Annotated in this window: 114 protein-coding genes (1 of these 114 running past the window's edge); 57 read left to right on the forward strand and 57 right to left on the reverse strand. The window is 70.9% G+C overall.

Annotation, left to right across the window (positions count from 1 at the left end):
• On the reverse strand, positions 1-2,353 hold the 5' portion of the coding sequence (locus QNA09_RS17140; RefSeq protein WP_203010972.1) for a serine/threonine-protein kinase. Its footprint begins 1,067 nt before the window's first position; the window shows 2,353 of its 3,420 coding nt (coding positions 1-2,353); it begins with the start codon at positions 2,351-2,353; its stop codon lies beyond the left edge, outside the window.
• Between the two features lie 550 nt (positions 2,354-2,903).
• Between QNA09_RS17140 and QNA09_RS17145 the strand changes: the two genes are divergently transcribed.
• Both QNA09_RS17145 and purU read left to right on the forward strand, forming a co-directional pair.
• The gene (locus QNA09_RS17145; protein ID WP_203010974.1) at positions 2,904-3,764 is read left to right on the forward strand and encodes a class I SAM-dependent methyltransferase; all 861 of its coding nucleotides are present in this window, start codon (positions 2,904-2,906) and stop codon (positions 3,762-3,764) included.
• Between the two features lie 43 nt (positions 3,765-3,807).
• A complete protein-coding gene (purU, locus tag QNA09_RS17150; protein ID WP_203010981.1) occupies positions 3,808-4,695 on the forward strand; it encodes a formyltetrahydrofolate deformylase in 888 nt (295 codons plus the stop codon).
• A gap of 18 nt (positions 4,696-4,713) precedes the next feature.
• On the opposite strand, the gene QNA09_RS17155 is transcribed toward purU, so the two are convergent.
• The 7 genes from QNA09_RS17155 to QNA09_RS17185 form a co-directional block, all read right to left on the reverse strand.
• Positions 4,714-6,255: a molybdopterin-dependent oxidoreductase gene (locus QNA09_RS17155; RefSeq protein ID WP_203010982.1), complete on the reverse strand. Its 1,542-nt coding sequence runs from the start codon at positions 6,253-6,255 to the stop codon at positions 4,714-4,716.
• Positions 6,256-6,318: 63 nt separating this feature from the next.
• Positions 6,319-7,356, reverse strand: coding sequence for an alpha/beta fold hydrolase (locus QNA09_RS17160; protein WP_203010983.1), 1,038 nt, complete (start codon positions 7,354-7,356; stop codon positions 6,319-6,321).
• Positions 7,357-7,426: 70 nt separating this feature from the next.
• The gene (locus tag QNA09_RS17165) at positions 7,427-8,329 is read right to left on the reverse strand and encodes a diiron oxygenase (RefSeq protein ID WP_010592131.1); all 903 of its coding nucleotides are present in this window, start codon (positions 8,327-8,329) and stop codon (positions 7,427-7,429) included.
• 82 nt (positions 8,330-8,411) lie between these two features.
• Positions 8,412-8,705 (reverse strand): DUF2516 family protein, encoded by a 294-nt coding sequence (locus QNA09_RS17170; RefSeq protein ID WP_003937507.1) that lies wholly within the window; start codon positions 8,703-8,705, stop codon positions 8,412-8,414.
• A 75-nt stretch (positions 8,706-8,780) separates the two neighbouring features.
• The gene (locus tag QNA09_RS17175) at positions 8,781-9,620 is read right to left on the reverse strand and encodes a hypothetical protein (protein WP_010592132.1); all 840 of its coding nucleotides are present in this window, start codon (positions 9,618-9,620) and stop codon (positions 8,781-8,783) included.
• 1 nt (position 9,621) lies between these two features.
• Entirely contained in the window at positions 9,622-10,155 is a 534-nt protein-coding gene (locus QNA09_RS17180; RefSeq protein WP_010592133.1) for a helix-turn-helix domain-containing protein, read from the reverse strand.
• Between the two features lie 60 nt (positions 10,156-10,215).
• The gene (locus QNA09_RS17185) at positions 10,216-11,469 is read right to left on the reverse strand and encodes a DUF445 domain-containing protein (RefSeq protein WP_225222515.1); all 1,254 of its coding nucleotides are present in this window, start codon (positions 11,467-11,469) and stop codon (positions 10,216-10,218) included.
• A gap of 152 nt (positions 11,470-11,621) precedes the next feature.
• Here QNA09_RS17185 and QNA09_RS17190 point away from each other — a divergent pair, with 152 nt between their 5' ends.
• The 3 genes from QNA09_RS17190 to QNA09_RS17200 are packed head-to-tail and all read left to right on the forward strand — an operon-like array spanning position 11,622 to position 13,639.
• Entirely contained in the window at positions 11,622-12,362 is a 741-nt protein-coding gene (locus QNA09_RS17190) for a TetR/AcrR family transcriptional regulator (RefSeq protein WP_203010984.1), read from the forward strand.
• Between the two features lie 41 nt (positions 12,363-12,403).
• Positions 12,404-12,748 (forward strand): DUF4873 domain-containing protein, encoded by a 345-nt coding sequence (locus QNA09_RS17195; protein WP_010592136.1) that lies wholly within the window; start codon positions 12,404-12,406, stop codon positions 12,746-12,748.
• A 30-nt stretch (positions 12,749-12,778) separates the two neighbouring features.
• Positions 12,779-13,639 carry a PPK2 family polyphosphate kinase gene (locus QNA09_RS17200; protein WP_010592137.1) on the forward strand — a complete coding sequence of 287 codons (861 nt, stop codon included), beginning with the start codon at positions 12,779-12,781 and terminating at the stop codon, positions 13,637-13,639.
• 13 nt (positions 13,640-13,652) lie between these two features.
• Here QNA09_RS17200 and QNA09_RS17205 read toward each other — a convergent pair whose 3' ends face one another.
• On the reverse strand, positions 13,653-13,874 hold the full coding sequence (locus tag QNA09_RS17205; RefSeq protein WP_010592138.1) for a hypothetical protein: 222 nt from the start codon (positions 13,872-13,874) through the stop codon (positions 13,653-13,655).
• A gap of 133 nt (positions 13,875-14,007) precedes the next feature.
• On the opposite strand from QNA09_RS17205, the gene QNA09_RS17210 reads away from it, so the two are divergent.
• On the forward strand, positions 14,008-14,496 hold the full coding sequence (locus QNA09_RS17210) for a DUF6328 family protein (RefSeq protein ID WP_203010985.1): 489 nt from the start codon (positions 14,008-14,010) through the stop codon (positions 14,494-14,496).
• A 6-nt stretch (positions 14,497-14,502) separates the two neighbouring features.
• On the opposite strand, the gene QNA09_RS17215 is transcribed toward QNA09_RS17210, so the two are convergent.
• Positions 14,503-15,300, reverse strand: coding sequence for an SDR family oxidoreductase (locus tag QNA09_RS17215; protein ID WP_048772316.1), 798 nt, complete (start codon positions 15,298-15,300; stop codon positions 14,503-14,505).
• Between the two features lie 191 nt (positions 15,301-15,491).
• On the opposite strand from QNA09_RS17215, the gene QNA09_RS17220 reads away from it, so the two are divergent.
• Positions 15,492-16,505 carry an iron-containing redox enzyme family protein gene (locus tag QNA09_RS17220; RefSeq protein ID WP_119699944.1) on the forward strand — a complete coding sequence of 338 codons (1,014 nt, stop codon included), beginning with the start codon at positions 15,492-15,494 and terminating at the stop codon, positions 16,503-16,505.
• A gap of 61 nt (positions 16,506-16,566) precedes the next feature.
• Here the strand turns inward: QNA09_RS17220 and QNA09_RS17225 are convergent, their stop codons facing one another.
• On the reverse strand, positions 16,567-16,980 hold the full coding sequence (locus tag QNA09_RS17225; protein ID WP_064065790.1) for a DUF5709 domain-containing protein: 414 nt from the start codon (positions 16,978-16,980) through the stop codon (positions 16,567-16,569).
• Between the two features lie 165 nt (positions 16,981-17,145).
• Here QNA09_RS17225 and QNA09_RS17230 point away from each other — a divergent pair, with 165 nt between their 5' ends.
• A complete protein-coding gene (locus QNA09_RS17230) occupies positions 17,146-17,301 on the forward strand; it encodes a DUF6131 family protein (RefSeq protein ID WP_003937495.1) in 156 nt (51 codons plus the stop codon).
• Positions 17,302-17,413: 112 nt separating this feature from the next.
• On the opposite strand, the gene QNA09_RS17235 is transcribed toward QNA09_RS17230, so the two are convergent.
• The 6 genes from QNA09_RS17235 to QNA09_RS17260 form a co-directional block, all read right to left on the reverse strand.
• Positions 17,414-17,623, reverse strand: a complete 210-nt coding sequence (locus QNA09_RS17235; RefSeq protein WP_040270934.1) for a CDGSH iron-sulfur domain-containing protein — start codon at positions 17,621-17,623, stop codon at positions 17,414-17,416.
• Positions 17,624-17,699: 76 nt separating this feature from the next.
• Positions 17,700-18,341, reverse strand: a complete 642-nt coding sequence (locus QNA09_RS17240; RefSeq protein ID WP_017681235.1) for a HemK2/MTQ2 family protein methyltransferase — start codon at positions 18,339-18,341, stop codon at positions 17,700-17,702.
• A gap of 102 nt (positions 18,342-18,443) precedes the next feature.
• Positions 18,444-18,809: a hypothetical protein gene (locus tag QNA09_RS17245; RefSeq protein WP_017681236.1), complete on the reverse strand. Its 366-nt coding sequence runs from the start codon at positions 18,807-18,809 to the stop codon at positions 18,444-18,446.
• A 69-nt stretch (positions 18,810-18,878) separates the two neighbouring features.
• Positions 18,879-20,474, reverse strand: a complete 1,596-nt coding sequence (locus tag QNA09_RS17250; RefSeq protein ID WP_017681237.1) for an NAD(P)/FAD-dependent oxidoreductase — start codon at positions 20,472-20,474, stop codon at positions 18,879-18,881.
• On the reverse strand, positions 20,471-20,929 hold the full coding sequence (locus tag QNA09_RS17255) for an SRPBCC family protein (protein ID WP_010592147.1): 459 nt from the start codon (positions 20,927-20,929) through the stop codon (positions 20,471-20,473). The genes QNA09_RS17250 and QNA09_RS17255 overlap by 4 nt, the downstream gene beginning before the upstream one ends.
• 35 nt (positions 20,930-20,964) lie before the next feature.
• Positions 20,965-22,044: an NAD-dependent epimerase/dehydratase family protein gene (locus QNA09_RS17260; RefSeq protein WP_010592148.1), complete on the reverse strand. Its 1,080-nt coding sequence runs from the start codon at positions 22,042-22,044 to the stop codon at positions 20,965-20,967.
• Positions 22,045-22,116: 72 nt separating this feature from the next.
• Here QNA09_RS17260 and QNA09_RS17265 point away from each other — a divergent pair, with 72 nt between their 5' ends.
• The 3 genes from QNA09_RS17265 (at position 22,117) to surE (ending at position 24,600) form a co-directional block, all read left to right on the forward strand.
• On the forward strand, positions 22,117-22,755 hold the full coding sequence (locus tag QNA09_RS17265) for a DUF2231 domain-containing protein (protein WP_203011905.1): 639 nt from the start codon (positions 22,117-22,119) through the stop codon (positions 22,753-22,755).
• Between the two features lie 74 nt (positions 22,756-22,829).
• A complete protein-coding gene (locus tag QNA09_RS17270) occupies positions 22,830-23,804 on the forward strand; it encodes a PfkB family carbohydrate kinase (RefSeq protein ID WP_010592150.1) in 975 nt (324 codons plus the stop codon).
• A 4-nt stretch (positions 23,805-23,808) separates the two neighbouring features.
• Positions 23,809-24,600: a 5'/3'-nucleotidase SurE gene (gene surE, locus QNA09_RS17275; RefSeq protein WP_010592151.1), complete on the forward strand. Its 792-nt coding sequence runs from the start codon at positions 23,809-23,811 to the stop codon at positions 24,598-24,600.
• 30 nt (positions 24,601-24,630) lie between these two features.
• Here the strand turns inward: surE and QNA09_RS17280 are convergent, their stop codons facing one another.
• The 6 genes from QNA09_RS17280 to QNA09_RS17305 form a co-directional block, all read right to left on the reverse strand.
• Positions 24,631-25,812 (reverse strand): zinc-dependent alcohol dehydrogenase, encoded by a 1,182-nt coding sequence (locus QNA09_RS17280; RefSeq protein WP_010592152.1) that lies wholly within the window; start codon positions 25,810-25,812, stop codon positions 24,631-24,633.
• Positions 25,813-25,997: 185 nt separating this feature from the next.
• Positions 25,998-26,315, reverse strand: a complete 318-nt coding sequence (locus tag QNA09_RS17285) for a PRC-barrel domain-containing protein (RefSeq protein ID WP_010592153.1) — start codon at positions 26,313-26,315, stop codon at positions 25,998-26,000.
• Positions 26,302-26,706: a hypothetical protein gene (locus QNA09_RS17290; protein ID WP_017681240.1), complete on the reverse strand. Its 405-nt coding sequence runs from the start codon at positions 26,704-26,706 to the stop codon at positions 26,302-26,304. The genes QNA09_RS17285 and QNA09_RS17290 overlap by 14 nt, the downstream gene beginning before the upstream one ends.
• A complete protein-coding gene (locus QNA09_RS17295; protein WP_203010986.1) occupies positions 26,703-27,932 on the reverse strand; it encodes an NRAMP family divalent metal transporter in 1,230 nt (409 codons plus the stop codon). Before QNA09_RS17295 ends, QNA09_RS17290 begins: the two co-directional genes overlap by 4 nt.
• Positions 27,929-28,387, reverse strand: a complete 459-nt coding sequence (locus tag QNA09_RS17300; RefSeq protein ID WP_228287080.1) for a hypothetical protein — start codon at positions 28,385-28,387, stop codon at positions 27,929-27,931. The genes QNA09_RS17295 and QNA09_RS17300 overlap by 4 nt, the downstream gene beginning before the upstream one ends.
• Before the next feature lie 90 nt (positions 28,388-28,477).
• Complete coding sequence (locus QNA09_RS17305; RefSeq protein ID WP_010592157.1) at positions 28,478-29,485, reverse strand: DNA topoisomerase IB; 1,008 nt, start codon at positions 29,483-29,485, stop codon at positions 28,478-28,480.
• A 113-nt stretch (positions 29,486-29,598) separates the two neighbouring features.
• Between QNA09_RS17305 and QNA09_RS17310 the strand changes: the two genes are divergently transcribed.
• The 3 genes from QNA09_RS17310 to QNA09_RS17320 all read left to right on the forward strand — a co-directional run bounded on the left by QNA09_RS17310 (position 29,599) and on the right by QNA09_RS17320 (position 32,582).
• Positions 29,599-31,137, forward strand: coding sequence for an FAD-dependent oxidoreductase (locus QNA09_RS17310; protein ID WP_048772253.1), 1,539 nt, complete (start codon positions 29,599-29,601; stop codon positions 31,135-31,137).
• Between the two features lie 63 nt (positions 31,138-31,200).
• A complete protein-coding gene (locus tag QNA09_RS17315; protein ID WP_010592159.1) occupies positions 31,201-31,773 on the forward strand; it encodes a type 1 glutamine amidotransferase domain-containing protein in 573 nt (190 codons plus the stop codon).
• A 59-nt stretch (positions 31,774-31,832) separates the two neighbouring features.
• On the forward strand, positions 31,833-32,582 hold the full coding sequence (locus tag QNA09_RS17320) for a PAS and ANTAR domain-containing protein (RefSeq protein ID WP_010592160.1): 750 nt from the start codon (positions 31,833-31,835) through the stop codon (positions 32,580-32,582).
• Here the strand turns inward: QNA09_RS17320 and QNA09_RS17325 are convergent.
• From QNA09_RS17325 to QNA09_RS17335, 3 genes are all read right to left on the reverse strand, one after another.
• On the reverse strand, positions 32,539-32,739 hold the full coding sequence (locus QNA09_RS17325; protein ID WP_010592161.1) for a hypothetical protein: 201 nt from the start codon (positions 32,737-32,739) through the stop codon (positions 32,539-32,541). The genes QNA09_RS17320 and QNA09_RS17325 overlap by 44 nt on opposite strands.
• An 84-nt stretch (positions 32,740-32,823) precedes the next feature.
• On the reverse strand, positions 32,824-33,063 hold the full coding sequence (locus QNA09_RS17330) for a CsbD family protein (RefSeq protein WP_010592162.1): 240 nt from the start codon (positions 33,061-33,063) through the stop codon (positions 32,824-32,826).
• Between the two features lie 99 nt (positions 33,064-33,162).
• Entirely contained in the window at positions 33,163-33,426 is a 264-nt protein-coding gene (locus QNA09_RS17335; protein WP_119699949.1) for a DUF6480 family protein, read from the reverse strand.
• A 212-nt stretch (positions 33,427-33,638) separates the two neighbouring features.
• On the opposite strand from QNA09_RS17335, the gene QNA09_RS17340 reads away from it, so the two are divergent.
• From QNA09_RS17340 to QNA09_RS17350, 3 genes are all read left to right on the forward strand, one after another.
• Entirely contained in the window at positions 33,639-33,872 is a 234-nt protein-coding gene (locus tag QNA09_RS17340) for a hypothetical protein (protein WP_010592164.1), read from the forward strand.
• A 9-nt stretch (positions 33,873-33,881) separates the two neighbouring features.
• Complete coding sequence (locus QNA09_RS17345; protein ID WP_026137879.1) at positions 33,882-34,244, forward strand: hypothetical protein; 363 nt, start codon at positions 33,882-33,884, stop codon at positions 34,242-34,244.
• A 98-nt stretch (positions 34,245-34,342) separates the two neighbouring features.
• Complete coding sequence (locus QNA09_RS17350; RefSeq protein WP_010592166.1) at positions 34,343-34,804, forward strand: DUF4383 domain-containing protein; 462 nt, start codon at positions 34,343-34,345, stop codon at positions 34,802-34,804.
• Positions 34,805-34,868: 64 nt separating this feature from the next.
• On the opposite strand, the gene QNA09_RS17355 is transcribed toward QNA09_RS17350, so the two are convergent.
• Positions 34,869-35,288, reverse strand: coding sequence for an STAS domain-containing protein (locus QNA09_RS17355; protein ID WP_010592167.1), 420 nt, complete (start codon positions 35,286-35,288; stop codon positions 34,869-34,871).
• A 281-nt stretch (positions 35,289-35,569) separates the two neighbouring features.
• On the opposite strand from QNA09_RS17355, the gene QNA09_RS17360 reads away from it, so the two are divergent.
• Entirely contained in the window at positions 35,570-36,001 is a 432-nt protein-coding gene (locus tag QNA09_RS17360; RefSeq protein ID WP_010592168.1) for an ATP-binding protein, read from the forward strand.
• Entirely contained in the window at positions 35,998-36,795 is a 798-nt protein-coding gene (locus QNA09_RS17365) for a SigB/SigF/SigG family RNA polymerase sigma factor (RefSeq protein WP_010592169.1), read from the forward strand. The genes QNA09_RS17360 and QNA09_RS17365 overlap by 4 nt, the downstream gene beginning before the upstream one ends.
• 29 nt (positions 36,796-36,824) lie before the next feature.
• Here the strand turns inward: QNA09_RS17365 and QNA09_RS17370 are convergent, their stop codons facing one another.
• From QNA09_RS17370 to aceA, 5 genes are all read right to left on the reverse strand, one after another.
• On the reverse strand, positions 36,825-37,091 hold the full coding sequence (locus tag QNA09_RS17370) for a DUF4235 domain-containing protein (RefSeq protein WP_010592170.1): 267 nt from the start codon (positions 37,089-37,091) through the stop codon (positions 36,825-36,827).
• Positions 37,092-37,160: 69 nt separating this feature from the next.
• A complete protein-coding gene (locus QNA09_RS17375) occupies positions 37,161-38,201 on the reverse strand; it encodes an NAD(P)-dependent alcohol dehydrogenase (protein WP_102031383.1) in 1,041 nt (346 codons plus the stop codon).
• A gap of 68 nt (positions 38,202-38,269) precedes the next feature.
• A complete protein-coding gene (metE, locus tag QNA09_RS17380; protein WP_010592172.1) occupies positions 38,270-40,555 on the reverse strand; it encodes a 5-methyltetrahydropteroyltriglutamate--homocysteine S-methyltransferase in 2,286 nt (761 codons plus the stop codon).
• A 108-nt stretch (positions 40,556-40,663) separates the two neighbouring features.
• Positions 40,664-41,560 carry a 3-hydroxybutyryl-CoA dehydrogenase gene (locus QNA09_RS17385; protein ID WP_003937464.1) on the reverse strand — a complete coding sequence of 299 codons (897 nt, stop codon included), beginning with the start codon at positions 41,558-41,560 and terminating at the stop codon, positions 40,664-40,666.
• A gap of 117 nt (positions 41,561-41,677) precedes the next feature.
• Positions 41,678-42,967, reverse strand: a complete 1,290-nt coding sequence (gene aceA, locus QNA09_RS17390; protein ID WP_010592173.1) for an isocitrate lyase — start codon at positions 42,965-42,967, stop codon at positions 41,678-41,680.
• Positions 42,968-43,499: 532 nt separating this feature from the next.
• Here aceA and QNA09_RS17395 point away from each other — a divergent pair.
• The 13 genes from QNA09_RS17395 (at position 43,500) to atzF (ending at position 59,602) form a co-directional block, all read left to right on the forward strand.
• On the forward strand, positions 43,500-44,654 hold the full coding sequence (locus QNA09_RS17395; RefSeq protein ID WP_010592174.1) for a globin domain-containing protein: 1,155 nt from the start codon (positions 43,500-43,502) through the stop codon (positions 44,652-44,654).
• A gap of 51 nt (positions 44,655-44,705) precedes the next feature.
• Positions 44,706-46,118: an acetate metabolism transcriptional regulator RamB gene (gene ramB / locus QNA09_RS17400; protein WP_102031385.1), complete on the forward strand. Its 1,413-nt coding sequence runs from the start codon at positions 44,706-44,708 to the stop codon at positions 46,116-46,118.
• A 159-nt stretch (positions 46,119-46,277) separates the two neighbouring features.
• Positions 46,278-47,264: a hypothetical protein gene (locus QNA09_RS17405; RefSeq protein ID WP_244213172.1), complete on the forward strand. Its 987-nt coding sequence runs from the start codon at positions 46,278-46,280 to the stop codon at positions 47,262-47,264.
• A gap of 184 nt (positions 47,265-47,448) precedes the next feature.
• Positions 47,449-48,717: an urea ABC transporter substrate-binding protein gene (gene urtA / locus QNA09_RS17410; protein ID WP_040270797.1), complete on the forward strand. Its 1,269-nt coding sequence runs from the start codon at positions 47,449-47,451 to the stop codon at positions 48,715-48,717.
• Positions 48,718-48,754: 37 nt separating this feature from the next.
• A complete protein-coding gene (gene urtB, locus QNA09_RS17415; RefSeq protein ID WP_017681249.1) occupies positions 48,755-49,639 on the forward strand; it encodes an urea ABC transporter permease subunit UrtB in 885 nt (294 codons plus the stop codon).
• Positions 49,639-50,757 (forward strand): urea ABC transporter permease subunit UrtC, encoded by a 1,119-nt coding sequence (gene urtC / locus QNA09_RS17420; RefSeq protein ID WP_010592179.1) that lies wholly within the window; start codon positions 49,639-49,641, stop codon positions 50,755-50,757. Before urtB ends, urtC begins: the two co-directional genes overlap by 1 nt.
• A complete protein-coding gene (urtD, locus tag QNA09_RS17425) occupies positions 50,754-51,536 on the forward strand; it encodes an urea ABC transporter ATP-binding protein UrtD (protein ID WP_010592180.1) in 783 nt (260 codons plus the stop codon). Before urtC ends, urtD begins: the two co-directional genes overlap by 4 nt.
• A 1-nt stretch (position 51,537) precedes the next feature.
• Positions 51,538-52,230 carry an urea ABC transporter ATP-binding subunit UrtE gene (urtE, locus tag QNA09_RS17430; RefSeq protein ID WP_059174354.1) on the forward strand — a complete coding sequence of 231 codons (693 nt, stop codon included), beginning with the start codon at positions 51,538-51,540 and terminating at the stop codon, positions 52,228-52,230.
• Positions 52,230-52,919, forward strand: a complete 690-nt coding sequence (locus QNA09_RS17435) for a GntR family transcriptional regulator (protein ID WP_048772243.1) — start codon at positions 52,230-52,232, stop codon at positions 52,917-52,919. Before urtE ends, QNA09_RS17435 begins: the two co-directional genes overlap by 1 nt.
• A gap of 5 nt (positions 52,920-52,924) precedes the next feature.
• Positions 52,925-53,455 (forward strand): carboxymuconolactone decarboxylase family protein, encoded by a 531-nt coding sequence (locus QNA09_RS17440; RefSeq protein ID WP_010592183.1) that lies wholly within the window; start codon positions 52,925-52,927, stop codon positions 53,453-53,455.
• Positions 53,456-53,525: 70 nt separating this feature from the next.
• A complete protein-coding gene (locus QNA09_RS17445; protein WP_048772241.1) occupies positions 53,526-54,221 on the forward strand; it encodes a GntR family transcriptional regulator in 696 nt (231 codons plus the stop codon).
• Between the two features lie 111 nt (positions 54,222-54,332).
• On the forward strand, positions 54,333-57,878 hold the full coding sequence (uca, locus tag QNA09_RS17450) for an urea carboxylase (RefSeq protein WP_244213258.1): 3,546 nt from the start codon (positions 54,333-54,335) through the stop codon (positions 57,876-57,878).
• Entirely contained in the window at positions 57,875-59,602 is a 1,728-nt protein-coding gene (gene atzF, locus QNA09_RS17455) for an allophanate hydrolase (protein ID WP_119699952.1), read from the forward strand. Before uca ends, atzF begins: the two co-directional genes overlap by 4 nt.
• Positions 59,603-59,655: 53 nt before the next feature.
• On the opposite strand, the gene QNA09_RS17460 is transcribed toward atzF, so the two are convergent.
• The 6 genes from QNA09_RS17460 to QNA09_RS17485 form a co-directional block, all read right to left on the reverse strand.
• On the reverse strand, positions 59,656-60,549 hold the full coding sequence (locus QNA09_RS17460; protein WP_040270787.1) for a hypothetical protein: 894 nt from the start codon (positions 60,547-60,549) through the stop codon (positions 59,656-59,658).
• A gap of 169 nt (positions 60,550-60,718) precedes the next feature.
• On the reverse strand, positions 60,719-62,122 hold the full coding sequence (locus tag QNA09_RS17465) for an acyl-CoA desaturase (RefSeq protein ID WP_010592190.1): 1,404 nt from the start codon (positions 62,120-62,122) through the stop codon (positions 60,719-60,721).
• Between the two features lie 16 nt (positions 62,123-62,138).
• Positions 62,139-63,236: a ferredoxin reductase gene (locus tag QNA09_RS17470; RefSeq protein ID WP_119699953.1), complete on the reverse strand. Its 1,098-nt coding sequence runs from the start codon at positions 63,234-63,236 to the stop codon at positions 62,139-62,141.
• Between the two features lie 153 nt (positions 63,237-63,389).
• Positions 63,390-64,793 carry a dihydrolipoyl dehydrogenase gene (gene lpdA / locus QNA09_RS17475; RefSeq protein ID WP_040270821.1) on the reverse strand — a complete coding sequence of 468 codons (1,404 nt, stop codon included), beginning with the start codon at positions 64,791-64,793 and terminating at the stop codon, positions 63,390-63,392.
• Between the two features lie 135 nt (positions 64,794-64,928).
• Positions 64,929-65,768, reverse strand: a complete 840-nt coding sequence (locus tag QNA09_RS17480) for an SDR family oxidoreductase (RefSeq protein ID WP_017681257.1) — start codon at positions 65,766-65,768, stop codon at positions 64,929-64,931.
• Between the two features lie 136 nt (positions 65,769-65,904).
• A complete protein-coding gene (locus QNA09_RS17485) occupies positions 65,905-67,221 on the reverse strand; it encodes a wax ester/triacylglycerol synthase domain-containing protein (protein ID WP_026137884.1) in 1,317 nt (438 codons plus the stop codon).
• An 84-nt stretch (positions 67,222-67,305) separates the two neighbouring features.
• Between QNA09_RS17485 and QNA09_RS17490 the strand changes: the two genes are divergently transcribed.
• Positions 67,306-69,318 (forward strand): prolyl oligopeptidase family protein, encoded by a 2,013-nt coding sequence (locus QNA09_RS17490; protein ID WP_119699954.1) that lies wholly within the window; start codon positions 67,306-67,308, stop codon positions 69,316-69,318.
• A gap of 3 nt (positions 69,319-69,321) precedes the next feature.
• Here QNA09_RS17490 and QNA09_RS17495 read toward each other — a convergent pair whose 3' ends face one another.
• Positions 69,322-70,173: an alpha/beta fold hydrolase gene (locus QNA09_RS17495; RefSeq protein WP_017681260.1), complete on the reverse strand. Its 852-nt coding sequence runs from the start codon at positions 70,171-70,173 to the stop codon at positions 69,322-69,324.
• A 9-nt stretch (positions 70,174-70,182) separates the two neighbouring features.
• Entirely contained in the window at positions 70,183-71,214 is a 1,032-nt protein-coding gene (locus tag QNA09_RS17500) for a patatin-like phospholipase family protein (protein WP_010592196.1), read from the reverse strand.
• Between the two features lie 111 nt (positions 71,215-71,325).
• Here QNA09_RS17500 and QNA09_RS17505 point away from each other — a divergent pair, with 111 nt between their 5' ends.
• From QNA09_RS17505 to QNA09_RS17520, 4 genes are all read left to right on the forward strand, one after another.
• Positions 71,326-71,760, forward strand: a complete 435-nt coding sequence (locus tag QNA09_RS17505) for a PASTA domain-containing protein (RefSeq protein WP_225222511.1) — start codon at positions 71,326-71,328, stop codon at positions 71,758-71,760.
• Positions 71,761-71,854: 94 nt separating this feature from the next.
• On the forward strand, positions 71,855-72,238 hold the full coding sequence (locus QNA09_RS17510) for a phage holin family protein (RefSeq protein ID WP_048772226.1): 384 nt from the start codon (positions 71,855-71,857) through the stop codon (positions 72,236-72,238).
• 85 nt (positions 72,239-72,323) lie between these two features.
• Positions 72,324-72,530, forward strand: a complete 207-nt coding sequence (locus QNA09_RS17515; RefSeq protein WP_003937438.1) for a PspC domain-containing protein — start codon at positions 72,324-72,326, stop codon at positions 72,528-72,530.
• Between the two features lie 113 nt (positions 72,531-72,643).
• Positions 72,644-73,633 (forward strand): bile acid:sodium symporter family protein, encoded by a 990-nt coding sequence (locus tag QNA09_RS17520; protein WP_029539851.1) that lies wholly within the window; start codon positions 72,644-72,646, stop codon positions 73,631-73,633.
• Between the two features lie 467 nt (positions 73,634-74,100).
• Here the strand turns inward: QNA09_RS17520 and groL are convergent, their stop codons facing one another.
• From groL to htpG, 4 genes are all read right to left on the reverse strand, one after another.
• A complete protein-coding gene (gene groL, locus QNA09_RS17525; protein WP_010592200.1) occupies positions 74,101-75,726 on the reverse strand; it encodes a chaperonin GroEL in 1,626 nt (541 codons plus the stop codon).
• Between the two features lie 249 nt (positions 75,727-75,975).
• A complete protein-coding gene (locus tag QNA09_RS17530; protein WP_010592201.1) occupies positions 75,976-76,503 on the reverse strand; it encodes a DUF6764 family protein in 528 nt (175 codons plus the stop codon).
• Between the two features lie 100 nt (positions 76,504-76,603).
• Positions 76,604-77,380, reverse strand: a complete 777-nt coding sequence (locus QNA09_RS17535; protein ID WP_010592202.1) for an HAD-IIA family hydrolase — start codon at positions 77,378-77,380, stop codon at positions 76,604-76,606.
• Between the two features lie 105 nt (positions 77,381-77,485).
• Complete coding sequence (gene htpG, locus QNA09_RS17540; protein WP_048772221.1) at positions 77,486-79,417, reverse strand: molecular chaperone HtpG; 1,932 nt, start codon at positions 79,415-79,417, stop codon at positions 77,486-77,488.
• A gap of 198 nt (positions 79,418-79,615) precedes the next feature.
• On the opposite strand from htpG, the gene hutU reads away from it, so the two are divergent.
• Genes hutU through QNA09_RS17560 form a run of 4 tightly spaced genes read left to right on the forward strand, consistent with a single transcriptional unit; the run spans position 79,616 to position 84,755 of the window.
• Positions 79,616-81,298 carry a urocanate hydratase gene (gene hutU / locus QNA09_RS17545; protein WP_119699955.1) on the forward strand — a complete coding sequence of 561 codons (1,683 nt, stop codon included), beginning with the start codon at positions 79,616-79,618 and terminating at the stop codon, positions 81,296-81,298.
• 4 nt (positions 81,299-81,302) lie between these two features.
• The gene (gene hutI / locus QNA09_RS17550; RefSeq protein ID WP_119699956.1) at positions 81,303-82,487 is read left to right on the forward strand and encodes an imidazolonepropionase; all 1,185 of its coding nucleotides are present in this window, start codon (positions 81,303-81,305) and stop codon (positions 82,485-82,487) included.
• Complete coding sequence (gene hutG, locus QNA09_RS17555) at positions 82,484-83,479, forward strand: formimidoylglutamase (RefSeq protein ID WP_119699957.1); 996 nt, start codon at positions 82,484-82,486, stop codon at positions 83,477-83,479. The genes hutI and hutG overlap by 4 nt, the downstream gene beginning before the upstream one ends.
• A 37-nt stretch (positions 83,480-83,516) precedes the next feature.
• Positions 83,517-84,755 (forward strand): FAD-binding oxidoreductase, encoded by a 1,239-nt coding sequence (locus QNA09_RS17560; protein WP_119699958.1) that lies wholly within the window; start codon positions 83,517-83,519, stop codon positions 84,753-84,755.
• Between the two features lie 3 nt (positions 84,756-84,758).
• Here the strand turns inward: QNA09_RS17560 and hutH are convergent, their stop codons facing one another.
• Positions 84,759-86,306 carry a histidine ammonia-lyase gene (gene hutH, locus QNA09_RS17565; protein ID WP_119699959.1) on the reverse strand — a complete coding sequence of 516 codons (1,548 nt, stop codon included), beginning with the start codon at positions 86,304-86,306 and terminating at the stop codon, positions 84,759-84,761.
• A gap of 150 nt (positions 86,307-86,456) precedes the next feature.
• Complete coding sequence (locus tag QNA09_RS17570) at positions 86,457-87,077, reverse strand: PadR family transcriptional regulator (protein ID WP_225222509.1); 621 nt, start codon at positions 87,075-87,077, stop codon at positions 86,457-86,459.
• 123 nt (positions 87,078-87,200) lie between these two features.
• Between QNA09_RS17570 and QNA09_RS17575 the strand changes: the two genes are divergently transcribed.
• The 6 genes from QNA09_RS17575 to QNA09_RS17600 all read left to right on the forward strand — a co-directional run bounded on the left by QNA09_RS17575 (position 87,201) and on the right by QNA09_RS17600 (position 93,302).
• Positions 87,201-87,713, forward strand: a complete 513-nt coding sequence (locus QNA09_RS17575; protein ID WP_048772206.1) for a DUF1707 domain-containing protein — start codon at positions 87,201-87,203, stop codon at positions 87,711-87,713.
• 54 nt (positions 87,714-87,767) lie between these two features.
• Positions 87,768-88,235, forward strand: a complete 468-nt coding sequence (locus QNA09_RS17580; protein WP_010592212.1) for an SRPBCC family protein — start codon at positions 87,768-87,770, stop codon at positions 88,233-88,235.
• Between the two features lie 74 nt (positions 88,236-88,309).
• Positions 88,310-89,023 (forward strand): phosphatidylserine decarboxylase, encoded by a 714-nt coding sequence (locus QNA09_RS17585; protein WP_010592213.1) that lies wholly within the window; start codon positions 88,310-88,312, stop codon positions 89,021-89,023.
• 59 nt (positions 89,024-89,082) lie between these two features.
• Positions 89,083-89,934 carry a phosphatidylcholine/phosphatidylserine synthase gene (locus QNA09_RS17590; RefSeq protein WP_003937424.1) on the forward strand — a complete coding sequence of 284 codons (852 nt, stop codon included), beginning with the start codon at positions 89,083-89,085 and terminating at the stop codon, positions 89,932-89,934.
• Between the two features lie 21 nt (positions 89,935-89,955).
• Positions 89,956-92,133 carry an AAA family ATPase gene (locus QNA09_RS17595; RefSeq protein ID WP_040270749.1) on the forward strand — a complete coding sequence of 726 codons (2,178 nt, stop codon included), beginning with the start codon at positions 89,956-89,958 and terminating at the stop codon, positions 92,131-92,133.
• Between the two features lie 2 nt (positions 92,134-92,135).
• Complete coding sequence (locus QNA09_RS17600) at positions 92,136-93,302, forward strand: hypothetical protein (protein ID WP_119699960.1); 1,167 nt, start codon at positions 92,136-92,138, stop codon at positions 93,300-93,302.
• Between the two features lie 11 nt (positions 93,303-93,313).
• Here QNA09_RS17600 and QNA09_RS17605 read toward each other — a convergent pair whose 3' ends face one another.
• A complete protein-coding gene (locus tag QNA09_RS17605; RefSeq protein WP_048772195.1) occupies positions 93,314-93,736 on the reverse strand; it encodes an NUDIX domain-containing protein in 423 nt (140 codons plus the stop codon).
• Between the two features lie 231 nt (positions 93,737-93,967).
• Between QNA09_RS17605 and QNA09_RS17610 the strand changes: the two genes are divergently transcribed.
• The 6 genes from QNA09_RS17610 to mnhG are packed head-to-tail and all read left to right on the forward strand — an operon-like array spanning position 93,968 to position 100,136.
• Positions 93,968-96,799, forward strand: coding sequence for a Na+/H+ antiporter subunit A (locus QNA09_RS17610; RefSeq protein ID WP_017681293.1), 2,832 nt, complete (start codon positions 93,968-93,970; stop codon positions 96,797-96,799).
• Positions 96,796-97,404 (forward strand): Na(+)/H(+) antiporter subunit C, encoded by a 609-nt coding sequence (locus QNA09_RS17615; protein ID WP_010592218.1) that lies wholly within the window; start codon positions 96,796-96,798, stop codon positions 97,402-97,404. The genes QNA09_RS17610 and QNA09_RS17615 overlap by 4 nt, the downstream gene beginning before the upstream one ends.
• Positions 97,401-98,990 (forward strand): Na+/H+ antiporter subunit D, encoded by a 1,590-nt coding sequence (locus QNA09_RS17620; protein ID WP_010592219.1) that lies wholly within the window; start codon positions 97,401-97,403, stop codon positions 98,988-98,990. The genes QNA09_RS17615 and QNA09_RS17620 overlap by 4 nt, the downstream gene beginning before the upstream one ends.
• Entirely contained in the window at positions 98,987-99,553 is a 567-nt protein-coding gene (locus tag QNA09_RS17625) for a Na+/H+ antiporter subunit E (RefSeq protein WP_010592220.1), read from the forward strand. The genes QNA09_RS17620 and QNA09_RS17625 overlap by 4 nt, the downstream gene beginning before the upstream one ends.
• A complete protein-coding gene (locus QNA09_RS17630) occupies positions 99,550-99,807 on the forward strand; it encodes a monovalent cation/H+ antiporter complex subunit F (RefSeq protein ID WP_064066349.1) in 258 nt (85 codons plus the stop codon). Before QNA09_RS17625 ends, QNA09_RS17630 begins: the two co-directional genes overlap by 4 nt.
• Positions 99,804-100,136, forward strand: a complete 333-nt coding sequence (mnhG, locus tag QNA09_RS17635) for a monovalent cation/H(+) antiporter subunit G (RefSeq protein ID WP_010592222.1) — start codon at positions 99,804-99,806, stop codon at positions 100,134-100,136. Before QNA09_RS17630 ends, mnhG begins: the two co-directional genes overlap by 4 nt.
• A gap of 31 nt (positions 100,137-100,167) precedes the next feature.
• Here the strand turns inward: mnhG and QNA09_RS17640 are convergent, their stop codons facing one another.
• From QNA09_RS17640 to QNA09_RS17660, 5 genes are all read right to left on the reverse strand, one after another.
• On the reverse strand, positions 100,168-101,499 hold the full coding sequence (locus QNA09_RS17640; RefSeq protein ID WP_040270740.1) for a phosphatase PAP2 family protein: 1,332 nt from the start codon (positions 101,497-101,499) through the stop codon (positions 100,168-100,170).
• Between the two features lie 64 nt (positions 101,500-101,563).
• The gene (locus tag QNA09_RS17645; RefSeq protein WP_010592224.1) at positions 101,564-102,685 is read right to left on the reverse strand and encodes a glutamate--cysteine ligase; all 1,122 of its coding nucleotides are present in this window, start codon (positions 102,683-102,685) and stop codon (positions 101,564-101,566) included.
• Between the two features lie 79 nt (positions 102,686-102,764).
• Positions 102,765-103,415: a superoxide dismutase family protein gene (locus QNA09_RS17650; RefSeq protein WP_010592225.1), complete on the reverse strand. Its 651-nt coding sequence runs from the start codon at positions 103,413-103,415 to the stop codon at positions 102,765-102,767.
• A gap of 59 nt (positions 103,416-103,474) precedes the next feature.
• Positions 103,475-104,014 carry a LytR C-terminal domain-containing protein gene (locus tag QNA09_RS17655; protein ID WP_010592226.1) on the reverse strand — a complete coding sequence of 180 codons (540 nt, stop codon included), beginning with the start codon at positions 104,012-104,014 and terminating at the stop codon, positions 103,475-103,477.
• 48 nt (positions 104,015-104,062) lie between these two features.
• The gene (locus QNA09_RS17660) at positions 104,063-104,422 is read right to left on the reverse strand and encodes a DUF3263 domain-containing protein (RefSeq protein WP_017681288.1); all 360 of its coding nucleotides are present in this window, start codon (positions 104,420-104,422) and stop codon (positions 104,063-104,065) included.
• Positions 104,423-104,556: 134 nt separating this feature from the next.
• Between QNA09_RS17660 and QNA09_RS17665 the strand changes: the two genes are divergently transcribed.
• From QNA09_RS17665 to QNA09_RS17675, 3 genes are read left to right on the forward strand one after another with little or no spacing between them, the layout of a single operon-like run.
• Positions 104,557-105,153, forward strand: a complete 597-nt coding sequence (locus QNA09_RS17665) for a peptide deformylase (RefSeq protein WP_010592228.1) — start codon at positions 104,557-104,559, stop codon at positions 105,151-105,153.
• A 7-nt stretch (positions 105,154-105,160) separates the two neighbouring features.
• Complete coding sequence (locus QNA09_RS17670) at positions 105,161-106,129, forward strand: GNAT family N-acetyltransferase (protein WP_040270731.1); 969 nt, start codon at positions 105,161-105,163, stop codon at positions 106,127-106,129.
• Between the two features lie 9 nt (positions 106,130-106,138).
• Positions 106,139-106,942 (forward strand): exodeoxyribonuclease III, encoded by an 804-nt coding sequence (locus QNA09_RS17675; protein ID WP_010592231.1) that lies wholly within the window; start codon positions 106,139-106,141, stop codon positions 106,940-106,942.
• Positions 106,943-106,965: 23 nt separating this feature from the next.
• Here the strand turns inward: QNA09_RS17675 and QNA09_RS17680 are convergent, their stop codons facing one another.
• Complete coding sequence (locus QNA09_RS17680) at positions 106,966-107,316, reverse strand: GNAT family N-acetyltransferase (RefSeq protein WP_010592232.1); 351 nt, start codon at positions 107,314-107,316, stop codon at positions 106,966-106,968.
• A 211-nt stretch (positions 107,317-107,527) separates the two neighbouring features.
• On the opposite strand from QNA09_RS17680, the gene thiD reads away from it, so the two are divergent.
• Positions 107,528-108,370 (forward strand): bifunctional hydroxymethylpyrimidine kinase/phosphomethylpyrimidine kinase, encoded by an 843-nt coding sequence (gene thiD, locus QNA09_RS17685; protein ID WP_010592233.1) that lies wholly within the window; start codon positions 107,528-107,530, stop codon positions 108,368-108,370.
• Here the strand turns inward: thiD and QNA09_RS17690 are convergent.
• Genes QNA09_RS17690 through QNA09_RS17705 form a run of 4 tightly spaced genes read right to left on the reverse strand, consistent with a single transcriptional unit; the run spans position 108,342 to position 112,383 of the window.
• Positions 108,342-109,166, reverse strand: coding sequence for an adenylate/guanylate cyclase domain-containing protein (locus tag QNA09_RS17690; protein WP_119699961.1), 825 nt, complete (start codon positions 109,164-109,166; stop codon positions 108,342-108,344). The genes thiD and QNA09_RS17690 overlap by 29 nt on opposite strands.
• A complete protein-coding gene (locus tag QNA09_RS17695) occupies positions 109,159-110,619 on the reverse strand; it encodes a M20/M25/M40 family metallo-hydrolase (RefSeq protein ID WP_190242316.1) in 1,461 nt (486 codons plus the stop codon). Before QNA09_RS17695 ends, QNA09_RS17690 begins: the two co-directional genes overlap by 8 nt.
• Positions 110,620-110,632: 13 nt before the next feature.
• The gene (locus QNA09_RS17700) at positions 110,633-111,442 is read right to left on the reverse strand and encodes an ABC transporter permease (protein WP_010592236.1); all 810 of its coding nucleotides are present in this window, start codon (positions 111,440-111,442) and stop codon (positions 110,633-110,635) included.
• Complete coding sequence (locus QNA09_RS17705; RefSeq protein ID WP_026137892.1) at positions 111,439-112,383, reverse strand: ABC transporter ATP-binding protein; 945 nt, start codon at positions 112,381-112,383, stop codon at positions 111,439-111,441. The genes QNA09_RS17700 and QNA09_RS17705 overlap by 4 nt, the downstream gene beginning before the upstream one ends.
• Positions 112,384-112,437: the final 54 nt, after the last annotated feature.

A 112,437-nucleotide genomic window follows, 5' to 3' on the forward strand; every position in this document is an offset into this window, starting at 1 on the left:
GGTCGTCGAAGACGGTGATGGTGGCCCGGATGAGAGAGGCCTCGGCCCGGGCGTCAGCCTCTTCGTCGCCGGACACGGTCGGCAGCACTGCCTCGAGGCGGCTGAGAGCGTCGTTGGCCGCAGTGCGGTGGTGCAGCAGTGCGTGCGCCCAGGCCACCGCCAGCTGCAGGCGTGGCCGCATCGCGCCGGCGGTCGTCGGTAGCTTGGTCTCCAACCCGAGCAGAGTGTTCATCCGGGATTGTTCGAGCAGTGGGATTGCTTCCCGCTCGACCACGTCGATCGCCGCGTCGTCGTCGCCGGCAGCGCGGAAATGATCGACCGCCGCACTCGAGAGGCGTTGATCGGCGAACCACCGGGCCGCGGTCCGGTGCAGCTCGTGCAGCCGTTCCGGGTCGCCTCGTTCGAGCCGGCGGCGTAGATAGTCGGTGAACAGGTGGTGGTAACGGAACCACTGTCCTTCCTCGTCGAGCCGGGTGAGGAACAGGTCCCGGTCTTCGACGTCCTCGAGCACGGCCTGGGCGTCCCGGCGGCCGGTCAGGGCGGTGGCCAGGGCTGCGCACGTGCGTTCGCTGACCGCGGTGGCCAACAGGAAGTCGAGCAGGTCCGTTTCGAGGCTGTCGAGGACGTTTTCGGCGAGGTACTCGCCGAGGGCGCGATGCCGGCCCGACAGCTGGCGGATGACCGTCCGGGGGTCATGGTGTTCGCGTAGTGCCAGCGAGGCCAGCTGCAGGGCCGCCGCCCACCCATCGGTTGTTTCCTCGAGCTCGGCAATGTCTTTGTCCTCCATGGTCAATCCGGTAGTACCGGTGAGCAGCTCGCGGGACTCGTCGACATCGAAGCGCAGAGCGGCGGCGTCGATCTCGATCAACTCGTTGTGCACGCGCAGGCCGCTCAGCGGCAGGCCCTGCCGGGCCCGGCTGGTGACGACCAGCTGCAAGTGGTGGCACCCTTGCTCGAGCAGGAACCGGGTGATGGCCCGGCTGGCGGGGTTGGTCACCCGGTGCCAGTCGTCGAGTACCACCGCGATGTGCTGCCCGCCCGTGTGTGTCCGGTTGATGAGGGTGGTCAGCACGAACCGCTCGGCGCCCTCCCCGTGTCCCTCCAGGACACGGGTCAGCTCTCTGCCCAGCCGGGGCAGGGTCACAGTGACCGCATCGACGAGATGCGCGAGAAACCAGGCGGGGGTGTTGTCGTCCTCGTCGATCGACAACCACGCGGTCTTGCCACCGTCGTGCTCGAGCATCCGCACGTACTGGGCGGCCACAGTGGTCTTGCCGTATCCGGCCGGGCCGTGGATCAAGATCAGTCGCGCCCGGGTCGCGGTACCGAGCCGGTCGAGCAACCGGGTGCGCTGCACCATCGCATGAGCCGCGACCGGTGGACGGTACTTGGTCGCCACGGCGGGCGGACGAGCGGGCACGGATCCACCAGCCGACGGGTCGAGGCGCAGATACGCCGCGGTCGCGGGGGATTCGCGACCTTCCGGCTGCGGTGGGCTCTCCTCGTCCCAGGCCAACGGCAGCGGCAGGTCGGCAACGAGGTAACCGAGATCGGTCCCGGCGCTGCGCAGCGCCTCCCCCAACGCCGCCGCCGTACCGAAACGGTGGGCGGGCTCCCGGGCCATCGCGTGCTCGATCACCGCACACACCCCCTCCGGAACATCCCGCTCGCGCAGATCCGGAATCGGTTCGGTGCTGATCCGCAGCAGCTGCGCCACCAGTTCCTCCCCACGGCGGCGCGCGTAGGCAGGCCGGCCGGCCAGAGCGGTGAACAAGGTGGCGCCGAGTCCGTAGACGTCCGAGACGACCGACGGAGACTGCCCGTGCAGCAGCTCCGGCGCGGTGTAGGCGGGCGAGCCCACCACCAAGCCCCGCGTGGTGTCCTGCCGATCCGACAGCCGGGCGATCCCGAAATCGGTCAGTTGCGGTTCGCCGTACTCGGAGATCAGGATGTTCGCCGGTTTGACGTCGCGGTGCAGGACACCCGCCCGATGCGCCGTCTCGAGCGCCCCGGCCACCTTGATGCCGATGTCGAGAACCTCGGCGACCGTGCGGGCCCCGCGCCGGTCGATCCAGGCTTCGAGGGAGTCCCGGCGGTGGAACGGCATCACGATGAAGGGACGCCCGGTACGGGTGACGCCGGCCTCGAGCACGTGCACGATGTTCGGATGCCCCGACAGCCGGCCCATCGCCTGCTGCTCGCGCAGAAACCGCACGCGGTCGGTCTCGTCCGGACTGGGACTCATCACCTTGACCGCTACCACTCGGTCGAGGGCGGGCTGACGACAGCGGTAGACGATGCCGAACCCTCCCCGCCCTGCCACCCGCGGCTCGACGAAACCGGCCGCGCCCAATTCGTCCGCGAGCTCCCTCGGGGGCGGATCAGCGGAACGTGCAGCGGCGTCACCGGACACTGTGCACCCGGTCTTCGGACTGCGCCCGGCACTCCGGGAGGTATACCGCGGCACTGCCGGTGGCCGGTTCTGCCGGCCGGTGATCTGCGGACCTGATCATGACGCCACCTCGGATTGCTTCCGATTCTAGGCGCCGCCCGCGCGAAGTCCGTCGTGCCGACGGGCCGGTTCTCTCCACGGCTGCGGCCGGATTCGCGGGTCATTCCCTGCCGGCGAGGAGCGCGAGGTCCTGCGCGGGTGAACGGCACCGCGCCGGCGGTGACCATGCGCACCCCGGCTCCGACGTCGAACTCGCCCAACGCTTCCTGTCGCCCGGAAGACGGTCACGACCGGCATCCCCGTCCTCGCCGCCGCACCGCACTCGTCTCACCGGACGCGAAGGAGCCATCCAGCCTACGGAACTGAAACGTTCGGAATTGCAATAAGGTATCGGCTGCACCGCTGGGCGTCCGGGGCTCCGGCCCCGGCTTCGAGAACCCGAGGACCAGGCATGGCCGACGCAGTGGACGAGACGGCACGGCTCGCGAGCACCTTCGACGACGCGAGCGGCGACTTCGACCGGCTCACCCCGACGGTGTGGGGTCCGGCCGGGCAGGCGCTGATCTTCCAGCTCGGGCCCGGTCCCGGCGCGACGGTGCTGGACGTGTGCTGCGGCGCCGGCGCCTCGGCGCTGCCCGCTGCGGCGGCGGTGGGACCGACCGGCCGGGTCCACGCGATCGACGTCGCCGACGACCTGCTCGAGATCGGCCGGCTCGTCGCCGCCGAGCGGGCGCTGCAGAACATCGACTTCGTGTGCGCGGACGCCACCACGTGGGAACCGCCGTCCGCGGTCCCGGAGGCCGGGTACGACGCGCTCGCCGTCTCCTACGGGGTGTTCCTGCTGCCCCGCATGGACGCGACGTTCGATCGTCTGGTGGGCCTGGTGCGGCACGGCGGCCGGGTCGGTGTGACCGTGTGGCGGGCCGGGGCGATGGAGGAGATCAGCGCGACGCTGTTCGACGTCGTCGGCCGGCGCAACCCGGCGGTGGCCGGCCGGCCGTCGCTGCGGGACCGGACGCCGCTGCACACGATCGACCTGCCGCGCACCCTCGAGGCGTGGCTCGCGGCCGCCGGCACCCACTCGGTGGAGGTACGCACCCTGTCGAGCCTGCTCCCCGCCACCGACGAGCTGTGCTGGGCACTGGTGACCGGATCGGGCTTGCGGGCGGTCCTGGCCGGGCTCGACGCCGACGCGGTCGCCGCGGTGCGCGCCGAATTCCTCGCGGCCGTCACCGAGCGCGGCATCCACACGATCGACGCGACGACCCTCGTCGGGACCGCCACGGTCCGGCGGCCCCCCGCGACGGTGTGACCGGTCGGGTGGGGCCGGGATCCCACCTGAGAGACTGGACGGCATGACCTCCGCTGCCTCGTCCGACGACCGTCGGTATGTACTGTCACTGGGCTGCCCCGACGCCACCGGCATCGTCGCCCGCATCTCGACCTTCCTCGCGGACGTGGGCGGCTCGATCGTCGAAGCCGGCTACCACGCGGACCCCGACAGCGGCTGGTTCTTCACTCGTCAGGCGGTGCGCGCCTCCTCCATTCCGCTCGGCCTCGACGAACTGCGCCAGCGATTCGCGACCGTCGCGGCGGAACTGGGCCCGGAAACCGAGTGGACGCTGCAGGACACCGGCGAGACCAAGCGGGTGGTGCTCCTCGTCAGCAAGGAAGGCCACTGCCTGCACGACATCCTGGGCCGGGTGGCCGCCGGCGAGCTGAACGCGGAGATCTGCGCGGTCGTGGGGAACCATCCCGACCTCGAGCGGGTGACCCGCCGGCACGGCATCGACTTCCACTACGTGTCCTTCCCCAAGGATCCGCAGCAGCGCGGGCCCGCGTTCGAGCAGGTGCGCAAGCTCGTCGACGTGCACGATCCGCACGCGGTCGTGCTCGCGCGGTTCATGCAGATCCTGCCGCCCGAGCTGTGCGAGCACTGGGCGGGCCGGGCGATCAACATCCACCACAGCTTCCTGCCGTCGTTCATCGGCGCACGCCCCTACCATCAGGCCTTCACACGCGGTGTGAAGCTGATCGGCGCGACGTGCCACTACGTGACCCCCGAGCTGGACGCCGGCCCGATCATCGAGCAGGACGTGGTGCGCGTCGGTCACGCCGACACCGTCGGCGACATGGTGCGCCTCGGACGGGACGTCGAGAAGCTGGTGCTGGCCCGCGGTCTGCGCTGGCACCTCGAGGACCGGGTGCTGGTGCACGGCAGCAAGACCGTCGTCTTCAGCTGACGACGCGGGATCCGCCGGTCAGCCGACGGTGACGGTGCGGCTGTGCCAGCCGGTGGCGCCGTCGGGGATCGGCGGGCGGCGCTGCTCGTCCTGCACCCGGCCCTCCCCGTCGGTGGCACGCACCTCGAGGGTGTGCGTGCCAGGTGTCGCATCCCAGCGCCACGTCCACTGCCGCCACGTGTCGAGCGAGTACTCCTCGGCGAGCACGGCGTCGTTCCAGGGGCCGCCGTCTACGCGGACCTCGACGCGGTCGATGCCGCGATGCTGCGCCCACGCGGTACCGGCGACGACCACGGGCCCGGATTCGAGCCGGCCGAAGGCGGCGGGAACGTCGATGCGTGAGGCGGTCCGGACGGGGGCCTGCTCGGCCCAGCCGCGTTTCGTCCAGTAGGCCTCGGCCCGGTCGAAGCGGGTCAGGTCCCAGTCGACGACCCACTTGGTGGCGGAGACGTAGCCGTACAGGCCCGGTACCACCTGCCGGGCCGGGTATCCGTGTTCGAACGGCAGCGGTTCGCCGTTCATCGCGACGGCGAGCAGGGCGTCGCGGCCGTCGAGGACGGCGGCGACGGGGGTGCCGCAGGTGAAGCCGTCGGCGCTGGTGGACAGGAGCATGTCGGCGTCGGCCCGGACCCCGGCCCACGCGAGCAGGTCGCGCATCCGGTATCCGATCCAGCGGGCGTTGCCGGCCAGGTCGCCCCCGACCTCGTTGGACACGCAGGTGAGGGTGAGGATCCGTTCGACGGGTTCGAACGCGGCCAGATCGTCCCAGGTGAGCGTCACCTCCCGCTCGACCATGCCGTGGATGCGCAGCTGCCAGTCCGCGGTGCGCAACCGCGGCACCCGCAGTGCGGTGTCGATGCGGTAGAACTCCGCCGGCGAGGTGAGGAAGGGCGTCGCGCCGGGGACCGTCACCTCGGTGCCCGCCGGCACGGGAGCGGCGGCCCGGGCCGGCCGCGGGATCAGGAACCGGGCACGGTCCTCGACGGCCCGCGCCAGCCGGTCGGTGAGGTGCCGGCCGGCGGCGCCGGCGGCCACGGCCACGGCGGCCGCGGTGCCGAGCACCGTGAGGAACCGGCGGCGCGGCCACGCCGCCGGGGTGACCGTCCCGTCGTCGCGGACGCCGGATGCGGCAAGGAGCCGGACGGCGTACTGCAGCAGCACCGCGCCCGCGACGGCGCCGACGACCGTGGGCAACGCGGCGACGGCGGTGGCGCCCGGCCGGCTCAGCGCCGCGTACCCGCCGACGGCGGCCAGGACCGCGATGACGACGCCGCCACGCGGGCGGCGGGGCTGTTCGAGCAGCCCCGCCACCACGGCGAGCACCGCGAGGATCACCGACATGCCGATGAACAACGCCGGTTTGTCCGACGTTCCGAAGGTGTCGATCGCGAACTCGCGGGCCCACGCGGGCGCCCGGTCCACGGTCGTGGCGCCGACGGCGTAGAACGGCGACGACGCCGGGCCGATCAGCGCGGCGAGCAGTTCGCCGACGCCGAGGACGACGCCGAACGACACCAGTCCGGCGAGGGCACGCGCGGCGCGGTGGCCCGACACTGTCACGGGTCCTTCTCCGGTCGACGGCACACCGGGGGTTCGGTGCCGCGACCCCCGCGGATGGGAGCGTCAGGCGGTTGCCTGCACGGGCTCCCGTTCGGCGAGGTACAGCAGTTCGTCGTCGAACGCGTCGATCGCCTCGACCGAGCTCATGTGTCCGATCCCGTCGAGGACGACGAAATGCTCGAGGTGCCCGGCGGCCTCGAGGGCCTCGGCGAGCCGGTGCGCGTGCACCGGCGGCGTGAGGCGGTCCGCGGTGCCGACCAGCACGGTGGTCGGGACGGTGAGGTGCTCGAGCCCCGTTCGGATGTCGATTGCGCTGAGCGCCGTCCCCCAGTTGCCCCGGGCCCGGGGGGTGCAGCCGAGCACGATCTTCTCGCAGAACTCCACCTCGGCGGTGCTCGAACCGGGCGCGAGGGCGACGTACTTCAGCGCGCGGGTGGTCAGGGGGGAGGCGACGAGCGGCACGGCGGCGCCGAGAACACGCCGCGCGACGGGCTCCGGTACCCGGCCCAGGCGGGGCGGCAGCAGCGCGGCCTCGGCGAGCAGGCTGTCGGTGCCGGTGCTCGCGAGCAGCACTCCGGACGCCTTCTCCCGCACCTGCTCGGGGTGGCGGCCGGCCCACGCGATGATGCTCATGCCGCCCATGCTGTGCCCGGCGAGCACTGCCCTGCGGCCGGCCGGCACCGTCGCCGCGAGGACCGCTGCGAGATCGTCGGCGAGGACGTCGGGGCCGAAGGTCCGGGTACCGAGGTCACTGCGGCCGTGACCGCGCTGGTCGTAGGTGATCACCCGGTAGCGCCCGGCGAGTGCGTTGATCTGCGGGATCCAGTAGTCGGCGTTGCACGTCCACCCGTGGCTGAGCACGATCGGATCGGCGTCCGGATCGCCGTAGGCGCGGATGTGGAGGTGAGCGCCGTCGTCGGTGGTGAGGTCGACGATGTCGGGGTCCAGCGTGGGCGGCGCGAGCAGCGCGTGCGGTGGCCGGTCGGCGGCGCGCACCACGGTGCGGCGACGGCGGGCGCGGTAGGCCACGAGTCCGGCGACGGCGGCAGCGCCGGCCGCCCCGGCGAGCGCCAGGGTGGTCCTGCGGGACGGCTTCTTCACCTGTGTTGTTCTCCTGGTTCCTGGAACGACGGCCGTCGCGGGACGCGGCGGCCGAGGGACGGGTCCGCGATCACAGGACGTGGGCGCGGCGGAGCAGCAGGGTCGACGGCCCCCCGATCAGGCCCACGCCGTCGAGGAACTCGATCGTCCGTCGGGCGCCCTCACGGAGCCGGTCGTGGTAGTGCGTGTTGGCCCGTACCGCAGCCGTGGCCTCGGCCACGTCGAGCCCCGCGGCGGCGTAGACGTCGTCGTGCACGAGGCTCGTGACGACGAAGTACGCGGAGATGCCCAGCTGCAGCCGGACGCGGACGCGCTCGGTGCGGGACAGGTGGCGGGTGCGGCGGACGATCTCCTCGCGCGCGTAGCGGATGTGCCGGGACTCCTCGACGACGTGGATGCGGCTGACGGTGCGGGTGACGGGCTGGACCCGCTCGTCGCGCATGAAGTCGCGCTGCATCGCGTCGAGGATCTCCTCGGCGAACAGGGTTCCACCGAACGCGAGGGCCCCGCCTGCCGTGGCCTTGAACAGCCGGCCGCTCTCCCGGATCCAGCGTTTCGGCCGGTAGGACGGGATCCCGAAGTGCTGTGCCGCGCGCGCGAACATCGTCGAGTGCCGGCATTCGTCGGCGATCTCGGTGAGCCCGAACTGGACGTAGGCGGTGGCGGGGTCACGGCGGTAGAGGTCGCGTACGAGCATCTGCATCAGGATCATCTCGAACCAGATGCCGGTGCCGGCGATACTGGCGGCCTCGTGCTGGGTCAGGACGATCCGCTGCCGCTCGCTCATCGACTCCCACAGGGCGGTGCCGTAGAGGCTGCTCCACTCGGGGGTCATCCCGTACTTGTCGGCGGGGACAGGGGCATCCCAGTCGATCTCGAGGGCCGGGTCGTAGGAGGAACGGGCCGCGGAGGCCAGCAGCCTCTCGGCGGTGTCCTCACGGTCGTCCGTGCGGACGGTCCGGGTGAGCGCCATCGTCGATCACCTCGTCTCGGTAATTACCCGTTACCCGAAGTGTCATCAACCGCTCGGCGCTTGTCAAGGCCTCCGAGCGGAACTACCAGCGCGGCCGCTGTACCTCGTCCACCCGCGGTCGCACGTCGACGAGGTACACGCTCACGGCGATCACCGCGATGATTCCGAGCATCATGAAGGTGCCCCAGAAGACGACGATCACCAGCAGCGAGGCGGCGAGGATGCCGAGCCACACCGGCTTGGTGAGCTTGTCGACCGCGGGGAACGCCTCGGCGGGCTGCCGCACGGCATGCAGGAGGGCGAAACCCGCCCCGGCGAGCGCGACGATCTGCAGAGCGAAAATGATCAGGGCGGCGAGAGAATCGACGTTGGGCACGTTCCCATGGTACGAGCAACGGCCCCCACGCGGAGGTCGCGTGGGGGCCGTCGGCGGTTCTACCGACCGGTGTGATCAGGCGCCGGTGGTCTTGCGCGGCGCCGCCTTCTTGGCGGGCGCCTTGGCCGGCGTCTTGGCCGCAGCCTTGGCGGGGGCCTTGGCCGGCGTCTTGGGCGCCGGAGCCTCGGTCTTCGGCGCGGCTGCCTTCTCCGCGGCCTCCTCGACCTTGGTGGCGGCCTCGTCGAGCTCGAGCGCGGCGGTTTCGACCCGGTCCGCGGCCTCCGAAGCCGCCTCCTGGGCCTGGCCACCGAGGTCGAGCACCCGCAGGCCGGCCTCCTCGCCGGCCCCGGAGATGGCCTCGCCGACGTCGCCGGCGGTCTCCTCGATCCGGCCGGCGGCGCGGCCCGCGAGCCGGGCGGCCTGTTCGCCCACGGCGCGGGTCTGTCGGGCCACGGTGCCCAGCGCCTCCTCGGTGAGCTCGACGGCGTCACCGAACGCGGCCTCGGCGCGACCGATGCCCTCCTCCACGACCGGCTGCTTGCGCAGCCGCTCGATGGTCTCCTCACCGCGCTCGGCGAGTGCGGTGTAGATGTCGGAGGCCACCTTCAGGTAGGCCTCGGCGACTTTGCGCAGCTCCTCTGCGGTGAACTTCTCGCGCAGCTCGGCGAGATCCTCGGGCAGTTCGGCCGGCAGGCCGGCGAGCCGCTCGCGCAGGGACTCGACGTTCTCGGTCAGGTCCTCCTGGAAGTCGGCGAGACGGCCCCGGGCACTGTCGACCCGGTCGCCGACGTCGGTCTGGGTGGTCTCGGCGCGACGGCGGGTGCGAGCCACGATGTCGGCCACCGCCTGGACCACGGTGTCGCCGGCGCCGACAGCGGCGTACAGCGGGGTGGCGAGGTTCTTCGGATCGGTCATGTCAGTTCTCCTGTCGATCGGGGTCGGTCGCGCCGTTCGGGGCAGCGGCCGCGGGTGCGGATACCTCGGGTGCAGACACCTCGGGTGAGAGGTCCGCCCCGGAAGGGTGGGAACCGTTCTCTCGGCAGAACGATTCGTAGATGTCGAGCAGGACCTGCTTCTGCCGTTCGTTGAGCACGGCGTCGGCCAGCAGCGCGTCGCGCACCGCGCTCGTCGGGCGCTGCTCCAGGATCCCGGCCCGGACGTAGAGGACCTCCGCGGACATCCGGAGCCCCTTGGCAATCTGCCCGAGCACCTCGGCCGAGGGCTTGCGCAGCCCTCGCTCGATCTGGCTCAGATAGGGATTGCTGACGCCGGCGAGCTGGGAAAGCTGACGCAGGGACACCTGCGCCGCCTCGCGCTGCGAGCGGATGAAACTGCCGATGTCCTGCGCGGCAGTGCTGACCACCCGCGTGGCGATCTCGGTGGCGCCGGACGCATCGTCCTTGTCATCGTCCCCTCCGTCGGCGGGTTCACCCCGTTCCTTCGTGGACACGGTTCCACTGTACCGACAAGTGCTAGCTGTAGCAAGCACTCTGCTAGCAGGTGTGGAACGTCACGCGAACAGCAGATTCGAGAACGTGTAGATGGCCAGACCGGCGAGCGACCCGACCACCGTGCCGTTGATCCGGATGAACTGCAGATCGCGCCCCACCTGGAGCTCGATCTTGCGGCTGGCCTCCTCCGCGTCCCAGCGCTCCACCGTCTCCCGGATGACCGCGGTGATCTCGTCGGCGTAGTTGGCCGCGATGTACCGGGCCCCGTCGAGCAGCCAGCGGTCGAACTTGCCGCGCAGCTCGTGGTCCTCCATCAGCCGCACCCCGAAGTGGATGACGTTCTCGGTGACCTTCGTGCGCAGCGTGCTGTGCGGGTCGTCGACCGACTCGAGGATCATCCGCTTGGCGGCCCGCCACGTCGCGGAGGCCAGCTGGGTGACCTCCTCCCGACCCATGATCTCCGCCTTGACCTTCTCCGCCTTGGCGATGGTGACCGGATCGTGCTGCAGGTCCCGCGCGTAGTCGGCGAGGAACCGGTTCGCGGCCACACGCACCTCGTGGTCGGGGTCGGACCGCACCTTCCAGGTGAACTCGACCAGCTCGCGGTGGATCCGCTCGCCGAGCAGCAGGTCCACGAACTTCGGCGACCACGACGGCGAGTCGCGGCTGATGATGCGATCGATCGTCTCCTGGCTGCCGAGGGCCCACTGGTGAGCCCGTTCGGCCAGCATGTCGATCAGCGGCAGCTGCCGGTTCTCGGCGAGCAGCTCGGACAGCACCCGGCCGATGGGCGGCCCCCACTCCGGCTCGGCGATGCGCTTGACGATGGTGTTGTCGATGATCTGCTGGATGTCCTCCTCGCGCAGGACCGTCACGAGTCCCCGCAGCACCGTCGACGTCTCCTGCGCGATCCGCTCGGCGTGTTCGGGCTCCGCCATCCAGGTTCCCAGGCGCAGCGGGATCCGGGCGTTCTCGACCTTCGCCGACACCACCTCGGGGGCGAGGAAGTTGGAGCCGACGAACGAACTCAGGCTCGCCCCGAGCTGATCCTTCTTCCGTTTGATGATGGCCGTGTGCGGAACGGGGATGCCCAGCGGATGCCGGAACAGCGCCGTGACCGCGAACCAGTCCGCGAGCGCGCCGACCATCCCGGCCTCGGAGGCGGCCCGCACGTACCCCACCCATTCGCCGGCGCCGCGCGTCTCCTGCCAGCGGCAGAACAGGTAGATTGCGGTCGCCACGAGCAGGAAGCCGGTGGCGACCGCCTTCATCCGGCGCAGGTCCCTGCGCTTGGCGTCATCGTCGATGCTCATCAGCTGCACCTCCGCTATTGTGCCGAAGCTGCGCCCGGCGAGGGCGGACGCGGCGGAAACGGACGTCGTGCCCCGAACGGGACGTCCGCACGGCCGGCCGCGTGGCCCCCTCTAAACTGGACGGACGATCGAGCGAACGGATGTGCCACCCAGTGCCGAACCACCGAGTTCCCCAGCCCCCGTCCCCGACCGACACGCCGGTCCCGACGGCCGCCGCGCCGACCAAACAGGACGGCCGCAAGCGTCGCTGGCACGAACACAAGATCGCCCGGCGCGAGGAACTCGTCGACGGCACGATCAAGGCGATCCGGTCCCGCGGACGCGACGTCGGGATGGACGAGATCGCCGCCGAGATCGGTGTCTCCAAGACCGTTCTCTACCGGTACTTCACCGACAAGAACGACCTGACCACGGCGACGATGCTGCGGTACGTGGAGACGATCCTGGCGCCGCGCATCTACGCGGCGGTGGCCGAGGACCTCGACGAGTACGACCTGACCCGGGTCGCGATCGCCACCTACGTCGAGACCGTCGCCTCCGATCCCGAGGTGTATCTGTACGTGATGACCAACAGCGCCGCGGCCGGGCGCGACGTCGTGGCCGACTCGGAGCGGATGATCGCCGAGCTCGTCGCGACGGTGATCGGTGAGCGGCTGCGGCACCTGGAGATGGACTCGGGCGGGTCCGTCCCGTGGGCGTACGCGATCGTGGGCGCGATCCAGCTCGCCACCCACTGGTGGATTTCCAACAAGTCGATGTCGGCGGAGGACCTGACCAACTACCTCACGATGATGACCTGGGGCGGCATATCCGGGATCGCAGCCGTCGGCGGCTCGCCGGCCCGCTTCAAGAGCCGGCCGCACCCGCTGCTTCCGGACGCCGGCACCCCGTGACCCTGTTTGTGTAACTGACGTTTACATGTAAGGTCGCGGGCATGTCCGACCCACACGACGACGAACCCGACGGCTACCGCGGCCCCGCCGAGGTCACCGTCGGCGAGCAGCACGCCACGACGGAGGTCCAGCTCTCGGGGGCATTCGACCCGATCAGCGGCCGCTACCGCTGGCGGGGGCGTCTCCGCGGACTCGCGGCAGCCCTGCCGGGCACCGACCTCTCCCCCGGCACCGACGTCCACCTCACGGTGCCCGGACCCGACGGCCCCGTTCCGGCGATCGCCCGGATCACCGAGACGGACCTGTGGGGCAGCCACATGGTCGACGGGATGTCGGCTCCGCCCTACCCCACCCGCCCGGACGACACCGAGCTCGAACTCGGCTGATCCGGCCACGGGATGTGGCACGCTCGGCAGATGACCGTCAAGAGCACCGATCCGTGGCAGGCGCCGGCCGTCGAGGTGCTCCGTGCCCACCCCGGGACCAGGGTCGCCGACATCGAGACGAACGGAACCCCGGGCTTCACCGGCGACAAGGCCACCGGCGAACGGCTCATCGAGGAACGCGGGGCGGTGCTCTCGCGCCTGCAGGAGATGCTGTTCGCCAACGGACGCTCGGGGGACCGCCGGTCAATCCTGCTGATCCTGCAGGGCATGGATACCGCGGGCAAGGGCGGCATGGTCCGCAACGTCATCGGCCACGTGGATCCGCAGGGCGTCGACCACACGTCGTTCGGTGTGCCCACGCCCGAGGAGAAGCGCCACCACTACCTGTGGCGCATCCACAAGGCGCTGCCGCGGGCGGGACAGCTCGGGGTGTTCGACCGCTCGCACTACGAGGACGTGCTCGTCGTGCGGGTCCGCAACCTCGTGCCCGAGAGCGTGTGGAGCACCCGGTACGACGAGATCAACCAGTTCGAGCGTGAACTCGTCGACAGTGGGACCACGCTGGTCAAGGTGGCGATGTTCGTCTCGCTCGACGAGCAGAAGCGCCGCCTGGCCGAACGGCTCGAGCGGCGGGACAAGCACTGGAAGTACAACCCCGGCGACGTCTCCGAACGCACGCTGTGGCCCGCCTACCAGGAGGCGTACCAGGCGATGCTGGACAAGACCTCGACGGAGCACGCCCCCTGGTATGTCGTGCCCTGCGACCGCAAGTGGTACAGCCGCATCGCCGTCATGGAACTGCTCGTCGACGCGTTCGAGCGCCTCGACCTGGACTGGCCGGCAGCCGGGTTCGATGTGGAACTCGAGAAGCGGCGCCTGGCCGAGGCGTGAGACGGCGGAACCGTCAGAACAGGTGCGGTGTCTCGCGATGCAGACGATGGTCGTGATGGACGGTACTACCGATCATCGCGATCGCCGACGCCACCGCGAGGACGCACACCGCGCCCGCGACGAGCGCCCACCCGCCGTTGCCGGACCCCGCGGCGTAGAGGAAACCCGCAAGACTCACGATCGAGACCAACGCGAGCATGTAGCCGGTCCATGCGACGAACAGATTGAGCTTCATGACCGCCCTCCTTTCCTCGGAGCGACGTTGTCCCTGGTGGAGCCGACAGTACCCGTACAGTGATACAGGTCACAAGAGGACGGTGGTGCTACCGGGGAGGTTTGACGAGCGCCGTACGGGGCATGCCGAGAGAGTGCAGCCCACAGCGGTTCCGAACGAGGACTGGAACAAGCGGGTCCGGCACGAGACGCCCGTGCAGCGACTGGACCGGAACTGGTCGAGTCTGCTGCAGGAGCTGCGCGTCGTGCAGACCGGCGTCCAGCTCCTCACCGGCTTCCTGCTCACCCTGCCGTTCCAGAGCCGGTTCGACGAGCTGACCGGCTTCCAGCGCGGCGTCTATCTCGTCACCGTGCTGGCGTCGATCACGGCCACCATCCTGCTCGTCGCCCCCGTCGGTATGCACCGCCTGCTCTTCCGGCAGCGCCGCCTCCCGGAACTGGTGGTCACGGCGCACCGCTTCGCCATGGCGGGCCTGCTCCTGCTCGGGGTCGCGATGGCCGGCGTCGTCGTGCTGGTCGTCGGGCTGGTGGTCAACACCGCCGCCGGCATCGCCGGGGGCCTCGTCACGGTCGTGCTGTTCCTGACCCTGTGGGTGGCCTACCCCTGGCGATACCGACGCTGACCCGGCTCAGCCCGGCAGCGTCTCACCACCGATCGGTGCGAGCACCTCACCGCTGTAGTACGACGACATCGTCTCGGAGGCGAAGAACACGTACGAGGGTGCGATCTCGTCCGGCTGCGCCGCCCGGCCGAACGGGGCCTGCTGCCCGAACGTCGCGACTTTCTCCGCATCCATGGTCGCCGGGATCAGCGGCGTCCACACCGGTCCCGGCGCGACGCAGTTGATGCGGATTCCCCGGTCCTGGAACGACTGCGCCAGCGAGTACGTCAGCGCGAGCACCGCACCCTTGGTGGCCGAGTAGTCGATCAGCGACTTGTTGCCCCGCAGACCGTTGATGGAGGCGGTGTTGATCACCGCGGAACCGCGCGGCAGGTGGGCGAGCGCCGCCTTCGTCACGTGGAAGTAGCTGTCGATGTTCACCGCGAACGTCCGCCGCCACTGGGCGTCGTCGAGTTCGGTGAGGTCGTCCACCGGCTCCTGGTACGCGACGTTGTTGACCAGCAGATCGAGGCCGCCGAGCGCCGCGGCCGTCTCGGCGACGACCGCCCGGCAGTGGTCCGCCGCGGCGAGATCTCCCGGGAGGAGGTGGCATCGACGACCCGCACGCCGCACGAGGTCCGCGGTGTGCTCGGCGTCGTCGTGCTCGTCGAGGTAGGCGATCGCGACGTCGGCGCCCTCCTTCGCGAAGGCCACCGCCACCGCGCGCCCGATACCGGAGTCACCGCCGGTGATCAGGGCCTTGCGGCCGGCGAGCAGGTCGCGGCCCCGATAGTTCCGCATCTCGTCGCGGGGCTGCTCGGCCATGTCGGCCGTCTCACCGGGGTAATCGATCGTGTGCGGCGGGCGCTCGACATCCTCGCCGCCGGATGGAGTCCCGTTCTCCACGTCGCTGTTGTCACCGTCGCTTTTTTCACTGTTCATGTCCGGGCGGATACCCGCCCGGACCCGCCCCACACCCGGCGTTTCGCACGAATCGGGTCCGGGTATCCGCGCACATGCCTGCGAATTCTGCGACCGCCGTGCTGCAGTCCGCCGCCCTCCCCCGGGCCCGGGGGCCTGTCTCCGGGCAGGTGATCGAACGGCTCGCGCGTCCGGCCGACACCGGCCTCTGGCCGATCGAGGTGGCCGGGACCGACCCCTACGGCGAGGATGCCCAGCTGGCTCTGACGGTGTTGTACGAACTGTCCTACCGCGGGTTCGACGGGGTCGACGCCGGCTGGGAATGGGCGCCGGGCCCGCTGGCCGTCCGAGCCGGTCTCGAACGGCTCTTCCTGGACCGGCTGCGCGCCGACGTGCCGTCGGGCGACGATCCCCAGCGGGTGTTCGACGACCTGTGCCGCGAACCCGAGGACGCGTGGGGCGTGTCCCATCACATCCGTGACCGGGGCACGTGGGAGCAGGTGCGCGAGTTCTTCGTCCACCGGTCCGTCTACCACCTCAAGGAGGCCGACCCCCACTCGTTCGCCATCCCGCGGCTCACCGGCAGGGCGAAGGCGGCGCTGGTGGCGGTGGAGTTCGACGAGTTCGGCGGCGGCCGGGCCGAGCGCATGCACTCGGTCCTCTACTCGGACCTGCTCGCCGCGGCCGGTCTCGACACGGGATACCTGGCCTATCTGGACCGGGTGCCCGCGGAGACGCTCGCGACGGTGAACTTCATGTCCCTGTGCGGACTGCACCGCGCGCACACCCCGAAACTCGTGGGCCTGTTCGCCTCCGCGGAGATCACCTCCTCGCCGATGGCGCGCCGGATGGCACGCGGCCTCGAACGCCTGGGCGCGCCGGACGCGTGCATCCACTTCTACACCGAGCACATCGAGGCGGACGCGGTGCACGAGCAGGTGCTCCGCTACGACGTGGCGGGTGATCTCGTCGAGCGCGATCCGCGCTGTGCCGGCGACGTCGCGTTCGGCGCAGAGGCGATGGAATACCTCGAGGGCCGGCTCGCCGCGTACCTGCTCGAGCGGTGGAAGAACGACGAATCGTCCCTGCTCGGCACCGGATCCGTCTGAGCGTCCCTCCGGCCGATATCCGGCCCGGCATCCGAGTTCTCGGGTGCCGGGCCGTCGCCGTTCAGTCCTCCCGGCGGGAATCCTCCTCGTCGATCAGGTGCACGGCCGCTTCCTCGGCGGACGCGGCGCCCCCGTCGATTCCCACGTCCGTTCCGAACAACTCGGCGTCCTCGTCCTCGGCGGTGCCCTCGTCCGGCGCGACGAGGCGCCCGGCGCGCGTCCGGCCGGCCTCGGCGACGGAGCTGCGGAACTCGCTCTCGCCCTCGTCCTCCCGTTCGGGCTCCTCCTCACGAAGCCGCTCGTCCAGGGTCTCGTGCCGGTCGAGGCCGACAGGTCGTTCCATCGGTGAGAATCCCTCGTCGAGGACGTCGTCGACGCCGCGGTCGATCAGGGAGTCCTCCGGCTGCAACTGGTCCTCGTCGTCGACGCTGTACTCGCCCGGGACGCTGTCCCCGGGGTTCTCCGAAGTAGGCATGCCCCAGACAATGCCACCGGGACCGTCGGCGCGCCACGAATCGACGCGAAGTACCTGCTGTCCACCGGTGTGAGGTTCGTGAGGTTTCGGCACATCCGATGCGGGTATCCCCTCGGCAAGGCCCGGATCCGACCGGCAACGGGCACCGACAGCGAGGTGACACTCATGATCATTCTGGGTTTGATTCTGCTCGTGGTGGGTTTCCTCACCAACATCTCGATCCTGTGGACACTCGGGATCATTCTCCTGGTGGTGGGCGCAATCCTGGCGATCCTCGGAGCGACGGGCCGGGCTGTCGGCGGCCGGAAGTACTGGTATTGACGCGTGACGTGTGACGCGTTGCGGGGCGGGCGGTTCCTCAGGAACCGCCCGCCCCGCTGTGTGCGTGCCGTGCGCCAGGGGCCGGTCGACGTGGACCGGACGTGGACCGGACTCAGCGCGGATCGCGCCGGGGCCGACGGTGACTGGTGTCGCACAGCGGGTACCGCTCGCTGCGACGGCACCGGCAGATCGCGACGACGAACCGGTCCGACTCCACCTCGTCGCCGTCCTCGGCGACGATGCGCACCGGACCTTCCACCAGGGCGGGACCGCCGCGGACCAGCCGGACGACCCTCGGCTCCTCCGCCGCGAGACCCTCCACCCGCAGTCCCGGGCACAGGCCGGGCACAGCGACGCCCCCGGGGGACGTGTCCCGGGGGCTGTCACCCGTGGCTACCTCACGGGCAGTGTGTTCGATCGGCACGGATCACCACCACTTCCTCGGTGTCGACGCCGGCAGGCAGCTCGTAGCGCGTCCGCAGATATCCGGCGCGGCTGCGCATCACGGGCCCGAACGGAATCCGGCGCCGGGCGACGACGGAGGCCTTGAGACCGGCGTCGCGCAACCGGACGAGCGTCTCGTCCACCCCGGAGAACTCGGAATGCACGACGAGAGCGAAACCGCCGGGAGACAACAGGTTCGGCAGTCTCCGACACAGCGGGTCCAGCACCGCCCGGCCGTCGGCCCCGGCATCCCAGCGGGCGTCGCCGGAATCGGCGTCGTGCGGAACGTAGGGCGGGTTGGACAGGACCACGTCGAACGGTCCGTGCCGGCCGGCCTCGTCCAGCCCGCCGCGCACGACGCGGATCGGAAGCTTCCGCGACCTCGCATTGAGACGCGCCGCGAGGACCGCGCGGGGGGCGATGTCCAGTGCCGTCACGGACCCGGCTCCGGACATCGCCGCCGACACGGCGATGAAGCCTGTGCCGGTGCAGAAGTCGAGCACCTTGGCGCCGGGGGGTGCCGCAGCACGGTCGAGCGCTCCGGCGAGCAGATGCGAATCCTCCTGCGGGCGGTACACACCGGGCAGTCGCCACACCCTCCTGGGCGCCGGCACGTTACCGGACCCCGGCTGTGACGGCACGGCCCCCGTAGGTGGACCGGGCGAGGGACACGATGAATTCCGGGCGAGACGTCGTTGTCATACGTGGGAGTACCCCTCCGGGACGCCCCCCGAAACCCGGTGCCGGCGGAAGGCGGTGGCGGTGGCGGTGCCGCGTCGCGACACCGCGGCTCCGTCCGGTCGAGTGCGGACCGCCGAGGACCGCGCCGGATCCGGCTGTCCGGCGGCCGGTGCCGAGGTCAGCGAACCGAGCATGAACGACAGGCCCGCCGCCACGGCGAGTCCGGCCCCGACGCCCGTGAGCGCGGAAGCGGAGAGCACACCCACACCGACGGCGGCGATCACGCAGATCCCGGCAGCGAGGGCGGCGACTCCGCCTTCCACCTCGCGCAGCGCCTGCGGCACGAGCGACGGGCCGTGTACCTGCCGGATCGGTGTTCCCACTGGCATTCCCATGCCTACTGATACCCGTTCGGCGGACTGCTCAATCGCGTCGGCAACGGCATCGGGAAATCAGCTGCGCGTCAGCACGTCCGAGATCGCCTCGTTCAGCCGCCGGCGCAGCCTGCCGCCCACGCCGTGGTCACGCAGGGCTGCGCGGGCCGCGTTCCACCCGCACATGCCGTGCACACCGCCGCCGGGGTGAGTCGACGATCCGGCCAGATACACGCCCTCGACCGGCGTGCGGGGACCACCGAAGCCGGGCAACGGCCGGAACACGAGCTGCTGATGGATCTGAGCGGTGCCGCCGTTGACCGCGCCGCCGACCAGGTTCGCGTTGGCGGCCTCGAGGTCGCGGGGACGCTGCACGCTGCGGTGCACGATCGAGCTCAGCACCCCCGGAGCGTGTGCCTCGAGCTCCGCGTCGACGCGCCGGGCGAGCTCCTCGGCGGAGGCGTCGTCGGCGACACCGCGCGGCAGGTGGGTGTACGCCCAGGCGCTTTCCGTCCCCTCCGGGGAGCGGGCCGGATCGGTGGTGGTCATCTGACCGAAGATGATGAACGGGTGCTCCGGCACGCGGCCGGTCGCCAGGTCGGCCGACCAGTGCACGAGACCGTCGGCGTCGGCGCCGAGATGGACGGTCCCGGCCGTCGCGAGTGCCTGCGAGCGCCACGGAATCGGCCGGTCGAACGCGTAGTTCACCTTCACGACGGGTGTGTCCCACTCGAAGCGCCGCAGGTCGTCCCGGACGGCGGCGGGCACGGCGTCCGCGGGCAGGAGCGAGCCGAACAGCGCCGGCGCGGACACGTCGGCCAGTACCGCCCGCCGGACCCGGACGCGTTCGCCCTGCTCGGTGCGGACCTCGGTCACCCTGCCGCCGCCGACCTCGATGCCGGTGACCTTCCGGCCGCACAGTATCCGGGCCCCGCTGTGTTCGCCGCGACGCGCCAGGGCCGCCGCGAGCTCCCCGGCCCCGCCCTCGGGCACCGGATAGCCCACATCCTGCGCGAGCATGGTCAGCACGTACCCCATGATTCCGCTGCCCGCCGAGTCGACGGGAGTGTCGGCGTGCATCGCGTTGCCGAGCAGCAGCAGCCGCGCGTGTTCGCCACCGAACAATTCCTCGGACATCCGGCGCGCCGGCAGCGCCAGCATCCGGACGAAGCGCAGAGCGTCCGCGGTACCGAGTCGGCGGATCAGCCCCGCCGGGCCGCGCACGGGCGGGAAGGGTTCGAACAGGGCGCTCAGGAACGGTTCACGGATGTCTTTCCACTGCTCGGTCAGCCGGATCCAGGTGCTGCCGTCGCCGGGATGCCGCCGTTCGAGTTCGGCCGCGGTCTCGGTGACGTCCGGGAAGACCACCGCGGCGTCCTCGTCGTGCGGACCGGCGGCGTGCCCGTACACCCTCGGCGCCCGGCGCAGCCGCAACCCGTGCGAGGACAGGTCGAGCGCGCGGAAGGCCGGGGAGGCCGCCGCGAGGGGATAGAAGGCGCTGAACAGGTCCATCCGGAAGCCCGGGTGCAGTTCCGCCGTGCGGACCGCGCCGCCGACCTCGTGCTGTTCCTCGAGCACCAGGACGTCCCACCCGGCGTCGGCGAGCACGGCCGCGGCCGTCAGGCCGTTCTGACCGGCGCCGACGACGACGGCATCGACGGTCTCGGTACTCACTCGCCGACGCCCTTCGGCTCGGTGGCGCGTTCGGCCATGAGGACGAGCCGGCGCAGGCATTCGATGTTGCGCGGCAGCACCAGCCGGGCCTGGATCGCATCGGGAACGAGCTGACCCGGGCCGGCGGCGGCCTTCTCCGCCATCTCGATCCGGCAACCGCCGGGTCGCTCGTGCAGGCGCATGGTGATCTCGGCCTGTCCGGCCGGCCACGCCCGCGCACGCAGCTTCAGCTCCTTGCCGGGAACCGACGCCACCACCTCGGTGTGGTCGTTCAGCAGGGCGGGCCACACCCCCACCGAGTGGTGGATGCGGCTGCCCACCGCCGGCCACGTGTCGTCCACCGCCCGGATCCGGGAGGCCCCCACCACCCAGCTCGCGTACGACCAGCCGTCGGCGAGGACGTCCCACACCTGCTGCGACGTCGCCGTGGTGTCGCGCTGCGCCGTCTCACTCATCCCGATACCCTCTCTCGTCGCTCCGCCGCGAGTGGTCACGGCGGCACGCGGCGCCCGACGGTCCCCCGCCCGAGCAGGGCGCTCATCGTCTCGAGCGGTCCGCGACTGCGCAGGACCGGGCTGTCGGTGCCGGCCTCGGCCTGCATACCCGCAATGGCCTCGCGCCACACCCGGGGACCCGGGACGGTCGGTTCCCAGTCCAGGTCCCGGCGGGCCCGGTCGCAGTTCAGCATCGGGGTGTTGTACGCCAGGTCGATCCAGCCACCGGCGATCGGTTGCAGGTGGGCCTGCCAGGTCGCCTCGACGACGGCACGCAGTACCTGCCGCGGCAGCGGGACGGCCCGCGCCCCGAACGCGCCGGCGATGTCGGCCGCCCGCAGCGGTTCGGGCGTCGCGAGGTTGAACACCCCCGGTGCGCGCCGCTCCAGAGCGACGTCGAGGGCGGCGGCCACGTCGTCGGCGTGCACGGCGGGGATCGTCGTTCCGGGGTCCACGGGCAGCAACGGTAGGTGACGGAGCACCAGGTCGGGCACGTATCCCGGCACCGCGTAGCGTCGCAACGCACTGCCACCCGCGTACTGACCGATGAATCCCGGCCGGAACCGGGTGACGGTCGGCGCCGCGGCCGCGTCCGCGACGCGTCGGTCGAGCAGCCGCTCCGCCGCGACCTTGTCGACGCTGTACGCGCACGAGTCGATGCCGGTCGCGGGCCACGACTCGTCGACCGCACGGCCGTACGCCCCGGCCGCGTACACCGCAGCCGAGGACATGTGGACCAGATGCCCGACACCCGCGGCGAGGACGGCGTCGATCACGGCTGCGGTGCCGTCCACCCCGGTGCGGCGCAGGTAGTCCCGGCGGTGCGAGGGCTGGAAGCCCCAGGCCAGGTGCACGACGGCGTCGGCGCCCTCGACGACCGGGCGCAGCCTGGTCCCGGCGTCGGGCGCGGCGAGGTCGATGCTGTGCCAGGTCATCTCGCCGTAGGGTTCGGTGGCCGGTGGCACGCGGCGGGCGACGGCGACGATCTCCGGCGGTTCCGATCGCAGAGCGAGTCGTCGCAGCAGGGCGGTGCCGACGTTGCCGCTGGCGCCGGTGATCACGATGCGCTGTCCCATGATCGCAGGAGTTTCCCCACCGGGCTGCGTCGTACACCCGTCGTGGCAGGTTTCACCCGCTCGGGGACGGGTATGCCCGTGGGCATGACGGGCTCGCAGATGGAGATCCTCTATTCCGGGACGGAATCGGCGACGTGGCTGGACGGCCCCGCCGAACTGTTGGGCAGGCAGCTCTCGCGGCTGGCGGACACTCCGGTCGGCGCCGTGCTCCACGGGACGCCGGTGGGTCACCCACTGCATCCGGCACTCGTGACCGTGCCCATCGGGGCATGGACCGCGGCCGTCGCCTTCGACGCCCTGCGGCAACCCGAGGCCGCGCGGCGGCTGATCGGGCTCGGACTGCTGGCGGCTCCGCCGACGGTCCTGGCCGGCTGGGTCGACTGGGTACACACCGACACCGTGCAGCGCCGGGTCGGGCTGATCCATGCGGTGGTCAACGGCACCGGAGCGGCCCTGATGGCCCTGTCCTACCGCCGCCGGCGGCGCGGGCGCACCCCCGGCGCGGTGACCCTCAACGCCCCCGGCGCGGTGACCCTCAACGCCCCCGGCGCGGTGGCACTCAGCGCCGCCGGCGCGGCACTGATCGGGCTGGGTGGCCTGCTGGGCGGTCACCTCGCGTATTCGCTCGGCGCAAACGTGCGCCCGGCCGAGGTGCCGAACGCTCCCGCCTACGATCCCGTCCTCGCGGGCTCGCCCGACGGAACAGCCTGACGGGCCGACACCGCCATCCGAACTGCACGCCCGTCCCCACGGGCGGCGCGTCCACCTCTCTCCGAAGGATCCGCATGACTCCCCCGCCCCGAGACGGCAACGACGACAGTGCCCCCTCCGCCTTCGTTTTCGCTCCCACCCCGCTGCTCACCGTCACCATCGAGTCGTCGCCGTCCGACGTCCCGGAACTGCACATCCACGCCGGCGGGCAGGGGTTCTGGATTGCCCGCATGGCAGCCACCCTCGGCCTGAACGTGCGGCTGTGCGGCACCTTCGGCGGCGAGACCGGTCCCGTCGTCAGCGATCTCATCGCACGCGAGGGCGTGTCGGTGCGGCCGGTGGTCACCGCCGGGCAGAACGGCTCGTACGTGCACGACCGTCGCGGCGGCGAGCGCGAGGAGATCGTCGAGGTCCCGCCGCCGACACTCAACCGGCACGAGGCCGACGACCTGTTCGGTGCGGCACTGTCCGAGGGTCTCGACGCGGACGTGGCGCTGCTCGGCGGCCCGCACTGCGACGAGGCGATACCGCACGACGTCTACACCCGGCTGGCCGCCGACCTGACCGCGATGAACGTCCCCGTCGTCGCCGATCTGTCCGGTCCGACGATGACCGCGGCGCTCGAGGGCGGCCTCAGCGTGCTCAAGGTCAGCCACGAGGATCTCATCGAAGACGGTCGCGCCCGGTCCGACGACGTCGACGACCTGATCGCCGCGATGAAGGAACTCGTCGCCCAGGGGGCCCGGAACGTGGTGCTCTCCCGTGCCGGCGACCCGGCGCTCGCGCTCGTCGACGACGAACTGATGGAGATCGTCTCGCCGCCGCTGAACATTGCCGACCACCGCGGCGCCGGCGACTCCATGACCGCGGGGATCGGAGCTGCGCTGGCTGCCGGGCGGCCCCTCGCCGAGGCCCTCCGGCTCGGGGCGGCCGCGGGCGCCGTCAACGTCACCCGGCACGGGCTGGCCACCGGGCAGCGAGAACTCGTCGCCAAGGTCGCCGAGAGCGTCGAGGTCCGGCCGTTCGCGAAGGGGAAGAAGGGGAGGTAGTCACGTGAGAGCGCTGATCGTCAACGACGACGGGGTGGACAGTCACGGCATCTCGGTGCTCAGCCGGGTGGCGGTCGAGGCCGGTCTCGACGTGGTGGTCGCCGCGCCGCACGCCGAACGCAGCGGCGCCAGCGCCTCGCTCAGCGCCCTCGAGGAGGACGGCCGGCTCGTCGTCTCGCCGCGCACGTTCCCGGACCTGCCGGACACGACGGTGCTCGCCGTGGAGGCGTCGCCGGCACTGATCACCTTCGTCTCGATGTACGGCGCCTTCGGTCCCCGGCCCGACATCGTGCTCTCCGGGATCAATCACGGCCCCAACACCGGTCATGCGATCCTGCACTCCGGAACGGTCGGCGCGGCGCTGACCGGCGCCAACCACGGCAGTCTGGCCCTGGCCGTGTCCCTGGCGGGATCGGTCCACGAGCACTGGGACGGCGCGGAGGTCATCGCCCGGCATGCCCTGCAATGGGTGCTGGGCCAGGGCGTGCCGGGAACCGTGCTCAACGTCAACGTGCCCGACGTCCCGCTGAGCGAGCTGCGGGGGCTGCGCACGGCACCGCTCGCTGCGTTCGGTGCCGTGCAGGCCGACATCGGCGAGTCGGACCAGACCCCGGACGACGACGACCGCCGGTTCGTGACGGTGACGTTCAGCGACATCCGGGCCGACGAGTCCGAGGACACGGATGCGGGCCTGCTCGCCCAGGGCTGGGCGACCGCGACGGTGCTGCGGTCGCCTTTCGAGGCCGCCGACGTCGCCACCGAGGATCTGCCGCGCACCGCGGCCGACCTGGGGTGACCCCGGCGGCACCGAAAGCCGGGAACCCGGTCAGGGTTCGAGCTGGATCTTGATCGCCCCCTCCTGCTTGCGCTGGAAGATCTCGTACGCGTGCGGGGCGTCCGACAGCGGCAGCCGGTGCGTGGCGAAGGTGTCCACACCGAGCGGATCGTCGTCGGTGAGCAGCGGCATGATCTGCGGCACCCAGTTGTTGACGTTCGCCTGACCCATCCGCAGCCGGATCTGCTTGTCGAACAGGGTCATCATCGGCATCGGGTCGGTCATGCCGCCGTACACGCCGCTGAGCGAGATCGTGCCGCCCCGCCGTACCACGTCGATCGCGGTGTAGAGGGCGTGCAGACGATCGATGCCGACGTGGGTCATCAGCGGCGCCGACAGCGCGGAGGGCAGCAGGCCCGTCGCGGTCTGCATCGCCGTCGCGACGGGTGACCCGTGGGCCTCCATGCCGACGGCGTCGATCACCGAATCCGTGCCACGGCCGTCCGTGCGGTCCCGGATCATCTCGCCCAGCGAGTTCCCGGCCTCCTTCAGGTCGATGGTCTCGATGCCGCGCGTGGCGGCCCGCCCGAGCCGCTCGGGCACCATGTCGACACCGATCACCCGGTAGCCGTGGTGCACCGCGATCCGCCCGGCCATCTCACCGATGGGTCCGAGGCCGAGCACCGTCACCGAACCGCCGTCGGGAACGTGCGCGTACTCCACGGCCTGCCACGCGGTGGGCAGCACGTCGGACAGGTAGACGAACCGCGAGTCCGACGGCCCCTCCGGAACCGAGATGTGGGTCGAATCCGCATGCGGCACACGCAGATACTGCGCCTGGCCGCCGGGAACGCTCCCGTACAGCTTCGAGTACCCGAACAGCGCCGCACCGGATCCCTGGTCCCGCACCTGCGTGGTCTCGCACTGGGAGAACAGGCCGTCCCCGCACATGAAACAGCTGCCGCACGAGATCTGGAACGGAATGACCACGCGGTCACCAGGTTTGATCTTCGTGACGTCCGCCCCGACCTCCTCGACGATGCCCATGGGTTCGTGCCCGAGGATGTCCCCCGGCGACATGAACGGCCCGAGCACCTCGTACAGATGCAGATCCGAACCGCAGATGTTGGTGGTCGTCACACGGATGATCGCGTCGGTGGGCTGCTCGATCTTCGGATCGGGGACCGTGTCGACGCTCACCTTCCGCTTGCCCTGCCATGTCACTGCCTTCATCGCCGCTCCTCTCGCCCCGGTCGTGCCGGGTTCTTCTCACCCCGGCCGTGCCGGGTTCTTCTCACCCCGGCCGTGCCGGGCTCTTCTCACCCCGGCCGTGCCGGGCTCTCTTCCTCGTGGGCTACGCGGCACAACGCCGGCTCGAACCGCCTACCCCGCACGGCGGGGCGCAAACCTTCCCTGCCCTACCGCAGCATCGGCGACCAGCGCGAATACCCCGGCCGCAGCTCGACCCGGCCGTCACCGACCCGGCGCACGTCGCGCCACAGCACGAGGAACGCACCACGGTGACGCCACCGCAGATACCGGGCGATCAGCGCGGGCCGGATCTCCTCCGTGCGTTCGTAGCCGAGGAAGGAGCCGCTCGAACTCGGGCTGACGAGCAGGCCCTCGAGCCGCAGCCGGTTCTGCGGCGACTCCACGAACCGCACATCGACGGCGAAACCCACGCGACGACCGTCCGCGTCGTGCACCCGCGCCCCGACGAGTTCACTGAGGCGCACGACGACCTCCGGGGATGCGCGCGACGATGCGGTCCCGGACCCACCGCTCGACCCACAGGTGGTCCAGCCGGTCACCGGTCACGCGCAACTCCACCGTGGTGCCCAGCCGGGCGACGTCCGACCAGTCGATCGTGTCGAGTCGGGAATCGGGCGGTCGGCCGCCGAATATCCTCGTGGGAAGCGCGTTTCCGCTCAGAATTGCCCGCACCGTCGGTGCCGGCGCGGCGGGGTCGACGTCCGTCCCCACCTCGACCCCGGCCAGGTCGACATCGTCGACGGTGGTCACCGGCCGGCCGTCGACGTCCACGACCAGCCGGTCGAGCAGATGCAGCCGGGCATCGACGAGCCGGCCGCGCAGCGGCGCCTCGGGCAGCCGTCCGGATTCGTTCATGCTCCCGCTCCCGTCATCACCAGCAACGGCACCGCTGCGATCGACGCGACCACGATCACCGGAAGGTAGGCGAGGGCGAGCGCGTTGACGACCGGTCCGTTGACGTGTTCTCCCATGTACTCGAGGTCGTTCGCGACCAGGAGGATCGGCAGGTAGGTCAGCGGCAGGGCAACCGCCGAGAACACCACCGACACCTCGGTGACCAGGATCGGGTCCACCCCGGTCGCCAGCACCGCGAGACCGACGACCAGGGCGATCATCATCGACAGGTGGAACCGGGCTGCCTCCGCCGGCCGCCGGAACTTGCCCCACGACCACCCGAAGAACTGCGCGAGCGTGTACCCGCTCGACAGGGTGGTCTCGAGCGCCGCCCCGAAGGTCGCCGCGACGATCCCGACGAGGACGAACGCCAACGCGAGCGTGCCCCCGGCCACCACGACGGGCATCACGACCTCCGACAGCGACGTCACCTCGATGCCGCGGGGAAGAAGAACCACCGCGGCGCATCCGGCGATCGCGACCGACAGGATCCCACCGAGCGGGAACCCCACCGCCACGTTGATCCGGGAGCGGGCGAGATCGGCGACCGTCCACCGCTCCTCCACGGCGCCGGAGGAGAAGAAGAGCACCTCGTACGGGGTCATCGCGGCACCGAAGAGGGCGACGGCGTAGAACCAGTACACGGACGTCGCCTCGGACTCGGGGATCGCGGGCGCGAAAGCCTGACCGGTGAGTTCTCCCCAGTCCGGGCCCGTCAGGAACAACGCGACGGCGAACACGATCAGACACAGGCCCAGCAGTCCCGTGACGTTCTCCATCACCGAGAACCGCACCCGCCAGATCACAAGCCACACCGCGAGCGCCGCCACGGGCATCCACATCAGCGGTCCCGTCCCCGCGGCCAGTTGCAGGGCCAGGGCCACCCCACCGACCTCGGCGGTCAGGGTCAGCAGATTGATCAGGAAGGACGCAGCGAGGTTCGCCAGCGCCGCGCGCGGGCCGAGCCGTTCCCGGATGATCTCGAAGGTCGCGCGGCCGCTCACCGCGGCGACGCGCCCGGCCATGCTCGCATACAGGCAGATGCCGCCGACCCCGAGGACGACGACCCAGACCAGGCCCAGCCCGAACCGCGAGCCCACCACAGCGTTGGTGACCATGTCGCCGATGTCGAGGAAGCCGCCGATGGCCGTGAGGATTCCGAGGGCGACACCGAGGAGTCTCTTCATCGGCGTCCCTCCGCGAACTCGGACAGGTAGCCGGTGAGATCGGCCAGGCGGCCCGTCAGGTCCGACGCGGGCGGGGCTGTGGCGACGGCGTCCGTTCGAGCGCGGGCCTCGCCGAGGACGGTGGCGGCGGCATCGATCCGGTCGAGAAGCGCGGCGCGGTGCGCCGCCTGCTGCCCGGTGGCGACCTCGACCGCAGCCACGGCCGAGTAGGCGGCGAGCACCTCGTCGAGTGCGTCCGACAGCACGGTCACGGCGTGGGCGCGGGTGGTGCGGTGCTCGGACACCAGTTCCATCGCCAGTCCCGCGGAGGCGGTGGCCGAGGCGGATTGCGCTGCGGCCCGCGAGAGGTCACCCTCCGCGCCACCCGGCAGCCCCGCACAGCCGCTCAGCACCGCGGCCGATGCGACGAGCCATGCGGCGACCGTCCGCCCCACGCTCCCGTACCCTGCTCCCACCGGATCCACCTCGCAGTCCGATGCCCGCGGGTCCACGAGCGGGCACTGCCGGATACCGCGCCGCGCCCGCGTCGAAACACGCGGGCGGACTCAGGACCGGCGCAGCAGCCGGATCACGGCGCGCTCGACGACGGCCCGGGATTCGTCCGGATCGCCGCACTTTCCGGCTCGCCGCAGTGCGGCACGGATCGTGCGGCCCTCCGCCCAGGCCCGCACCACGCGCGGGTCGACGTACGAGGCCCGTGCCACGGCGGGGGTGTTGCCGAGCTCCTCCGAGACCGCCCGCATCACGGCCGCCTCGACCCGCGCCCGGCCGCGCCGACTCCCAGGCACGTCGTGCTCGGCGAAGGCCGCGGCGGCCAGCACCGTCGCACCCCACGTGCGCAGATCCTTCGCACTGCAGTCCTCACCGGCGAGCTCCTTGAACCGGGCGTTGACGTCGTCCGCGTGCAACTCGCGGATCGCGTCACCGTCGCGGTAGACCAGCAGCCGGCCGGGCCCCCTGCGGACCCGGCGCAGCGCCCGGACAGCCGTCGCCAGGTCGGCGTCGTCGACCGTGACGACCCGCCGGATTCCGCCCTTGGCCGGGTAGTCGAACGTCAGGGCGGTATCACGCAGCCGCACGTGGCTGCGCAGCAACGTCGCGACCCCGTAGGTTCCGTTCTCGGCCGCGTACTCCTCCCCACCCACCCGGAACACGGCCCGGTCCAGCAACCGCAGCGCCACCGCCTCGGCCCGGCGCCGCCCGACCCCCCGCTCGGTCAGGTCGGCCTGCACCTGGTCCCGCCAGGCCGGCAGCCGGGCCGCCATCGCCAGGACCCGGTCGTGCTTCTCCTCGTCACGCTCCTCGCGCCACCGCTGGTGGTACAGGTACTGGCGCCGACCGGCGGCGTCGATGCCCACGGCCTGGATGTGCCCGTCGGGGTGGGGACAGATCCACACCTTGCGCCACGCCGGAGGGATGACGAGTTCGTCGATACGGGCGAGGACGGCCTCGTCGGTCACACGATTGCCGTCGGCGTCCTGATAGGTGAAGCCCCGCCCGCGCCGCACCCGCCGGATGCCGGGACCGAACGGGTTGCTCCGCCGCACTCGCATCCCGGTCGCTCCTCCTCGCGCACTCGTCCACCGGCGCGCTGCGCCGCGGATACCCCTGCGGGCACCCGGACAATCGCAGGTTTCCCGTCCGCGGCACGGGGCATTCCCCACAGGTGACCTCCCTGTGGCTCTCCCGCACCGGCACCGCCCGCACCGACACCGCCCGCCTCGACGACACCGCCCGCCTCGACGACACCGCCCGCCTCGACGACACTCCGTGGCCCGAGGGTCCGGCCCGCTTCGACACCGTCGTGGCCGGGGCCGGCCTCACCGGAGTGGTGACCGCTCTCCTGCTCGCGCGCGCCGGGCACCGCGTGGCCGTCCTCGAGGCCCGCACGGTCGGCGCCGTCACCACCGGCAACACCACCGGCAAGGTCAGCCTGCTGCAGGGCAGCACCCTCTCGAGTATCGCCAGGGGCCATTCGCGCGACGTCCTGCGCAACTACGTGGCCGGCAACCTCGAGGCCCAACGGTGGGTGGTGCAGCTGTGCCGCGAACGGGATCTGCCGATCGAATCCGCGGCGGCCTTCACCTACAGCGCCGGGGAGGAGGGCGCCGCCACGGTGCGCGCCGAGTACGAGGCCTGCCGCGCCGCCGGGCTCGACGCCCGCATGACGACCGAGACGGAACTGCCGTACCCCGTGGCCGCCGCGGTGACGCTGGCGGACCAGTCGCAGATCGATCCGATGCCGTTGCTGCACGAACTGGTCCGGGAATTCCGGGAACGCGGTGGCGCGCTGTTCACCGGCTGCCGGGTCCGGAAGGTCCGCTCGGACCGGAACGGATGCGTGGCCGTCACCGATCGCGGCGAGGTGCGGGCCGGGCACATCGTGCTCGCAACGGGGACACCGATCCTCGATCGCGGCGGATTCTTCGCCCGCCTCGAGCCCCAACGGTCGTATGCGGCCGCATTCGAAGTGCCGGGCGACGTCCCGAGCGGCATGTACCTGTCCGTGGATTCGCCGACGCGCTCGCTGCGCACGGCGTACGGGGGGCAGTACTTCCTCGTGGGCGGCAACGGGCACACCGTCGGGCGGGCACACGATCATCGCGGCGCCGCGGACGATCTCGTCGCGTGGACGGGCCGCCACTTCCCCGGCGCGAAGACCGTGGCACGCTGGTCGGCGCAGGACTATTCGACGCTCGACCATCTGCCGTACGTGGGTCCGCTGCTACCCGGAAACGACCGGTTGCTCGTGGGGACCGGGTACGGCAAGTGGGGAATGACGAACGGGGTGGCTGCGGCCCGGTTGCTGGCGGACCGCATCCTCGGCGAGGCGGCCCCGGAGTGGGGATCGGCGTTCCAGTCCTGGAATCCCACGCAGGTTTTCGACCTCCCGGCCGCGACCCGTCTCAATGCCGCCGTGGCGGTGGAGATGACGCGCGGATGGATGCGTGCCGAGTTGTCCGGGGACGGCGCGCCGCCGCCCGACGGCAGCGGCGAGGTTCGCCGGGACAAGCTCCGCCCGGTCGGGGTGTGCACCGTGGACGGCACCACGCACCGGGTCTCCGCGGTGTGCCCGCACCTGGGCGGTGTGCTGCGGTGGAACGATGCCGAAGCCTCCTGGGACTGTCCGCTGCACGGCTCCCGCTTCGCCGCGGACGGGGGCCTGCTCGAGGGTCCCGCCACCCGGGACCTGCCGCGGGAGTGACGTTTCCCCGTTGCCGGCGTCGGGTACGCGACCGGTGAACCACGACGAAAGGACGACTCGGCGATGAGTGATCCAGGAAACGGCCGGCTGGCGGGACGCACCGTGGCCGTCCTCGCCACGAACGGTGTCGAGGAGGTCGAGCTGGTGGAGCCGCGGCGCGCGGTCGAGGAAGCGGGCGGTACGGTGCGCCTGCTGTCGCTCGAACCCGGCGAGATCCAGGCCATGAAGTCCGACGTGAACGCGGCCGGAAGATACCGGGTCGACCAGGCGGTGCAGGAGGCGTCGGTGTCGGACTTCGACGCGCTGATCCTGCCCGGTGGCACCACCAACCCCGATCACCTGCGCCAGGACCCCACCGCCGTGGCGTTCGTACGGGACTTCGTCGAGTCGGGCCGGCCCGTCGCGGTGATCTGTCACGGCCCCTGGACGCTGGTCGAGGCCGACGTGGTCCGGGGACGGACCCTGACGTCCTACCCGAGTGTCCGCACGGATATCCGCAACGCGGGCGGAAACGTGGTCGACGAGGAGGTGGTCGTCGACGGGAACCTGGTGTCGAGCCGCAATCCGAAGGATCTGCCCGCCTTCTGCACGACCCTCGTCGAGGTGTTCGCGAACGCGGAGCAGCGCGCCGGTTAGCTCGGGTCCCGTCCTGCGACCCCGGCGGTCGTGCGCGCTTCCGGGGGCATAATCGTTGCGTGAGTGAACCGAGCACGCGCATCAGCGACACGAGGGCGGGCGACGCCTTCGAACAGGTGTTCGCGAGTGTGAAGCCGCAGCGGGTCGGCAGTTTCCGCTATCTGATCGACGACGACGCGTGGGAATGGTCGGACGACGTGGCACGGATGCACGGGTACAGCCCCGGGACCGTACGGCCGACCACCGAACTGCTGCTGAAGCACAAGCACCCCGACGACAAGGTCCAGGTCGCAGCCCTGCTGGGCGCCATGCAGCGCAACGGCGAGCCGTTCAGCGGCCGGCACCGCATCGTCGATGCGCACGGCAAGGTCCGGCCGGTGGTCGTGGTCGCCGACCGTCTGCTGGACGAGTGCGGACGGATCGTCGGCACGTCCGGGTTCTATGTGGACCTGTCCGACGCGTACGAGGACGAGGTCCGCGAGGGCGTCGACGAGGCGGTCTCGGCACTCGCGCACGACCGTGCCGTCATCGAACAGGCCAAGGGCATGATCATGGCGGTCTACCGGATCCAGGCGGATCACGCCTTCGAGATCCTCGCCTGGCGGTCGCAGGAGTCGAATGTCAAGCTCCGCGCGCTCGCCGAGCAGCTCGTCCGGGACGTCTCCACCGGACTCGACGTACCGACGACGTTCCGCAACGAGTTCGACCATCTGCTCATGACCGTGCACGAGCGCGTCCCGTCTGTGCAGACGCCTCCAGGTCCGGTCACGGACTCGGCTGCGGAAGCTCGCACTCCACCTTCGGATTGACCCCGGCGTAGTTCAGCGGTCCCGCGATCACCGTCACCGCGACGGTGGCGAAGTCGGCGCAGTTCTGTTCGGCTTCCGTGAAGTATCCGCGCTGGCCCGCCGCAACCGCTCCGATCACCAGCCACACCAGCACCACGAACGTCAGAATGCGCATCATTGCTCCTAGGGACGAAGACCCGGGAGCCGAGCGGCCCCCGGGTCGTGGGACGAACGTCGGGCGCGACCCGGGGGCCGCTCCCCGTCACTGCTGATGCGAGCGCTGCCGTGCTTCGTCCACGTCGGCGTCGGCGCGGGCCTTCTCGGCCTCGGCTTCCTTCTTCGCGGCCTCGCGCTGGCTGTCCGCCTTGTCCTGCTGGGCCCGCCCCTCCCGGGTGAGCTCGTCGTTGCCGGCGACGGCGCCGGCCGCCTCCTTGGCCTTTCCCTTGACGTCTTCGACGACGCCCTTCACGCCTTCGCTCGGTCCGCTCGTGTTCTCTGCCATGCGACTCTCCCTCGTCGGCGTTCCTCGCTTGCGAGCCAGGAATACCCTCGGCGGACTCCGGCAAACCACGCGCGCGTGCGGCAGCCGAACCTGCGCCGCCTACAGCAGAATTCCCACGATCACCACGAGGAAGAGAACGACGATCAGCGCGACCGCAACGATCGCGAGGACGCCGGTGGGCGGAAAATTGTTCCGAGTGCGCGGCTCGGGCGCCGACAGTCCGGAGGTGGTTCCCGAGTCCGGCGGCGTCGACCCCGGTGCCACCCCGCCGCCGGGCTCCAGATCGGGTGTGCGGGCAGGATCGGGATCGGTACCGGAATGTGCCTGCGGATCGGGGATGTTGCGCGGATCGGGTGCGTTCATCACCCACTCCTTCTCTCGGCGGCCGGTGACCCCGGAACCGACGGGTTCGCGACCGCAGCGGGCACCCCATCCCTCGGAGAATTCCCGCACCGTCTCCGGCCAAACGGCCGGGTTACGACGGGCGTGGAGGGCCGGCGACGACGAGCAGTTTGAGGGGTCCGGGCGCCGGGCACCCGATCCACAGGACCGGACATCCGGAGAGGAGGACCGTGATGACCACGTGCGATACGTGCGGCAACGACTACGACAAGACCTTCACCGTGACCCGGGGCGACGTCTCCGGCACATTCGACAGTTTCGAATGTGCGGCACAGGCGATGGCGCCGCAGTGCGCGCACTGCGGTTGCCGCATTCTCGGCCACGGCGTCGAAGCCGACGGCACCATGTTCTGCTGCGCCCACTGCGCCCGGCAATCGGGGCAGAGTGCGCTTACCGACCGAGCATGAGGAGACAGTGTGACACAGGATGTGGAGAAGCGATGGCGGGATCCCCGCACCGCGCGCTCGGCGGTGCGCTATGCGGCCGTCGTCGTGGTCGCGGCCCTGCTGCTGATGGCGGCGGTGGTGATCTGGGCCGCCGCGAACGGTGACCGGTGCGCCGACGAGGAGTTCCTCGTGTGCACCGACCCGGCACGGCTGGTCCTGGCCCTCGGCCCCACGGCGATCCTGCTCCTCGGCGCGGTCGGCGCATTCGTGCAGACCTACCGGGTGTGGCGCTCGGGTGGGACATGGCCGATCTGGCACGGCACGGGCTGGGGGCTGATGATCCTGACCCTGGTGTACGGGACGATCTCGTCCGGCGTCCTCGTCACGGGGTGAGCCGGCGAGGACGCCCGCCGGGCGTGTTTCGGGAACACCCGCCCGGGCTATTCCTCCGTCCCGGGGCGCAGCGCCCCGCGCACCCCGATGGAGGAACGATGATCCGACCCAGTCCGTATCCCAGGGTGCAGCGCACCCGGGTCCAGGGCTATGCCTTCGCGGTCGGCATCGTGTTTCTCCTCATCGGGGCGCTCGGATTCGTGCCCGGCCTGACCAGCGGGTACGACTCGATGACGCTCGCGGGACAGGAGTCGCACGCCCATCTGCTGGGCCTGTTCCGGGTCTCGATCGCCCACAACCTGCTGCACCTCGCCTACGGCGCGGTGGGAATCCTGGCCGCCCGCAAGGTGCGTGCGTCGCGCATCTACCTGATCGCGGGTGGTGCCGGATACCTGGCGTTGTCGGCGTTCGGCATGGTGGTCGGACACGACAGCCGTGTCAACGTGGTGCCGGTCAATGCGGCCGACAACTGGCTGCACCTGGCCCTGGGCGTGCTGTTGCTCGTCCTGGCGGTCGATCCGCGCGGTAACCGTCGCCCGAAGCCCCCGAAACCTGCCTGATCCGCAGTCGAGCGAGCCGGTGCTCGGACGCAACGTCGCGTCGGCGCATCAGGGCGAGTACGGATCAGGCCGGCACTCGGAGGGCGTGGATCGCGCTCTCGAGGGTGGCATGCGCGTGGACCGGTTCGCCGAGCACCCGCAGCAGCCGGTTCACCGCCCGTCCGCCCACGAGCGCCCACCGAGAGCTCCGATGCCGGGCCAGGGTGTCGAGTTCCTCGAACACGGTCAGTCCTGCCGAGCCGAAGAACTCCACCTCCGACAGGTCGAGCACCAGACGCGACGAGGTGTGCAGCCGGGCGCCCGCGTAGCTGCACAACGCGGGAGCGTTGCGAAGGTCGAGTTCGCCCGCCACAGCGACCCGGACGAGAGCGGAACTGATTCTCTCGGTGGAGAAATCGGCACCGGTCGAGGCGAAGAAGGTCGACGACCGATCCGAACGGGTGACCCACAGCGATGTGACTTTGCGTTGAGTAGCGACAGTCATGAGCTTCCCATCTTCGGAAGAGGATGGAAGCGTCGACAGAGCGGGACCGCACCGACACCGGTCTCCGCAGGTATGCGGCACCTCCGAGTCAGGCTGTGTGCTCAACCTCACTGACACCCTACGGCAGCCGTTGCGGCACTGCAAAGAGCCGATCTGCCGGACCCGATGCGTCCGGCCGGGGGCCGCTTCCGCATGATTGAGAACACCGCGTCGCGGGTAGTCTCGCCAGGAACACCCGCTCGCCCGGGCCCTCAACCTGCCGCAACGGAGATACAACACACATGGCGAACACGGCATCGATCGATCCGGCCCTCGAACGCACCCATCCCGTAGTGGAGTTGCGGGTACGCGCAGAACCAGGCCAGCTTCCCGTGCTGCGCGCGGTCGCTGCCGCCATCGCCATCCAGCAGGGTTTCGACCTCGACGCGGTGGCCGACGTCAAGCTTGCGATCGACGAGGCGGGCACCCGGCTCATCACCCGCGCGCCGGAAGGTGCGACGTTGTCGTGCCGGTTCCAGGCGATGCCGCCTGCACTGCGGATCAGCGCGTCCGCCCTCACGGTCGACGGCGGACTGACGGCGGACTCGCGGACCTTCGGATGGCACGTGCTCAATGCGCTCGCCGACTCCGTCGACGTGAAGGTGGACGAGACCGACGAGGGGTCTGTCACCACCATCGACGTGTCCCTGACCGACAGCAGCGCTGTTCTGTGACGGGGACCGGCGCCCAACGGCGCAGCGGCCGAGCCGCCGACGAATACGCCGACGTCATCCCCCTTTTCGAGGAGATGACGACGCTCGGCGAGGACGATCCCGCCCGCGGAACCATGCGGGACAGCCTGGTCGAACGGTGCCTGCCACTCGCGGAACACATCGCCCGCCGATTCGACGGCCGCGGCGAGGCATTCGACGACCTCCTCCAGGTCGCCCGCCTCGGCCTGGTCAACGCCGTGGACCGGTTCGATCCCGAGCGAGGCTCGGACTTCGTGTCCTTCGCGGTTCCGACCATCATGGGCGAGGTGCGCCGCCACTTCCGCGACGCCGGGTGGGCGGTGCGCGTCCCGCGCCGCATGAAGGAGATGCACCTGGCGCTGAGCAAGGCGACCGGGGAGCTGTCGCAGCGCCTCGGCCGTGCCCCCACGGCGGCCGAACTCGCCGCGGAACTGGGCCTCGATCCCGAAGAGGTCGCGGAAGGCCTCGTCGCCGGCAACGCCTACCAGGCGGTCTCGGTCGACCGACCGGCCCCGGCCGGGGACGACGGCGTCACCCTGGCGGACACCCTCGGCGACTACGACGCCGCGCTCGCGCACGTGGAGAACCACGAAGCGCTGCGTCCGCTGCTCGCCGCCCTGCCGGAACGCGAGCGCACGGTCGTGCTGCTGCGCTTCTTCGGGAACATGACCCAGACCCAGATCGCCGAACGGGTCGGCGTGTCCCAGATGCACGTGTCACGGCTGCTGACGAAAACCCTCGCCCAGCTGCGTGAACAACTGGGCGAGGGCTTCTAGGACCGCGAGTCGCGTGCCCGTCCCTCGGGTCATTCCTTTCCGGGCCAGGTGCCGGTGACGCGGCGGAAGCCGACCGCGCTCGCGCGGTTCGCCGCCGCGCTCACCGCACCGAAGATCGCACCCTGCACGGCGGCGGAGACCAGCACCTCACGCCACCCGAAGCGGCTGTCCATGGCCTCGGGCGGATCCTCCTGGCCGGCACCGAGCGCCCACACCTTCCGGAACACCATTCCGGCGGCCACACCCGCCAGGGAACTGACTACGAGGCTCACGGGCCGGTACAACGCCTTCTTCACATTTCCTCCACGTGTCGAGGTACGAGGCGGGAGTACCCGACCGTCGCGGTCTCACACCTGCCGGACGGCTCAGATGGTGGTGGCGTCGATGACGAATCGGTAGCGCACGTCGCTCGCGACGACGCGGTCGTACGCCTCGTCGATCCGGTCGGCCGAGACGACCTCGATCTCGGCGCCGATCCCGTGTTCGGCACAGAAGTCGAGCATCTCCTGCGTCTGCGGGATCCCGCCGACCATGGAGCCGGCGAGACTGCGGCGGTTCCGGGCGAGCGAGAACGCCCGGACCGTGATGGGGTGTTCGGGCAGACCCAACTCGACGAGGGTGCCGTTGCGGGCGAGCATCGACAGGTAGGCATCCATGTCGAGGTTCACCGATACGGTGTTGACGATCAGGTCGAACGTGCCCCGCAGATCCACGAAGGTCTGCGGATCGGTCGTGGCGCGGTAGTCCACGGCCCCGAAGCGCAGCCCGTCCTCCCGCTTGGCCAGTGAATGCCCCAGCACGGTCACCTCGGCACCCATCGCCGCGGCGATCTTCACGCCGACGTGACCGAGACCGCCCATGCCGATGACGGCGACCTTCCTGCCCGGCCCGGCGCCCCAGTGCCGGAGCGGGGAGTACAGGGTGATGCCCGCGCAGAGCAGCGGCGCCGCCGCATCGAGCTCGAGGCCGTCGGGGATCTTCAGGACGAAGTGTTCGGTGACGACGATATGGGTGGAGTATCCGCCCTGGGTCACCTCGCCGTCGCGGCCGACCGCGTTGTAGGTGCCGGTGACCCGGCCGGCGCAGTACTGCTCGTCGCCGCTGGTACACGCCTCACACTCGAGGCACGAGTCGACGAAGCAGCCGACACCGACCCGGTCGCCGACCGCATGCCTGGTGACCTCGGCGCCGACAGCGCTCACCACCCCGACGATCTCGTGACCGGGAACGACCGGGTAACGGGTGCCGCCCCATTCGTTGCGGGCGGTGTGGATGTCGGAATGGCAGATCCCGGCGTACCGGATCTCGACGAGCACGTCGAGGGGACCGAGCTCGCGCCGCTCGATGGTGGTCTTGACGAGGGGAGCGTCCGCCGCGGTGGCGGCGTACGCAGCAACGGTAGTCATGCGTTCATGCCTACCTGCCGGCGCGACGACGCGCACCCGCGGGGCTGCTCGCGGGTGCGCGCCGGCGGTTACCGTCCGGCGGCCCGGCGCCGCAGTCGACGTGCGGCGGCGACCAGGTTGCGCAGCGACGGCTCGAGCTGCCAGTAGTGCCGGGTCTTGAGCCCACCGTCCGGATTGGCCCACAACCGGTCGAGTTCGACGGACTCCGCAGCGGTGCTGAGCAATTCGTCGAGTTCGTCGATGTCGGGAATGCGTGCCGATCGGCTCTCGTAGACCCCGGGCCCGACACCGTGGGTGAGCGCCTTGTCCTTGATGGCCTCGAGCACCCAGCGGATCGAACGGGTCGCGACGATCGCCGTGACGTCCGCGTCGAGCCGTGCGATCGCGTCGACCACCGACGCCTGACCGGAGTAGGTCAGGTGCGTGTGGATCTGCGTCTCGGGCTTGGCGCCGCCGGTCGCGAGCCGGAATGCGTCGACCGCCCAGTCCAGGTACTCGGCCCGGCCGTCCTGCCGCAAGGGCAGCAGTTCCCGGATCGCGGGCTCGTCGACCTGGATGATCGCGATGCCGGCCCGCTCGAGATCGGCGATCTCGTCGCGGATCGCCAGCGCCAGCTGGTCGGCCGTCTCGTGCAGCGGCTGGTCCTGCCGCACGTACGACCGTGCCAGCATCGTGACCGGGCCGGTGAGCATGCCCTTGACCGGCTTGTCGGTCAGCGACTGCGCGAACGCGATCCATTCCACCGTCATCGGCTTCGGCCGCACGATGTCGCCGTAGAGGATCGGCGGACGCGTGCACCGCGAACCGTAGGCCTGCACCCAGCCGAAGTGCGTCGTGGCGAAGCCCTCGAGCAGTTCGGCGAAGTACTGGATCATGTCGTTGCGCTCGTGCTCGCCGTGGACGAGCACGTCGAGACCGATGTCCTCCTGCAACCGGATGGTGGACTCGATCTCCTCCTGGATGCGCTTGACGTAGTCGTCCCACGACATGCGGCCCTCGCCCAGCTCGTAGCGAGCCTTGCGGACCTCGGCCGTCTGCGGGAACGACCCCAGTGTGGTCGCCGGCACCGGGGGCAGCTTCAGGCGCTCCTGCTGCGCGGCGCGGCGCTCCTCGTACGGGACCCGGCGGCGGTGTTCGGGTCGCAGGGCGTTGACGCGCGCGCGGATCGTGTGCTTCTGCTTGAAGTGCACCGAGGTCGGCGGCTTGCGCCACCGCTCCTCCGCCCCGGTGGTCAGTGCCTTGGCGAGCGAGACCACCTCCCCCACCTTCTGCTTGGCGAACGCCAGCCGGTCCGCCACGTCGCCCGGAATGTCGTACTCGGCGAGCACGTCGTAGGGCACGTGCAGCAGCGAGCACGACGTGGAGACCACCAGGTCGGGCGCCACGGCGGCGAGGCTGCTCAGGTATTCGAGCGTGCGGTGCCGGTCGGCCTTCCACACGTTGCGGCCGTCGACGACCCCGGCGTAGATGCGTTTGCGCTTGAGTCCCGGCACCGCGGCCAGCTCCTCCGCGCTCATCCGGCCGTTGACCAGGTCGAGACCGATGGCCTCGACCTTGGTGGCAGCGAGGAGGGGCAGCGCCTCGCCGAGGTGACCGTAGGGACCGGTGACGAGCAGGCGCGGGCGCAGCGGTGCGTGGGAGAGGGTGTCGTAGGCGCGCGCGAACGCCTCGAGCTCCTGCGGGGTGCGATCCTCGGTGAAGGACGGCTCGTCGAGCTGCACGCACCAGGCGCCGGCGCGCGCGAGCTCCGCGAACAGCTTCTCGTATTCCGGCAGCAGCCGGTCGAGCAGATCGAGCGTGGAGAACCCGTCCTGCTCCGACGTCTCCGAGACCTTGGACAGCAGCAGCAGGGACATCGGGCCGAGCACGACCGGCCGCAGCTCGATGCCACGGGCCTTGGCGCGCTCGAACTCGTCGAGGACCGCCGCCGAGTTCAACGCGAAGGTGGTGGTCTCGTCGAGCTCGGGCTGCCGGTAGTGGTAGTTGCTGCCGAACCAGCGGACCAGCTCGAGCGGCGGGAAGTCCTCACGGCCCCGGCACAGCGTGAAGTAGAAGTCGAGCGGATCGAGCTCGCCGACGAGCGGACGGAACCGCTCGGGGATCGCACCGAACAGCAGTGCGTTGTCGAGCACGTGATCGTAGTAGGAGAACGTGTTGCCCGGCACCTGGGTGAGTCCGGTGGCGGCGAGTTCGCTCCAGGTGGACTCCTGGATCTCGCGGGCCACGGCGACGAGCTCGTCGCGCGTGCCGGTCCCGTGCCAGTAGGCCTCGAGCGCACGCTTGAGCTCACGGCGGGGTCCGATGCGCGGATACCCGAGAATGCTGGAGCCGTATCCGTCTGCATTGCTGGCCATCAGGGGTCGACCTTTCCCTCGATGCACCTCGCGCCCGTGCCCCGACAGCCAGCGCAACGGCTGTGCTGTCGGCACACGGGCGCCGAGATGCGGTGTGGTGCTACCTACCTAGCTGACTTTCTTGGCGGCACGACCGTTGTCGGCATACTCGTAGAAGCCGGCGCCCGACTTCTTGCCGACGAGGCCCGCCTCGACCATACGCAGCAGGAGCGGCGGAGCCGAGTAGAGCGGCTCCTTGAACTCCCCGTACATCGAGTCGGCGATCGACTTGACCGTGTCCAGACCCACCAGGTCGGTCAGGGCGAGCGGACCCATCGGGTGCGCACATCCGAGAACCATCGCCTTGTCGATGTCCTCCTTGGTGGCGAAGCCGGATTCGACCATCCGGATCGCCGACAGCAGGTAGGGCACGAGCAGCGCGTTGGCGATGAAGCCGGCCCGGTCGGAGGACCGGACGACCTGCTTGCCGAGCACCTCGGAGGCGAAGGCCTCCGCGCGCTGGGAGACCGCGGGGCTGGTCTTGAGCGTGGTGACGAGCTCGACCAGCGGCAGCACCGGAACCGGGTTGAAGAAGTGCATGCCGATGACCCGCTCGGGCCGGGTGGTGGCGATGCCCAGCTTCATGATCGGGATCGACGAGGTGTTGGACGCCAGCACCGCATTCGGATCCGTGACGATCTTGTCGAGTTCCGCGAAGATCTCGGCCTTGACCTTCTCGTCCTCGACGACCGCCTCCACGACGAGCTGGCGATCGGCGAAGTCGCCGAGGTCGGAGGTGAAGCGCAGCCGCCAGGCGGCCTGCTCACGCTCCCGTTCGGTGATCTTGCCGCTGCTGACACCGCGGTCGAGGGACCGGAGGATGCGGGCACGCCCGGCAGCCGCGAGCTCGCGGGTCTGCTCGTACACAAGTACGTCGACATGAGCGCGCGCGCACACCTCGGCGATACCTGCGCCCATCATCCCGGCGCCGATCACGCCGACGCGCTGAATCTTTTCGCTGGTCACGTCAGCTCCTACTCGTCATGTGGGGGTCGTGAAGGTGGTTTTCGACAGAGGGTGGATACGGCCGCGGCGGGACCTGGTCGTCCGAGATCCCGCCGCGCCTGCATCCGTTGCCGGTTCCTAGTGGAACTGGCCCTCCTCGGTGGAGCCCTTCAGGGCAGCCGTGGAGGTGTTCGGGTCGACGGTGGTGGCGATGGCGTCGAAGTAGCCGGCGCCGACCTCACGCTGGTGCTTGATGGCGGTGAAGCCGCGCTCCTCGGCCGCCTTGAACTCGCGCTCCTGCAGGTCGACGAAGGCGGTCATGCCCTGGCGGGCGTAGCCGTGGGCCAGGTCGAACATGCCGTAGTTCAGCGAGTGGAAGCCGGCGAGGGTGATGAACTGGAACTTGAAGCCCATCGCGCCGAGCTCCTTCTGGAACTTCGCGATGGTCGCGTCGTCCAGGTGCGCCTTCCAGTTGAAGGACGGCGAGCAGTTGTAGGCCAGCAGCTGGTCCGGGAACTCGCCACGGACGGCCTCGGCGAACTTCTTGGCGACCTCGAGGTCCGGCACGCCGGTCTCCATCCAGATCAGATCGGAGTACGGCGCGTACGCCTTGGCGCGCGCGATGCAGGGCTCGATCCCGTTCTTGACGCCGTAGAAGCCTTCGGCGGTGCGGGTGCCGTCGAGGAACTCGCGGTCACGCTCGTCGACGTCGGAGGTCAGCAGCGTGGCGGCCTCGGCGTCGGTGCGGGCGATGACGACCGTCGGGACGTCGGCGACGTCGGCCGCGAGGCGAGCCGAGGTCAGGGTGCGGATGTGCTGCTGGGTCGGGATGAGCACCTTGCCACCGAGGTGGCCGCACTTCTTCTCCGACGCGAGCTGGTCCTCCCAGTGCGAACCGGCGACACCGGCCGCGATCATCGCCTTCTGCAGCTCGTAGACGTTGAGCGCGCCACCGAAGCCGGCCTCACCGTCGGCGACGATCGGGGCGAGCCAGTTCTCGACGGAGGTGTCGCCCTCGATCTTGGCGATCTCGTCGGCGCGCAGCAGCGCGTTGTTGATGCGGCGGACGACCTGCGGCACCGAGTTCGCCGGGTACAGCGACTGGTCCGGGTAGGTGTGGCCGGACAGGTTCGCGTCGCCGGCGACCTGCCAGCCGGACAGGTAGATGGCCTTGAGGCCGGCGCGGACCTGCTGCACGGCCTGGTTGCCGGTGAGGGCGCCCAGCGAGTTGATGTAGTCCTCGTTGTTCACGAGGTCCCACAGAATCTCCGAGCCGCGGCGGGCGAGGGTGGCTTCCTCGACGACGGTGCCCTGCAGCTTCGCGACCTGCTCGGCCGTGTAGTTGCGGGTGATCCCCTTCCAGCGCGGGTTGGTGTCCCAATCCTTCTGGATTTCCTCAGCGGTCCTCGGGGTGCCGGTGGTCGACATCTAAGCTCCACTCTCTAGATCTGATCCGCGCCGGAAGCTCTGCAGTACGTGCGTACTACTTCACATCCTTCGCGGACCTTTCGGATGTACCACTCGACAATGACACACCCGGAAAGTGCCGTCTACCTGTTGCTAATGCCAATCTTCGCTAGGTTTTCCCACACCCTTGCAAAGGTTGTAAATGTTCGGGGCGTCCAACGAACGCGGCCGCCGAGCCCCGAGCTACCCGCCGGTAGCAACTACCTCGGCATTGTCCGCGCCGGCGCCTCGGCCGGGCGCGGGTCACGAAACCCCCGAACGCGAGCCCACCAGCCACAGGAGCAAGGGATGCCGTCGCGATTGTGATCAGTCTCACAAGAGGCACTCCGGCAAATCGGGAAGTCGCGCCGGTCGAATCGGTGGGGGGCTAGAGATCGCTCGTCTACCATGTGCGCGTTGATCAGTCGGGGCCGGTCACGCCGATCGGGCGTGCCCACTCCCCACTCGCACACGAGTCGAGGAGGGCGCCATCCTTTCCGCCACATCGAAGCCGGTGATCGAGGCCACCCTGCCGATCGTCGGCGCCCATATCGGCCGGATCTCCGAACTGTTCTACGACAAGCTCTTCGCGGCCGCGCCTTCGCTGCGGACCGACCTGTTCAACCGCACCAACCAGGAGAACCGGGAGCAGCAGAAGGCACTCGCCAGCTCGGTCGCCGCGTTCGCGACGCTCCTGGTCACCGAGGACGCCGCGGACATCGACGCGATCATGGCCCGGATCGCCGCCAAGCATGCTTCGCTCGGCGTCCAGGCGCCCCACTACGAGGTGGTGCGGCACCAGCTGTTCGCCGCGATCGCCGAGGTGCTCGGCGACGCGGTCACCCCCGAGGTCGCCGCGGCCTGGCGCGAGGTCTACACGTTGATGGCCAACTCGCTCATCGAGCAGGAGGCAGCCCTCTACGACAAGGCCGGGGTCCGGCCCGGTCAGATCTGGCGCGTCGTCGTGGTCAGCGACGTCCAGTTCGACGGCGCCGAGGTCGCGACGCTGACGCTGCGCTCCCCCGACGGCACCCCGCTGCCGGATTTCCTTCCCGGACAGTACATCTCCGTCGCCACCACGCTGGGTGACGGCACCCGCCAGATCCGCCAGTACACCCTCGTGCGCAGCCACGTCCCGGGCGAGTGGGCCGTCACCGTCAAGCGGGTCCGGGGCGGGATCGTCTCCCCGTTCCTCGCCGGGGGCGTCGGCATCGGCACCGAACTCGTCGTCTCCCATCCGTTCGGCAGTCTCGTCGTCGAGGACGGCGACGATCCCCTGGTGCTGATCTCGGCCGGCATCGGCATCACCCCGACGCTCGCGGCGCTGCAGCACCTGGCGGCGCACCGATCCGAGCGCGAGGTTCTCGTCGTGCACGTCGACCGCTCCCCCTACGACCATGCCCGCCGCGCGGAGACGCAGGCCCTGGTCGATCGCCTGCCGCGGGCCCGCATGCAGACCCGCTACTCCGAGTTCGAGGAACTCCGCGAGGACGGCCACTCCCCGCTCGACGGGGTCGAGTTGCCGGCCGACCCGCAGGTCTACGTGTGCGGTCCGGTCCCGTTCATGCGGTCGATCCGGCAGACGCTGCTCGCTGCGGGGGTGTCGCCCGACGCCGTCCACTACGAGGCCTTCGCGCCCGGATCCTGGCTGGGACTCGAGGAGAGCTAACGTTGCGAATCCGCCGTTGCAAAGCTGTGTAGACGCTCGTACGCTGGGGTGATGCCAAAGACGTTCGTCGGCGCCCGCCTGCGCCAGCTGCGGACCGAGCGGGGACTGAGCCAGGCAGCACTGGCCAAGACCCTGGAGATCTCGGCCAGCTACCTCAACCAGATCGAGCACGACGTGCGGCCGCTCACGGTTCCGGTCCTGCTGCGCATCAGCGAGGTCTTCGGGGTCGACACCACGTTCTTCTCGTCCCAGGACGACACCCGGCTCATCGCCGAGATGCGAGAGGTGGCTCTCGACCAGGAGATGGGCATCGACGCCGACGCCCAGGAGATCTCCGCGATGGTGTCGGCCCACCCCGGGCTGGCACGGGCCATGGTCAACATGCACCGGCGATTCCGCAACACCACCGCGCAACTCGCCGCCGCCACCGAGGACCGGTACAGCGACGGCAGCGGCACCGGCACCATCACCATGCCGCACGAGGAGGTCCGCGACTACTTCTACCAGCGGCAGAACTACCTGCACGACCTCGACACCGCCGCCGAGGAACTCGCCACCCGGATCCGCTTCCATCGCGGCGACATCTCCGGCGGCATCATCAAGCGCATGGAGACGGTGCACGACGTGCAGCTCGTCCGTCGCGTCGACCTCGGCGAGAACGTCCTGCACCGGTTCGACCCCGCCACGCGCACCCTCGAGATCTCCGCGCGACTGTCGGGCGGCCAGCAGGTGTTCAAGCTCGCCACCGAGCTCGCCTACCTCGAGTGCGGGGAGCTGATCGAGAAGCTGGTCGCCGAGGGCGCGTTCACCAGCGAGGCCTCCCTCGCCCTGGCCCGCCACGGCCTCGCCAACTACTTCGCCGCGGCGATCATGCTGCCGTACGCGCAGTTCCACGAGATGGCCGAGGACTTCCGATACGACGTCGAGCGGCTCTCCGCCTTCTACGCGGTCAGCTACGAGACCATCGCCCACCGGCTGTCGACCCTGCAGCGGCCGAAGCTGCGCGGCGTGCCGTTCTCGTTCGTCCGCGTGGACCGGGCGGGCAACATGTCCAAGCGCCAGTCCGCCACCGGCTTCCACTTCTCCACCAGCGGCGGCACCTGTCCCCTGTGGAACGTGTACGAGACGTTCGCGTACCCGGGCAAGATCATGACCCAGCTCGCCCAGATGCCCGACGGACGTCGCTACCTGTGGGTCGCGCGCACGGTCGAACGCCGCGCCGCCCGCTACGGGCAGCCGTCGAAGACCTTCGCGATCGGCCTCGGCTGCGAACTGCGCCACGCCCACCGCCTCGTCTACGCCGACGGACTCGACCTCAGCGACGCCAACCCGGGCACCCCCATCGGTTCCGGCTGCCGAGTGTGCGAGCGTCTGAACTGCCCGCAGCGCGCATTCCCCCCGCTGGGCAAGGAACTCGTCATCAACGAGCACCAGAGCTCGGTGTCCCCCTACCTCATCAAGTAACACCCGCGCACGTATTCGCCGTGCGCGAAAGCAATTGCGTGCGCGGCTGACTGCGACGTTCGCGGATACTCTGTCCACAGGCGGACTATTCATCCACAGATCGCCGCCGTCCGCCCGCGGCTCGCGGACGCAGCGCCGGTATTCGGGCACGCTCCCCGTATGAGCGAACCCACGCCACTGCTGCGTCCTGCCGTCCTCGCAACCGGGATCACCGACGCCGAACTACGCCGAGGAATCCGTACGGGTCGTCTCGAACGCATCGTGCCCGGCGTGTACCTCGAGCGTGAGGACGCCGGGCAACTCGACGACGTGGCACGCCACGTGCTGCGGATCCGGTCGGGCGCAGCGCGGTTGCACGAGGGCGCCGCGATCAGCCACGTCTCGACCGCCGTCGTCCACGGCTTCGCGGTCTGGCGCACCGACCTGTCCCGCATCCACCTCACCCGCGATCGCGCGTCGGGCGGTCGACGCACTCCGCGTCAGCACGTCCACGCCGCGGCCCTCCCCCACGACGAAGTCGAGACCGTGGAGGGGATCCGCGTCACCTCGGCTGCGCGGACGGTCGTGGACCTCTCGCGCACGGTCACCGCCGAGGAGGCCGTGGTGGCGGGGGACTCCGCGTTGCGCGGGCATCCCGGCCTGCGGCCGGCGCTGGCCGCCGCACTTCACCGGGCCGGGGCGCGGACGGGAATCGGCGCGGCACGGCGCATCGTCCCGTTCCTGGACGGTCGCAGCGAGAGTCCCGGCGAATCGATCAGCCGGCTCCGCATCCACCAGGCCGGAATGCCGGCCCCGGCGCTCCAGCACGAAGTCCGGACGAGCGAGGGCCGATTCGTCGCGCGGACCGACTTCTTCTGGGAAGAGACCGGGATCGTCGGCGAGTTCGACGGCATGGGCAAGTACGGGACCGGCGACCCCGGAGCCACCGCCGAAACGGTGCGGCGCGAGAAGCTGCGCGAGGATGCGCTGCGAGACCTCGGCTTCGAGGTGGTCCGCTGGACGTGGGCGGAGCTGTTCCGGTTCCCGACCGTCGTCGCCCGCTTCGAACGGGCCATCGCCCGATCGCGTCGCTGCGAACAGCCGCGAAACTCCCAGGCATCCGCATCGGCAATTGCCGGCGCGGACGGCTATTCGTGGTGCGGATAAGGTGCTACCTCGGGGTGTGCGCGTTCGGCAACGAGGTCGTAACACGCGTCATGAACTCGTCACCGCGAGACATTCCGACGCAACACCGGCCGCCTACTCTTCGGACCCACGGATACAGCGCTGTATACGCAGCCCGGATACACCGGGCCCCGTCCGGTTCCCACCTTCGACGAAGGGCACCTCCATGCCAGTTGCCACATCCACGTTCGCCAGGCGCGCCGTCGCCGCGCCGGTCGCGCTGGCCGCCGTCGGCCTCGTGCTCAGCGCCTGCGGCAGCAAGGCCACCGACAGTACCGACGCCGCCGGGTCCGCCTCGTGCGTCGACACCTCCGGGGACACGATCAAGGTCGGTTCGCTGAACTCGCTGTCCGGCACCATGGCGATCTCCGAGGTCACGGTGCGCGATTCGATCGCGCTGGCCGTCGAGGAGATCAACGCGAACGGCGGCGTTCTCGGCAAGCAGATCCGGATCGTGGCCGAGGACGGCGCGTCGGAGCCGACGGTGTTCGCCGAGAAGGCCGAGAAGCTGATCAGCTCCGACTGCGTGGCCGCGGTGTTCGGCGGGTGGACGTCGTCGAGCCGCAAGGCGATGCTGCCGGTGTTCGAGGACCTGAACTCGCTGCTGTACTACCCCGTGCAATACGAGGGCCTCGAGTCGTCGCCGAACATCTTCTACACCGGCGCCACCACCAACCAGCAGATCGTGCCGGCGCTGGACTACCTGAAGGAGAAGGGCGTCGAGTCCCTCTACCTCGTGGGCAGCGACTACGTCTTCCCGCAGACCGCGAACCGCATCATCCGCGCGTACGCCGAGGCCAACGGCATCGAGATCAAGGGTGAGGACTACACCCCACTCGGATCCACCGACTTCTCCACGATCGTCAACAAGGTCCGCACCGCCGACGCGGACGCGGTGTTCAACACCCTCAACGGCGACTCGAACGTCGCGTTCTTCCGCGAGTACTCCAACGTCGGCCTCACCGCCGCCGACATGCCGGTGATCTCGGTGTCGATCGCCGAGGAGGAAGTGGTCGGAATCGGCGCGCAGAACATCACCGGCCAGCTCACGGCCTGGAACTACTACCAGACCGTGGGCGGTCCCGAGAACACGGCGTTCGTCGATGCGTACAAGGCGAAGTACGGTGCGAACAAGCCCACCTCCGACCCGATGGAGGCCGCGTACGCGTCGGTGTACCTGTGGAAGAACACCGTCGAGAAGGCGGACTCCTTCGCCGTCGCCGACGTGCAGGCCGCGGCCGACGGCGTCTCGTTCGACGCGCCGGAGGGCACCGTCACGATCGACGGGGACAACCACCACATCACCAAGACGGCCCGCATCGGCGAGATCCGGGGCGACGGACTGATCTACACGGTGTGGGAGTCGAACGGGGCGATCGAGCCGGACCCGTACCTCGAGAGCTACGACTGGGCCGCCGGCCTGTCCGGCAGCTGACCATCGTGACCGGGAAGCCGACGAGAAGGGAGGCGACATGGATGTCGTTGTAGGACAGCTGTTCACGGGACTGAGCATCGGTTCGATCCTGCTGCTGGCGGCGCTGGGCCTGTCGCTGACGTTCGGGCAGATGGGCGTGATCAACATGGCCCACGGCGAGTTCATCATGGCCGGCTCCTACACCGCGTACGTGGTGCAGCAGGTGGTCTCGGCCGCCGGGGTGTCCCTGCTGGTGTCGCTGCTCGTCGGTTTCCTGGTCGGCGGCGTGATGGGGGTGCTGCTCGAGGTCACCCTCATCCGCCGCATGTACCACCGCCCGCTCGACACCCTGCTGGTGACCTTCGGCGTGGGCCTGTTGCTGCAACAGGCCGTCCGCGACATCTTCGGCGCACCGGCCGTCAACGTGGTTGCCCCGCAGTGGCTCTCCGGTGGCGTGGAGATCCTCGGGGCGGTGGTGCCCAGGACCCGGCTGTTCATCCTCGCGCTGGCCGTGGTGTGCGTGGCGATCCTGATCGCGGCGATGAAGTTCACTCCGATGGGCCGACGCATCCGGGCCGTCGTGCAGAACCGCGACCTCGCCGAGACGGTGGGCATCTCGTCGCGGCGCACCGATATCACCACGTTCTTCCTCGGCTCCGGCCTGGCCGGCCTGGCCGGCGTGGCGCTGACCCTGATCGGCTCCACGAGCCCCACCATCGGCCAGTCCTACCTGATCGATGCGTTCCTGGTGGTCGTCATCGGCGGCCTCGGACGGATCGAGGGTGCCGTCATCGCGGCGGTCGCACTCGGCCTGCTCAACTCGTTCATCGAATACTCCACCACCGCATCGATCGCGAAGGTGATCGTCTTCGTGCTCATCGTGATCTTCCTGCAGGTCCGGCCGCAGGGCCTGTTCGCGGTCAAGACAAGGAGCCTGGTCTGATGCCTGCCCCGACACGTCTTCCGGCGCTCACCCGGCCCGGCCCGGCCCGCACGTGGGCCGGGTTCGCCCTCGCCGCACTCGTTCTGTTCGCCCTCGCCCCCGCCGTGCTGTCGGACTTCCGTCTGAACCTGCTCGCGAAGTTCCTGTGTTTCGCGATCGTCGCCGTCGGGATCGGTCTCGCGTGGGGCCGCGGCGGCATGCTCACCCTCGGCCAGGGCGTCTTCTTCGGCCTCGGCGCCTACCTCATGGCGATGCACCTGAAGATCGCCGACGCCGGGCTGCGCGGCGACACCGTCCCGGACTTCATGCAGATCGCCGGTATCCGCGAATTGCCCGGCTACTGGGCGCCGTTCGCCTCTCCGCTGGTGACGATCGCCGCGATCCTCGTGCTGCCCGCCCTGGTCGCGGTGCTGCTCGGGCTCGGCGTGTTCAAGCGCCGCGTCAAGGGTGCCTACTTCGCGATCCTGTCCCAGGCCCTGACCGCGGCCTTCGCGATCCTGCTGATCGGCCAGCAGTCGATCGGAGGATCGAACGGGCTCAACCGCTTTCGCAGCTTCTTCGGCCTGTCCCTCGCCGACCCGGCCAACAAGCGCATGCTGTTCTTCGTCGCCGCGGGTGTCCTGCTCGCCGTCGTCGCGCTCACCCGGCAGTTGATGTTCTCCCGCTACGGCGAACTGCTCGTGGCCGTGCGCGACCAGGAGGAGCGGGTCCGTTTCCTCGGCTACGACCCCGCCGACGTCAAGGTCGTCGCCTACGCCACGGCGGCCTTCTTCGCGGGCATCGCCGGGGCGCTGTTCGTGCCCATCGTCGGCATCATCTCCCCCGCCGACGTCGGCGTCGTCCCCTCCCTCGCATTCCTCATCGGCGTCGCCATCGGCGGACGCACGACCCTGCTCGGCCCGGCCCTCGGTGCCATCGGCGTCGCGTGGGCCCAGACCGCGCTGTCGGAGAGCTTCCCGTCCGCGTGGACCTACGCGCAGGGCCTGCTGTTCATCGTCGTCATCGGGTTCTTCCCCGCGGGCCTCGCCGGGCTGGCGACGTTGCGCCGGCGACGCACCCGCACCGGCCCGGCGCGCCCGATTCCCGAACCGACCACGACGATGGAGCCGGCGAGATGACCGAACCCCACTACGGCGGCAACGCCGGCATGTCCAGCGAGTACCTCGAGATCCGCGACCTGCGCGTCAGCTTCGACGGCTTCACCGCAGTCGACGGCGTGGACCTGACCCTGTTGCAGGGCGACCTGCGCTTCCTCATCGGCCCCAACGGCGCCGGCAAGACCACCCTCGTCGACGCCGTCACCGGCCTGGTGCCGGCCACCGGGTCGGTCACCAAGTCCGGCATCGAACTGCTCGGCAAGAAGGTGCACAAGATCGCCCGCCTCGGGGTGGGCCGCACCTTCCAGACCGCGTCGGTGTTCGAGCAACTCACGGTGCTGCAGAACCTCGACATCGCCGCCGGCTCCGGCCGCTCCCCGTGGTCGCTGCTGCGCCGCCGCACGACCGTGCTGCCGCAGATCGAGGAAGCCCTCGAGACGATCGGCCTGACCGGCCTGCGCGACGTGCCCGCCGGCATCCTCGCCCACGGGCAGAAGCAGTGGCTCGAGATCGGCATGCTGCTCGTCCAGAACTCCGACGTGCTGCTGCTCGACGAGCCGGTCGCCGGGATGAGCCACGACGAACGCGAGGAGACGGGGCAGTTGCTGCGCCGGATCGGGGCGCAGCGCACCGTCGTCGTCGTCGAACACGACATGGACTTCATGCGCGCCTTCGCCACCTCCGTCACCGTCCTGGCCCGCGGCAGGGTGATCGCCGACGGCACCGTCGAACAGGTGCAGAACAACCCGCAGGTCCAGGAGGTCTACCTCGGGACCGCCACTGCAGTACAGGAGGCGTGAGATGCTCGAGCTCGTCGACGTGCGGACCGGTTACGGCCGCACCGAGATCATCCACGGGGCCACCCTGACCGTCCCCGCCGACGGGGTCGTCGCCGTCATGGGTCACAACGGAGCCGGAAAGACCACCCTGCTGCGCGCCGCCGTCGGCCTGCTGCCCACCACCTTCGGCCGGATCCTCCTCGACGGTGCGGACATCACCTCGCTGCGGCCGGCCGCGCGCGTCGCCCGCGGCCTGGCCTACGTCCCCCAGGGCCAGCAGTCCTTCGCGCAGCTCACCTGCGCCGAGAACCTGCAGGTCGTCGCCGACGGACGCAGGCGCGGCAAGCAGCTCGTCGCCGACATGCTCGAGCTGTTCCCCGCCCTCGTGCCACTGCTGGACCGGCGCGCCGGTCTGCTCTCCGGAGGCCAGCGCCAGCAGCTCGCGATCGCCCGCGCCCTGATCACCGAGCCCCGCATGCTCATCCTCGACGAACCCACCGAGGGGATCCAGCCGTCGGTCGTCGCCGAGATCGAAAGCACCGTCGTCGAACTCAGCCGGCGCGGCGACCTCGGGGTGCTGCTCGTCGAGCAGCACATCGGTTTCGCCCTGCAGGCGGCGCAGCGGTACTACGTCCTCGAATCCGGACGCATCACCGCCAGCGGCGACGGCGGGACCGATGCCGCAGGCACCGTCCGCGCGGCCATGGCGATCTGATGAGCGCCGGCGGCACGCGGCGTGATCGGGTCTACCGGGCGCTGCGTTCGGATCTGATGACGGGCGTTCTGCCGCCGGACACACGGCTCGGCGAGGAACGGCTCGCCGAGCAGTACGGGGTCTCCCGAACGCCGGTACGGGAGGCGCTGGCGCGGCTGGTGTCCGACGGTCTGGTCGAGCGGCGCGAGCAGGGGCTGTTCCCGTACCGGCCGCGCTTCGACGACCTCGCCGACCTGTACGAGCTGCGGACCACGTTGGAGCTGCGCGGCATCCGCCGCGCGCTGGCCGATCACTCGATCCGCCACGATCCGGACGTGCTCGGCGCCGAGCTCGACCGGTGGTACGCGCTGCGGCGCGACCTCCCCGAACCGGATGCGGGCTTCGTCGTCCTCGACGAACAGTTCCACCTGGCATTGCTGGCCGCCGCCGGCAACCCGGCCCTGTGCGACGCGCTGGCTGCCGTGAACGCGAAGGTCCGGCCCGTGCGCATGTTCGACTACCTGACGCACGACCGGATCGCGGCGACCGTCGACGAACACATCGGTGTGGCGGAGGCGGTGCTCGCCGGCCGTCTCGAGGACGCCCACGACCAGCTCCTCGCCCACATCGACACCTCACGGGCGGTGGTGGTGCAGCGCGCCGAGCAGGCCCGGACGATGGCCCGATTGGCGCGTGCCGTGCGAGACTGACCGGCATGTCGCCTCGCATCCGGCCCGGACGGTTCAAGGAACTCGGCCCGCTCAACTGGGCGGTCTGGCGCGTGCTCTCGACCGCGGCGGGAACGAAGGACGCGCACCTGTTCAGCACCCTGGGCCGCACCGGCGGCCTGTTCCGCGGCTGGCTGCACTACTCCGGCAAGCTCATGCCGTTCGGGCGGTTGCCCCGGTTCGAATCCGAACTGGTCATCCTGCGGGTGGCGCACCTACGCGAGTGCGGCTACGAGATGGACCACCACACCCGGCTCGGCCGTCGCGCCGGCATCACCCCCGAGATCCTGCAGCGTATCCTCGACGGACCCGGCGCGCCCGGCTGGAGCCCGCGGCACCGGGCGATGCTCACAGCCGTCGACGAGTTGATCGCCACCGGAGACCTCGGCGACGAGACGTGGGCGGCGCTGGCCGCTCACCTCGACGACCGTCGGATGATCGAATTCTGCCTGCTCGTAGCGCAATACGACGGACTGGCCACCACCATCGGCGTGCTGCGCCTCGAGCGGGACTTCTGAGAGCTCTTCCTAACCGTCGCTTTACCGCGGGCAATCTCGGCGAAACACGACGTCCATAGCGTATACAGCTATGTCGACACGTACGGATACAGCCACGGCGCAACCGCTGCGGACGCGCGTGTACCGGGAACTGCGCACCGAGCTGATGAACGGCTCGATCCGCGTCGGCGAGCGGCTGACCGAGCCGAAACTGTCCGCGCGGTTCGGGATCTCCCGTACCCCGGTCCGGGAGGCGCTCGCGATGCTGTGCGCGGACGGGCTGTTGCGCCGCGAGGAGTTCGGATTCTCGCCGGTCCCGGTGAGCATTCCCCGCGTCCGTGACCTCTACGAGCTGCGGATCACCCTCGAACTGCAGGGCATTGCGCGCGCGATCGACAATCCCGATGTGCGGCACGACCGCGTCGCCCTCACCGCCGAACGCGAACGGTGGGTGCGTCTGTCCGCCGACCCGCCGCAGCAGGAACCGGGTTTCGTGGTGCTCGACGAGGAGTTCCACATGGCCCTGATAGCCGCGTCGGGCAATGCGGAACTGGCCGGCTCGCTCGAGTCGGTCAACTCCCGGATCCGGCACGTGCGGATGTACGACTTCATGGTCAACAGCCGGATCGAGACGTCGATCGCCGAACATCTCGCCATCGTCGATGCCGTCCTCGGCGACGAACTCGAACTCGCCCACCGGCTGCTGCACCGGCACATCGGCGAATCCCTCGCGGTGGTGCTCGACCGGGTGACCCGCGCCGTGTCGGCGATGTCGTTCGCTCACTGAGGTCCGTTCCGCCCCATACCTTCCCCTTCCCCGTCACCGAAGGAGCCTGTCGTGACGTTCGCTTTCGACACCCTGCTCGTCGCCAACCGCGGCGAGATCGCTTGCCGCATCATGCGTTCGGCGCACGCGCTGGGGCTGAAGACCGTCGCCGTGTACTCGGATGCGGACGCGTCCGCCGCGCACGTCGAGATGGCGGACATGGCCGTGCGTCTCGGCCCGGCTCCGGCAGCGCAGTCGTATCTCCGGGCGGATCTGGTGATCGAGGCGGCCCTGTCGGCGGGCGCCGGCGCGGTCCATCCCGGCTACGGATTCCTCTCGGAGAACGCCGAATTCGCGGACGCCTGCGAGAAGGCGGGCATCGCGTTCATCGGGCCCACCCCCGGGCAGCTGCGGGTCTTCGGCGACAAGCACACCGCGCGAGAGGCGGCACGCGCCGTCGGCGTCCCGCTCGTCGAGGGCAGCGGCCTGCTCGGGTCCGTCGACGCCGCCCTCGCGGCCGCCGACACCGTCGGTTACCCCGTGATGCTCAAGGCCGTCGGCGGCGGGGGCGGCATCGGGATGCAGGCCTGCCACACTCCGGGCGAACTGCGGGACGCGTACGAGCGGGTGCAGCGTCTCGCGTCCGCACACTTCTCCTCGTCGGGGGTGTTCCTCGAACGGTTCGTCGCCCACGCCCGCCACCTCGAGGTGCAGGTGTTCGGCGACGGTCGCGGCCGCACGATCAGCCTCGGTACGCGCGACTGCTCGTTGCAGCGACGCAACCAGAAGGTCGTCGAGGAGGCGCCCGCCCCGAACCTGCCCGACGCGGTCGTCGAGGAACTGCTCGCGTCGTCGCGCCGGCTCGCGTCGTCGGTGAGCTACCGCTCCGCCGGCACCGTGGAGTTCGTGTACGACGTCGAACGCGGTGAGGCCTCGTTCCTCGAGATGAACACCCGTCTGCAGGTGGAGCATCCGGTCACCGAGGAGGTCACGGGCGTGGACCTGGTGGAGTGGATGCTGCGGCTCGGCCGGGGCGAGACCGAGATGCTCGACGCCCTGCCCGACAGCGGGCCCCGCATCCTCGGTCACGCCGTGGAGGCGCGCGTGTACGCGGAGGACCCGGGGCACGACTACCGGCCCAGCGCCGGACTGCTCACCGCCGTCGAGTTCCCGGCCCACACCCGCGTCGAGACGTGGGTGGACACCGGCACCGAGGTGAGTTCGTTCTACGACCCGATGCTCGCCAAGATCATCGTGCGCGGCGAGTCCCGCCGCACCGCGTTCGCGGCGCTCGCCGAGGCGCTCGACGACACGCACCTGTACGGCGTGCAGACGAATCTGCCGCAGCTGCGGCGCATCTGCACAGCGGAGCAGGTGCTCGGGGCCACCCACACGACCGCGACGCTGCGGGAGGTACGGGCGACGGGCCACCGCATCGACGTGCTGCGCGCGGGCACCATGACCACGGTGCAGGACTTCCCCGGCCGGATCGGGTTGTGGGCGGTCGGCATTCCGCCGTCGGGTCCGATGGACGACCTGTCGATGCGCGCCGCGAACGGCGCGGTCGGCAATCCGGAGGGGGCACCGGCGCTGGAGTGCACGTTGCAGGGCCCGCGCCTCGAGTTCTCCGACCCGACGCTCGTCTGCGTCACCGGTGCCCCGGTCGTGGTCACCGTCGACGGGACCCCCGTGCCGATGTGGGAGCCCCTGGAGGTGCCGGCCGGCGGCGTGCTCGACGTCGGATCGCCGGCCGAGCAGGGCCTGCGCACCTACGTCGCGGTGCGTGGCGGACTCGACGCCCCGCTCTACCACGGCAGCGCTTCGACGTTCACACTCGGCGGCTTCGGGGGCCTCACCGGCAGGGCCGTGGCCACGGGCGACGTGCTCGGTGTGGCCGAGTCCCGCGCGCTAGCCTCCCCGGCACCGGTACCCGTGGACCGTCGGCCGGAGTTCACCCACACGTGGCATCTCGCCGTCACCGAGGGTCCGCAGCCCGCACCGGCCTACTTCACCGAGGACGACCTGGCCCAGTTCTACGACACCACGTGGACGGTGCAGTCCCACGCGAACCGCACCGGCATCCGTCTGGACGGCCCGAAGCCCACCTGGTCGCGGACGGACGGCGGCGAGGCCGGGCTGCACCCGTCGAACCTGCACGACAACCCCTACTCGGTGGGCGCGCTCAACGTCTCGGGCGACACCCCGATCCTGCTCGGCCCGGACGGTCCGAGCCTGGGCGGGTTCGCCTGCCCGCTCACGGTCGTCTCCGGTCACCGCTGGAAGATGGGGCAGATCCGGCCCGGGGATTCGGTGCGGTTCGTCCCCGTCACCGACGAGGCGGCGGTCGAGCTGCGCGGCGCCGCCACCCGCGCCCTCGACGTCCCGCCAGTGGCGCGGCCCGCCGCGCTCGACGGCGGCCGGCTGGCCGGTACCCCGGCGTTCCTGGACCGTCCCGAGGTGGTGTACCTGCGGGGCGGCGACGACAACGTCCTCGTCGAGTACGGCGACATGGTGCTCGACCTGGGGTTGCGGATGCGGGTGCACGCCCTGTCCGAGGCGCTCGCGGCGCTGCGCCTGCCGGGGATCGTCGACGTCACGCCGGGGGTGCGCTCGCTGCACGTGCACTTCGACCCGGACGTGCTGCCCCAGCACCGCCTGCTCGGGACCCTGCAGGACCTCGAGACGGAACTGCCGGCCACGCACGATCTGGTGGTGCCCAGCCGCACCGTCCGGTTGCCGCTCTCGTTCGACGACCCGTCGATCGCCGAGGCGATCTCCCGCTACCACAGCGGTGTGCGCGACTCGGCGCCGTGGCTGCCGTCGAACACCGAGTTCATCCGGCGCATCAACGGACTCGACTCGGTCGAGCAGGTCCGGGACACGGTGTTCGACGCCGAGTACCTCGTCCTCGGTCTCGGCGACGTGTACCTCGGTGCGCCGCTGGCCGTCCCGCTCGACCCCCGGCACCGGCTCGTGACGACGAAATACAACCCGGCACGCACGTGGACCCCGTCGGACGCCGTGGGCATCGGCGGCAAGTACCTGTGCGTCTACGGGATGGAGTCCCCCGGCGGCTACCAGTTGATCGGGCGGACGGTACCGATCTGGTCCGGATACCGGCAGTCCGGGCCGTTCGAGGACGGCAAGCCGTGGCTGTTCCGCTTCTTCGACCGGATCGTATGGGAACCGGTGAGCCCGGAACAGCTGCTCGAGTACCGCGCCGCGTCCCTGGCGGGCCGGTTCGACGCCGACGTCTCGGAGGGTAGGTTCGCCCTCGCCGACCATCTGCGGTTCCTGGCGGACAATGCCGAGTCCATCGACGCGTTCCACGAGCGTCAGTCCGCGGCGTTCGAGACCGAGAAGCAGGCATGGCACGCGGCCGGTGAGTTCGACCGGGCCGAGACGGCACCGGCAGAGGTCGCCGAGCCCGTCGACCCGCTCGCCGGGATGCCGGCGGGATCGGTCGTCGTCGAAGCCCCCATGGTCGGCAACGTGTGGAGGGTCGAGGTGGTGGAGGGCCAGCAGGTCGGCGCCGACGACACCGCCGTCCTCCTCGAGGCCATGAAGCTCGAGATGCCGGTGCCGGCCGCCGTGGACGGGATCGTCCTGAAAGTCCTCGTCGGACCGGGCGCGAAGGTCGCCCCCGGCACCCCCCTTCTCGTGATCGGAGCAGCATGAGCATCGTTGTGGAACAGGAACTCTCGGCTGCATCGACATCGAGCCGGGCGCGAGCGGAGGCGGCGCTGCGCCGCATCGACGACGTCGACCGGCCCGAGGTGTGGATCGCGCTGCGGCCTGCCGCCGAGGTGCTCGCCGACGCCGACGCCGTGGACGCGCGCGTCGCGGCGGGCGAGCACCTGCCGCTCGCGGGCCTGCTCGTGGCGGTGAAGGACAACGTGGACGTCGCCGGGATGCCGACCACGGCGGGCTGTCCCGAATTCGCGTACACCCCCACCGATACCGCGGCGGGCGTCGCGCGGCTCGTCGACGCCGGCGCGGTGATCCTGGGCAAGACCAATCTCGACCAGTTCGCCACCGGTCTCGTCGGCACCCGCAGCCCGTACGGCGCGGTGCGCTGCTCCTGGGATCCGGAACGGGTGTCGGGCGGCTCGAGTTCGGGTTCGGCGACGGCGGTCGCGCTCGGCATCGCGGACATCGGGATCGGTACCGACACCGCGGGTTCCGGCCGCGTCCCGGCCGCGCTGCAGGGTCTGGTGGGGATCAAGGCCACGCTGGGCGTGATCCCCGCCCACGGCGTGGTGCCGGCATGCGTGGACTACGACTGCCTCACGGTGTTCGCCACGTCGCTCGACCTGGCGGCGACCGCCGCGGCGGTCATGGCCGGGCCGGAACCGCGCGACCCGCGCAGCCGGACGTGGCCGGCCGACGTACCGTTCGCGGAGCCCGCGTCGCCGCGGGTCGCGGTTCCGCGCGCCGGGAATCTCGTCGCGCTGTGCGACGACTACCGGGACGCATTCGCGCGCACCGTCGGCGCGGCGCGCGACGCCGGGATGGAGGTGACCGAGGTCGACGTCACCCCGCTCCTGGAGGCCGCGACACTGCTCTACGACGGCGCCGTCGTCGCCCAGCGGTATGCGGCCGTCGGCGAGTTCCTGGCGACGAACCCCGCCGGAGCCGATCCGACGGTCGCGGCGATCGTCGCGGCCGCGGAGCACCCGGCGGCGCACGAGCTGGTGGCCGACCTCGACACGCTGACCCGCGCCAAGGCGTTCGCGGCGGGCCTGCTGGACGGGTTCGACGGGCTGTTGCTGCCCACCACCACCGAGCACCCGACGATCGCGGCGGTGCAGTCCGACCCGATCGGGATCAACCGGCGGATGGGCACGTTCACGAACTTCTGCAATCTGCTCGACATGGCGGCCGTCGCGGTACCGGGTGCACCGACCGCCGAGGATCGTCCCTTCGGGGTGATGTTCGTCGTGCCGGCCTTCGCCGATCAGGTCGCTGTCGATCTCGCGGCCCGGCTGACGGGTGTCCCCACGCCGAAGTTCGTCTCGGGCGGGGTGGAGCTGGCGGTGTTCGGGGCGCACCTGCGCGGCCAGCCGTTGCACGTCCAACTGGAGCAGATCGGTGCCCGGTTCGTCGACGAGGTCCGCACCTCCGACGCGTACCGGCTGACGGCGCTGAGGACCACTCCCCCGAAGCCCGGTCTCGTCCGGCACGGCGCGGGCCGGGGCGCGCCGATCGCCGGCGAGCTCTTCCGGGTCTCCGAGGCGGGACTCGGCCGGTTCCTGGCCGCACTGCCCGCTCCGATGACGCTCACCAGCGTCGAACTCTCGGACGGGCGCTGGGTCGTCGGTTTCGGTTGCACGCACGACGCCGCGGCGGACGCCGTCGACATCACCGAGTTCGGCGGCTGGGTGGCCTACCGGACGCGCTGAATCGGTGCGCGACTTCGGAATCTGCCCACGCCACGGCGTGGGCGGATTCCGGTTCACCGCTTCGATTTCCGAGCGACGGCCCGGGCGAATCTCTCGGCGACGAGGTCGAACCGCTCCAGGTCCGCCCACGTCCACCGGACGACCTCGAGGCCGAGATCGCGCAGCGCGTCCTCGCGGTGCTTCTCGGCCACGAGGTCGCGTCGGTCGGAGTACTTTCCGGCGCCGTCGAACTCGCCGACGACGCCCGGGGTTTCCCAGAAGAAGTCCACCCGGTACCGGCGTCCGTCCCGAGCCACGACCTCGTGTTGCAGTTCGGGCCGCGGCAGGCCGCATCGCGTCATCCGCAGGCGAGACAACGACTCTCCGACACTCTCGCTGCGCCCGTCGAGCAGACGCACCGCGGCGGCCGCCCGGGACACCCCGGTGCGGTGGCGGGCGGCGGTGAGAACATCCGGCAGGCGTTCCCGCGCGGACGGTTCGGCGCGCAGGCCGGAGTCCCCGGCGACGACGGCCTCGTCGAGCGGCAACGACCGCGCGAGGTCGACGATGGTGCGCGCCACCGAGGTGACGTGGACGCCGTCGACTGCGACGACGTCGCCGTCGCGCCAGTCGGTCCCGTGCACGTGGAGGTACGTGGCCCTGCGCCCGCTCGCGGATGCCCGCGAGACGTGCACCCGGCGCAGGTCGACGTTCCACACGTCCAGTCCGAGCAGGACGGCGGCAGACACGTGGCTGAGTGCCTCCCCGGGGCGGAGAGCCGCGGCGAAGTGCCGCGCCAGGACCCGGTGGCGGCTCACGTCGTCGAGGGACGCGACGTCGGTGCGGCGCAGATAGACGCCGGGTTTCAGCGCGACGAGGTCTCCGGCACGCAGCGCCGCCCGGATCCGGTCGTCCGGCACGCCTTGCGTCAGGAGGTCCTGTCTCGTCACGGCGATGGGATCGGTCATGCAAGGAGGGTGACGCACCGCTCGGGCGGCCGCGGCTCGACTTTGCGCGGACCGGCACATCTGGGGATGAAGCCGCAGCCTGTGGATAACCGGGATTCCCACGGCGTTTCGGAATCCGCTCACGCCACGACGTGAGCGGATTCCGAAGGGGCGCGCGAATCCGCGATCGTCAGCGCGGCGGCGGCTCGACCTCCACGCCACCGTGCTCGTGCTCCGGACCGGCGGCCGGGTGGTCTGCCGGCAGCCGGCTGCGGAAGCGGGCCGCCTCGCTCGGCGCCGTCTTGCGCGACGGATCGTCCGCGCTGTGGTACGGACCGGGCTTCGGTCGCGGCTTGCCGCCGGGGAACGCGAGGCGCAGGATCGTCCGGTGCACGGTGCCCCACTGCTTCGACAGGGGTCCGGTGTTGTACGGCAGCCCGTACCGCTCGCAGATGTCCTTCACCGCGGGCGCCACCTCGGAGTACCGGGTGCTCGGCATGTCGGGGTAGAGGTGGTGTTCGACCTGGTAGCCGAGGTTTCCGCTGATGACGTGGAACAGCGGACTGCCCTCGATGTTGGCCGCGCCGACCAGCTGGCGGACGTACCATCCGCCGCGGCTCTCGTTCTCCACCTCCTTCCGGCTGAAGGTGTACGTCTGGTCCGGGAAGTGCCCGCAGAAGATGATCGCGTGCGACCACACGTTGCGGATGATGTTGGCGGTGAAGTCCGCCGCCAGGGTGGCCAGGAACGTCTTCTCCACGCCCGGCAGGACCTTGTCGAGCACGTCGGCGACGGCGTCGGCCCGCGGGGCGGCACCGCCGCGCCCGAGACGGCCGAGTCCGCGCAGCCGGCGTCCGATGCGAGAGGTCCGCGGCTGCGGGATCCGCCCTCCCGACAGCAGCGCCGCGGCCGCGAACGCGCCGGCCGAGACCAGGGGCCAACCCACGTAGTCCTTGACGAACTGCCGCCGCGCCTTGCCCGCGATGCCCTTCAGCTCCTCGAGCACCTGCCCCGGCGTCTTCTCTCCCGCCCACAACGCATCGAGGTCGAGGTCGTGCAGCGCCACACCCCACTCGAAAAACGCCATGAGCAGCACGTTGTAGAACGGCTGGGCCAGGTAGACCGGGTGCCACTTCTGGTGCGGATCGATCCGCATGATCTCGTACCCGAGATCCTTGTCCTTGCCGCGGATGTTCGTGAAGGTGTGGTGGATGTAGTTGTGGGAGTGCTTCCAGCCCGCCGCGGTCGAGGCGGTGTCCCAGTCCCACACCGACGAATGGATGTCCGGATCGTTCATCCAGTCCCACTGCCCGTGCATGACGTTGTGGCCGATCTCCATGTTCTCGAGAATCTTGGCCATGCCGAGGCATGCCGTGCCCGCGACCCAGGCCGACTTCGACGCCGAACCCAGGAGCAGCGCACGGCCGGCGACGGCGAGCTGTCGCTGCGTCGCGATCACGGTCTTGATGTAGCGACGGTCCCGCTCCCCCAGCTCGGAGTAGACCCTGTCGTGGATGGCGTCGAACTCCTTCGCCAACGCGTCCAGCGTTTCCTCGCTCAGATGCGCGAGTGGACTCTCGATCTCCGTCGTCATCTCGCGTTCCTTCCGTTCACAGCTCGATTTCGATGTCGCCTTCGGCGGTGTGGATGCAGGTGCGGACCGCAGCGCCGACGGGTTCGGCGACCTCGTCCGTGCGCAGGTCCCGCACCTTGCCGGAGCGCAGCGTGCCCACGCAGGTATGGCAGATCCCGATCCGGCATCCGTACGGAAGCTGCAGACCCGCCTTCTCGCCCGCCACCAGGATCGGCGTGCCGCCGTCGCATTCGACGTCGGCCTCGCTGTCGAGGAAGTGGACCGTGCCGCCTTCACCCGATCCCGCATTCCCGCCGATGATCGGCTGGAAACGCTCCATGTGGAGTTTTTTCGGATCACCGTGGTCGTTCCAGTGCTCGACGAATGCGTCGAGCATGTCGCCGGGGCCGGAGCAGAACGCCTCCCGCTCCCGCCAGTCGGGGCACAGCTCGTCCAGATCGGCCGGCGTCATGCGGCCCTGCTCCGCGGTGAGCCGCAGCACCAGCCGGAACCCGGACCGGCGTGCCTCGAGGTCACGCAACGTGGAAGCGAAGATGACCTCGTCGGCGGTGCGCGCCGAGTGCACCAGAACGACGTCGTCGAGGCGGTCGCGGTGGTCCAGGCTGCGCAGCATGCTCATGATGGGGGTGATACCGCTGCCGGCACTGACGAACAGCATCTTCGCAGGCAGTGGATCGGGCAGGGTGAACACGCCCTCGACCTCGCCGAGCCGCACCACGTCGCCGGGCTGGATGCGGCGCACCAGGTACGGCGAGACCACGCCGGTCTCGACCACCTTCGGGGTGACGCTGATGAGCCCGTCCTCGGGATCGGGATCGGAGGTCAGCGAGTAGGCACGCCAGTGGTAGACGCCGTCGATGATCACGCCCAGTCGTACGTATTGGCCGGGGCGGTGTCCGCGCCACTCGTAGGCGGGACGGATGAGCACGGACGCCGCGTCGGGACCTTCCGGTACCACCCGCTCGACCCGGCCCCGCAACTCCCTCGTGGTCCACAGGGGATTGATCATCTCGAGGTAGTCGTCGGGCCGGAGAGGAGTGAAAAGGTGTCGGACGGCGCGCAACATCATTCTGCGCACCGGATGCACCCTGGGACGCGCACCCCGTTCTGCCATGCCGACAAGGTACCCCGCGTCACGGGTATCCAATCAGGTTTCGTCGTTGCCCGAGACGACGACAGCCCGCGGCGACGTTTCGGTCACCGCGGGCTGAGGCCGGTACATCCGAACGGGGATCTGCCCGCGCGGAGGATCTTCGACGCGCCGGGATCAGAAGTTGATCATGTGGCCTGCGAGGCCGTGGATGGCCTCCTGCAGCGCCTCGCTCAGCGTCGGGTGGGTGTGGACGTTGCGGGCCAGTTCGTTGACCGTCAGGTCCCACTTCTGCGCGAGGGTCAGCTCGGGCAGGAGTTCGGAGACGTCGGGGCCGATCAGGTGGCCGCCGAGCAGCTCTCCGTGCTTGTTGTCGGCGATCAGCTTGACGAAGCCGTTGGGATCGCCGAGGCCGTGGGCCTTGCCGTTCGCGGTGAAGGGGAAGGTGGCGACCTTGACGTCGTAACCCTCGTCGCGCGCCTGCTGCTCGGTCAGTCCGAAGCTGGCGACCTGCGGCTGGCAGAACGTCGCACGCGGCATCATCCGGTAGTCGTCGAAGGTGAGGGTCTCGGCGCCGCCGATGGTCTCGGCCGCGACCACGCCCATCGCCTCTGCGACGTGCGCGAGCATGAGCTTGGCGGTGACGTCGCCGATGGCGTAGATGTGCGGCACGTTGGTGCGCATCACGTCGTCGATGGCGATGGCGCCCCGGTCGGTGAGCTCGACACCGGTGTTCTCGAGGCCGAAGCCCTCCACCCGCGGGGCGAACCCGACGGACTGCATGACCTTGTCGACGACCACGGACTCGACGTTGCCGGACTTGTTGTCCTTGATCGCGACGGTCACCTTGTTGCCGTCGTCGTCGATGGACTGCACCGCGGCCCCGGTCATGATCTTCACGCCGAGCTTCTTGTACGCCTTCGCGATCTCCTTGGAGATGTCGGCGTCCTCGTTGGGCAGCGCCCGGTCGAGGAACTCGACGATGGTGACGTCCACGCCGTAGTTCTTCAGCACGTAGCCGAACTCCATGCCGATGGCACCGGCGCCGACGATCAGGATCGAGCCCGGCAGGTCGCGGGTGAGGATCTGCTCCTCGTAGGTGACGACGTTCTCGCTCAGCTGCGTGCCGGGCAGCAGCTTGGTCACCGACCCGGTCGCGATGATCGCGTTGTCGAAGGTCACCGTCTCGGTCCCGCCCTTGTTGAGCTCGACCGAGATGGTGTTGGCGTCGACGAACGAGCCGGCACCGTCGTATTCGGTGATCTTGTTCTTCTTCATCAGGAAGTGCACGCCCTTGACGCGGCCGTCCGCGACCTTGCGGCTGCGGTCCAGGGCCGCACCGAAGTCGAAGGACACGTCCCCGGACATGCCGAACGTCTTGGCCTCTTTCGTGAAGAGATGCGCCAGTTCGGCATTGCGGAGAAGCGCCTTGGAGGGAATGCAGCCCACGTTCAGGCAGACACCACCCCAGTACTTCTTCTCGATGATGGCGGTGCTCAGGCCCAGCTGTGCCGCGCGGATAGCAGCGACGTACCCACCGGGACCGGCTCCGAGGACAACGACGTCATAGTGTGAGGTCACGAACAAACAGCGTAGACCTGCCGCTCCGGCGTGTCTGCGGATGGTCCGGTTACCCGCCGGTAGTCCCGGCACCAGGCACGAATCGGGCGTGCACACGGGCCCGAACGTGGCGGAAGCGGCGGGCGCAGCCCCCGGTCAGCGGCGGAAGCTCCGCATCCGCCGCACGTACCGCAGCACCTTCCGCACCGGCACCGGTCGCGGCCAGTCGACGGCACGGAACCACGCCTCGCTGCCGCCGTCGACCACCACGACCGAGCCGACGAGGAAGTCGGCGGCCGGGGACAGCATGAACTCCACCCACTCGGCAATCCGGTCCGGCTCACCGAACCCCCCGATCGGGACGGGGAAACTCCGGACCCGATCGCCCTCCGGGCTCGCGAGCTGAGTGTCGAGGAGGGGGGTCGACACCGCGCCCGGCGCGAGGACGTTCAGGCGGATCCCCGCCCCCGCCCAGTCCGGGGTCACCGCGTTCCGGCGCACCCAGTGGGTGACGGCGATCTTCGACGCGGCGTAGGTGAAGGGGGCGGCCGCGGGCCTGATGCGTCCCGCCCGCCGCACCCCCTTCTCGAGGTCGCCGGCGAGAAACGCCCGCACGGCCGACATGGGCACGGCCGGGGTGGTGGTCGTCGAATTCGACCCGAACACCACGACCTTGCTGTTTCCGGCCGCGGCGAGCGCCGGCCGCCACCCTTCGAGCAACTCGATCACGCCCCGGACGTTGACCTGGGCGAGGGTGTGCTCCTTGCCGGGCACCGGGCCGAGACCCGCCGCGAGCACCGCACCGTCGAGCCGGTTCCCGGCCCGCTCGAGGGTTCGACGCACCGCCGCGGACCGCCCCGCGGGGGTCGAGAGGTCGGCGACGACGTCGGCCTCCTTCAGGTCGACGGTGATCACGGTGTGGCCCGCGGCCCGCAGCCGGTCCGCGCTCGCCGCGCCCATGCCGGACGCCGCCCCGGTCACCGCGTACACGCCCATCGCCACTCCCTCGTCGATCCGGTTCCGACCGGCACGCTACCGCCGGAGCCACCCCGAACCAAGCAGTTGCTCGCCCGCCACCTCGGGGCCTCCGGGCGCGCCTGTCCTACGCGCGCGAGCCGCGCGACGGCGCCCCCTACGCGCGCGCGAGCCGCGCGACGGCGCCGCGCAGCAAGCTCTCGTACCGGTCCAGCTCCCCAAGCCCGATCACCTGCGGACTGGTGGTGATCGACAACGTGACCGCGTCGCCGATTCCGTGCACGCCGTGGGTCAGGCCCATGACAGGCGACAACCCCGGGAAACCGGCGGTGAAGCGCACGGCGGCCCCGCCGAGCACCAGGTCGTCCGCGCCGCGGTACACGCTGGACACGACCGTGTTGCCGGTGACGGTTCGCGGCACCGCACCCAGGTCGGCGCGGGCGAGCCCGAACCGCAACAGCGGCGCCGGAAGGTGCGCGAACGGACGGTCCCGGAGATCCACGGCCGGATGCACGAGCCGTCGTCGCCGCAGCGCCAGGTCGGCGGCGATCGCCGCGGCACGCTCCCGGGGATCGTCCACGTGCGCGAACAGCCGGACACCGGCGCTGCGGTAGGAGTTGCGCGCCGTCCCGTTCGGGGCGACGGAGACCGGCACCTCCGCGCCGAGCCGGTCGGCCGGGAAGTCGCCGAGGAACTCGCCGAGCGCGGACGCGATCGCGGTCAGTGCACCGACGGTCACGGTCCCCACCGTGCGCAGGTCCGTCGCGGAGCACACGATCGTCCGCACCGCACGCCCCGGGCCGGGGTCGGTGTTCACGGCGCTCAGCGGACATCCCGGGGCCGCCGGCGGGACAGCCGGATCGGCCAGGTCCCGTTCGGCGCGGCCCGCGCGTACCCCCGTCGCCAGCAGTGCGCCCAGCTGGATCGGCACCCGGGCCACGGCACGCAGCAGCATCGCCGGCACCGACGGCGCCTCCGGCCCCGTCGGGGTACCGTCGGCGGCCGGGCCCGTACCCGACAGCAACGCCCGGGCCAGGACCGAGGCGCGCATCCCGTCCGCGAAGGCGTGCGAAACCTGCAGCACCACAACGGTTGCGGTTGTGGCGCAGCGGGGCGCCCCCGTCACGCCGGCCAGCAGATGCACTCGCCACGGCGAGGTCGTGATGTCGAGCCGGTCGGTGAGCAGTTCACCGAGGGCCCGCTGCACTCCCGGCCAGGACGGATCCGGCAGCCGGTGCACGACGAACCGGTCGGCGCCGACTAGCCCCGCCGCCCAGTACGGATAGTCCAGACGACCCGGCACCGGCACGGCGCGCAACCGGAGTTCGGGGACGGCCGACGCCCGATGCCGAAGCTCGGTCACCAGGGTGTCCGGGTCGCCGGCTTCCCCTTCGAAACAGAACAGCAGGAACTGGTCGCTGCGGACACGGTCGTCGAGCCAGTCCCGCAGGGCGTCGGAGGGATGCAACTGCATTCCGCCAGTGTGGCGGGCGCGGCGCGGGAGCCGCGCCCGCGGTCCCCGCCGGGTCGTCCCGGGCCGGATGGGTAAGAATTGCCTATGGCCGACGACACGAACGACCCGCACCTCTGGCTCGAGGACGTCACCGGCGACGACCAGCTCGGGTGGGTGCGCGCGCACAACGACCGCACCGTCGACGAATACACCCGCACGGAGGCGTTCGGGACGCTGCAGTCCCGGATCCGGGAGGTGCTCGACACCGACGCGCGCATCCCGTACGCGCGGCGCCGCGGTGAGTATCTGTACAACTACTGGCGCGACGCTCGGCACGTGCGCGGCCTGTGGCGGCGGACCACCATGGAGCAGTACCTGCGCGACGAACCGGACTGGGACGTGCTGGTCGACCTCGACGCGGTCGCCGAGGCGGAGGGCGAGAACTGGGTGTGGTCGGGGGCGCAGGTGCTGCGACCCGACCAGTCCCGGGCCCTGATCGGACTGTCACGCGGCGGCGCCGACGCCACCGTGATCCGCGAGTTCGACATGGAGTCACGGAAATTCGTCGACGGACCGGACAGTTTCACGGTGCCGGAGGCGAAGACCGACATCGGCTGGATCGATGCGGACACCGTGTACGTCGGCACCGACTTCGGCGACGGCTCGCTCACCGACTCCGGGTACCCGCGCCTGGCCAAGCGCTGGCGCCGCGGTACGCCGCTGGCGGAGGCCGAGACGGTGTACGAGGGCGACAGATCCGACGTCGCCGTCTCCGCCTGGTACGACCGCACGGGTTTCGAGCGCAGTTTCGTCGAGCGCGCGATCGACTTCTACACGTCGCACCGGTTCGAACTGCGGCCCGACGGGGAACTCGTCCGGATCGAGGCCCCGGACGATGCGAAGGTCTCCGTGTACCGCGACCACCTGCTGATCCGGACCCGGTCGCCGTGGCTCGGACATCCGGCGGGCACCCTGCTGGCCGCGAACTACCCGGATTTCCTGGCCGGCTCCCGGGAGATGACGGTGCTGTTCGCGCCGGACGCGCACAGCTCGCTGGAACAGTACGCCTGGACGCGCAACCACCTGCTGACGGTCGTGCTGCGCGACGTGCAGACCGAGGTGCGGGTGCTCACCCCGGGCGTGGACGGGTGGACCGATCGGCCGGTCGACGACGTGCCGCCCGCGACCACCACCTCCGTGATCGACGTCGATCCGCTCGAGAGCGACGAATTCTTCCTCAACTCCAGCGGTTTCACCGTGCCCGCGACGCTGCTGTCCGGCACGGTCGGCGGGCCGCTGGCGTCGATCAAGCAGGCACCGGCGTTCTTCGAAGCCGAGAACATCACCGCCACACAGCATTTCGCCACTTCGGACGACGGGACCCGGATTCCGTACTTCGTGGTCGGCCGCGACACCTCGTCCCCGGCTCCGACCCTGCTGTACGGCTACGGCGGATTCGAGAACTCGATGGTGCCGGCGTACAGCGGCGGTGTCGGCCTGGCGTGGCTCGAACGCGGGTACACGTACGTGATCGCCAACATACGCGGCGGCGGCGAGTACGGACCGCAGTGGCACACCCAGGCGCTGAAGGAGAACCGGCACAAGGTGTTCGAGGACTTCGCCGCGGTGGCACGAGATCTGGTCGCGCGGGGCATCACCACCGCCGATCGTCTCGGCATCCAGGGTGGGAGCAACGGCGGCCTGCTCATGGGCGTGATGCTCACCCGCTACCCCGAACTGTTCGGGACGATCGTGTGCCAGGTGCCGCTCCTCGACATGAAGCGCTACCACCTGCTGCTCGCCGGAGCGTCGTGGATGGCCGAGTACGGCGACCCCGACGATCCCGACGAGTGGGCCTACCTGCGCGAGTACTCGCCGTACCAGAACACCGCTCCGGACGCGGCGTACCCGCCGATCCTGATCACCACCTCGACGCGCGACGACCGAGTGCACCCCGGGCACGCCCGGAAGATGGTGGCGCGGCTCGAGGAACAGGGCCACGAGGTCTGGTACTACGAGAACATCGAGGGCGGCCACGGCGGTGCCGCGGACAACGCCCAGGCCGCCTTCAAGGCGGCGCTGACGTTCACGTTCCTCGAACGCATGCTGTCCGGGTAGAACTCACCGGTCCTTCAACCAGGCCGCGATGCGGTCGACGGTGTCCGCGTTGTCGCGAATCCAGCCGTTGTGCCCCAGCGGCCGGGACTGGTGCCACGTCGTCACGTCCGCGCCCGGCATCTTCTCGAGCAGGTGCCGGGCGGCGGCGACCGGCGTGAGGTCGTCGCCCTCGACAGTGACGGACAGGACCGGCAGGCTCAGCTCGGCGAGCCGCTGCTCGTAGTCGACGTCGGCGTCGCGGGGCTCGAAACGCCCGCTCCGGGCCAGGCGCGCCCAGTCCGAGATGAGCTGCCGGGACTGGCGACCGAAACCGGCGACGTCGAGCCGGTCGCCGGGCCAGAATCCGGCGATGCTCGCGGTGATCGACATCGCCGCGGACCCGAGGAGCAGACCCGGCCCGCGGATGCCCGCGTGGTGGCGGTAGTACGGGGTCCCCGCGGCGACGAGGACCAGCCCGCCGAGCCGTCCGGGGTTGCGGGCGGCATAGAGCGCCCCGAGCTGCCCGCCCATCGAATGCCCCAGCAGGTACGGGGTGGAGTCGAGGAACCGCTCGTGCACCACCTCCAGCATGGCCGGCAGGTCGACGGCCACCAGCTCCTGGTAGCCGTAGTCGCTGTCGGGTCCGGGGCGGGGCCGGCTGTCGCCCTGTCCGGGCAGCTCGCAGAGCGCGGCGTCGAACCCGTGCGCGGTCAGGGCGTCGGCGAAGGGCTCGTAGTAGCCCGCCGGAATGCCGAGACCGGGCAGGATCACCACCACGGGCCGCGGCGCGTCGATGCGGGCCGGTTGTTCCGGACCGGGGAACAGGCGAACGGGTGTCGTCGTGCCGCCCGGCAGCTGGATCGGTACGGTCTCCACCGGCTCAGCCTAGGCGGTTCCGGTGTCCGGGTCAGGCGGTTCGGCCGCCGGCGCGGTCCCGAGTCCCGCGGCGTCGAGGGCGGACTCGGTGAGGCTGCGGCCGAGCGCGATCATCTCCGCCGCGCGGTGGAAGTCGAGACTGCGACCCGACTTGCGGGGGATGCGGATGAGCACGTCCGGCGGGTACCCGGCGAGCTGGTAGCGGGCCAGGGCCGACTGCATCAGATCGAGCGAGCGGTTCATCACCTCGAAACGGCTCAGCTTCGGGACCGGGACCGGATCGTCGACGACCTCGGCGTCCTCGGATGCCACGTCCTCCGCGGCGTCGCTGCGCGCCCCCGGCCCACCGCCGAAACGACCCACCATCGAGCGGACGACGTCCCGCTCCAGCAGTTGCGCGGCGCTGCGGCGGAATCGGCCGATCCACTCGTCGACCGGTCGCGGCTCCGCACTCGCGTGGGCCGGGGCGCCGCCGTCGACGTCGCGTTCCTCGGCCCCGAGACTGACACCGATGGTGACGTCGGCACCCGCGGCGAGGATCGGGGCGAGCGGCAGCGGATCGAGGATCCCGCCGTCCGCGAGCACCCGCCCGTTGAGCACGTACGGGGTGATCACGCCGGGAATCGCGATGGACGCGCGGATCGCCACGTCGACGGGGCCGCGCTGGAACCAGACGGATCGTCCGGCGGCCAGGTCCGTCGCGACGGCCGTGTACGGGATCCGCAGCCCCTCGATGGGGGTGTCGCCGAGGATCTCGCGCACCTTGTCGAGGATCTTCTCGGCGTGGATGGCGCCCGGCGCGGACAGCGACACGTCGAGCAGCCGCAGCACGTCGAGCTGCGTCAACGACGTCGCCCAGCGGGTGTAGTCGTCGAGCCTGCCCGCCGCGTACAACCCACCCACGAGCGCGCCCATGGACGAGCCCGCCACGCCGGCGATCTCGAGTCCGCGTTCCTCGAGCGCCTCGATCACACCGATGTGGGCGTAGCCGCGGGCACCCCCGCTGCCCAGGGCGAGCGCCACCCGCGTCGGTCCGGCCATTCCCAGATCCTACGGAGCATCGTCGGTGCGCACCCCGAGAAGAAAGTTCAGGGTGCGGATCGGGGCGTCACCCGATGTGGAGCGGGTCCTGCGCCCGGCACGCTCGAAGGCATGACATCCACTTCGAGCAGTTCTCTCGTCGTACCCGAAACCGCGCACCGCGCAGGACGTTCGATACGCGCCTCGGTCGCCGCCGTGTGCACCGCGGCGGTGCTTCTGGGCGCCGGGACGGCGGTGTTGCTGGGCGCCGGGACGGCGGTGCTCCTGGGCGCCGGGACGGCGGCGGCCCAGGCTGCGACCCGGCCGGTCCCGAACGTGGTCGGCATGAGCGAACAGAGCGCCCGGGCCACGCTCGAGGCGCAGGGCGTGCCGTACGGCGTGGTCAACCGCGCGGGCACGGCGTCCGGCCACTGCCACGTCACCGGGCAGCGCGACCGGGGCTACCGCACCGAGGTCGACATGCAGTACAACCACGAGAAGAACGAGTTCGAACGTGTCGAGACGCCGATCTGGCGGGGTGTGGGCCTGACGGTGGTCTGCAACTGACGAGTTCTCGCCGACGATCGGGCGGGCCGGGATTCCGGCCCGCCCGATCGTCTTTCCGGTTCACCGACCCGGCCGGGAAGGCTACTCTCCTCGCATGGTCCGTCTGCTCGCGTCCGCGGTCGTCGCACTGCTCGCCAATGCCCTGGCGCTGCTCGTCGGCGCCTGGGTCCTGCCCGGCATGTCGCTCGACGGCGTCGCCTTCGTCATCGCCGTCGCCCTGTTCACCGTGACGGCGATGCTCGTCGACCCGCTGCTGCGCCAGCTGGCGGTCACCAAGACCCCGGCGCTCCTGGGCAGCAGCGCGCTCGTCTCGACGCTGGTCGCGCTGATCGTCACCTCACTCGTCAGCGACGGACTGCAGATCAGTGGCGCGGCGACCTGGATCCTCGCGACGGTGATCGTGTGGGCCGTCGCGCTGGTCGCCCGGATGCTGCTGCCCCTGGTGGTCTTCAAGAAGACGCTTGCCCAGAAGCGCTGAGGACACACCCCGAGACGAAAGATCAGGGTAGGAATCGGGGCGTCACCCGATGCGACCGGCAGGCCCGTGGCGGCACTCTTGTCGCATGACATTCGAGAACAACACCCCCGCTCCCCGTCCCTTCGCCCGGTCCCGCTCGCAGCGCATGCTCGGCGGTGTGTGCGGCGGCCTCGCCGAGTACTTCGGCATCGACGTCAACCTCGTCCGTGCCGGCGTGGTGGTCGCCGCGTTCGTGACCGGAGGCGGCGCCGCCCTGGTCTACCTGGCGCTGTGGATGCTGCTGCCGGAGTGACGGCGGGCCTGCACCCCTTCCACGAAGCGTGCACCCGCTCCGGAACGTCGGAGAGGGTGCACGCTTCCCACACCGGGTGTCGGCTCGCCCCGGCGGTGTCCTAGCGTCGACTCATGTTCTCCAGGATTCCCGTGCTCGGTCGCCTCGACCCGTTCCTCGTCGGCATCCTCACCACCGTCGCGGTCGCGGGACTGCTGCCGGCCTCGGGCACGGCCCTGAACATCTTCACGTGGGCTGCGAAGATCGCCATCGGTCTGCTGTTCTTCCTCTACGGGGCGCGACTGTCCACGCGCGAGGCGTTCGAGGGCCTCCGGCACTGGCGCCTGCACCTGACGATCCTCGCCACCACGTTCGCGCTGTTTCCGCTGCTCGGGCTGGCGACGAAGATGCTGGTGCCGACCGTCCTGACCGAACCGCTGTATCTCGGGGTCCTCTACCTGTGCCTGCTGCCGTCGACGGTGCAGTCGTCGATCGCGCTGGTCTCCGTGGCCCGCGGCAACATCGCGGGTGCGGTCGTCTCCGCCAGTGCCTCGAGCCTGCTGGGCATCGTCGTGACGCCGCTGCTCGTCGCGCTGACGATGACCACGCAGGGCGTGACGTTCAGTGCCTCCGCGGTGCTCGACATCGTGCTCATGCTGCTGGTCCCGTTCCTGGCCGGCCAGCTCCTGCGCCGCTGGATCGGCGGATGGGTCGGCAGGCACGGCGGGCCGCTGAAGATCGTCGACCGCGGCTCGATCCTGCTCGTCGTGTACGTCGCGTTCAGTCGCGGCATGAACGAGGGCATCTGGTCGAGCCTGTCGCTCGGGCGGCTGCTCGCCCTGGCGGGTGTGTGCCTCGTGCTGCTCGCCCTGGTCCTGGCGCTCACGTGGTTCGGCGCACCGCGCCTGGGCTTCGCCTACGAGGACCGCGCGACGATCCTGTTCTGCGGTTCGACCAAGTCCCTGGCCACGGGCCTGCCGATGGCGACGGTCCTGTTCCCGGGCCAGCCGATCGGACTGATCGTCCTGCCACTCATGCTGTTCCACCAGATCCAGCTGCTGGTGTGCGCGGCGATCGCGGCGCGGCTGGCGAAGCGCGCGGCCGCCCCGGCCGTCGCGGTCTGACCCGGTCGGCACCTCACACGAACGCAGCCGCAGCGGCGGGAGATCCCGGCGCTGCGGCTGCGATTCGGGTGTGCTCTCGGGCCGGGACTAGTCCGCGCTGCCCGAGCCGAGGTCGGCGATCAGTTCGAGGATGGGCGTGATGAGGTCGAGCAGGCTGCCGATCATGATCTTCTCCGTCCAGGTCGTGGGTGGCCGCTAGTCGTCTGCACTCAGCGAGTCCAGAACTTCCAGCAGATCGAAGTTTTCGAGCACCCAGCCGATGATGTCCGCGAGAGATCCCATGGCGACTCCTCCTTGATTTCGTCCGTGTCACGGATGCGCGGTCCTGGAAGTACGGCCGCGACGCCATTGTTACAAGAGTCGACGACCCGAGAACGCGGAAATCGGAGAAATCACCCGAACGACCGACGCCACGAGGCCCGGCCCCACCGAAGTGGAACCGGGCCTCGAAGACGGTCGGGGGTGGATCAGAAGTCCATGCCACCCATGCCGCCGGTCGGGTCGCCGGCGGGAGCGGCGGCCTTCTCCGGCTTGTCGGCGACGACAGCCTCGGTGGTCAGGAACAGGGCCGCGATGGACGCCGCGTTCTGCAGCGCCGAGCGGGTGACCTTGACCGGATCGTTGATGCCGGCGCCCAGCAGGTCCTCGTACTCGCCCGTGGCGGCGTTGAGGCCGTGGCCGGCGGGCAGGTTGCGCACCTTCTCGGCGACGACGCCGGGCTCGAGGCCGGCGTTGAAGGCGATCTGCTTCAGCGGAGCCTCGAGGGCGACCTTGACGATGTTGGCACCGGTGGCCTCGTCACCCTCGAGCTTCAGGTCGTCCAGAACCGGAGCGGCCTGCAGCAGCGCGACGCCGCCGCCGGCGACGATGCCCTCCTCGACCGCAGCCTTGGCGTTGCGGACGGCATCCTCGATGCGGTGCTTGCGCTCCTTGAGCTCGACCTCGGTGGCGGCGCCGGCCTTGATGACCGCGACACCGCCGGCCAGCTTGGCCAGGCGCTCCTGCAGCTTCTCGCGGTCGTAGTCCGAGTCCGACGCCTCGATCTCGGCGCGGATCTGGTTCACGCGACCGGCGATGGCGTCGGCGTCGCCGGCACCGTCGACGATGGTGGTCTCGTCCTTGGTGACGACGACCTTGCGCGCACGGCCGAGCAGCTCGAGGCCGGCGGTCTCGAGGGAGAGACCGACCTCTTCGCTGATGACCTCGCCACCGGTGAGGATGGCGATGTCGGCGAGCTGGGCCTTGCGACGGTCACCGAAGCCGGGGGCCTTGACGGCGACCGACTTGAAGGTGCCACGGATCTTGTTGACGACCAGCGTGGACAGGGCCTCGCCCTCGACGTCCTCGGCGATGATCGCGAGCGGCTTGCCGGACTGGATGACCTTCTCCAGCAGCGGCAGCAGGTCCTTGACGGTCGAGATCTTGCCCGACACGAGCAGGATGTAGGCGTCCTCGAGCACGGCCTCCTGACGCTCGGCGTCGGTGGCGAAGTACAGCGAGATGTAGCCCTTGTCGAAGCGCATACCCTCGGTCAGCTCGAGCTGGAGGCCGAAGGTGTTGGACTCCTCGACGGTGATGACGCCTTCCTTGCCCACCTTGTCGATGGCCTCGGCGATCAGTTCACCGATCGCGGGGTCGCCCGCGGAGATGCCGGCGGTGGCGCCGATCTGCTCCTTGGTCTCGACCTCCTTGGCGGTGTCGAGCAGCTTGGCGGTGACGGCCTCGACGGCCTTCTCGATGCCGCGCTTGAGACCGAGCGGGTTCGCACCGGCAGCGACGTTGCGCAGACCCTCGCGCACCAGCGCCTGGGCGAGCACGGTGGCGGTGGTGGTGCCGTCACCCGCGACGTCGTCCGTCTTCTTGGCAACTTCCTTGACCAGCTCGGCGCCGATCTTCTCGTACGGGTCCTCGAGCTCGATCTCCTTGGCGATGGACACACCATCGTTGGTGATCGTGGGGGCGCCCCACTTCTTCTCGAGCACGACGTTGCGACCCTTGGGCCCCAACGTCACCTTGACAGCGTCGGCGAGGCTGTTCAGGCCCCGCTCGAGGCCGCGACGGGCCTCTTCGTCGAACGCGATGATCTTGGCCATTGCGAAGTGATCCTCCGGATATGGGGGTGACACGCAGGGCGACCGCTCGTCGGGTCGCCCCATGTACGCCTTCGGCCGGAAGCAGTGCCCGCGACGGACGACCAGGGGTGTCGATATTCCCGGCCTCACCGTCCCGACCTGGCACTCACGTGTTGCGAGTGCCAAGAGCATTCTTAGCACTCGAGGGTGGCGAGTGCAAGGTTTGGAGCACCCGCCACCCTCGTCGTGCAGGACCGGTCCGGGGTGGGCTCAGCGACGCGTGGAACCGACGCCGACGGCGCACCACTGGCCGGTGGCCGTGTTGACCGCGAACGACTGCGGACCGACGCAGGTCACGCCGGTCGGATCGGCCGTCGCCCCCGAACCCCAGCCGGCGACGGACACCGTCGTCACCGGGCCCTGGGCCGAGGAATGGCTCAGCCCGCCGCCGAGGGCGTACGCGTAGGCGCGGCCACCGTCCCCGGCGCCGCTCAAGGCCGTCCCGAAGCCCGTCGCACGGGCTTCGGCCGCGCCGGCCGTCCGGGCCGACGACACCGCGGTGCCGCTCTCGGAGGCGAAGGAGTGGGCCGTGCCGCCCTCGGTGGCCGTCGCACCGCAGCTCGCGGCGTCGGACACCAGGATCTCGTTGGCCGACGGCGGCGACACGCACGTCACCGGTGCCGCCGCGGCGGTGCCCACGCCGAGCAGGGCCGCCGATGCGACACCGAGAGCGGCGACCACACCGGCCCGGAGGAGACGGCGGGGGACTACGACGGCACGGATGGATCGGATGGACAACAAGGTCTCCTCTGCGCTGGGCCGGGGCTCGGATACTGCGGACGGGGGCGACTCCCCCGGCGCGAGGGTACCGGCCGGACCCTTCCGGAGCGAGAGGTCGTCAGAGCGTGTCGAGCAGCTCCGGCAGGTCGGCCACCGAATCGATCACCCGGTCGGGACGCTCGACCGCGAGATCGAGCACCGACTGCCGAAACTTGCCGGTGCGCACCAGGATTCCCGTCATACCGAGGCGCTGGCCCGGAATGACCTCGGCGTGGAGATCGTCGCCCACCACCGCCATCCGGTCCGGTTCGGTGCCCATCAGCTCGGCCGCGGCGAGAAAGCCCCGCATCGACGGCTTCCCGACCGCGACGACGGTCTGCCCGCTCAGTTCCTCGAGACCCGGCAGGTAGACGCCGGTGTCGATGTGCAACCCGTCCGCGGCCTGCCACGTGGCGCCGCGGTGCATCGCCACCACCGGCACCCCGTCGAGCATCAGTTCGGCGACACGGCTGAGGGCGCGGTGACTGAACTCCGGCCCGGCCCCGCCCAGCACGACCACCTCGGGATCGTCCTCGTCGCGCACGATGCCCGCGAGGTCCGCCTCCACGTCGCCGTGGTTGAGCACCCAGCAGCGCCGGTCCGGGTAGGTCTGCCGCAGATACTCGGCGGTGAGGGACGCGGCCGTCACGATCTCGGCGGGTTCGACCGGCATGCCCAGGCCGGAGAGGGTCTCGGCGATCTGCGCACACGTCCGCGACGTGGTGTTGGTCAGGAAGGCCCGATGCACGCCGCGCTCACGAAGCCCGGCGAGCACCTCGGCGGCGCCCGGCACGGGCACCCACGACGTCACGATCACGCCCTCGATATCGAACAACACCCCGTCCACACCGGCCATGGTGCGAGCCTATCGGGTCGCCCCGCCCCCGCCGCCCACGGACCGAATGTCACATCGCGTCGATCGGATCGACGCGATGTGACATTCGGCCGGAAGGGTGAGCGGCTACAGCGTGCGCGCGAGGCGATCGGCGAGCAGGCGGGCGAACGCCGCCGGGTCGTCGAGTTCGCCGCCCTCCGCGAGCAGCGCGGTGCCGTACAGCAATTCGGCGGTCTCACCGAGCGTCGGATCGTCGGCGCGCTGGGCATGCGCGTCGCGCAGGGCCGTGACCAACGGATGGTCCGGGTTGAGCTCGAGGATGCGCTTGGTGTGCGGGACGGGCTGGCCCGACGCCCGGTACATCCGCTCGAGGGTGGGCGACATGGCGAACGTGTCGCCGACGAGGCACGCGGGCGACGTGGTCAGCCGCGACGACAACCGCACCTGCTTCACATGCTCGTCGAGCGTCTCGCCGAGCCACGACAGCAGGCCGGCGTACTCCTTCTCCCGCTCCTCGCGCTCGGCCTCCGCGGCCTTCTTCTCGTCCTCGGTACCGAGGTCCACCTCACCCTTGGCGATCGACTGGAACCGCTTGCCCTCGAACTCGGGGACGGACCCCACCCACATCTCGTCGACCGGGTCGGTGAGCAGCAGCACCTCGAGCCCCTTGGCGCGGAACGCCTCCATGTGCGGCGAACTCTCGATCTGCTGCCGGGACTCGCCGGTCATGTAGAAGATCTCGTCCTGGCCCTCCTGCATCCGCGCGACGTACTCGGCGAGCGTCGTCGTCGCGTCCTCGCTGTGCGTGGACTCGAACGAGGACACGGCGAGCAGGGTGTCGCGGTTGTCGAAGTCCGAGAGCAGACCCTCCTTGAGGACCCGGCCGAACTGCGACCAGAACGTCCGGTACTTCTCCGGCTCGGTGGCCGCCATGTCCTTGATCGTCGACAGCACCTTCTTGGTGAGCCGCCGGCGGATCGCGCGGATCTGCCTGTCCTGCTGCAGAATCTCGCGGGAGACGTTGAGCGACAGGTCCTGTGCGTCGACCACGCCCTTGACGAAGCGCAGGTACTCCGGGACCAGTTCCTCGCAGTCGTCCATGATGAACACGCGCTTGACGTAGAGGTGGATCCCGGTCTTGCGCTCACGCATGAACAGGTCGAACGGCGCCTGCGACGGAATGAACAGCAGCGCCTGGTATTCGAACGTGCCCTCGGCCTTCATCGGGATGACCTCGAGCGGCTCGTCCCACGCGTGGCTGACGTGCTTGTAGAACTCGTTGTACTCCTCGGCGGAGACGTCGTCCTTCGAGCGCGCCCACAGCGCCTTCATCGAGTTCAGGGTCTCGGTCTCGCGGACCACCTCGGCGACGGACCCCTCACCCTCGGCCGGCTCGGTGTGTTCGACCTGCATCCGGATCGGCCACGCGATGAAATCCGAGTAGCGTTTGACGATCTCCTTGATCTTCCACTCGGCCGTGTAGTCGAACAGGTGGTCCTCGGTGTCCTCCGGCTTGAGATGCAGCGTCACCGACGTGCCCTGGGGTGCGCCCTCGACCGTCTCGATCGTGTACGTCGCCTCACCGCTCGACTCCCACCGGGTGCCGTCGTGCTCCCCTGCCTTGCGGGTCAGCAGGGTGACCTTGTCGGCGACCATGAAGGTCGAGTAGAAGCCGACGCCGAACTGCCCGATGAGCTCTGCCGGCGCAGCCGATTCCTGCGCCTCGCGCAGCTTGCGCCGCAGTTCCGCCGTGCCCGACTTCGCGAGGGTGCCGATCAGGTCGACCACCTCGTCCCGCGACATGCCGATGCCGTTGTCGCGGACGGTGAGGGTGCGCTGCTCCTTGTCGACCTCGATCTCGATGTGCAGGTCCGAGGTGTCGACCTGCAGGTCCTTGTTGCGGAATGCCTCGAGCTTGAGCTTGTCCAGCGCGTCCGACGAGTTGGAGACGAGTTCCCGGAGGAAGGTGTCCTTGTTCGAATACACCGAGTGGATCAGCAGATCCAGCAGCTGACGAGTCTCCGCCTGGAACTCGAGCTGTTCGATACCCGTAGTCATGGATGGTTCCCTTCGACAGCAGAACGTTCGACGAAATCGTACGACCGGTCCGGTCCACTGTTCCAAGGGGCCGCGCCCGGGCCGCGGGCGGCACTCGGTCTCGGATCCGACACATCCGCCCGGACCTGTTGTCGTGGGGTGCTCCACCGCAGTGTCATGGAGTGAGGCGAAGGCGCGCCGGTGTCGAGAGGAGGCCCCATGGCCACCGGAACAACCCCCTCCCCCGGGCCCGGACCGCGGCCCGTGCGCGCCCCGCGCGGCCCCGGGTTGCGGTGCCGGGGCTGGCAGCAGGAGGGCGCGCTGCGACTGCTGATGAACAACCTCGACCCCGACGTCGCCGAACGGCCGGACGACCTGGTGGTCTACGGCGGCACCGGCCGGGCGGTCCGCAACTGGGCCGCATTCGACGCGATCGTGCGGACCCTCGAGACCCTCGGCGACGACGAGACGCTGCTCGTGCAGTCCGGCAAACCCGTCGGGGTGCTGCGCACCCACGAGTGGGCACCGCGCGTGCTGCTGGCCAACTCGAACCTGGTCGGCGACTGGGCGAACTGGGAGGAGTTCCGCCGCCTGGAGGCGCTGGGACTGACGATGTACGGGCAGATGACCGCCGGGTCCTGGATCTACATCGGCTCGCAGGGCATCCTGCAGGGAACCTACGAGACGTTCGGGGCCGTCGCCCGCGCGCGGTTCGGGGGCACTCTCGCCGGAACGGTCACCCTCACCGCGGGCCTGGGCGGCATGGGCGGGGCGCAGCCGCTGGCGATCACGATGAACGAGGGTGTGGCGGTCTGCGTCGAGGTCGACGAGGCCCGGGTCGGCCGCCGGCTCGCGCAGGGCTTCCTCGACACCAAGGCCGACGGCGTCGAAGCGGCGCTGGCCGAGGCGCTCGCGGCACGGGATGCGCGGCAACCACGCTCGATCGGAGTGGTCGGAAACGCCGCCGACGTCGTGCCGGAGCTGCTCGCGATGCAGGCCCCGATCGACATCGTCACCGATCAGACCTCGGCCCACGACCCGCTGTCCTACCTGCCGCGCGGGGTGACGGTCGAGGAGTGGCCCACCCTCGCGGCGAAGGACCCCGTGTGGTTCACCGAGCAGGCCCGCCGGTCGATGGCCCGGCACGTGGAAGCCATGGTCGGGTTCCTCGATCGCGGCGCCGAGGTGTTCGACTACGGCAACTCCATCCGCGACGAGGCCCGCAAGGGCGGCTTCGACCGGGCGTTCGCGTTTCCCGGCTTCGTCCCCGCGTACCTCCGTCCGCTGTTCGAGGAGGGCCGCGGACCGTTCCGGTGGGTCGCGCTGTCGGGCGATCCCGCGGACATCGCCGCCACCGATCGCGCCGTGCTCGAACTGTTCCCCGAGAACGAGCATCTCGCCCGTTGGCTCACGCTGGCCGGACGCGCGGTGCCGTTCCAGGGGCTGCCGGCCCGCATCTGCTGGCTCGGCTACGGCGAACGGGACCGGGCGGGCCTGAGGTTCAACGAGATGGTCGCCGCCGGAGAGCTCTCCGCTCCGATCGCCATCGGCCGGGACCACCTCGACGCCGGGTCGGTCGCCTCGCCGTACCGCGAGACCGAGGCGATGGCCGACGGTTCGGACGCGATCGCCGACTGGCCGCTGCTCAACGCCCTGGTCAACACGGCGTCCGGGGCATCGTGGGTGTCGATCCACCACGGCGGCGGGGTCGGTATCGGCCGGTCGCTGCACGCCGGACAGGTGTGCATCGCCGACGGCACCGACCTCGCCGCGCGCAAGCTCGAGCGGGTGCTGACGAACGACCCCGGCACCGGCGTCCTCCGGCACGCCGACGCCGGGTATTCCCGGGCCACCGAGGTCGCGGCGCGTCGCGGACTGCGCATCCCGATGCGGGAGAGCTGACGCCATGTCGCCCGGACAGAACTGGACCCTGCTCGACAACATCGGCTGCCTCGTCACGAACGACCCGGAGCTGGGCCGGGGCCCGCTGGGGGTGCTCGTCGACGCCGCCGTCGTCGTCGGCGAGGGTCTGGTGCGGTGGGTGGGGCCGAGCGCACGGATCCCCGAGGGCGCCGCCGGGACCCGGCACGACCTGCAGGGCCGAGCCGTGCTGCCCGGGTTCGTGGACAGTCACGCCCATCTCGTGTTCGCCGGTGAGCGCGCCGAGGAGTTCGCCGCCCGGATGGCCGGTGTGCCCTACACGGCCGGTGGGATCGCCACGACGATCGCGGCGACCCGCGCGGCGACCGATCGCGCGCTCGCGGCGACGGCGTCGCGGCTCGTCGCGGAGGGCTGGGGGTCCGGGACGACGACGGTCGAGTGCAAGTCCGGGTACGGCCAGTCCGTCGCCGACGAACTGCGCAGCCTGCAGATCGCCGAGGTGTACACACCCGAGACGACGTTGCTCGCCGCGCACGTCGTGCCGCCGGAGTTCGCGCGCCGCCCCGACGACTACGTCCGGCTGGTGTGCGAGGAGATGGTTCCCGCGTGCGCTCCGCACGCCAGGTGGATCGACGTGTTCTGCGAGCGGGGCGCGTTCGACGCCGATCAGTGCCGGGCCGTGCTGCAGGCGGGGATGGCGCACGGCCTCACCCCGCGGGTGCACGGCAACCAGCTCGGTCCCGGGCCCGGCGTGCAGCTGGCGGTGGAGCTCGGCGCGGCGTCGGTGGACCACGTCACGTACACGACGGCGGCGGACGTGGCGGCGCTCGCCGGTTCCGGCACGGTCGCGACGCTGCTGCCGGGCGCCGACTTCTGCACGCGCAACCGGTATCCGGACGCGCGGGCACTGCTGGACGCGGGCGTGACCGTCGCCCTGGCCACCGACTGCAACCCCGGCACCTCCTACCTGACGAGCATGCCGTTCTGCGTCGCGCTGGCGGTGCGCGAGATGCACATGAGCCCGGAGGAGGCGGTCGGTGCGGCGACCGCCGGTGGCGCCGCGGCGTTGCGCCGCACCGATGTCGGCGTCGTCCGGGAGGGCGCACGGGCAGATCTGATCGCGCTGGACGCCCCGTCGTATCTGCACCTGGCGTACCGGCCGGGTGTGCAGCTGATCCGTGAGGTCTGGCTGGAGGGACTGCTGATGTGACGATTCCGGTCGACGTGCCGCCGGTGCCGTGGACGGGCCGCGACGACGGGCCCGGTGTCGAACACCTGCGCTGGCACGGCGTGGTCTCGCCGCTGCCGGCGGACGCGGCGCGGGCTCAGGTCCTGATCGGATTCCGCAGTGACGAGGGCGTGCGCCGCAACCAGGGGCGGGCCGGCGCGGTGGACGGGCCGGTCGCGTTGCGGCGCGCCCTGGCGTCGCTGGCGCTGCCCGCGCCGGCCGTCATCCACGATGCCGGTGACATCGAGGTGCGCTGCGGCGCCCTCGACGACGGGCAGCGCCGTCTCGGTGCCGCGGTCGCCGCGCTGCTCGACGCGGAGCACGCGGTGGTGGTTCTCGGCGGCGGGCACGAGGTCGCCTTCGGCAGCTACCTGGGCTGGGCGGGGTCCGCGGCGGCGCGGTCCGGGGCCCGGTGGGGCGTGCTGAACCTGGACGCGCACTTCGACCTGCGGGCCGCGCCCGTCGCGACGTCGGGCACCCCGTTCCGGCAGATGGCCGAACGCGAACGCGAGCAGGGCCGGTCGCTGCGCTACGCGGTGGTGGGCATCGCGCAGCCGAGCAACACGGCCGCGCTGTTCGCCGCCGCGGACGCGATCGGGGCGCGGTACCTGCTGGACGACGAGTGCCGCGCCACGAACCTGCTCGTCGTGGAGACGTTCGTGGAGGAGTTCGTCCGCGATCTGGACGCGGTGCATCTGACGATCGATCTCGATGTGCTGCCCGGCTGGGTGGCGCCCGGGGTGAGCGCCCCGGCGGCCTGCGGGGTCGCGTTCGAGGTGGTGCAGCACGTGTGCGACGTCGTGGCGCGCAGCGGCCGGCTCGCGCTCGTCGACGTCGCCGAACTGGCGCCGGCCTTCGACGTCGACGGGCGGACGGCGCGGGCGGCGGCGCGGCTGGTCCACCGGATCGTCACGGGCCGGCCGGACGGCGGCCACCCCCGGTTCGCGGGCACCGAACCCGTCGGCGGTCCATGATGGAGGTGATGGGGTACCTCGAGATCGGGAGTGCGTCATGGCGATTCGTCGGGTCGTCGTCGTCGGGGCGGGCTTCGCCGGCCTGTCGACGGCGTGGTTCCTGCAGGAGCGCGGCGTCGAGGTCACGGTGCTCGACCGGACCGGGGTGGCGGCGGATGCGTCGTGGGGCAACGCCGGCTGGCTGGCGCCCGCGCTGACGCTGCCGCTGCCGGAACCGGCGGTGCTGCGGTACGGGATCCGATCGATGCTCACGCCGTCGTCGCCCGTGTACGTGCCGCCCGCGGTCGACCTGCGGTTGTGGCGGTTCCTGGTGGGCTTCGCACGGCACTGCACCCCCCGCCGGTGGCGGGCGGCGATGACCGTGTTCGCCGAGGTGAACCGGAGCGCGCTGGGCGCCTACGACGATCTGGCCCGCGGCGGTGTCGTCGAACAGACCCGCCCGGCGGATCCGTTCCTGGCCGCGTTCGCGTCCGAGGACGACCGTCGCGTCCTCGTCGAGGAGTTCCGGCAGGTGGTGGCGGCCGGCGGCGAGGTGGATTTCGACCTGCTCGACGGGGACACGATCCGCACTCTGGAACCACTGCTCGGCGACGGGGTGCGGGCCGGGATCCGGCTGCGGGGGCAGCGGTTCGTCGATCCGCCGCGGTTCGTCGCCGCACTGGCGGACTCGGTGCGTGACCGCGGCGGTGCGGTCGTCACCGGATGCGAGGTGCAGGCGGTCCGGGACGACGCCCGGGGTGTGCGGGTAGTCGGTACCGACGGCGCGGACCGGGCGGCGGATGCGGTGGTGCTGGCCACCGGCGCCCGGCTGACCGGCCTGGTCCGGCCGTTCGGGGTCCGGACGCCGGTTCAGGCCGGCCGCGGGTACAGCTTCAGCGTGCGCCCGGCGGACCTGCCGAAGAACCCGATCTACTTCCCGGCCCAGCGGGTCGCGTGCACGCCGCTGCACGACCGGTTCCGCATCGCCGGGATGATGGAGTTCCGGCGGCCCGACGCCCCGCTCGACCCGCGCCGGATCCAGGCCATCGTCGACGCCGCACGGCCGCTGCTCACCGGCATCGACTGGTCCGCCCGCACGGAGGAATGGGTGGGCTCGCGTCCCTGCACCCCGGACGGTCTGCCACTGGTCGGGGGGACCCGCTCGGCGCGTGTGTTCGTCGCCGGCGGTCACGGGATGTGGGGCGTGGCGCTCGGCCCGCTGACCGGGCGGCTGCTGGCCGACGCGATGACCGGTACGCCGGCGGCGGTCCTGCGGCACTTCGATCCGCTGCGCTGACGATCAGTCCAGCGCCCCGATTGCCGCCTCCGCCGCGGCGACGAGTTCCCCGCTCGCGGCGAGCCGGACCGCGACGTCGATCTCGGGACCGAGCCGCCGGTCCGGGCCGGGCCCGGCCACGTACCGGCGGAGTGCGGCGACGACAGCGCCGGTCCCGGGCGCCGGAGCAAGCGGGGCACGCAGGTCCAGGGCGCGCGCCGCGGTCAGGGCCTCGATGGCCAGGACGCGGGTCAGTGCGTCGAGGCTGCGGCGCAGCTTGCGGGCAGCGGACCAGCCCATCGACACGTGGTCCTCCTGCATGGCCGACGACGGAACGGAGTCGACACTGGCCGGCACGGCGAGGCGTTTGAGGTCGGCGACGAGCGCGGCCTGGGTGTACTGGGCGATCATGTGCCCGCTGTCGACGCCGGGGTCGTGGGCGAGGAACGGCGGCAGGCCGTGGCTGCGGGCCACGTCGAGCAGCCGGTCGGTGCGGCGCTCGCTGATGCTCGCGACGTCGGCGACGACGATCGAGAGGAAGTCGAGGGCGTACGCCAGCGGGGCCCCGTGGAAGTTGCCGTTCGATTCGATCCGGCCGTCGCCGGTGACGACGGGGTTGTCGATCGCGGAGGCGAGTTCGCGCCCGGCGACCTGCTCGGCGTGGGCGAGGGTGTCGCGGGCCGCTCCCGCGACCTGCGGGGCGCACCGCAGCGAGTAGGCGTCCTGCACCACCGGGCAGTCTGGGGTGCGGTGGCTGGCCACGACGGCGGAACCGGCGAGGAGCCGGGTCATGTTGGCGGCGGCCACCGCCTGGCCGGGGTGCGGCCGCAGGGCGTGCAGGTCGGCGGCGAAGACCCGGTCCGTGCCGAGCAGCGCTTCGGTGCTCATCGCGGCCGTGACGTCGGCGAGCCGCAGCAGGGCGCGCAGATCGTGGCACGCGAGGACCAGCATGCCCAGCATCCCGTCGGTGCCGTTGACGAGGGCGAGTCCTTCCTTCTCGGCGAGCACGACGGGATCGAGGCCCGCCGCGGCGAGAGCCTGTGCGGCCGGTACGAGCCTGCCCGCGGCGTCGCGGACGTCGCCCTCGCCGGTGAGTGCGAGGGCCACGTGGGCGAGGGGCGCGAGATCCCCGGAGCAGCCGAGGCTGCCGTGCTCGGGCACCACCGGGGTGATGCCCGCATTCAGCATCGCGGCGTAGGCCGTGGCCGTCCCGGGACGGACCCCGGTGTGCCCGGTGGCGAAGGTCGACAGGCGCAGCAGCATCATCGCGCGGACCACCTCCCGTTCCACCTCGGGGCCGGTCCCGGCGGCGTGGGATCGGATTATGCTGCGCTGCAGATCGATTCGTGACTCCGGCGGAATGTGGCGGGTGGCGAGCGCGCCGAAGCCGGTGGTGATGCCGTACGCGGCCCGGGGGTCGTGGGCGAGCGCGTCGACCACTGCGCGGGCGGCGCCGACGAGAGCGAGCGCCTCCGCGGAGATCCGGACCGGCACACCGGACCGCGCCACGCGCAGGACGTCGTCCGCGGCGACGGGACCGACCCCGACGACGACCTCCCCGGCCACGGTCACCTCCCGATCGATACGCGCTATCCGGATTGTGTCCCGGGCACCGGCCGGTGCGCCGCGGAATCGCGGCGACAAGGCCGGCCGGGTGACCGAGGCAGGTCCGGTTCGATCGGGGGCGCGGTCGCCTGCCTCGGGTTCACACGGCGTCCGGGTTCACGAGTCCGCCCCCAACGAGCCCTCGACCCGGTCGAACCACTCGAGCACGGCTCGTTCGTAGACGATGCCGAAGTCCAGGGTCGCCGACGAGTACGGGTCCGCACCGCACTCGGCGGCCGCGCGCTCGTAGTCGGCGAGCCGGCGTTGGTGGGCGACACGGTGAACGGCGAGCATCTCGGCCAGCCTGCCGGGGGGCAGGTGCCTGCCGAACGCGACGGTGAGCAGCAGCGGGTAGCGGATGTTCTCCGGCCCGGGTTCGCGTTCGATCCACTCGGCGAACGCGGCCCGGCCGGCGCCGGTGAGCGCGAACGGCTTGCGGTCGCGCGGGCCCACCTCGCCGGCCTCGACCAGACCGGTCCGTTCCATCGCGGCGAGTTCGCGGTACACCTGGCTGGTCGTGATCGACCAGAACTTCCCGATCCGCTCCTGCGCGGTCACCACCAGGTCCCACCCCGTCTTCGGCCCTTCGTGCAGGAATCCCAGCAGCGATGCCGCGGTGGCATTGAGCGGGCGCGCCGCGGTGGCCTCGAGCGGGCGCGCCGCAGTGGCATCGAGCGGGCGCGCCGCGGGGACCTCGTGCGGACGGGCCGCGGGGACCTCGGACGGGCGATCGGCCATATTCGGCACCTTCCAGGGGGTTGACATTCCACTGTGGCATATCCACCATGGTGATAGCGACCTTCCATTGTGGAACCTCCATCCGCAGACCCTCGGTCGCTTCGACCCCTCCGGGAGGCAGCGATGGACTACGCCGACGGCATCCGCATCTCCGACTCCGAACGCGAACGCCTCGTCGACGAGCTGGGCCGGCACCTCACCGCCGGCCGGCTCACGATCGGCGAGTTCGACCAGCGCGTCGGAGCGGTGTACCGATCCGTCACCACCGACGAGGCGCGCCGCGTGCTGAGCGACCTTCCCGCAGCACCCCCACCCGCCCCCGCACCCGTCCGCGCCCCGGCTCGCACTCCCGCCCGCACCCCCGCCCGCACCGCAGCCCCCCGACTCCCCGCGCATCAGCGGATCGAGTGGGCGGCGTGGGCTGCAGCCGGGACGATCAACCTGGTGATCTGGGCGATCGTGTCGATCGCCGTCGGCGCGACGGTGTACCCGTGGCCGATCTGGGTGATCGGACCGTGGGGACTGGTACTGCTCGGCCGAACGCTCGCCGGCCGAGAGGGCACCACCCTCCCGAGGGGCCCCGGCCTCGACGGGCGGCACACCCTCCGGTGGTGCGCATCACAAACTCGGCTATGATCGACGGGAATTACTTGTAACTCGCGGTTACGCGAAGGATCAGGGAGGACCCCCGTGTCGAAGACCCTCGAAGCCACCGTCGAGATCACCGCATCGCCGCAGCAGGTGTGGCAGGTGATCTCCGACCTGAAGCGGATGGGCGAGCGGAGCCCGCAGTGCCGGAAGATGGTCGTCCTCGGCGGACCCGTCGGCGCGGGGACCAAGACGATCAACATCAACCGCAAGGGCCTGCTCGTGTGGCCCACCACCGCCAAGGTGCTCTCGTTCGAGCCGGGCCGCCTGCTCCGCTTCCGGGTCGCGGAGAACGGCACCGTCTGGTCGTTCGCGCTGGAACCGACGCAGACCGGCACCCGCGTGACCCAGAGGCGGGAAGCCCCCAACGGCACCAGCAAGGTCTCGCAGTTCCTCATCGACAAGGTTCTCGGTGGCGCCACCGCCTTCGACGACGACATGGTGGTCGGCATGAACGCCACCCTCGCGCGCATCAAGCGGGAGGCGGAGGGCGCGGCCCTCGCCCGGTGACCCTCCTCGCGTAGGCTGTGAGAGCCCGCGGGCCGCACGCCCGCGGGTCACACCGCGCGACACTAAGAGGAGCCGTGGCCCGAAAGCCCACACCCCCCGGAACCCCACCGCCCACCAGCGTCGAACACGTACTCGAACTGGTCCGGAAGACGATTCCACCGCTCCACCCGGCCGGCATCCCCTTCGTCGCCGCGCCCCTCGCCGTCGCGGCGCTCGGCCGCAACCGCAAGTGGATCCGTCGCGCCGGCCTCGTCTCGGCCGCCGCCACCGCCGGGTTCTTCCGGCACCCGCACCGGGTGCCGCCGAACCGGGTCGGCGTCGTCGTGGCGCCCGCCGACGGGGAGGTGGCCCTCGTCGACACGGCGGTGCCACCCGCCGAACTCGAGATGGGTACCGAACCACGGCCGCGGGTGAGCATCTTCCTTTCCGTGCTGGACGTGCACGTCCAGCGCAGTCCCGTCGGCGGCACCGTCACCAAGGTCGTGCACCGGCCGGGGCAGTTCCTCTCGGCCGATCTCGCCGATGCCAGCGAAGTCAACGAGCGCAACAGCATGCTGCTCGAGACCCGCGACGGAGCCGACGTGGCCGTCGTCCAGATCGCCGGGCTGCTCGCCCGCCGCATCGTGTGCGACGCCCAGGTGGGTGACACGCTGCCGATCGGCGACACCTACGGCCTGATCCGTTTCGGTTCCCGCGTCGACACCTACCTGCCCCCGGGCAGCACTCTCCTCGTCGAGCGCGGGCAGAAGACGATCGGCGCCGAGACCGTCATCGCTCAGCTCCCGTGAGCCGGTCCGCAGCATCCCAGGCAGCCCCGGAACGCAGACGCCGCGGGCGTCCGCAGGCCGTGCGGCTGCTGCCGAGCGTCATCACGATCCTCGCGCTCTCCGCCGGCCTGTCGGCGGTGAAGTTCGCCCTCGACGGCCAGTTGGGCACCGCGCTGGGCATGATCGGTGCGGCGGCCGTGCTGGACTCCCTCGACGGGCGCATCGCCCGCCTGCTCGACGCCACCACCAAGATCGGCGCCGAACTGGACTCGTTGTCCGACGCCGTCGCGTTCGGCGTGGCGCCGGCCCTCGTGCTGTACGTGACGCTGCTGGACGGCAGCCCCTTCGGCTGGATCGTCGCCCTGCTGTACGCGGTCAGCATCGTGCTGCGCCTCGCCCGGTTCAACACGCTGCTCGAGGACGACACGGTGCCCGCGTACGCACGCGAGTACTTCGTCGGCGTGCCGTCCCCCGCCGGTGCCCTCGTCGCCCTGGCACCGGTCGCCGCGCACGTCCAGTGGGGCGACGGCTGGTGGGACTCCTACCCGGTGGTGGCCGTCTGGACGTTGCTCACCGCCGCCCTCGTCGTCAGTCAGATCCCGACCCTGGCGATGAAGTCGGTGTCCGTCCCGCCGCGCTACGCGGTGGTCCTGCTGGTACTCGTGGCGGTCGCGGCGGCCGCGCTGGTCACCTACCCGTACGTGCTCATGCTCGTCCTCGTCGGCCTGTACCTGGCGCACATCCCGTTCGCGGTCCGTTCCAAGCGCTGGGTGGCGGCGCGTCCGGAGACCTGGAACATCAAACCGTCCGAGCGGCGCGCCCTGCGCGCCGAGCACCGCGCCCTGCGGCCCCGCCGGGTCGGGATCCGGCGCGCCCCCCAGCCCCGGCAGTCCGCCGCGCGGCTCGGTCTGCGCCGCCCCCGCGGACGCTGACGACGCTCTAGGCTCGGCGGGGTGAGCAGCCCCGAACTCGCATTGACCGTCCGTCTGAACACCTCCGCGGCGGATGCACGCCGCGGCGTGGTCCGCGTGCACCCGGAGGTGCTCACCGCGCTGGGCCTGCGCGAATGGGATGCGATCGGCCTGATCGGCGGGCGTCGCACCGCGGCCGTCGCCGGCCTCGCCCCCGCCGGCACCCCCACCGGCACGATCCTGCTCGACGACGTGACACTGTCCAACGTGGGGCTGCGCGAGGACGCCACCGTCCTCGTCGGCCCGGTCGTCGTCCGCGGCGCCCGCACCGTCGCGGTCACCGGATCGGCGCTCGCCACCCACACGATCGACGACGTCACGCTGCGTCAGGCACTGCTGGGCAAGGTCCTCACCGTCGGCGACGCGGTGTCCCTGCTGCCCCGCGACCTCGGACCGGGCACGAGCACCGCCCCCACCACCCGCACGCTGTCCCGCACGTTCGGGATCGCCTGGACCACGGAACTGCTCACCGTCACCGCCGTCGACCCCGGTGCACCGGTGAGCGTGCAGCCGAACACCGCGGTGCGCTGGGGCAGCGCCCCGGCCGGACGACTCGTCGCCGAGGCCCCGGACGCCGTGCGGTCGGTCCGGGCCCCGGCTCCCGCACCGCCGCCGCCACCGGTGGAGGACCTCGTCGGCGTGCAGACCCAGGCCGGCAAGCTCTCCGAGTGGCTGAAGCTGGCCCTCGACGAGCCCGAACTGCTGCGCACCCTCGGCGCCTCCCCCCACCTCGGGGTGCTGATCACCGGGCCCGCCGGGGTCGGCAAGGCCACCCTCGCCCGCGCGGTGCTCGCCTCCCGTCGCGTCGTCGAACTCGACGGGCCCGGGGTGGGCGCCACCGCCGCCGACGACCGGCTGCGCCGGGTCACGGCCGCCGTCGCCGACCTGGCCGCCGGCGGGGTCCTGCTGGTCACCGACATCGATGCCCTGCTGCCCGCGGACCCCGAACCGGTGTCGGCGCTGATCCTCGACCAGTTGCGCCGCGCCGTCGACACCGTCGGGGTTGCGCTCGTCGCGACCACGGCCCACCCCACCGAGGTGGATGCGCGGGTCCGGTCCCCCGAGATCTGCGACCGGGAACTGGCCCTGCCGCTGCCCGACGGCGCCACCCGCCGCGCCCTCCTCGACGTGCTGCTGCGCCGGGTGCCCACCGGCGACCTCGCCCTCGACGCCGTCGCCGCCCGCGCACCCGGCTTCGTCGTCGCCGACCTGGCCGCCCTGTGCCGGGAGGCGGCCCTGCGGGCGGCGGCGCGGGCGAGTCGCGACGACACCGAGCCGAAGCTGACCCAGGACGACCTGCTCGGTGCCCTCGAGGTGATCCGCCCCCTGTCGCGGTCGGGCACCGAGGAGCTGGCCATCGGCAGCGTCACTCTGGACGACGTCGGCGACATGGTCGACACCAAACAGTCGCTCACGGAGGCGGTGCTGTGGCCGTTGCAGCACCCCGACTCCTTCGCGCGCCTCGGCGTCGAGCCGCCACGCGGTGTGCTCCTTTACGGGCCCCCGGGGTGCGGCAAGACCTTCCTGGTGCGGGCACTGGCCAGCTCGGGACAGCTCAGCGTGCACGCCGTCAAGGGCGCCGAGCTGATGGACAAGTGGGTGGGTGCCTCGGAGAAGGCCGTGCGGGAGCTGTTCCAGCGGGCCCGCAACTCCGCACCGGCACTGGTGTTCCTCGACGAGATCGACGCGCTCGCCCCCAGGCGCGGGCAGAGCTCCGACTCCGGGGTCACCGACCGGGTGGTGGCCGCGCTGCTCACCGAACTCGACGGGGTCGAACCCCTACGCGACGTCGTGGTGCTCGGCGCCACCAACCGGCCCGACCTGATCGATCCGGCTCTGCTGCGCCCCGGCCGGCTCGAGCGGCTGGTGTTCGTGCCGCCGCCGGACGCCGAGGCCCGCGCGGCGGTGCTGCGCACCGCGGGCCGGTCGGTGCCGCTGGCCGACGACGTGGACCTCGGCGCCCTCGCCGCCGACCTCGACGGGTACTCCGCGGCGGACTGTGCGGCGCTGCTGCGGGAGGCGGCGCTCGCGGCGATGCGCCGCAGCGTGGACGCCGCGGCGGTCACCGCCGACGATGTGGCGACGGCACGGAAGGCGGTGCGCCCCTCGCTGGACCCCGCACAGGTCGAACACCTGCGCGCCTACGCCGAGGGACGCTGACGATGCCGGCGGTGACGGTGCGGGTGGACGAACCCGTCGCGGGGCTCGCGGCGTTGTGTGCGGGCGCTCTCGCCGGCTTCGCCGTGTCGGCGGACGTGGTGGCGCTCCCCGCCGGCACCGGCAGCGCGGCGGCACCGATCGTGTTCGCGGTGGCGGCGGTGCTGGCGGTCGCGGGGCTGCAACGCTCCGGCTCGCGCCGCACGGCGTGGCTGCTGGCGACCGGCTGCACGGTGGTGCTCGCAACGGTGCGCTTCGCGGTGCCGGCCGCCGACGTCGACACCCTCACCGCGCTGGACCTGACCGGGGCGGGGGCGGCCGGGATCCTGCTGGGGGCGGCGGTCGCCGCGGCGTGGGGGGAACCGATCGGGCAGTGGGCGGTGGTCGCCGGGACGTGGGCGGTGTTCCTCGTCGCCGGTCCGACGGGGACGTCGCTGCAGTCGTCGGCGCTGCCCTCGCCGCTGCAGTGGCCGCTCGCCGTCGGGGCCGGAGCCGTGGTGCTCGCCGCGCTCGTCGCGGGGCCCGGAGCCCGGGTGCAGCGGCCGGATGCCCGGCTGCCGATCGTCGCGGTCGGAGCGACCGCGGTGCTCGTCGTCGGTCTGCACGTGCTCGGAGGCTGGGTGGGCGAGCACGCGGCAGGGGCGTGGATGTGGCCGGTCGCCGTCGGCGCGCTCGCCGCGACGGTGCTCGGCGTCGAGGCCGTCGCGCGTGTCCTGCCCTTCGCGGACGGCCGGTTCCCCGTCGCCGCGCTCGGGGCGACGGCGGCGGCGTACCCGCTCGTCGACGATCTCGCCGGGACGGAAGTGTCCGCGTGGGTGCCCGCGACCGGGCTGCTGGCCGTCGCGGCGGGAGCGGCGCTGGCGTGGCGGGTGCCGCGGGTCGACCTGGGACTGGGGGTGGCCCTGATCGTCACGCTGACCGTTGCGCTGTGGCCGGGCGTCGGGGCGGACGGCCCGCAGCTGCTGGTGCGCGTCGCACTGGTCGCCGCGGGTACCGGTCTCGCGCTGGGAGCGGCGCTGCCGCGGGCGGCGCCGGTCGCCGCGATGGGTCTGGCGCTGCCGTTCGCGGCGGCCACGGTCGCCGCGGTGGCGGCCCTACCCGCCGACCAGCGGATGCTCACCGGTGCGCTGGTCGCAACCGGCGCGGTGTGTGCCTGGCGCTGCCGGGGTTGACGTCGCCGCTCTCACCGGGCCCGGACGAGACCGAGGGCGTGCAGGTGCTCGAACACGAGCATCGAGCCCGGCGCGACCTCGGGGAGGGCGGCGTAGTCGGCGACCGTGAACCAGCCGAGCTCGGCGATCTCCGCCGCCGGACGCGGTTCGCCGGCGAGTTCGGCCGTGAAGCAGGTCATGTGCAGTCGGGTGCCGGGCGGATGGCCGAACGCGTCGGCCTCGAAGATCCCCACCTCGGCCACGGTGCCGTCGACGAGGTCGACGCCGAGTTCCTCGCGGATCTCCCGGTGCAGGGCCTGCTCGGGCGTCTCGCCGGGGTCGATCTTGCCGCCCGCCATGTAGAAGGTGGTCTTGCCGACGGAAAGGGTCTGCAAGAGGCGTCCGTCACGGACGTACGCGAGCGCGGCGGTACGGATCGAGCCGGTGTCGGGCATGGAGGGACTCTACGATAGGAGGCGGACGCCTGGGCGTCGACGGTCCGTTCGCAACGTTGCGAACGATGCCGGTAGACTTCGGGCCAATCCGATTTGTCCATTTGCACGGCAGCGCGTGTGCCGGGGCTTTCCCGGTTCCGCGCAGTTCGGGCATCGTCCCCTGCGGGCGGGGCCCACCAATTGCAAGCCTGTTACACCCCGCCGCCAGGCCCGACCCCGACGGAGTGCCTTTTGCTCGCCATACTCATCGCTCACGCGGTCGCCACGCTCGTCGCGCCGCCTCTGGTCAGAGTCATGGGGAGAAATGCGTTCCTGCCGCTCGCGCTGGTGCCGCTGGCGAGTCTCGGCTGGGTGATCGGCAACTGGAGCACCGAACGCACCCTGCAGATCGCCTGGGCTCCGGGTCTGTCGATGAACATCGACATGCGCTTCGACTCCCTCGCAGCGATCATGTCGGCGCTGGTGCTGGGCATCGGCGCGCTCATTCTGCTCTACTGCGCCCGGTACTTCACCGACGACGAGCCCCGCCTGGGGATCTTCGCCGCCCAGATGGTCGCCTTCGCCGGGGCCATGTTCGGTCTCGTGACCAGCGACAACATGCTGGTTCTCTACATCTTCTGGGAACTGACGACGGTCCTGTCGTTCCTGCTCGTCGGCCACTACGCGGAGCGGGCGTCGAGCCGCCGCGCGGCCACCCAGGCCCTGCTCGTCACCACCGCCGGCGGCCTCGCCATGCTCGTCGGCGTCATCGTGCTCGGGCAACTGGTGGGCAGCTACAACCTCTCCGACGTGATCGCGGCCGCCCCGAGCGGCTGGCTGGCCGGGGTGGGCATCGCCCTGGTGCTGGTCGGCGCCCTGTCGAAATCCGCGGTGGTACCGCTGCACTTCTGGCTGCCCGGGGCGATGGCGGCCCCGACGCCCGTCTCCGCGTATCTGCACGCCGCCGCGATGGTGAAGGCGGGCATCTACCTGGTCGCGCGGCTGGCTCCGGCGTTCGCCGATGCGGCGCCCTGGCGGCCCATCGTCGTCACCCTCGGCCTGGCCTCGATGCTGCTCGCCGGCTGGCGCGCGTTCCGGGCCTTCGACCTGAAGCTGATCCTGGCCTTCGGCACCGTCAGCCAGCTCGGCTTCCTCATCGCGCTCGTCGGGATCGGCAGCCGGGAGGCAGCGCTGGCGGGCATGGCCATGGTCGTGGCCCACGCGATGTTCAAGGCCTGCCTGTTCATGGTGGTGGGCATCGTCGACCACGGCGCAGGCACCCGCGACATCCGCAAGCTCGCGCACCTCGGGAAACGGACGCCGTTCCTCGCGGCCGTCGCGGCCGTCGCCGCGATGAGCATGGGCGGGTTGCCCGTGTTCATCGGGTTCGTCGGCAAGGAGGCCGCCCTCGAGGCCGTGCAGGTGACGACCCTGCTGAGTCCGGGCGCGCGGATCGCGGTCCTCACCGCGATCGTCGTCGGATCGATCCTCACCCTGGCATACAGCATCCGTTTCGTGTGGGGCGCCTTCGGACGCAAGCAACTCAAGCGCCCGAGTCCGGCCGTGCAGAGCTTCCACGAGCCGGGGCCACTGCTGCTGTTCTCTCCGACCGTCCTGGCGTTCGGCGGGCTGGCCGCCGGACTCGCCGCGCCGTGGATCGACACGCTGCTCTCCCCCTACGCGGACACGCTGCCCAGCACCCTGGACAAGCCGTACCACCTCGCGCTGTGGCACGGCGTCGGACTCCCCCTCGTGCTGACTGCCGTCGTCGTGGTCGGAGGAACCACGCTGTACCTCGCACACCGCACCATCTCGCGCCTGAAGTTCGAACGTCCGATGCTCGGCAACGCCGACCGCATGTACGACGAGACGTTGCGGCTCATGGACACCGTGTCGATGCGTCTGACCGGCTTCCTCCAGCGGGGATCGCTGCCGTTGACCCAGGCGACGATCCTGGTGACGCTGGTCCTGCTCCCCACGATCCTGCTGTTCGTGTTCGGTGTCGCGGAACGTCCCCGGCTGCGCTGGTGGGACAGCCCGTTCGAGTTCGTGGTGGTGCTCGCGATCATCGGCGGTGCCCTCGCCGCCGCGATCATGCGCAACCGGATCGCCGGCGTGCTCGTCGTCGGCCTCACCGGATACGGCTGCGGCCTGCTCTTCGCCTTCCACGGCGCCCCGGACCTCGCGTTGACGCAGGCGCTGGTGGAAACCCTGACGCTGGTGATCTTCGTGCTGGTGCTGCGCAAGCTGCCGGCCGAGAACCGGCACGTCGCCGGGAACCGCCTCCGCCGAGCCCTCCTCGGGGTGGCCGTCGGCGCGACGGTCACCGGAATCGGGGCCTTCGCCGTCGCGGCCCGCAGCACCGAACCGATCGCCCTGCTCCTCCCGCAGGCCGCCTACGAGTTGGGCGACGGCAAGAACGTCGTCAACGTCCTGCTCGTCGACATCCGGGCGTGGGACACCCTCGGGGAGATCTCGGTGCTGCTCGTGGCCGCGACGGGCGTGGCGAGCCTGGTCTTCCGTACCCGGCGGTTCGGAGCGGCCCCCCGGGTCGCCGACGCCCCCGCCGCGCAACTCGACGCCGTGGCCGCCAGCACCGAGACGACCTGGCTCCGGGGTGGGGACCTGATCGATCCGCGACACCGGTCGCTGATCCTCGAGGTCACGACCCGGCTGGTCTTCCCCACGATGATGGTGTTGTCGGTGTACTTCTTCTTCGCGGGCCACAACGCCCCGGGTGGCGGCTTCGCCGGTGGGCTCACCGCCGGCCTGGCTCTGGTGCTGCGCTATCTCGCCGGTGGTCGCTACGAACTCGGCGAGGCCGTCCCGATCGACGCGGGCAAGATCCTGGGCCTGGGCCTGACCTTCTCGGCGGGCACCGCGCTCGTCTCGTTGTTCCTCGGGGCGCCCGCGCTCTCCTCGGCGACACTCGAACTCACTCTGCCCCTACTGGGAGACGTCAAGATGGTGACCGCCCTGTTCTTCGATCTCGGTGTCTATCTGATCGTGGTCGGCCTGGTGGTCGATGTGCTCCGCAGCCTCGGGGCCCGGCTCGACGCCGAGATCGTCGGTGAACGCCGATGACCGTCAACCTGACGCTGCTCATCGCCACCGGGGTGCTCGTCGCCTCCGGGGTGTACCTCCTGCTCGAGCGCAGCATCATCAAGATGCTGCTCGGGCTCCTGCTGATCGGCAACGGCATCAACCTGCTGATCATCGGGCTCGCCGGTCCCGCCGGCGAACCGCCGATCATCGGATTCGGCAACGAACTCCACGAGGAGATGGCCGATCCGCTCGCGCAGGCGATGATCCTGACCGCCATCGTCATCACGATGGGTGTCGCGGCGTTCGTGCTCGCCCTGACGTACCGGTCCTTCACGCTCAGCGCGCGCGACGAGGTCGAGAACGACCCCGAGGACACCAAGGTGTCCCAGCGCCGGACGCGCGCCGACGCCCCGGACCGGGACCGCTCGGACGATCCGGTCACGGGCGAGCCGAGCAAGATCGGCGACGCCTTCGATTCCGCCGGCAACCCCATCCCCCTCGAGGAGCTGACCAACATCGAGGATCTCGAGTGCTACGAGGACCTGCACGACGGGGACTTCGACGACGAGACCGACTCCGCCTACAGCGACGGTGAGCCGGCACGCGGAGACGATGCGCCGTCCCCGCGAGGAGGGACCCGATGACCCTGTCCGCAGCCGCCCTCATACCGCTGCCCGTCCTCATTCCGATGCTCGCGGCGGCCACCACCCTGATCCTGGGGCGCCGGCCGCGTGCCCAGCGTGCCGTCACGGTCGTATCCCTCGTCGCGGTGCTCGTCGTGGCGGGCCTGCTGCTGTATCTCGCGGATCGGGATGGCATCGCGACGTTGCAGGTCGGCGGGTGGGAGGCGCCCATCGGGATCACGCTGGTCGTGGACCGCCTGTCCGCCCTCATGCTCGTGGTGTCGGCGATCGTGCTGCTCGCCGTCATGCTGTACGCGGTCGGTCAGGGCATCCACGACGGCACCGAGCAGCAACCCGTGTCCATCTTCCTGCCGACGTACCTGGCGCTGACGGCAGGCGTGTGCAACGCGTTCCTGGCGGGAGACCTGTTCAACCTGTTCGTCGGGTTCGAGGTCCTCCTCGCCGCGTCGTTCGTGCTGCTCACCTTGGGGGCGAGCGCCGACAGGGTGCGCGCCGGCGTCTCGTACGTGATGGTGTCGATGGTCTCGTCGCTGATCTTCCTCGCGGGGATCGCGCTCGCCTACGCCGCCACCGGCACGTTGAACCTGGCTCAGATGTCCCTGCGTCTCGACGACGTGCCCGCCGGCACGCGGGCGGCGATCTTCGGAGTCCTCCTCGTCGCATTCGGTATCAAGGCCGCCGTCTTCCCCCTGTCCTCGTGGTTGCCCGACTCCTACCCCACCGCCCCGGCACCGGTCACGGCCGTGTTCGCCGGCCTGCTCACCAAGGTCGGTGTGTACGCGATCATCCGCACGCACACCCTCCTGTTCCCGGGCGGGGAACTCGACGACGTCCTGCTGATCGCCGGCCTGCTCACGATGCTCGTCGGCATCTTCGGGGCCATCGCGCAGAACGACATCAAGCGCCTGCTGTCGTTCACCCTCGTCAGTCACATCGGTTACATGGTGTTCGGCATCGCCCTGTCGACACAGGCCGGGCTGTCCGGCGCGGTGTACTACGTCGCGCACCACATCCTCGTCCAGACCACCCTCTTCCTGGTGGTGGGGCTGATCGAACGCCAGGCCGGATCGGCGTCCCTGCGTCGTCTCGGCGGGCTGGCCCTGGCGAGCCCGCTGCTGGCGATCGTGTTCCTGGTCCCGGCCCTGAACCTGGGCGGCATCCCGCCGTTCTCCGGATTCATCGGGAAGGTCGCTCTCCTGCAGGCCGGCGCATCCGAGGGCTCCGTACTGGCGTGGGTGCTCGTGGCCGGTGGCACCGCCACCAGTCTGCTCACCCTCTACGTGGTGGCCCGCGTGTGGACGAAGGCGTTCTGGCGCGCGCGTGCCGACGCACCCGAGGGCGACCTCGCCGACACGGCGCCGTCCGCCCTGCTCGACCGCTCCGAGGAGGACATCGCCTTCGGCGACCGGGCGGACGTGGGACGCATGCCCCCCGCGATGCTCGTCCCGACGGTGGGTCTCGCGCTCGTCGGCCTCGGTCTCACCGTCTTCGCCGGGCCGCTGATCGACATCAGCGATCGTGCCGCGGAGAACCTACGCGACCGCTCCGTCTACGTCGAGGCGGTCCTGGGAGGAGTCCCCGAATGACCAGTCGCGCATCGCTGCTCCGATTCCTCGTCCTTGCCTGGATGGTCCTGGTCTGGGTGCTGCTGTGGGGCACCTTCTCCGTCGCGAACGCCCTCAGCGGCCTCGTCGTCGCGTTGGCGATCATGTTCCTGCTGCCGCTGCCGAGGGTGCCCGTCGAGGGCCGGGTCCACCTGTTCTCGTTGCTCAAACTGGCGCTCGTCATCTTCGGCGACACGATCAGGAGCACCGCGTCGGTGGCCTGGCTGAGCATCAGGCCGGGACCCGGTCCACTGACCGGGGTCCTGCGCTGCCGGCTGATCATCAAGTCGGACCTGGTCCTCACCCTGTGGACCGACATCATGAACAACATCCCGGGAACCATGGTGCTCGAGATCGACCGGGTGCGACGGATCGTCTACGTGCACGTCCTCGACCTGAGCAGCGACCGGGCGGTGGCCGAGTTCTATCGGTCGGCGCGCCGGATCGAGCGGTTGCTGATCTCGACGTTCGAACGGAACTCCGAATGGCAACCCAGTCCCTGGTACCGGGACCGGACCTCGGCGAACGTGGAGGACATCGCATGACCGTGCTACTGGCATTGTCCGGCGTGCTGCTGGCATCGGCAGCCGCGCTGCTGATCTTCCGGGCTCTGGCCGGACCGAGTTCCCTCGATCGGCTGGTGGCCATGGACTGTGTCCTGGCCCTCACGCTGTGCGGGATCGCGGTGTGGGCCGTCTACAGCCGCGACACCAGCATCGTTCCTGCGCTCGTGGCCTTCTCCCTGGTGGGCTTCATCAGTTCGGTGTCCATCGCTCGCTTCCGGGTGCGTGACGAATGATCACGGACATCCTGGAAGTGGTCGGACACATCCTCATCCTCCTCGGCTCGGCGGTCTGCCTGGCCGGGGCGATCGGCGTCGTGCGCTTCCGCGACACCCTGGCACGCATGCACCCCGCCACGATGCCGCAGGTGGTGGGCGTCCTGCTCGTGCTGAGCGGGGCCATCCTCAACCTGCGCGGGAGCGTCGACATCTGGATGCTGGTGCTCGCGTCGATGTTCATGGTGCTGACCGCACCGGTCGTCGCGCACCGGGTGGGCCGGGTGGCCTACCGGGAGCAACTCGGTCGCGACGGCCTCCCGATGCCGGAGGAACTGCCCTCGGAGTGACGTCCACCCGGCCCTCGGGTCGACGCCGACGTCACGCGGCCTCGTTCGTCTTGTCCGCCCGGGACGGTGCACCGGATCCGGATCGAGCGCCCTCGGGGTACGCGCCGGTGCCTGCGAACGTGACGTGGAAGGCCACCGCCACCACCACCAGCGAACCGATCAGCAGGGGCCCGGCGAGCAGCGCGTGCTCCGCCATGAGGTGCGGCAGGTACCGGTAGGCCGCCAGCTGCGCGGCCAGCACCGCCGTACCGCCCGCGACGAGCCTGATGCGGAACCAGCCCCATCCGCGGTCGGGGTCGCGCAGCGCCGCCTCGAGTGTCAGGCACAGCACCGCGCCGGAGACGAGGTCCACGCCGTAGTGGTAGCCGAAGCCCAGCGTGGCGGCGAGCGTGCACCCGAGCCATCCGGTGCCGAGGAGCCGCAGCCAGCCGGGGCCGCCGCGGGTGTGCAGGAACAGCGCCAGCGCCCACGCGGTGTGCAGGCTCGGCATGCAGTTGCGCGGGGTGATCGTGTCGAACGGGATCGGCTGCGGGTCGGGATTCCACGGCACCGCACCCGGCCAGAAGGTCCCCACCTGCCAGCCCTCACCGTGGTCGCCGAATGCGAAGATCGGGCCCACCACCGGGAACAGCATGTAGATCAGTGGGCCCACCAGGCCGATGAGCAGGAAGGTGCGCACCAGGTGGTGCGCGGGCCAGGGGCGGCCCCCGCCGACGTGGCGGAGCTGGTAGACGGCGACGACGATCGCCGCGACGGGCAGTTCGATGTACACCCAGTGCAGCACGGCGTACACCCCGGGTCCGAGCCATTCGAGGACCTGACCGGCCAGCCACGACGGATTGCCCAGCGCGTGGTCGGCGAGCTGGACGTACTCGTCGAGCACCTCCGGCCGGGTCCGCGCGGTCAGCTCGAGCCAGGTGTCGCCGATCTTGACGGAGAGCACGAGCAGCACACCGAGGGCGATGCCGCGCAGCGCACCTCGCCGGGGGCCGCCCTGCAACGCGACCGCGGCGTATCCGGCGAGCAGCACGAGCACGATCGTCGGCCCGTTCCCCGCCGTCAGGGGTCCACCGGTGAGGTACCGCTCGGCCGCGAACGCCGCGTCGAGCAGCACCGCGGCAGTGAGGGAGACGACCCGCAGGCGCGTGGTCAGCCCCACCATCGCCAACGCGAGACCGGCCCACGGCACGGACGCCGACGTCGGGACGCCGACGACGTCACCGACGAGTCCCGGGATGGGCCCGGGGAACCCGCTGTACCGCGCGACCGCCTCGGCCACGAGGACCCCGAGAATCGCGCCGATCAGAGCGAGGGGAACGAACAGTTGCGGCACATGCGCCGGCTGCGCCTTCGGGCGCTCCACCTCTCGGATCGACACCGACACATGGTAAACAGCGCGTGAACTGCGCGGGAACGCGGCCGCCGGATCAGGCCCGCAGTTCCTCCACCAGCGAATCCACCACGGCGACGAGGTCGCCGCCGGTCTGCTCCGCGATCCGGCGTTGCCGCTGGTAGGAGGCCCCCCGCACGGGGATCTGCGCCACCTGGGCGAGTTCGTCCGCGCAGCCGAGCCGCACTGCCGTGGGGGTGAGCTGTTCGAGCAGATCGTTCAGGTCGTCGGTGACGAGCCGTTCATGGCACACCGGGTCGAGGATCACCTCGGCCTCGAGGCCGTAGCGGGCGGCACGCCACTTGTTCTCCTTGACGTGCCACGGCTGCAGGGTGGGTAGCTGCTCGCCCTGCTCGAGCCGTTCGTCGTAGTACACGACGAGCGAGTGCACGAGCGCGACGAGGGCGGCCAGCTCGGCCTTGTTGGTGATGCCGTCGAACACCCGGATCTCGATGGTGCCCCACCTCGGCGACGGACGGATGTCCCAGTGCATGCCGCCCGGTTTCGTGATGACACCGGACTTGAGCTGATCCTCGATGAAGCTCTCGTACTGTGCCCAGCTCTCGAAGTGGTACGGCAGCCCGGCCGTCGGCAGCTGCTGGAACATCAGGGCACGGTTGCTCGCGTAACCGGTGTCCACGCCCGCCCAGATCGGCGAGGACGCCGACAGGGCCAGCATGTGCGGGTACTTCACCAGCAGCGCATTGAGGATCGGGATGACCTTCTCGGCGGAGGAGACACCGACGTGGACGTGCACCCCCCAGATGAGCATCTGCCGGCCCCACCAGCGGGTGCGCTCGATCATCTCGTCGTAGTCCGGGGACCGGGTGACGACCTGGTCGGTCCACTGCCCGAACGGGTGGGTGCCGGCGCAGATCAGATCCACACCCGCAGGATCGGCAGCCGTGCGCAACAGGTCGAGGGACTCGGCGAGGTCGTCGACGGCCTCGGCGACGGTGTCGTGCACATCGGTGACGAGCTCGACGGTGTTGCGGAGGAACTCCTTGGTGAGCCGCGGGGTCTGACCGGCACGCCGCTCGACCGCGTCGAAGACGACGGCGGCGGTGTTGGACAGGTCGCGGGTCTTCTTGTCCACCAGCGCGATCTCCCACTCGACGCCGAGGGTCGGGCGGGGCGAACCGGGAAACGGTACGGGCACGAGTCGATCCAACCACAGGGCCCCGGTGACCGTCGCCGGTCGCCGGGGCCCTGTGGATGGCAGTGTCGGGAGGTCGCCGTCAGGAGACGACGCCGCAGGCGAGACGCTCACCCGCGGCGGTTTCCTGGTGGACGACGACGGCGGTGCCGTCCCCGCCCTGCAGGTCGTCGAGGGTGAACTCCTCGGTGGTGACGGTCAGCGACCCGGTGCCGTCCTCGCGCACCACGACCGCGCCGAGGTCCCCGCTCTCGGGGACGCTGGTGTTGCCGCCGGCCTGCAGATGCCCGCCCGCGGACAGGTAGTTGCCGGGCTCGCCTCCGGTCGGTGCGGTGGAGTTGGTCTCGCACTTGCCGACCTCGTGGACGTGGACGCCGCGGTAGCCGGCCGGCATGCCCTCGAGGTCGACCGTGACCTCGATACCCCCGTCGACCTCGGTGAAGGTGACCGTGCCGGCGGCCTCGCCGGCCGGGGTCCGCAGTTCGGCGGAGTTGTCCGCGCCGCCGCCGTGGCTACCCGATGCGCCCGCCGTGGCCTCGCCCGGGACGGCGCCGCCGCCGTGGGCCTCGTCGGCACCTTCCGGGGCGGGGGAACCCGTCCACACCGGCGGGGTGGTGCCGGGGGTGTCGCTCGGCTCCTCGCTGTTCGAGCACGCGCTCAGGCCCACCGCAGCGATCGCGACGATCGGGGCCAGGGCACGCCAGGACATGCGACGGGTGGAACTCGAGGCCATCAAACCGCTCCTTCGAAGTGGCGAAAAGTCACCCGATCATAACCGGGCGGCGGACGCCCTCACGGTGAGGTGACGATGACGATGACCCCGGGCGCGGAGTCCTCGATCCCGGCGAAGCGCGGCTGCGCCGTCACCCCCAGCGCCTCGGCCACCGCCTCGGCGGTCTGCCGCTCCCCCGGACCCGTGCCGTAGTACACGGACGTGGATTCGATCACGCCGTCGCTGTAGTTGCCCGTCTCCGAGACGGTGAATCCCTCGTCCTCGAGCAGGCCGGCCGTCTGGGCGGCGAGCCCGGAGACGTTGCTGTTGTTGAACACCCGTACCGGTGCGGCGGCAGTCCCGGGGGAGGTGGTGGCGGAGACCGTCGTCGTCGCGCCGGCGGTCGTCGTCCGCGCCGAGGTCGCGGCGAACGGCGCCGACGTCACGGAGGTGGTCGCCGGCGCGGCGGCCGGTTCGGTCGCAGGCTCGGGAGCAGAGCCCTCGGAATCGGAGCTTCCGAGCGAGGCCAGGCCGAGGCCCGCGAAGAGGATGGCGAGAGAGATCAGCACCATCGCGAGCGCTCGCAGCGGCGGACCCGACGATTCCGAGGTTGTGCTCACGCTGTCGACCTTAGTTGCCGCGTCCGCCGGAGCACCGTCGTACTCGCACTACGTGGTGATCTCGAACCCGAGCCGGCGCGCGGCCCGGGCCTTCTGCCGGCTCGCGCGCAGGCGCCGCAACCGCTTGACGAGCATGGGGTCCGCCGCCAGGGCCTCCGGCCGGTCCACCAGGGCGTTGAGGACCTGGTAGTAACGGGTCGCGGACAGACCGAAGAGCTCCTTGATCGCCTCTTCCTTGGCACCCGCGTACTTCCACCATTGCCGTTCGAAAGCGAGGATGTCGCGTTCGCGGCGAGACAGACCGTCCGTGCCCGCCGGATCCACGACGGCGGGGTTGTTCTCGGCGTGGTTGCTCCGGTCGGAAACCTGCTCGGATTCGTTACCGATATGCGCTGCTGCGCCGTCCATCTCACTCCTCGACTGCCTCGAATCACACCGGCATCCGATCGGACCCGGGTGTTTCCGAGGGCAATTCAACCACGGTGGTACGACAGGTACCGGCTCAACGGACGGGCGAGTCCCGCCCACTATCCTCTTGCACCATGGCAATACTTCCGATCCGGATCGTCGGTGACCCCGTCCTGCATCACCCGACGAAACCGGTCACCCAGTCGCCGGCCGAACTGGCCCAGCTGATCGCCGACATGTACGAGACGATGGACGCGGCGAACGGCGTCGGCCTGGCCGCCAACCAGGTCGGAGTCGACCTGCGGCTGTTCGTCTACGACTGCCCCGACCTGGACGAGTCCGGCACCGTGGTCCGCCGCCGCGGCGAGGTGATCAACCCGGTGCTCGAGACGTCGGAGATCCCCGAGACCATGCCCGACCCCGACGACGACGTCGAGGGATGCCTGTCGGTCCCCGGCGAGCAGTTCCCCACCGGGCGCGCCGAGTGGGCGAAGGTCACCGGCACCGACGCCCAGGGCGACCCGGTCGAGATCGAGGGCCACGGCTTCTTCGCCCGGATGCTGCAGCACGAGGTCGGCCACCTCGACGGCTACCTGTACGTCGACAAGCTCATCGGTCGCAACGCCCGGGCCGCGAAGAAGACCATCAAGCGGGCCGGATGGGGCGTGCCCGGCCTGAGCTGGGTGCCGGGAACGGTCGAGGACCCGTTCGGCCACGACGACGAGGACTGACGCCCCGGTGACGACCGAGCAGCCCGTGCCCGTCGGCACCCGGGTGGTGCTGCGCTACCGGCTGCCCGCCGGGTACAGCCACCCGATGACCGACGTGATCGGGGAACTGGTCGCCCTCGACCCGGCGGTGGTGGTCCGCACCGCCGACAGCCGTCTCGTGCAGGTCGCGCCCGACGCCGTGGTGGCGCTCAAGGCACTCGGCGCCCGCCCGATCCGCACCGGCGAGATCCGCGCCCTCGAGAACGCCGCAGCCGCCGCCTGGCCCGGGCTCGAGCAGGGCTGGATCGACGGTTGGCTCCTGCGGGCCGGCGCCGGCTTCACCGGTCGTGCGAACTCCGCCACGCCGCTGGGCGACCCGGGCACGGTCGCGGACCCCCTCGACCCGGACGTGCACGCCCGGATGCGCGGGTGGTTCGCGGAACGGGGCCTGCCGCTGCGGCTCCTGCTGCCGGACCGGCTCGCGCGCATCCCGCACGGATGGACCCCGAGCGACGAGGTGCAGGTGCTGGCCGCCGACCTCGACAACGTGCCACTGCCCGGTGTCACCACCCCCGTGGCCGTGAGCCCCCGCCCGGACGCCGGCTGGCTGTCGCTGTACCGGTATCGCGGTGCTCCGGTGCCCGCCGAGGGCCGGGCGGTCGTCGAGTCCGTCCTGGGCGGCGCGCTGGGGTTCGGCCGTATCGGCAGCGACACCGCGACCCTGGCGATCGCCCGTGCCGCGGTCACCGATGCCCCCGACGGGCGGCGCTGGGTGGGGCTGACCGCCGTGGAGGTGGCCGCCGCACACCGCCGGCACGGCCTCGGCACGCTCGTGTGCGGCGCCCTGCTGCAGTGGGGACGCGACCACGGCGCCACCCACGCATACCTGCAGGTCGCAGCGGACAACGACGCCGCCCGGGGCCTGTACCGGGCGCTCGGATTCGTCGAGCACCATCGCTACCGGTACGCGACGGAACCTGTCCGCCCGCTCGCCTAGAGTGGGACCGTGCGTCTTGCTACCTGGAACGTGAACTCCGTCCGTGCCCGTGCCGACCGGATCCTCGACTGGTTGCAGCGGTCGGGCACCGATGTGCTCGCCATGCAGGAGACCAAGTGCAAGGACGAGCAGTTTCCGTACGAGCGGTTCGAAGAGCTCGGCTACCGGGTCGCACACGTCGGGCTCTCCCAGTGGAACGGCGTGGCCATCGCCTCCCGCATCGGTCTCGACGACGTGCAGATCGGGTTCGAGGACCAGCCCGGATTCACCAAGGACCCGGACGCCGACCCGGCGCAGGAGGCCCGGGCGATCGGCGCGACGTGCGGCGGGGTGCGGGTGTGGAGCCTGTACGTGCCCAACGGCCGCGAACTGGCCGATCCCCACTACGTCTACAAGCTCGAGTGGCTCGCGAAGCTGCGCGCCGACGCCCAGGCCTGGCTCGCCGCCGACCCGCAGACGCAGATCGCGCTCGTCGGCGACTGGAACATCGCGCCCACCGACGAGGATGTGTGGGATCCGGCGTTCTTCGAGGGGAAGACCCACACGTCGGAGCCGGAACGGGAGGCGTTCCGCGCGTTCCTCGACAGCGGCTTCACCGATGTGGTGCGCCCGCACGCCCCGGGCCCGGGGGTGTACACCTACTGGGACTACACCCAGCTCCGATTCCCGAAGCGTCAGGGCATGCGGATCGACTTCGTCCTCGGTTCCCCGGCGCTCGCGGCGCGTGTGGCCGGCGCGGAGATCGACCGCAACGAGCGCAAGGGCAAGGGGGCGAGCGACCACGCGCCGGTCGTCGTCGACCTCGCGGACTGAGACGTCCGGTCCCCGGCCCGGCGTCAGCGACGACCGGCGGCCGGCTCGAGGGGCAGCACGACGTCCCGATACTCGGGGTGGGCGGTGAGGAAGCGCTGCACATAGGTGCACACGGGACGGACCCGCCAGCCCCGCTCGCGCGCGAGATCCAGGGAGCGGCCCACGAGAACGCCCGCGAGCCCACGGTGCCCGAAGTCCTCGACGATGACGGTGTGCAGGAAATCGACGACGGGATGGTTGCGTCCGGGCACGCCGGAGGGACGATCCGTGTCGAAATACCCGAGGATCCCGACAAGATCCCCGTTCAGGCGTAGCTCGAAGCGGTTCTGATCCTTGTTGTCGGTCACCTCGGTGCGCGGCGAGTTGACGAGCATGATCCCCTCCGTGGTGCCGTAACCGAACTGTGACCTACGCCACTATAGAGCATGCAGGGTGCATCTGCCGAGACGTGTGAGACAAAACTGGACGTTGCCCCGGGACGGTGCCGCGCCGGTGTGGCAGCGCACATCGGCGGCCGCACGCGCGGCCGGGATCCGAGCCGGGGGGCCGGGCCGGCAATCGGACCGGATCGGTAGGGTCGCAGCCGTGAAGCTGCTGCCCCTGCCCCCGAAGGGCCGAACCCCGGTCCGTGCCCTCACCATCGCCGGCACCGATTCGGGGGGTGGGGCCGGGATCCAGGCCGACTCGCGCACCATGGCGATGTGCGGCGTGCACGCCTGCGTCGCCGTCGCGGCCGTGACCGTGCAGAACTCCGTGGGCGTCAGCGGCTTTCACGAGATCCCGCCCGAGACGGTGGCCGCGCAGGTGCGCTGCGTGGTGGAGGACATCGGGGTCTCGGGCGCCAAGACCGGCATGCTCGCCTCCACCGGGATCATCGAGGCGGTCGCCGCGGTGTGCACCGAGGTCGGCATCGGCCGGGACCGGCCGGTACCGCTCGTGGTCGACCCGGTGTGCGCGTCGATGCACGGCGATCCCCTGCTGCACGCGGAGGCCCTCGACGCGGTGCGGCACACCCTGATCCCGCAGGCCACCGTGGTCACGCCGAACCTCGACGAGGTGCGGCTCATCACCGGTATCGAGGTCGTCGACGACGCTTCCGCGCGGCGCGCCGCCGAGGCGCTGCACGACCTCGGCGCCCAGTGGGCCGTCGTCAAGGGCGGGCACCTGCGCACCTCCGAGGTCAGCACCGACCTGCTGTTCGACGGGGATCGTTTTCTCGAGTTCACCAGTCCCCGCATCGACACCGGCAACGACCACGGCGGCGGCGACACGCTCGCCGCGGCGATCGCGTCGGCCCTGGCCCACGGGTGGTCGGTGCCCGACGCCGTCGCGTTCGGCAAGGAGTGGGTCACCCGGTGCCTCGAGTGGTCGTACGACCTCGGCGCCGGGCACGGCCCGGTCAACCCCCTGTGGCGACTGCAGTCCTGACCCGCCAGATCCCGAGTTCGGGCGGCACACCCTTGGGGGCCGAGGTGAACAGCCCACGCCGATGCGGGCGCACCTCGAGACCGAGCGCGTCGACCGCGCCGGGCGGCAAGGCGTCGAGCGTCGCGGACGACACCACCACGTGCCCGTTCCCGGCGAGCTCCATCATGCGGGCCGCGACGGTGACATCGACGCCCAGCCAGTCGCTGCCGATCCGCCGGGGCAGGCCGGTGTGAGCGCCGACCCGGATCCGTGGCCGGTAGCCGTCCACGGTCACCTCGGTCAGGGCGGCTCGGGCCGCGAAGATCGCTTCCAGCGCCCGTTCCGGCCGGTCGAACACCACCATCAGACCGTCGCCGAGCCGTTTGACGATGGTGCCGCCACGGTCGGTGAACGCCGGCTCCAGTGCCCAGGCGACGCGCCGCAGCAGGTCGAGGGTGGCGACGTCGCCCGCGGCGAGGGACCACGTCGAGAATCCCACGAGGTCGGTGAAGACCACGGTGACCTCCCGGTCGCCGCGCCCGGCGCCGGTGCGTTCGAGCAGCGCCTGCCACGCCTGCAGCACGCCGAAGCCGAGTTCGTGCACCGCGCTCGGCTCGTCGACGTCTCGCCACCTCCCGGCCAGCCGCGCGACCGCCTGCGGCCCGCTGGTCCCCGCCGTGGACAACGGATCGCCGAAGCCGGGGTCGCCGGGCAGGGTGCGTCGCAGCCGCCGGGCCAGCCGGACCAGTTCGGGCCGCCGGTCGACGGCCGCGAATCGGTCCACGAGGCGACGACCGAACCCCGGTGTCTCATCCATCGGATCGGACCTCGGTGCGTTGCGGTCCGACCGGAACCCCGTCCGGTCCCGTGACGGCCCGCGCATACGTGCCGACCCCGTATCCGACGGCCGAGGCGGCGACGGCGAGTGCCGCCCGGTCGATGTTCGCGAGCGTGTCCTGCGGGCTGTGGTAGTTCGGGTCGAACGGTTCCTCGCCCGTGCCGCCCCACTTCTGCGCCTGCTCCGGGGTCTTGCGGTCGTCGGCACCGGAGAACACACCGCCCGCGGGGATGCCCGCGTCCACGAACGGCCCGTAGTCGGAGCGCCCGTCGAAATCGGTGCCGTCGGCGGCGATGCCGCGCGAGGTCAGGTAGGCCAGGAACGTGCGCTCGATGCCCGCCGAGCCCTCCGGTCCCGGACCGGTGCCCACCGCGTCGGAGTCGTCGCCGTCGTAGACGAGGTATCCCGGATTGGGCGAGCCGAGCATGTCGAAGTTCAGGTACAGGGCGATGTCCTCGCGGCCGGCGTCGTCCAGGGAGGCCACGTAGTCGGTGGAGCCGACCAGCCCGACCTCCTCGGCGCCCCAGAACGCGAACCGCACCGCGTTGGTGACGCCCGGTTCGCTGCCGAGTTGCAGCGCCGTCTCGAGCACCGCAGCGACGCCGGTGCCGTTGTCGTTGACGCCCGGGCCCTCCGGGACGCTGTCGAGGTGGGCGCCGACGACGACCACGTCGTCGGTCGAGCCCGTGGCGGTCTGCGCGAGCACGTTGCGCGAGCGCACGCTCTCGATGCGGGTGTCGAGGAGGAGGGTCACGGTGGCGGGGGCAGCGGCGAGCGCGCGGCCGTCGGCGCCGCTGATCCCCGCGGCGGGCACGCGGTCGTCGCCCTCCTCGCCGAGCGTCGCGCCGGTGAGCGCACCGTCCTCGTTGTTGGCGACGAGGAGCGCCGCCGCCCCCCGTTCCGCAGCGACCTGCTGCTTGACGGAGAACGGGCACACCCCGCGGGTGACGAGCACGACGGCACCGGAGACGTCGAGCCCCTCGTAGTCGGAGGCCTCGCACCCGGGCGTGTCGTCGGCGGGCACCGGCACGAGGCGGGCGGTGAGTCCGTCCGGACCGGTCGACGGCGAGAACTCGAGGGCCCGGACCGGCACCGGCGCGCCGGCGACGGTCAGGGTCTCGGCCTCGACGTCGAAACTGCGGACGTCGAACTCCGGGGTCTGCACGTCGAATCCGGCGTCGCGCAGCCGGCCGGCGACGTAGTCCACGCTCGCGTCGTAGCCGGCGGTGCCCACGGCGCGGTTGCCGTCGTGCTCGGTGGCGATGCGGTCGAGTTCGGTGAGATGCCCGACCACCGCATCGATTCCCACGGCCTGCGCCAGCGCGGCCGGATCCACCGGTGGTGGTGGCGGTGGCTCCTCCGAACATGCCGCCGCCAGCAGCACGATCGCTGCAGCGACGCCCCCGGCCCGTACCCGCGCTCCCCGGTTCATCCGCCGAGGATACTCACGCGTCGCGCCGGTTCACCACGACCAGCGCGGCCGCGAACACCACGGCGACGAACACCGCGAAGTACACCAGCGAACCCCACGGTCCCCAGTGGAAGTCGATGCCCTGATCGCTGCCGAGGAAGTGGTTGGCATTGGCGAACGGCAGGAAGGGCTGCACCTGCCGGCCGAACGAACCGAACAAGGCGAACAGCGACTCGATCAGCAGCGGCCACAGCAACAGCAGCGCGATGGTGCCGGCGGACTGGCGCAGCAGCGCCCCGACGGCGACGGCGAGCACTGCGCACAGCAGCGCGTAGATCGAGACGCCGTAGATCGACCGCCAGGCCTGGTCGCCCTCGAGGACGAGTTCCCGCCCGGCCTCCGGGCCCGCGAGGGCCTTGGCGAGGGCGAACGACGCGAGCGCCAGCACGCCGGTGAGCACCGCGCCGAACAGCCCGATCAGCAGCGCCTTGACGACGAGCACGACGCTGCGGTTCGGCATCGCCTGGAACGTGGTGCGGATGACCCCGAACCGGTACTCGCTCGTCACCGACAGCGCCGCGAGGATCATCAGCACGAGCACGCCGAAGCCGGCGACGCCGCTGACCGCGACGTCCACGGTCGGGTAGAACCGGCCCATCTCGTCGTCGACGGACATGCTCGCCTTGGAGGCGGCGCCGAGGATCGCGGCGAGGCCCAGGCCGAGCGCGACGATCACGACGGTGCACCACCACGGCGACTGGGTGGAGGTGAGTTTGATCCGTTCCGCCTTGACGGTGTCCACGGCCACGCTCGCCGCCCCGGTGTTGTCGACGGCCACGCTCATCGCAGCTCCCCCTTCATGGGCTGCACGGCCGGGTCTCCGGCCACGGCTCCCTGGTACTCCACGTCGTCTCCGGTCAGTTTCATGAACGCCTCCTCGAGCGAGGCGTTCCGGCTCGCCAGCTCGTGCAGCACGACCGAGTGCGTGGCGGCGAGCTCCCCGACCTGCGCGGTGGTGACGCCGCTGACGATCAGCGCGCCGTCGTCGTCCCGGACGGCGTGGCCCTGCCCGGCCAGTGCCGTGCGGAGGGTGTCGAGCTGCGGGCTGCGCACCCGCACCGTCGCCTCCGACGCCCGCTCGACGAACTCCGCGACGGACGTGTCCGCGATGAGCCGGCCCCGGCCGATCACCAGCAGATGATCCGCGGTCTGCGCCATCTCCGACAGCAGGTGGCTCGACACGAGCACGGTGCGCCCCTCCGCCGCGAGGGCCTGCATGAATCGGCGGATCCACACGATGCCCTCGGGGTCGAGGCCGTTGACGGGCTCGTCGAACAACAGCACCTTCGGATCCCCGAGCAGCGCGCCGGCCAGTCCCAGCCGCTGCGACATGCCGAGCGAGAAGCCGCCCGCGCGCTTGTCGGCCACCTCGGTCAGGCCGACGAGCGCGAGCACCTCCTCGACCCGCGAGTTCGGCAGCCCGTTGGATGCGGCGAGCCAGCGCAGGTGGGCCCGCGCCGACCGGTTCGGGTGCACCCAGCGCGCATCCAGCAAGGCACCGACGGTCCGCAGCGGCCGCTTCAGCTGGCGGTAGGGGACGCCGCCGATCAGCGCGGTCCCGGCGGTGGGCCGGTCGAGGCCGAGGATCATCCGCATCGTCGTGGATTTCCCGGCACCGTTGGGGCCGAGGAATCCGGTGACGATCCCCGGCCGGACGGTGAACGTCACGTCGTCGACGGCGACGGTGGAACCGAAGGTCTTCGTCAGTCCGGTCACTTCGATCATGACCCACAGCCTGCCCGATTCGGCCGGATCGCGCCGCGCGGGGTCGTCCTCCGC

The organism is Rhodococcus sp. AH-ZY2, from assembly GCF_030916465.1.
GTDB lineage: Bacteria > Actinomycetota > Actinomycetes > Mycobacteriales > Mycobacteriaceae > Rhodococcus > Rhodococcus ruber.

What these genes read in the sequence shown, in the direction of transcription:
- urtB (WP_017681249.1), top strand. Translation starts at nt 48,755, where the DNA reads ATGGATGTCGTTGTAGGACAGCTGTTCACGGGACTGAGCATCGGTTCG.
- QNA09_RS17375 (WP_102031383.1), bottom strand. Translation starts at nt 38,201, where the DNA reads ATGACTACCGTTGCTGCGTACGCCGCCACCGCGGCGGACGCTCCCCTC.
- QNA09_RS17265 (WP_203011905.1), top strand. Translation starts at nt 22,117, where the DNA reads ATGCCCGTGGGCATGACGGGCTCGCAGATGGAGATCCTCTATTCCGGG.
- QNA09_RS17270 (WP_010592150.1), top strand. Translation starts at nt 22,830, where the DNA reads ATGACTCCCCCGCCCCGAGACGGCAACGACGACAGTGCCCCCTCCGCC.
- QNA09_RS17465 (WP_010592190.1), bottom strand. Translation starts at nt 62,122, where the DNA reads ATGACGACGGAGATCGAGAGTCCACTCGCGCATCTGAGCGAGGAAACG.
- groL (WP_010592200.1), bottom strand. Translation starts at nt 75,726, where the DNA reads ATGGCCAAGATCATCGCGTTCGACGAAGAGGCCCGTCGCGGCCTCGAG.
- QNA09_RS17330 (WP_010592162.1), bottom strand. Translation starts at nt 33,063, where the DNA reads ATGGCAGAGAACACGAGCGGACCGAGCGAAGGCGTGAAGGGCGTCGTC.
- QNA09_RS17200 (WP_010592137.1), top strand. Translation starts at nt 12,779, where the DNA reads ATGACCGTCAAGAGCACCGATCCGTGGCAGGCGCCGGCCGTCGAGGTG.
- QNA09_RS17315 (WP_010592159.1), top strand. Translation starts at nt 31,201, where the DNA reads ATGAGTGATCCAGGAAACGGCCGGCTGGCGGGACGCACCGTGGCCGTC.
- QNA09_RS17445 (WP_048772241.1), top strand. Translation starts at nt 53,526, where the DNA reads ATGTCGACACGTACGGATACAGCCACGGCGCAACCGCTGCGGACGCGC.
- QNA09_RS17660 (WP_017681288.1), bottom strand. Translation starts at nt 104,422, where the DNA reads ATGGACGGCGCAGCAGCGCATATCGGTAACGAATCCGAGCAGGTTTCC.
- QNA09_RS17695 (WP_190242316.1), bottom strand. Translation starts at nt 110,619, where the DNA reads ATGAACCGGGGAGCGCGGGTACGGGCCGGGGGCGTCGCTGCAGCGATC.
- QNA09_RS17295 (WP_203010986.1), bottom strand. Translation starts at nt 27,932, where the DNA reads ATGAAGAGACTCCTCGGTGTCGCCCTCGGAATCCTCACGGCCATCGGC.
- QNA09_RS17335 (WP_119699949.1), bottom strand. Translation starts at nt 33,426, where the DNA reads ATGAACGCACCCGATCCGCGCAACATCCCCGATCCGCAGGCACATTCC.
- QNA09_RS17490 (WP_119699954.1), top strand. Translation starts at nt 67,306, where the DNA reads ATGGCCGACGACACGAACGACCCGCACCTCTGGCTCGAGGACGTCACC.
- QNA09_RS17650 (WP_010592225.1), bottom strand. Translation starts at nt 103,415, where the DNA reads ATGGCCTCGAGTTCCACCCGTCGCATGTCCTGGCGTGCCCTGGCCCCG.
- QNA09_RS17460 (WP_040270787.1), bottom strand. Translation starts at nt 60,549, where the DNA reads ATGACCGATCCCATCGCCGTGACGAGACAGGACCTCCTGACGCAAGGC.
- QNA09_RS17215 (WP_048772316.1), bottom strand. Translation starts at nt 15,300, where the DNA reads ATGGCCGAGCAGCCCCGCGACGAGATGCGGAACTATCGGGGCCGCGAC.
- QNA09_RS17145 (WP_203010974.1), top strand. Translation starts at nt 2,904, where the DNA reads ATGGCCGACGCAGTGGACGAGACGGCACGGCTCGCGAGCACCTTCGAC.
- QNA09_RS17665 (WP_010592228.1), top strand. Translation starts at nt 104,557, where the DNA reads ATGGCAATACTTCCGATCCGGATCGTCGGTGACCCCGTCCTGCATCAC.
- QNA09_RS17515 (WP_003937438.1), top strand. Translation starts at nt 72,324, where the DNA reads ATGACATTCGAGAACAACACCCCCGCTCCCCGTCCCTTCGCCCGGTCC.
- QNA09_RS17510 (WP_048772226.1), top strand. Translation starts at nt 71,855, where the DNA reads ATGGTCCGTCTGCTCGCGTCCGCGGTCGTCGCACTGCTCGCCAATGCC.
- QNA09_RS17560 (WP_119699958.1), top strand. Translation starts at nt 83,517, where the DNA reads ATGGCGATTCGTCGGGTCGTCGTCGTCGGGGCGGGCTTCGCCGGCCTG.
- QNA09_RS17230 (WP_003937495.1), top strand. Translation starts at nt 17,146, where the DNA reads ATGATCATTCTGGGTTTGATTCTGCTCGTGGTGGGTTTCCTCACCAAC.
- QNA09_RS17485 (WP_026137884.1), bottom strand. Translation starts at nt 67,221, where the DNA reads ATGCAGTTGCATCCCTCCGACGCCCTGCGGGACTGGCTCGACGACCGT.
- QNA09_RS17620 (WP_010592219.1), top strand. Translation starts at nt 97,401, where the DNA reads ATGACCCTGTCCGCAGCCGCCCTCATACCGCTGCCCGTCCTCATTCCG.
- QNA09_RS17205 (WP_010592138.1), bottom strand. Translation starts at nt 13,874, where the DNA reads ATGAAGCTCAATCTGTTCGTCGCATGGACCGGCTACATGCTCGCGTTG.
- QNA09_RS17360 (WP_010592168.1), top strand. Translation starts at nt 35,570, where the DNA reads ATGGCGAACACGGCATCGATCGATCCGGCCCTCGAACGCACCCATCCC.
- QNA09_RS17175 (WP_010592132.1), bottom strand. Translation starts at nt 9,620, where the DNA reads ATGACCGATCCGAAGAACCTCGCCACCCCGCTGTACGCCGCTGTCGGC.
- QNA09_RS17440 (WP_010592183.1), top strand. Translation starts at nt 52,925, where the DNA reads ATGTCGCCTCGCATCCGGCCCGGACGGTTCAAGGAACTCGGCCCGCTC.
- urtD (WP_010592180.1), top strand. Translation starts at nt 50,754, where the DNA reads ATGACCGAACCCCACTACGGCGGCAACGCCGGCATGTCCAGCGAGTAC.
- QNA09_RS17615 (WP_010592218.1), top strand. Translation starts at nt 96,796, where the DNA reads ATGACCGTCAACCTGACGCTGCTCATCGCCACCGGGGTGCTCGTCGCC.
- QNA09_RS17195 (WP_010592136.1), top strand. Translation starts at nt 12,404, where the DNA reads ATGTCCGACCCACACGACGACGAACCCGACGGCTACCGCGGCCCCGCC.
- QNA09_RS17575 (WP_048772206.1), top strand. Translation starts at nt 87,201, where the DNA reads ATGGACTACGCCGACGGCATCCGCATCTCCGACTCCGAACGCGAACGC.
- QNA09_RS17570 (WP_225222509.1), bottom strand. Translation starts at nt 87,077, where the DNA reads ATGGCCGATCGCCCGTCCGAGGTCCCCGCGGCCCGTCCGCACGAGGTC.
- QNA09_RS17350 (WP_010592166.1), top strand. Translation starts at nt 34,343, where the DNA reads ATGATCCGACCCAGTCCGTATCCCAGGGTGCAGCGCACCCGGGTCCAG.
- aceA (WP_010592173.1), bottom strand. Translation starts at nt 42,967, where the DNA reads ATGTCGACCACCGGCACCCCGAGGACCGCTGAGGAAATCCAGAAGGAT.
- QNA09_RS17280 (WP_010592152.1), bottom strand. Translation starts at nt 25,812, where the DNA reads ATGAAGGCAGTGACATGGCAGGGCAAGCGGAAGGTGAGCGTCGACACG.
- metE (WP_010592172.1), bottom strand. Translation starts at nt 40,555, where the DNA reads ATGGCCAGCAATGCAGACGGATACGGCTCCAGCATTCTCGGGTATCCG.
- purU (WP_203010981.1), top strand. Translation starts at nt 3,808, where the DNA reads ATGACCTCCGCTGCCTCGTCCGACGACCGTCGGTATGTACTGTCACTG.
- QNA09_RS17220 (WP_119699944.1), top strand. Translation starts at nt 15,492, where the DNA reads ATGCCTGCGAATTCTGCGACCGCCGTGCTGCAGTCCGCCGCCCTCCCC.
- QNA09_RS17290 (WP_017681240.1), bottom strand. Translation starts at nt 26,706, where the DNA reads ATGAACGAATCCGGACGGCTGCCCGAGGCGCCGCTGCGCGGCCGGCTC.
- QNA09_RS17690 (WP_119699961.1), bottom strand. Translation starts at nt 109,166, where the DNA reads ATGGATGAGACACCGGGGTTCGGTCGTCGCCTCGTGGACCGATTCGCG.
- uca (WP_244213258.1), top strand. Translation starts at nt 54,333, where the DNA reads ATGCGTTCGGCGCACGCGCTGGGGCTGAAGACCGTCGCCGTGTACTCG.
- QNA09_RS17405 (WP_244213172.1), top strand. Translation starts at nt 46,278, where the DNA reads ATGAGCGAACCCACGCCACTGCTGCGTCCTGCCGTCCTCGCAACCGGG.
- QNA09_RS17260 (WP_010592148.1), bottom strand. Translation starts at nt 22,044, where the DNA reads ATGGGACAGCGCATCGTGATCACCGGCGCCAGCGGCAACGTCGGCACC.
- QNA09_RS17680 (WP_010592232.1), bottom strand. Translation starts at nt 107,316, where the DNA reads ATGCTCGTCAACTCGCCGCGCACCGAGGTGACCGACAACAAGGATCAG.
- QNA09_RS17630 (WP_064066349.1), top strand. Translation starts at nt 99,550, where the DNA reads ATGACCGTGCTACTGGCATTGTCCGGCGTGCTGCTGGCATCGGCAGCC.
- QNA09_RS17705 (WP_026137892.1), bottom strand. Translation starts at nt 112,383, where the DNA reads ATGATCGAAGTGACCGGACTGACGAAGACCTTCGGTTCCACCGTCGCC.
- QNA09_RS17505 (WP_225222511.1), top strand. Translation starts at nt 71,326, where the DNA reads ATGACATCCACTTCGAGCAGTTCTCTCGTCGTACCCGAAACCGCGCAC.
- QNA09_RS17480 (WP_017681257.1), bottom strand. Translation starts at nt 65,768, where the DNA reads ATGGGCGTGTACGCGGTGACCGGGGCGGCGTCCGGCATGGGCGCGGCG.
- QNA09_RS17355 (WP_010592167.1), bottom strand. Translation starts at nt 35,288, where the DNA reads ATGACTGTCGCTACTCAACGCAAAGTCACATCGCTGTGGGTCACCCGT.
- QNA09_RS17255 (WP_010592147.1), bottom strand. Translation starts at nt 20,929, where the DNA reads ATGAGTGAGACGGCGCAGCGCGACACCACGGCGACGTCGCAGCAGGTG.
- QNA09_RS17165 (WP_010592131.1), bottom strand. Translation starts at nt 8,329, where the DNA reads ATGGCGCTCACCCGGACCGTCCGCACGGACGACCGTGAGGACACCGCC.
- hutI (WP_119699956.1), top strand. Translation starts at nt 81,303, where the DNA reads ATGTCGCCCGGACAGAACTGGACCCTGCTCGACAACATCGGCTGCCTC.
- QNA09_RS17185 (WP_225222515.1), bottom strand. Translation starts at nt 11,469, where the DNA reads ATGAGCATCGACGATGACGCCAAGCGCAGGGACCTGCGCCGGATGAAG.
- QNA09_RS17225 (WP_064065790.1), bottom strand. Translation starts at nt 16,980, where the DNA reads ATGCCTACTTCGGAGAACCCCGGGGACAGCGTCCCGGGCGAGTACAGC.
- hutU (WP_119699955.1), top strand. Translation starts at nt 79,616, where the DNA reads ATGGCCACCGGAACAACCCCCTCCCCCGGGCCCGGACCGCGGCCCGTG.
- QNA09_RS17340 (WP_010592164.1), top strand. Translation starts at nt 33,639, where the DNA reads ATGACCACGTGCGATACGTGCGGCAACGACTACGACAAGACCTTCACC.
- QNA09_RS17605 (WP_048772195.1), bottom strand. Translation starts at nt 93,736, where the DNA reads ATGCCCGACACCGGCTCGATCCGTACCGCCGCGCTCGCGTACGTCCGT.
- urtC (WP_010592179.1), top strand. Translation starts at nt 49,639, where the DNA reads ATGCCTGCCCCGACACGTCTTCCGGCGCTCACCCGGCCCGGCCCGGCC.
- htpG (WP_048772221.1), bottom strand. Translation starts at nt 79,417, where the DNA reads ATGACTACGGGTATCGAACAGCTCGAGTTCCAGGCGGAGACTCGTCAG.
- QNA09_RS17535 (WP_010592202.1), bottom strand. Translation starts at nt 77,380, where the DNA reads ATGGCCGGTGTGGACGGGGTGTTGTTCGATATCGAGGGCGTGATCGTG.
- QNA09_RS17600 (WP_119699960.1), top strand. Translation starts at nt 92,136, where the DNA reads ATGCCGGCGGTGACGGTGCGGGTGGACGAACCCGTCGCGGGGCTCGCG.
- QNA09_RS17435 (WP_048772243.1), top strand. Translation starts at nt 52,230, where the DNA reads ATGAGCGCCGGCGGCACGCGGCGTGATCGGGTCTACCGGGCGCTGCGT.
- urtE (WP_059174354.1), top strand. Translation starts at nt 51,538, where the DNA reads ATGCTCGAGCTCGTCGACGTGCGGACCGGTTACGGCCGCACCGAGATC.
- atzF (WP_119699952.1), top strand. Translation starts at nt 57,875, where the DNA reads ATGAGCATCGTTGTGGAACAGGAACTCTCGGCTGCATCGACATCGAGC.
- QNA09_RS17470 (WP_119699953.1), bottom strand. Translation starts at nt 63,236, where the DNA reads ATGGCAGAACGGGGTGCGCGTCCCAGGGTGCATCCGGTGCGCAGAATG.
- urtA (WP_040270797.1), top strand. Translation starts at nt 47,449, where the DNA reads ATGCCAGTTGCCACATCCACGTTCGCCAGGCGCGCCGTCGCCGCGCCG.
- mnhG (WP_010592222.1), top strand. Translation starts at nt 99,804, where the DNA reads ATGATCACGGACATCCTGGAAGTGGTCGGACACATCCTCATCCTCCTC.
- ramB (WP_102031385.1), top strand. Translation starts at nt 44,706, where the DNA reads ATGCCAAAGACGTTCGTCGGCGCCCGCCTGCGCCAGCTGCGGACCGAG.
- QNA09_RS17305 (WP_010592157.1), bottom strand. Translation starts at nt 29,485, where the DNA reads ATGCGAGTGCGGCGGAGCAACCCGTTCGGTCCCGGCATCCGGCGGGTG.
- QNA09_RS17500 (WP_010592196.1), bottom strand. Translation starts at nt 71,214, where the DNA reads ATGGCCGGACCGACGCGGGTGGCGCTCGCCCTGGGCAGCGGGGGTGCC.
- QNA09_RS17625 (WP_010592220.1), top strand. Translation starts at nt 98,987, where the DNA reads ATGACCAGTCGCGCATCGCTGCTCCGATTCCTCGTCCTTGCCTGGATG.
- QNA09_RS17325 (WP_010592161.1), bottom strand. Translation starts at nt 32,739, where the DNA reads ATGATGCGCATTCTGACGTTCGTGGTGCTGGTGTGGCTGGTGATCGGA.
- QNA09_RS17700 (WP_010592236.1), bottom strand. Translation starts at nt 111,442, where the DNA reads ATGAGCGTGGCCGTCGACAACACCGGGGCGGCGAGCGTGGCCGTGGAC.
- QNA09_RS17520 (WP_029539851.1), top strand. Translation starts at nt 72,644, where the DNA reads ATGTTCTCCAGGATTCCCGTGCTCGGTCGCCTCGACCCGTTCCTCGTC.